Consider the following 115,343-nt stretch of genomic DNA (forward strand, 5'->3'; position numbering starts at 1 on the left):
CTTAGAGCTTGCTAGAAGAGCAAATATAGTATTTTCTATGGACGTTTCTACAAATATGTTAAAGCAGATATATAATAAGTCAAAAAATGAAAATCAGCATAATATATATCCTATAAAGGCCTCTATGGAAGATATACCTTTATTTGATAATTCTGTAGATGTTATATTTACGAACATGGCTATGCACCATGTGGAAAATCCAGCAGCAGCTATGAAAGAAATGAATAGAATATTAAAACCAGAAGGAAGAGTAGTGATTTCTGATGTTAAAGAGCACAACGGAGAATGGGCCAGAGAAGAAATGTTTGATGTATGGCTTGGTTTTAATAATGAGCAAATTGCAACATGGCTTAGAGAAGCTGGATTTAAAAATATAGAGATTGAAAACACAGATTTAAGCTGTATAGGCTATTCAAGCAAGGGTGAAAGAACTGAAACAGGAATATTTATAGCAACAGCAGTTAAGTAAATAGGCTCTGCTTTAAAGCAGAATCAATAAAATAAAACTTTGGAGGAATAAACATGAATATTGAATCATTGTTAATACATGGGGGAATTGATGGGGATGAACTTACGGGTGCAGTAAACGTGCCTATATATCAGACTTCTACTTACAGACAAACCGCTTTAGGAGTGCACAAGGGATATGAATACTCAAGGACTGGTAATCCTACTAGAGCTGCATTAGAAAAACTTATTGCAGACTTAGAGAAAGGCTATGCTGGCTTTGCCTTTGCATCGGGGCTTGCAGCTATATCAGCTGTGCTTACATTATTTAAGAGCGGGGACAAAATCCTAATTTCAGATAATGTTTATGGCGGCACCTATAGAATAATAGATAAGATTTTTACTCAATTTAATTTAGAATATAAAATAGTGAATACTTCAGATTTGAAAAAGGTTGAAGAAAGCGTTGATGCTAAGACTAAGGCAATATTTATAGAGACACCTACAAATCCTCTCATGAGCATAACCGATATAACAAAGATATCTTCACTTGCTAAAAGTAAGGGGATACTAACAATAGTAGATAATACCTTTATGACACCTTATCTTCAACAGCCAATAGAATTAGGAGCAGATATTGTGGTTCACAGCGCTACCAAATATCTTGGAGGTCATAGTGATTTAATTGCTGGACTTGCTGTAGTGAATAATAAAGAATTAGCTGAAAGGCTTCATTTTATACAAAATGCTACAGGAGGAATTTTGAATCCTTTCGATGCTTGGCTGCTTATAAGAGGTATAAAAACCTTAGGAGTAAGATTGGATAGACATATTGATAATGCTATTCATGTAGCAAATTATCTTAAAAACCATGCTGCGGTAGAAAAAGTTTATTTCCCAGGGTTTCAGGATCATGAAGGCTATGAAATTCATAAAGCTCAAAGCAGAGGAGCAGGAGCTATGCTATCCTTTGTATTGAAAAAAGAATATGACTTGAACAAATTCTTTGAAAGTCTTAAATTGATTACCTTAGCGGAAAGCCTTGGGGGAGTGGAATCCTTAGTGTGCCATCCAGCTTCTATGACTCATGCCTCCATACCTTATGAAATAAGACAGGAAATAGGGATAGTTGATAATCTCATAAGAGTATCTGTGGGAATAGAGAACAAAGAAGATATAATTCAGGATTTGGATAATGCTTTTAATGAAGCGAAATTATAGTTTTGGGGATGAATGTTATGAAATATGTTAATGATTTAAGAGAACTTATTGGAAATACACCTATATTAAAAATAAACAGCTTGGATGTGAAAGAGGGAGTAAATATTTTTGCAAAGCTGGAGCAATTCAACCCAGGAGGAAGCGTTAAGGACAGAATTGGGGTATTTATGCTGGAGGATGCAGAGAAAAGAGGGGCATTAAAGAAAGGGTATACAATTATTGAAGCCACCGCTGGGAATACAGGGATAGGAGTGGCTTTTGCGGCTTTAAAAAAGGGATATAATATTATATTCGTGGTTCCAGAGAAATTCTCGGTGGAGAAGCAGCAGCTAATGAAAGCTCTTGGGGCTAAAATCATAAATACTCCGAGAGAGTTTGGCATGGAAGGTGCCATAAAAAAGGCTGAAGAACTTCTTAGAACTACAGAAAATTCCATAGCTCTTGGCCAGTTTGAGAACCCTATGAACCCATACGCTCACTATAAGACTACAGGACCTGAAATATATGAAGCATTAGAAGGTAATATAGATTATTTTATAGCTGGTGCTGGAAGCGGGGGTACTTTTACCGGTATAGCTAAATATTTTAAAGAGAAGAATAAGAATATAAAAAATATAATAGCTGATCCTGAAGGCTCTACTATAGGAGGAGGAGAGGCAAGCTGTTATCAGATAGAAGGTATAGGAAATGATTTTATACCAGCAACTTTAGATATAAAGCTGGTGGATGATTTTATTAAGATTAATGATGAGGAAGCCTTCAAAATGGTTAAGGAATTGGCATTAAAGGAAGGGCTTATTGTAGGATCCTCTTCAGGTGCAGCTGTGGCAGCAGCAGTAAAGCTTTCAAAAACTATAGACAGAGGAAATATAGTTGTGGTGCTTCCAGATAGAGGAGACAGGTATTTCAGCAAGAATATATACGAATAGTAAAATATATGGGAAAAGGTGAGCTATTTAAGATACATTAGCTCACCTTTTGTTAATGAAAGCTGCATCAGCATTCTTTTAAAACATAGCCTATTTTAACGCATTGTCGAAAACTTTCTTGATTTTTTCTTTTGTAGCTGCACCCTCATGGAGCTTTTCTCCATCTACGTAGAATGTAGGAACATAATAGTAATCATATGAATTTGCTAGATCAGCCTCAATATTTTCATCTATTTTAGTAATAGCAATTTCGTTATAAGCAGGATTTTCATCCTTTAATTCCTTTACCCAGGATAATGCTTGCCTGCAGTATGGACAAGTTTCCTGAACAAACATAAGTACATCTTTCATAAGAATTCCTCCTTCTTAAGTTTAAATATTTTAGGTTATGTTTTAAAATGTTGATATTATCGTTTGAGTTCCTTTAAGAAAAACGCCTTTATCAACATCCTTTTAAAACATAGCCATATTTTATTATAAACATTATTGCTAATGATTATCAATGCCAAAATGTAATTTGATAAAAATAATTATTATATATCAAAACATGTTGAAAGCTTATAATTAGGCTACATATTAAATAAATATCATTAATACAATAGTTAGTGAAATAAATGTTGGGAGAAATTTCATGGAAGTTAATTTTATACTTGAGGTACTGGAAATAGCTCTTTTAGATTTAGCTTTGTGTGGTGACAATGTAGGGGTTATAGCTTTAGCCACTAGAAATCTTCCTAAAAAATATGAAAGACTAGCTAGTCTAATAGGCATAACTGGTGCTATTCTTCTAAGAATATATTTTGCTATATGCGTATCTTTTTTTCTAAAGATAGACAAAGTACCATTAAAATTATTTGGAGGAATAATTTTAATAAAAGTTACTTGGGATCTTATTGTGCCAGATAAAAAGGAAAAAGAAAAAGAAGTTAAAGAATCTGAAAAATTTTGGGATGCAGTGCTGGCAGTTATAATAGCTGATATAAGCATGAGCCTAGACAATGTACTTGCCATTGCAGGAGCAGCTAATGGAGATATGCTGCTTATAATGGCTGGAATAGCGCTTAATATACCAATAATTTTTTTCGGAAGTCAATTTGTTGTAAATATGATGAGAAAATTTCCTATAGTTATATATGCAGGTGCTGCTATACTAGCATATACCTCTATAAATATGATAACCGAAGATACACTTTTTATGAAATATATTAAGCTTCCCTATGCCATAGATATTTTTATACCCTTCATAGCTGGAGCAATGACTATTTTATATGGACTGTACATGATATATTTTTGCAACAAGATAAACAATTGAGACTATTTTATATCGCTTAGCAAAGATGATTTTTTCTCTATGGAGTAAATATATAATCTGTGGAGAGCTCTAGTCATGGCTATATACAATAGTTTTGTGTCTAATTCATTGCTTTTGTACATATTATCGGAGGCGTTAGCAATTATAACTACGTCAAACTCTAAACCTTTTACCAGATAGGATGGTATTATGACCATTCCTCCTGAATACTCTTTTTCATTTCCAGATATCATTGAGACCTTCTGATTAAGCTTTAAAAGTTCAGCTTTTAAAGCTTTGCTCTCTTTAAGAGTTTTGCATATTATTGCTATGGATTTAAAATTTTCTTTTTGACTTGCTTCAATTTTTTCTACTATATCTTCCGCAACAGCTTTTATAGAATCTTTTTGTTCCACAATAACGGGTTCTCCGTGTCTTATTACCGGTTTTGCTAGAGGAGCATTTAAGTTATCTATATTTTTTATTACAGTATTTGCAGCATCCATTATTTCCACAGTTGTTCTATAACTTTGCTCCAAAGTCATAAAATCAGATTCTCCATTGAAAATTACTCTATTTAATTCATTCCAATCTTTAATTCCTCTATAGGAATGAATTCCTTGACAAAGGTCACCTAGTATAGTGAAACATTGTATATTGATTATTTTTTTTAATACAAACAATTGAAAAAGACTAAAATCTTGAGCTTCGTCTATTAGTATATGCTTAACAGTAAATTTTTCATCTAGACCAAGAAGCTCGTATTTTAAATACATTAAGGGAGCTAAATCTTCCAAATCTAAATAATCCTTTTCAAGCACTTTTAGGGTATAGCTTCTCAATTCTTTATAATTTGAATACTTTGAGTATATATTTTCTTCGTAAATTAAGTTTTTATAGCATTCTAAAGGAGAAGGAATATTTATTTTCTTTATATAGTCATTAACAATGGTTTTTGAAGACTTTTTGATTTCCTCTAATAGCTTATCTCTTTTATCCAGAAGCTTGATGATAGCTTCTCTTCGCTTAGGTGAATCTTCTAGTTTAGATTTAATTAAATAAAGCTTGTGATCGTAATCGTAATTTATTTCATCTAATATGGAATCTTTTTTTAGTTTGATGCAGTTTATCATATGTTTTTTTATTTCTGCTATTCGCTTCATAAAGGGAAGATGATTATAATCCCTTAAGAATAATTTGTTTATTTCTTCATAAGACAAAAGACAGAAGGAACCTATTTTAAAATCGCAGTGAGGAATAAAGGAGGTTTCTATATCTCTTATATATTTTTTTATAATATCAGCGAATTTCAGAGAAGATTTAAAATTTGAAATAGCTTTAATTTCTTCATTGATAATTTTTTCTTTTTCAGAGGAGTTTTCAACAAAATTAGCCAGTTTTTCGTGGGAAGGCAGAAGCTTTAGTTTTTTTCCTATAACATTTTCTGCTAGATCTTCAAAAGTACTTTGGAGTACATTTTCCACACCTAGGTCAGGCAGTACCTCAGATATATAACTTAAGAAAAACTTATTTGGGGCTATTATCATAAAGTTTTTAGGAGATAAACTTTCGTGATTGTATAGGAGGTAAGCTATTCTATGGAGAGCTATAGTAGTTTTTCCTCCTCCAGCAGCTCCCTGCACTATAAGGGGCTTCCACATATCTGCACGTATAACTTTGTTTTGTTCAGCTTGTATGGTTGAAACAATATCTTTAAGTCTGCTATCTTTACTGGCACCAAGGCTTGCCTGAAGAAATTCGTCATTGGTGGTTATATCTATGTCGTATATTTCGGATAAAATTGAATTTTCAATAACATATTGCCTTTTTAAAGCGATATCTCCTTTTATTTCTCCCTCAGGGCACAGGTAACTTGCTTTTCCTATTCTTCCTTCATAATATAAATTGGCTATTGGAGCTCTCCAATCCGTTATGAGAATTTCGTTATCTTCATCCTTTAAAAGAGACATTTTGCCTATATAGATGTTATCAATTTTATTAGAAAGCTTTTCCTTAAAATCAACTCTTGCAAAATACGGCTTTGACAAGCTTTTTTCTACACTTTTTAGTTTATGCTGAAGGCTTTCCTGAAGAGTGGAGTTTATGATAAGTGAATTGAATTGTTCTGCGTTATCTGAATTGTAGTGTCTTGTACCATAATCTACCTCCTTATCTACTTTTCGCTTTTGAATATCAATTCTTTTATTATATTCTTCTAGATATTCAAGAATAAAATTCAGTTTCTTAAGTTCTTTAGAATAATGCGGATGATTACATGCGGGCATTTTCTTTCCCTCCATTTGAAAAATTTATTGCCGTGAGTAATACATATTTTACAAGAAATAAAGTGGAAAATAAAACTTATTAAAACCATTAATTTATAATGCTGAAAGTAAGACATACAAACTTATGCCACAAGGTGTTTTTTTCTTACAATTAATAGATTTTTCTTGACAATCCATGGTTTTTATATTATGATAATAATATAAATTGACAGTAAGATATAATTTGGTGCGAATAGTAGCAAAAATAAATAGAAAATTTACAGAAAATGTAAAATTTATTGAAACGTGAGGTAAGATTAATGAAATCTTATCTTTTTTATTTTTTGAAAACAAAAAAGCGGTTTCCCGCTATTTAATAAATCACTTTCCAGTTATTATTTACAGTAGCTTCTATAACTTTTCTTTCAAGTATATAGTTTGCTATAAGCTCAGACATATCTAGAGGAATATCAGCAACTACTGGTTTATCCTTATACATGTAATAATCTCCGCCGCCGCCAGCACGGTAATTATTCATAACTACATCAAATTCTTCCTCTGTTCCAATAGGCTTACCGTTTTTTGTGAGTTTTGTGATTTTTTCGCCTTTAGGTTTAGAAGCATCTATAATATATTCAATTCCTTCCCACATATCATAATTATAGTGTTGAATTTTAGGGCTCATGAATTCAGGGTTTACGCCAATTTCACCGTCTTTAATGCAGAAATAGGATGCACTTTTTTCAAGCGCTGCTTTTATGTCTTTTCCTTTGAGTTTTAAAACCTTTAGAGTGTTAGGATAAATATAATTTGATACGATATCTCTCATGGTCACATTTTCTCTGAAACCAACACATTTATTGTCAAAAAGTGCAGTGTTAGAAATAGAAGCACCAGAGGAACTCATCTGAACTTTATTTATAAACTCTATTAATGCGTTATCTTTAAGTCTTAATTTGAAATGATTATCGATAACCATATTTCCGTTTATTCTTCCCATAGGTTTGTCAAGCCAATTTTGAGTTCTATTTTCTATATCTTTTACTAAATCAATAACTTGCTCATCCACTTCATATTTAGAGGAATCTATTAATTTAGCGACTTTGCTGATGATTTGCCACTTATTATCTTTTTTTTCTAAGGTAAGGGTGATCTTAGACAGATATTCACCGTTGCAGCTAGGCTGACAGGTTATAATTCCATTTACTAAGGCATTGTCTATTTTTCTGTGCTGATGACCAGTAAGAAGTACATCTGCATGCTTTACCTTTGACAGGATCTCATAACCTTGATTTTCACCAGTAAGGTTTTCAGTAGGCTCTCCTGTGACTAAATCTCTTTCAAAGCCTCCATGGTAAGAAATTATAACGATATCAACCCCAAGGTCTTCCTTCAGATATTTAGCTATAATAATAGATTTATCTACAGGGTCTTCAAAATTTAAATTGGATATTTCATTAGGATTTTCCCAGTTTGGAATGTACTTTGTTGTAACTCCTATTATGCCTATTTTTAATCCATTATCAAATTCTTTTATGATGTAGGAATTGCCACTCAACGGAGAGGAATCATTTTTAAATACTATATTAGCAGAAATCCAAGGAAATTCAGATTGGGCAAAAGCCTGCAGCAGATATTTTTGACCATAGTTAAACTCATGATTTCCAATTATAGCTGCGTCATATTTCATGTAATTCATGACATCTATTACTGGATTTTTAGAAGCCTTATCTATTTTAGCGTGAAAATAAGTTAAAGGAGTTCCTTGCAATATATCGCCGTTATCTATAAGCAAGGTGTAGGGATTATTTTCTCTTTCAGAATTTATAATTGAAGAAATTTTTGCTAGACCTTTTTGATTTTTACTATTATCGGCATAGGCAATTGGCAGCACGGAACCGTGCACATCGCTAGTATGATAAATATTTAGGTCTATTGTATTAACTGTATCCATATTTTTTTCCTTTCATATTTCTTTTATATTGATCTTTATTGTGCATAAGCACCTTATTTGTTACTTATATTAAAATTATTATATCAATTCATTATAAAAGTGTACATAAAATAATTTTCTAGATACTGCATTTTTATAGAATATACTATTTTAAGCCACTAGCAGAAGTGAATGATAAAATATTTTTTTACATTAATGTTCGTGAAATGCAAAAAAATGTAGTGAGAATATCATATTTTTTACTGAAGAAATGTTAAATCTACAACTTTTTTGTTAAAAAACTTTAAAATTAATATAAAGCAATAAAATAGGAAATAATCTACCACTTTCTAAATTTATGTGATATACTAAAAACGAAATTTATTTCGAATCGGAGGAGTAAAAATGAAAAAAGCATTTATTATGGGATTGAGTGCAGTATTAGCAGTTTCAGTCCTAGCTGGTTGTAGCTCAAAAAAATCAGGGGATTCCAGCAAACAAAGTTATGTACCAAAAACTCTTACAGTTCAGTTCGTACCATCAAGTAACGCTGAAACACTTGAAGCAAAGGCAAAGCCATTAGAAAAGCTATTGGGGGATAAGCTTGGCATACCTGTTAAAGTAAGTGTATCAACTAACTACAATACTATAATAGAGGCTATGGCTTCAAAGAAAGTTGACGTAGGATTTTTACCTCCATCAGCTTATGTGTTAGCTAAGCAGAAAAATGCAGCAGAATTATTATTACAGGCTCAAAGATATGGAATAAAGCAGCCTACAGGAGAAAATACAACAGAGCTTGTTGATTCTTATAGATCAATGATAGTTGTTAAAAAAGGCTCAAGCATAAAGTCACTTCAAGACCTAAAAGGAAAGAAGATTGCTTGGCAGGATGTTACTTCTTCAGCAGGATACATATGGCCAGCTGCTGAAATGAAAAAAGCTGGAATAGATCCAGAAAAAGATGTTCAGGGTACAATAGTTAAAGGACATGATAAAGGAATACTTGCAGTATTAAATGGCGACGTTGATGCAGCAGCAGTATTTGAAGATGCTAGAAACGTTGTTAAAAAAGATTATCCAGATATATTCAATCAAGTTGAGCCAATATACTTCACTAAAGGAATACCTAATGACACTATAAGCGTTAGACCAGATATGGACAAGACTTGGAAAGATAAAATACAGCAGGCATTCTTAGATGTAGCTAAAGACCCAGAAGGTAAGAAAGTAATAAATGATGTTTATACTCATGCTGGATATGTTAAAACAGATGACAGCAAGTTTGATATAGTAAGAGAATATCAGAAATTAGTTGAAAAATAATAAAAAGTGGGGTTTTGCATTAGCAATTGAAAATTGCTGATGCAAAGCTCTTTTTTTATCTGTTACATACACTTTTTATAGATATTTATTAACAAAATTAACTCAATAGATAAAAGATGGTATACTTTAAAAAGCCTTTTAGAATTAAGGCTTTTTTTAAAACAAAAGTATATTTGTTGGCACTTGATTCTATCTTTGTCCCATTCATTTTTTATGAAAAAAAGAAGCTGTGCACTAATTACTTAGTGCAACAGCCACTTTACGAAAAACGTCCTTATCAACATTCGTTTAAAGCATAGCCTTTTATACAAGTCTTTTACGAATGGCACTCGATAGGAACTCTATTATTATAACTGTTATTATAATACCTAGAAGTATTATACCAACTCTGCTCCAGCCTCTAGCGTTTAAAGCAAATATTAATGGAGTACCAATACCACCGGCACCAATAAGTCCTAGTATTGATGCAGAACGCACATTTATATCGAATCTATATAAAGTCAGTGATGCGAATTCTGGAAGTATCTGAGGAATCACTGCAAACCAAAGCACTTGAAATTTGTTGGCTCCACAAGCAACCAGTGCTTCGCTTGGACCCATATCCATATTTTCTATGGCTTCAGCATAAAGTTTACCAAGCATTCCTACGGAGTGAACACCGAGTGCAAGAACACCAGCAAAAGCTCCAGGTCCTACAGCTTTTATAAATAGTATAGCCATAACCAGCTCTGGAAAAGTTCTTATAAAGCTTAGCAAAAATTTTGTTATAAAAGGTACAGCTTTGAAGGAAACTATGTTATTAGCTGCTATGAAGGCAATAGGTATACAAAGTACAGCAGATACAAAAGTACCTAGTATAGCAATGGCTATAGTTTCAATCATAGTGCTGATTAAGCCTTCTCCATCTGGTGGATTTATGTATGCCCAATCTGGGTGAAACAGTCCGTGAATTATTGAACTGACAACTTGACCTGCTGAACTCTTAATCCCACCAATTTTTAATCCTGAAAATGCCCATATGTATATAAGCAAAATTACTATTAAAATAATTATATTCTTAATCTTTTTCTTGTTAATCATAATAAACTCTCCCTAACTTTTGCGCTTATAAAATCTATAGCTACAACTATAACTAAAGTAACTAGTATTATTGTAGAGGTACGAGTATATTGGAATAACCCTAAAGTTTTGTCAAGATAAAGTCCTATACCACCAGCGCCTACAAGTCCAAGCACCGATGCAGCTCTTACATTTATTTCAAAAGCATAGAGCACATAAGAGATAAACTGTGGAAGAGCCTGTGGTATTACGGCGAAAAATATCCATTGAAGCTTATTAGCTCCTACTGCGGTCATAGCTTCTAAGGGACCGTCATCAATAGTTTCCATGGACTCATACTCAAGCTTTGCTACTAGTCCGAAAGAGAAGAAGGCTATAGCCAAGATACCAGGAAGCATTCCTAAACCAAAGATTGCAACAAATAATGAAGCAAATAGTAAATCAGGAATGGTTCTTATTATGCTTAATACGAATCTAGAAATAAAATTTAATATTTTAGATTTTATTACGTTTTTAGCAGCTAATATGGAAAAAGGTATAGCTAATATAGCTCCTAAGGTTGTACCTATTATAGCCATTCTCAATGTATCAGCCATAGGCTGCCATATTTCAGAAAGATAATGCATATCTGGAGGTACCATTTCAGTAATGAGAACACCTATTTGAGGCAAACCATCTATCAGTTCGGAAAAAGAAGATTGAGTTTTTATTCCACTGGCGATTAATAAAGCTAAAACAACTACAACAATCAAAACTCTTGTAACAGTTTTTTTCATTTGCGAATTGTCTTGAATAGGCATTTAATTCACCCCTAACAACTCGGAATTGTTTATTGGACGTCCGTATATTTCATTAAATACTTCGTCCGTAGCACTTTCAACTGGTCCATCAAATACTAATTCGCCAGCTCTAAGCCCTATTATTCTTGTAGAATATTTTCTAGCTAAATCTATATGATGAAGATTTACTATCGTTGTTATTCCCAATTCCGTATTAATTTTTTTTAAGTCATCCATAACTTGAATGGTAGTAAGTGGGTCCAAGGAAGCTACAGGTTCATCTGCAAGTATTATTTTAGCTTCCTGGGCTAGAGCTCTAGCTATAGAAACACGCTGCTGCTGACCTCCTGAAAGTTCATCTGCACGAGAATAAGCTTTTTCTGAGATGTTAACTCTTTTTAGTGCATCCATAGCTAATTGCTTGTCTTTATCAGGGAAAAGACCCAATACGGTTCTTATAGTTGAGTAATATCCAACTCTTCCTGAAAGCACATTCTTTAGAACTGAAGAACGTTTTACAAGGTTAAAGCTTTGAAATATCATTCCAATATCTCTTCTTATTAATCTTAATTCTTTACCTTTGGCAGAGGTTACTGATTTTCCATCTATTAATATTTCACCATCAGTAATCTCATGTAACCTGTTAATGGATCTTAGCAAAGTGGATTTTCCAGCTCCAGACAATCCTACTATAGCAATAAATTCTCCTTTATTTATTTTTAAATCAATGTTCTTTAATCCAAGCGTACCATTAGGGTATTTCTTCGATACATTTTTAAATTCAATCATGTGTCCATCTGCCTTTCTTTTATTTATAACGCTATAAATATTGAAAATGATATTTATTTAAGCTTTACAGCACCAAAGTATATTTTACGATAAAATTAGTATTTCTTCAATAAAAACCAAGTAAACATTAAATATTTAAAATGAACTTTACATTAATATATATTTTTTTATGAATTAATAAAATTTATAATATATAATGAGAATTTAATTTATTGTTTAACTTACACGAACAATATATAATAAAGCATATATTAATAGTAAGGAGATATATGGATGAAAAGAAATATAGACCTAATAAGTCAAATAAATAATACTAGCTTAAGCGATGATTGCATAGCCATATGGCAGTTAGGACAAGAAAGTATGGTGGTGAAGAGCGGTGAAACCATATGCTATTTTGATCCATATCTATCTAATAATGTAGATGATACTTTTGGAAATAGTCCTAGAAGCTTTAAAGAGCCTGTTGATCCATCCGAAATAAACAACGCTGATTTTGTATTTATATCCCATGATCATTTGGATCATTTAGATCCTGAAACCTTAGTGCCAATAGCTAAAAATTCTCAAAAGGCTAAATTTATATGTCCAGCACCACATGTACATATTTTAATAGAAATAGGTATTGAAAAAGAAAGAATCATAGCTGCAAGGGCGAAAGAAAAAATTAATATAGGCGGGATGGAAATTTATCCTGTTGCAGAAAAGCATGAGGATTATTCCATAGATTCTAATGGAAATCATGGATATTTAGGATATGTGGTAAGATATAATGAAGTAGTTTTTTATCATGCAGGTGATACCATAGGATTTTATGAGTTAGCAGAGGATTTAAAGCCTTTAAAAATAGATGTAGCATGTCTGCCCATAAATGGAAGAGACTTTAAAAGATTAAAGGTTGATAACCTTTTAGGAAATATGGATTTTAGAGAAGCTGCAGAGCTTTCTAATATTATAGGAGCAGATACCATAATTCCTATGCATTATGACTTATTCGGATTTAATACAGAAAACCCTGCTTATTTTGTGGACTACCTTTTAAACAATTACCCTGACCAAAAATTTAAGCTTTTGACTTTAGGAGAAAGAATGATATATATGAAGTAAAAAAGTGCACCGATTTCTCGGTGCATTTTTATTTTGAGTAAAATTCTATTATAGATACTTCATTTACTTCGATAGGTATTTCTGACTTTTCAGGAAGCTTTACTAAAGTACCTGAAAAATTATCAAAATCCTTAGTTATATAAGGTAATTCAAAGCTTCTGATATCTAAGAAATTTTCAGAAAACATTTGATTCTTTCTTGATTTTTCTCTTAAAGAAATAATATCTCCTACTTTTACTTCATAGGATGGAATATCAATCTTTGAATTATTTACCAATATATGTCCATGATTAACAATCTGTCTAGCTTGCCTTATAGAATTTGCAAAACCGATTCTATATACAAGATTATCCAGTCTGCATTCTAATGTTTTTAACAAAACCTCTCCAGAGACTTCTTTGCTTTTCATAGCAGACTCCACATATCTTCTGAATTGCTTTTCAAGAATGCCATAGTAAGCTTTAAGCTTTTGTTTTTCTATGAGTTGCAATCCATATTCAGATATTTTTTTGCCTGCTCTGCTGTTTTGATTTGATGCTCTTTTCATAGCCTTTGGATGACCGTAGATATTAACTCCTAGTCTTCTGCTTAATTTAAATCTTGGTTCTCTGTTTGTTGCCATTTAAAAATTCCTCCATTTATTACTTTAATTCCAGCCGCAGTAATAAATCCATAGGATTCGCCAACGGATAGATTATAACATAACGATAAATGATAATCAATATCAACATTGCTGCTGCTGTAATTATTAAACTTTTAATTTTTATATCTCTTACTTTATAATTTGTAAATTACAAATTAAATATTATAATTTTTTATTATTTCAATCTTTAAATTTGTTGTATAATTAAGTTTATATATGTAAAACAATGTCTAATATAAATAGTAAAGCTAAAATATATCATTAAGTTTTAGGAGGAATATAGCATGTTATATAACTTTGATGAAGTAATAGAAAGAAGAAATACTAACAGTGTAAAATGGGACAGAGGACAACAGGACGTTCTTCCATTGTGGGTAGCAGATATGGATTTTAAAGCTGCAGAGCCTATAATTAATGCTTTGGAGGGAAAAATTAAGGAGGGTATATTTGGATATACCATTCATCCTAAAAAATATTATGAAGCTGTGGTTTCATGGATGGAAAGAAGACACAACTTACATGTAGAAGAGGATTGGATTCTTTTTTGTCCAGGAGTAGTTCCAGCTCTTAATTTTATTATTAAAGCACTTACGAATCCAGGAGATAAAGTTATGATACAGACCCCAGTGTATCATCCTTTTTATAGAGTTATAAAAAATAATAGCTGTGAAGTCGTAGAAAATGAATTGATTTTTGATGGAAATAAATATGAAATGGATTATGAAGATTTAGAAAAGAAGGCTTCAGACCCAAAAGTTAAACTCATGATTCTTTGCAGTCCGCATAATCCTGTAGGCAGAGTATGGAAGGAAGAAGAACTAAAAAGATTAGGGGATATATGTTTAAGAAATAATGTTATAGTAGTTTCCGATGAAATCCATAATGATTTGATTCTTGGAGGAAATAAACACATTAATTTCGCTTCAATCAATAATGAATTTTCTAATAATACCATTACTTGTACATCTCCTAGTAAAACCTTTAATTTAGCTGGTTTACAAGTTTCAAATATTATTATCCAAAATAAAGAAATAAGAGAAAAGGTTGAAAATATCCTTGAATTAAATGAAATAGGAGAGCCTAATGCTTTTGCTGTAGATGCATTGATAGCTGCCTATGAGCAAGGGGAAGAATGGCTCAATCAATTAATTCGTTATTTAGATAAAAATGTAGAATACATTTCTGATTATCTTAAGGAAAATATACCGGAAATTAAGCTTATAAAACCAGAAGGTACCTACCTTCTATGGCTGGATTGCAGAGAGCTTGGGATGAAAGGTGAGGAATTGAATAAATTTTTCATGGATAAAGCCAAGGTTTGGCTTAACGATGGAAGAATGTTTGGAGCAAAAGGAGAAGGATTTGTTAGAATGAATGTAGCATGTCCAAAATCCATAATAGAAAAAGCGTTAACTAAAATTAAGAACACACTAATGTAAATTATTAATATAATAAAAAATTTAGGCATTTTTAATAAAATATTAAAAATAACATTATATGGACTAAAATATTCGACAGTTAAACAGTAAATGTTATATAATACACAAGTATAAACTTATTATATGGCGGTGACGAATATGAAAAAGTTCCATAATATGAAAAAGTTCAGCAACATAAAAAAATTTTACAGCATAAAAAAATTTCATAATTTTAAGATATCACAGAAAATAATAGCGCTTTCAGCTGTTATGATGGCATTTATATTAGTAATAGGTGCTGTTGGTTTCTTTTCGGTAGGTCATGTTCATGGATCCTTGAAAGAACTCAACAATGAAAGATTAACACCATTACGTACGCTGGAAGATGCTCAGTCTGATTTCAAGAATATGAGACTAGCTCTTAGAACTCATATAAGTACGGAGGATATTGCAGAAAAATCATCTTTGGCCGATGAAATCAAATCAAATGAAGATGAAATGACCAGCTTATTAAAAAAGTATTCACAAGGAAATATTGATAGCAGTGAAAAAAAAGGACTAAGTGATTTAAATGCAGCTTATGCAGCTTATGAAGATTTAGTCAGCAATATAATGTCTTCTAGCAATAGTGGACAAACTGAAGATGCTATATCCAAAGCCGACAATGAGGGAAAAGACGCGTATAATAAGGTAATAGCTTGTTACAAAAAAATAATAGATTATCAAATAACGGCATCAAATAAACTTTATAGCAGCAGTGTTAATCTATATACATTTATAGTTGTTGTATACATAGTACTTATAGCAGCAGCTGTTGTAATTGGAGTTTTGTTAACTATTATAATAACGAAATCAGTAGTTGTTCCTATAAAGAAAGTATCTGACAAACTTAAAGAAATATCTGATAATGGGGGAGATTTAACCCAAAGACTTAACATAAATAGTAAGGATGAAGTTGGTGAATTAGCAAATTCTTTTGATGAATTTGTAGGCGGACTTCATGGAATAATAGCTGATATAGCAGATTCTGCTAAAACTATATCTGGTTCTAGCGAACAAGTATTACTATCCACTGCTGAAACTAATAGAGCTATGGATCAGGTTACTGGTATAGTATCCAGCATAGCTGAAGGTACTACAAGCAATGTGGCACTTACAGATCAAGCTAAGGAAAAGCTTCATAATGCGGCTCAGATATCTGAGGAAACAGCCGCAGCAAGTAGTAAAACTGCAGAAAACAGCATTGTGGTTAAAGAATCTGCAGATGCAGGGGCTAAAAATGTGGGAGATATAGTGGATAGCATTCAAAATGTATCTGGATATTCTCAGGAAGTTTTGGTGCTAATTAAGGATGTAGATGCTTCAGCAAAGAGAATAGGTGAAATAGTGGAATTAATTACAAATATTTCATCTCAAACTAATTTGCTTGCACTTAATGCAGCTATTGAAGCTGCAAGAGCAGGAGAAGCTGGTAAAGGCTTTAATGTGGTAGCGGATGAAATAAGAAAGTTAGCAGATGAAACTAGTAAAGCTGCTAATGATATAATAGTTTTGGTAAAAGAGAATAAATCGAAGACCACAAATGCGGTAAGTTCTGTAAACAAGGTTGACGAAATGGTAATTGATGCGGTAGGTAAAGCAGAAGAAGCTAAAGAAAACATAGATGACATAATAAATAATATAAATAATATTGTTCAGCAAATAGAGGGAATGAATGCTCAGATTGAAGAGCAGTCAATGATATCAAAACAGCTTTCATCAGATATGGATGAAATAGCTGCAAGTGCTGAAGAGATGGCAGCTGGAACTGAAGAAATGAGTGCCAGTGTACAAGAGCAGGCTAGCAATATGCAGGAAATAGAGCTTAGCAGCCAAAAGCTTTCACAGATTGCAGAAAGCCTTAATAAAATAACTTCTAGATTTATATTGTAAAAATTAATATTGGTTATATGCAGCAAGTGGCGAGTTAATATGGAAATTATATTTAATTTTCTAAATTACTCGCCACTATTTTGTTAATAATTTTACATTAGCAAATATTGACACGAGATGCTTTGTTTAATAAAATCTAACATAGGGCTCTTTTATTAGAGCTTATGTGAAGGAGGTGAAAGTATTGTTTAGCTTAAAAGAAGAGAGCAAAAGGATAAAGGCAGTATTATTTTTGTCTTCTGCAATAATGTTTAGCTTAATAATGATTTCTATATTCTATTACGGAAATAGTAATTTGTTAGGTGATTTCTATAAACCAAATAACGATGATGTAAAATTTATAAGAAGTGCGTGGCTTCTAGCTACTACAGGGAATTATACTTATCATAATCCTCCCTCAGCCACAGTTTTTATGATGCCTGGGCTATCATTTACTTTAGCATTTTTTATGAAAATATTTGGAGAATTTGGAGGAATAACGGCCTTTAGAATCCTTCAAGGTGTTATGCAGATTGGCTCATTAATGCTTATATTCTACATTGGAAGAAAAATATTTAATAGTAAAGTTGCAATAGTTGCAGTAGTATTGGATTTATTTTATATAGCTGAAATATTGATGCCTACACTTATACTTACCGAAACAATATTTAAGTTTTTTGTTCTATGTCTTATTTTTATTTCTTTATATGCTGTGGAAACGGGAAAAATAAAATATTACGTTTTGGGCGGAGTATTTTTAGCGCTGTCAGCCTTATTTAGGCCAACAATTTCGCTATACCCAATATTAATTTTAATAATGTGGATAGTAAAAAAAGAAAAACCAATCAATTGTATAAGGTATGCATGCATTACTATTGCCGTATTTTGCGTAATGTTAAGCCCTTGGTGGATAAGAAATTATACCATATTTCATAGATTTATTCCCTTTACTATTGCCTCTGGAGATCCTATGAGACAGGGCACATTCATAGATTATGATAAATCAGTAAAGCTTACGGAAGGGATTGATTATACTAATTATAACTATGATAATCCTAATCTCAGTGAAATCGAGAAAGATAATATGCAGACGAAGTTCTCAAAATATAGGTTAAGCATATTGTTTCCAAGGGAACCTCTGCGATTTGTTTACTGGTATACTATAGGCAAAGGCTGGATTCAAATAAAGACACCTTTTTATTGGAAGGAAATGTTAGGAGTGACCTTTTCTCAATCGAAAGAATATCATTCTCTATTGTTAATTTTAGCTTTTATAGGGTGTATAGCTTATTTTAGAAATAGAGATAGGAATAAGCTTGGATTGCTGCCATTTATGGCACTTATATATTTTATAATAGTATATCTTCCATTTTACACTATGAGCAGATATTACTATCCTATAATGCCTTGTTTAATAATATTTTCTGCTAATATTATATTACTAGCCTATGAGCACTTGAAGAAAAATTTAATTCCAAGATTACAAAAACGTTAGCCATGGCTAACGTTTTTTAATTTCATGAAATTATATTATTATAGAGATTCTAGTAAGTTCCGTATGCTCCTTTTCCGCATCCAGAGCAAGATAAGAAGAACAATGCTATTATGAACAATACTCCATTATCTATGATGTTTATTCCACCACAGCAAGTTCTGGATTCTTCATCATCACAGTCATAATCCTTCTTACAGCCTTTTGAAAATTGAAGAATTATAAGAATCAATATAACAAGAGTTGGAAAGTTACATATACAATTACTATTTAATCTTGGTTGAACTACTGGAGCCTGAGGTGCATATGAAACCTGACTTCTACAACAACATCTACTCATTTGAAATCCTCCTTTTAAATTATAAGTTATTTTATCTCAAAGTAGTCTTATCATTTGAAGGGTACATGATATGTCAATTACATGTAAGATGTTAAAAATTAAGAAATTAAATTAATTGACATATATGTATATCGATTTGTTATGATACGGAGAACGATTGAGTCCTCCGTCTAAATCAAAAATAAGGGGGATTTATTATTAATTCAATTATATTAAAGTTAGTATGATTTTAATTTAAATTCCTTATATTGTATAGTATGATGAATTTCATAAATTCGTTCCACTATAAAATAAATCTCTTAAAGTTCGTTTATTATCAGTGTTACCAAGTGCCGCAGCCTCTACAAGAAAGATAGAATAAAGCTACTATAAATGTTATGCCGTTATCAACCAATCCGCTTCCTCCGCCATGGCCTTTCTTAGAAAATTGGAGAATTATAAGAATTAAGATAACTAGTGTAGGTAAGCTGCAGATGCAATTGTTTCCATCATAACCAACATTCGTTCCCATGATTATACCTCCCGTTCATTTAATTTAACAAGTTGTTATCTTCGGCTATAGTACATATTATGAAGGCTATTTTTTTATTGTTACATAGTAATGAATAAATATTTTTTCAATGCTGGAATTTCAGGCTCTGCTTTAAATCAGTGCTGATTTTTACATTCTACTAAAATATAGACTAATTTAAAATTAACAAATTATTAATACGTTTTTAAGAGATAATTAATACTATTTTGAGAAAAGTGTGTTATATTATATGCATAAGGTTTAAGAATTTATGAGTGAGGTGAAATACATATGCCAATGAGAGTTAAAGTAAATGGAGTAGTAGGTGAAGTTATTGAACCTTGTGGAAAATTTAATTATGGTGATATAGTTGAAATAATAAAAATAAAAATATCTAAATTTGATTTTTTTAAGAGTAAGGTTTGTGTTAGTGATGGACAAACTGTTTACTGGATGAATATGAAAAGTATAAAACTTATGCCTGCGGAAGATTGCTCAATATAAAAGGGGCTGTCTCAAAAGGATTATTTATTCTATTCAATTAAGAAGTAAGCTGTAAAAATTAATAGTTATTGAGGAAATCGTCTCTTTATGAGCCGATTTCTTTAAATTATAATATAAAAAAAATTCAGCAAGGCTGAATTTTTACCTTCAGTTCGAGAGGCTATGTTTTAAAATGTTGATATTATCTTTGGAGTTTCTCACATGGGTTCTGAAAGAAACCATGCACAGACGATCAAAGTCTTTATCAACATTTTTTTAAAACATAGCCTATAATTTAAAGCTATCTAAAATAGCCATGGCACTTACTGCTTCAATTACTGGAAGTACTCTTGGAACTATACAAGGATCATGTCTTCCTTCCACAGTGAGAAGTGTGTTTTCCATCTTAACTATATCCACCGTATTTTGAGGACGGCTTATGGAGGAAGTTGGTTTAATTGCACATCTGAATATTATAGGCATTCCATTAGTTATGCCGCCGTTTATGCCGCCGTTATTGTTAGTTGAGGTTTTTATATTGCCATTTTCAATAAGTAATGGATCATTTGCCTGAGAACCATATAATTCGGTTATAGAAAAACCTAGCCCAAATTCGACGCCTTTTACCGCTGGAACGGAAAAAAGCAGATGAGATAGAGTACTTTCTATAGAATCAAAAAAAGGATCTCCTAAACCTGCCGGAGTATTTAAGATAGCGCATTCTACAACTCCGCCCACTGAATCCTTATTTTCTTTGGCATTTATGATGCATTCTCTCATTTTTTCAGCAGAAGCATCGTTAATCACTGGAAAAGCTTTTGAAGTTAAATCAGCTATTCGTTCTTCTGTAATATTGGTTAAATCAAAAGGAGTATCTTTAATATTATGTATGCTATGTACATGGCTGATTATCTTTATTCCTCTTTCAGCTAAAAGCTGCTTGGCTATTGCACCAGCGAATACTATAGAAGCTGTTATTCTTCCAGAAAAATGTCCGCTGCCTCTAAAGTCATTAAAGCCGCCGTATTTTATTTTACCGCTGTAATCTGCATGACCAGGTCTCATAGCATATCTTAAATTATTATAATCCTTAGATATTGTATTCTTATTTCTAATGATAGCACAAAGTGGTGTGCCAGTAGTTTTTTCTTCAAAATATCCGCTTAAAATCTCAAAATTATCCTCTTCTTTTCTAGGAGTAACTAGATTGCTAGAACCAGGAGCCCTTCTCTGCATTTCCTTTCTTATAAGCTCTAGATCTAATTTTATACCTGAAGGAAGTCCGCTAATTACTATACCTAATGCGTTTCCATGGGATTCTCCAAAAATAGAATATTTGATTTTATTTCCCCATACTCCGCTCATTTTATCACCCCAATTTATTATAGATTTTATATTTGATTATACCTAATAATATATTTATGTCAACTTGAAAGCGCACAATTCTGCAATTTGTAATTAATATTTTTGAAAAACATAGACTATTTTAAAAATTCGGTGTTTACAATTTTAAAAGGTTACTGTATAATCTTAAATAATATAAGGCTATGAACAGAAATAGTAAAAATTTATAGGATTTTAAGAGAGCCATGTTTGGTGTGAGATGGTAATCCTGTTATTTTGAACTCGTCTGTGAGCTGTCGCTTGAATTTATGTAGGGCGGAACGCAATTCCAGCGTTAAAGGGATAGATGGTAAAGCTTTGGGGGCACGCCATCGAAAAGTGGGTTTGATAGTCAAACTAATTGGAGTGGTACCGCGGGATTATGCTCGTCTCTTATGTTTAAGAGACGGGCTTTTTTGTTTGGCTATGTTTTAAATCAGTGTAAAAATCAAAACTGCTTTAAAACAGAAACTAGTATTTGTGATTAATAAAAGGAGGGCTATTACTATGGAATATTCAAAGTATAAAAGATATGAAAGGATAAAGCTTTATGATAGGCAGTGGCCTAGTAAAGAAATAGAAAAAGCACCTATATGGTGCAGCGTAGACTTGAGAGATGGCAATCAATCCTTACCTACACCTATGACGGTGGAAGAAAAATTAAAAATGTTTAAGCTTCTTACGGATATGGGATTTAAGGAAATAGAGATAGGATTTCCATCGGCATCAAATACAGAGTATGAATTTACTAGAAGACTTATAGAGGAAAACTTGATTCCAGAGGATGTAACTATACAGGTACTAACTCAGGCTAGAGAACACCTTATAGAGAGAACTTTTGAAGCACTTAATGGGGCTAAAAGTGCTATAGTTCATCTCTATAATTCTACTTCTGTGCTTCAAAGACAAGTAGTTTTTCAAATGAGCAAAGAAGAAATAATAGGAATAGCAGTTAAGGGGGCTAAGCTTTTAAATAAATATAAGAAAAGATACGAAGGTACAAGATTCACTTTTGAGTATTCTCCAGAGAGCTTTACGGGAACTGAACTTGATTTTGCTCTTGAAATTTGCAATGAGGTGATTAAAGTATGGAAGCCAACCGGTGAAAATAAAGTAATAATCAATTTACCTTCTACAGTAGAAATGTCCACTCCTAATATATACGCTGATCAGATAGAATGGATGAGCAGGCATCTTTCTAATAGACAAAATATAGTATTGAGCCTTCACACTCATAATGACAGGGGAACTTGCACGGCTTCCAGCGAATTGGGGCTTTTGGCTGGAGCTGATAGGATTGAAGGAACTCTTTTTGGCAATGGAGAAAGAACTGGGAATTTGGATATACTTAATATGGCTATGAATATGTATTCCCAGGGCATAGATCCTAAGCTGGACTTTTCAGATATTAATGCTATTGTAAGGGTTTATGAGGAATGTACTAAAATGAAGGTGAATGATAGGCATCCATATGCAGGAAATCTAGTATTCACAGCATTTTCTGGTTCTCATCAAGATGCCATAAGAAAAGGCTTCAAAGATATGGAAAAGTCTAATAAAATTATTTGGGAAGTACCATATCTTCCTATTGATCCTCACGATATAGGAAGAGAATATGAAGAAATAATACGTATAAATAGTCAATCAGGAAAAGGCGGCACTGCTTATATTATGGAAACTGAGTTTGGTTTCTTTATGCCAAAGGCAATGCAGCAGGAATTTGGAGCTTTAGTGAAGGAAAAATCAGATAATGCATCTGCTGAGCTTAATTCTAAAGCGATATTTAGTTTATTCGATAAAGAGTATTTACAGAGAAATTGGCCTTATAAACTAAGAAGCTATAAGATTAAATCCATTCAGGAAGTTGAATCAAATGCTAATGAGGTAAATATACAAGCCGCGGTATCTATAAAAGGTATGGATAACCTAATAGAAGGCAAGGGAAATGGACCTATAGATGCTTTCTTTAATGGGCTAAGTAAAGCATCTATAGGAGAATATAAATTTAAGTCTTTTGATCAGCATGCCTTAGATAAAGGCTCTCATTCTAAAGCTGCCTGCTATATACAAATAGAGAAGAATGGGAAAAGCTTTTTTGGAGTTGGAATATCTGAAAACATTGATACCGCATCCCTTAATGCACTTGTTAGTGCGCTAAACAGAAGCGAAGAAAATAATTGAATATGAATTTTCTCATATGCATTTATGAATTTTTGTACTAGGGATTAATATAAAAAACAAGTATAATTACATCATAAAATAAATTGCAATCAAAGGGGAGAATTCTTATGAGAAGAAATTGGTTTTGGAGTTTAATATTCTTTGTAGTAGCATTAAAATTTGTAACTCATGTTATATTAAATATAACTGGCGCATTATTTGTACTAGTTGGACATATAACTTCTGCAGTTATAGTTATTGCTCTCTTAGCATATTTTTTTGGTGGGGCAAGGCATCACAGAAGATATAGGAGAAGAAGAAGAGATAATTACGATGACAATTATGAAGCTTACAATGATTACGGTGAATATGGCAGTAATGATAATAATGATATGAATTATAATTCTTATGATGGAAGCAAGAATTATGATTATAAAGAAACTTCTCCAGAAAAAATGGGTAAGGAAAATAAGAAAAATAAAAATTACAATGAGGACTTTTACGATGATGAATATTCAGTAAAATCCAAGGATGTATTTTTTTCATCACGTAACATAGTACCGAATGTTCACGCTAAGGAGTATAATGTGGTATTTGGAAATGGAAGCATAGACTTCACAAGGCTTCCGGTGCCTAACAAGGTTAAAAAATTCAAAGTAGACTATGTATTTTCCGGCGGAGAAATAAAGATAAATCCTAATATTCCTCTAGTTATAAAAGTTGATTCAGTATTTTCCAGCGCTGAACTTCCTAATATAGGTAAAGTAAGCTTTGGAGAAGAGGTTTATTTTTCTCCAAGCTATAGAAAGGGAGAACCTCATTTTTATATAAAGCTAGACACTGTATTTAGCAGTGTGGTAATAAGAGAAGTAGTGTAAAACTACTTTCAGTTCGAGAGGCTATGTTTTAAAATGTTGATATTATCGTTTGAGTTCCTTCCATGGGTTCTGAAAGAAACCATGCTATTACGAAAAACGCCTTTATCAACATTCTTTTGAAACATAGCTTTTTTCATGCAAAATTCGTAAAATAATATTAGCGTAAAATTCAACATTGATTTAAAACATAAACTATAGTCAAAATTAGTCTATATCTAGTATAATAAATAGTATTGATGGAATATTTTTCTTTAATAAACTTGTCTAGCAAAGGGATAATTTATGGAAAATTATATTATAATAACTAAAATTGCAGTGCTTATATATTGTATCACGGATTTCATAACTAATGATTCCATGCACTCTGGTTTTGTAAAAACTCATGTACCATTCACAGTAGGATTTTTTTTAGCCTATGTGTGTCTCACTGTTCTTGTGTGCATAGCTGATAAAAGGAAAGCTAAAGAGTTTATACATTTAGTAACTATTGTAGGAGTATGGGCTGGCTTTAAATATCTTGACAATATTTTTATACTACTTATGCCTTTATCTATATGCGAATTGGTATTCATGATAACGGATAATGCATGGATTCCAGCTATAATGATAGAGATGCCTCTTTTTACAATTCAGGAAAATATGATATCTAAATATATTCTTGTTAGTGCTCTAACCTGTACTATTTACATAGCTATATATAGATATCATTATAAACTGAAAAAGCTGTATAAAGAAAATGATATTATGAGAAATACCATACATAATCTGTCTGGAAAATTGATTAAAGATTCCGAATATGAAAGACAGGTAAAGTATACATCTCAGCTGGAGGAAAGAAATAAGATCGCTCAGGATATACACGATAGAATAGGTCATTCTATGTCAGGAAGTATGATACAGCTGGAGGCTGCAAAAATATATTTGCACAAGGATCCTGAAAAAGCACAGGAAATAGTTCAGAGAGTCATAAATATATTGAGAGAAGGTACGGAAAATATCAGAGCTACTCTCAAAAATATAAAACCACAAGCTCAGCAGATAGGGATAAACAGAATAAAGCTTTTGCTGGATGAATTTAACGTGAATCATAATATAAAAGCTCAGATGGTGTTCTCAGGGGATTTGCAGAAAATAAACAGCATAAATTGGAAAGTTATAAGTGATAATATAAAGGAAGCTCTAACCAATATAATAAAATATTCCTATGCCACAGAGGTCAAGGTAAATATACAAGTCCTTAATGGTGTAGTAAAATCAGAAATAAGAGATAACGGGATAGGAGCTCATTATATTAAAAAGGGACTTGGAATAACTGGTATGGAAGAGAGAAGCGCCAGTGCCGGAGGAAAGGTGATAGTAGATGGATCTAATGGTTTTTCTATTATAACTCTACTTCCGATAGAAGAATAATAATTTGGGGGGAAAGGTATGGCTATAAAATTGCTTATTGCAGACGATGATCCTATAATAAGAGAAGGCTTCAAAATGGTATTGGGAGCAGATGAGGATTTCGAAATATTAGAATGCGTAGAAAATGGACTAGAAGCAGTAAATTACTGCGTTAATAATCAGGTGGATGTAGCACTTTTGGATGTAAGAATGCCAGTGATGAACGGTGTGGAGGCAGTTAAAAACATTTGCGAAAAAACTGCTGTTAAGCCGCTTATATTAACCACCTTTGATGATGATGAATATATAATGGATGCGGTTAAAAATGGAGCTAAAGGATATCTTCTTAAAAATAATCCTCCAGAAAAGATAAAAGAAGCTATAAGAGTAGTACATGGAGGAAATACCATAATGCAGGATGTAGTATTGGATAAAATAAAAGAAATATTAAGAACTCCAAAACCTAATAAGTTTATTAATGATATGTTTTCAGAAAGAGAAATAGAGATAATGGAGCTTATTTCTAAGGGATATTCCAATAGAGATATATCCAAGGAACTTTATATATCTGAAGGGACTGTGGCCAATTATATTACCTCCATATTCAATAAAACAGGCTTGGAGCATAGAACTCAAATAGCAATATATTATATAAATGGCGGGAAAATGTGATATTATTCATATTTTATTAATGATAATTTTCACAAGAAAGTGGTGAATTTATTTACTAGGATGAATTCACTACTTTTTTTATAATTAGGATATGTGGAGATACACAATTTTTATGAAATGAGGTAAAGAAATGGGTATAGTAAAAATAAAGGGACTAGTAAAAAAGTTTGGGGACTTCGTAGCTGTAGATGGAGTAGATTTAGACATAAAAGAGGGCGAAATATATGGACTTTTGGGACCCAATGGTGCAGGGAAAAGTACTACTATTAATATATTATCCGGACTTTTGTCCTTTGATAAAGGAAGAATAGAGGTATTTGGCAGTGATATAAATAAAAGCAGGGCTGAAATTAAGAGAAATATAGGCATTGTACCACAGGATATAGCCATATATGAGGATTTAACTGCTTATGAAAATATAGATTTTTTTGCTGGACTTTACGGACTTAGAGGCAGGCAGCTGAAAAAAAGCGTGGAAGAAGCTTTAGAATTTACAGGCCTTTTAGATAAAGCTAATGCTATGCCAAGCAGCTTTTCTGGTGGAATGAAAAGAAGATTAAATATTGCTTGCGCCATAGCTCATAAGCCAAAGCTTATAATTATGGATGAGCCTACAGTTGGAATAGATCCTCAATCCAGAAATCATATAATCCAGTCTGTAAAAAAACTTAATGAATCTGGCTCTACAATTATATATACAAGTCATTATATGGAGGAAGTAGAGGAACTTTGTACAAGGCTTGCTATAATCGATCATGGTAAATTGATAGCAGAAGGCACTAAGCAGGAGCTTAAATCCATTGTAACTAACACTGATAGCATATGGATAACTATTGACTCTTTAAAGAATTTTCAGGCTAATGAAATAATGAGCATAAATGGAGTAATAAGTGTAGATATAGATGAAAAAATTGTGAAAATAAATACCACTACGGATGTTAATAATCTTGATAAGATAATACAGTATTTTATTTCAAAAGCCATATCCATAAGAAATGTGGAAAATAAAAAGCCGGATTTAGAAACAGTATTTTTAACTCTTACCGGAAGAAATCTAAGAGATTAAGGAGGGAAAAACAGATGCAGTTTTTCAAGATACTGGTTAAGGAGATAAAGCATACAGTAAGAAGTAAAAGATCATTTTTTATGAATTTGCTTTTCCCCATAATTCTCATAGCTATTTTAGGTACAGCTTTATCTGGAACCTTTTCAAATTCGAGCTCTTCTTCTGATTCCAGCATAGGTGTTATTTATACTAACAATGGCGGGAAAGCCTATGATGAACTATTAAACTCTTTAAAAAATGTTAAAAATATAGGAGTAAGCTTTTCGGAAGCTGAAAGTAAAGAAGAAAGTTTAAATAAAGTAAAGAACAGAAATTATTCTTGTTATATAGATTTTGAAAAAGAAAATATAACGATATACAGCAATAACAAAGAAACCATGGATACAGCTAAGGTCGAAGCCATAATTTCAAGTGCCCTGCAGCAGTATAAATTAAAAACAATTCTATTAAGCGGCTCATCGGTAAACGCTGATAATCAGATTAAAAATAAGAATTATGTAAATGAAGTATCCTTAAACGGACCTAAGAGCCCAAGAGCCTTGGACTACTATTCCGTCACAATGATTACCATGATAATAGCTTATGCCTGCATGGGTGGATTAGAAATTTTTAATATGGAAAGAAGCCGTAAAACAGGTACAAGGATGCTTTATGCACCTGTGAGAAAGTTAGATATATTTGCGGGTAAAATGATAGGAAACCTATTTGTGAAGTTTATTCAGTATTTAATATTGATATTATTTACTAAATTTATATTTAAAAGCTATTGGGGGGATCACTTAGGAATAATAATTTTAATAGTGCTTACTCAAACAATAATGTGTTTGGCTTTAGGAACAATGATTTCTTGTATAGTAAAAAATTATGCAGCAGGAAGGCAGATCTTGAATGTGGCAATAGGTGTAATATCATTCTTAGGAGGAGCCTACTTCCCAATAGATAATGTGGGCAAGGTAATAGGTACTATATCTGAAGTATCCCCTCTTAAATGGACTAATGAGGCTATATTTCAGATTATTTATAGAAATGATTTTAGCTATATAACAAGAGCCTTGCTGATAAGTATAGGTTTATCAATTATATTTATAGCAATATCTGTTAGATATATTAAGAAGGAGGCTTTTTTGAATGAGTAATGTGCTGTGGCTGGTTAAAAATAATTTTAAAGTTACTTTTAAGAAGAAATATTCCATAGTTGTATTCTTTGTTTTGCCAGTAATACTGATATCCTTGCTTGTGGCAATAAAGGGAAGCAGTAGCACCGGTGAAGTTAATATAGGAATAATAGATAACGAAAAATCTCAAATATCACAGGATATGATACAGTCTATAAAAGGTCAAGAAAAGTTTGCTATTCAGAAGGGAAGCAGGGATGCTCTTGAAAAAAGGATGGTAAATGGAGAATTAGATTCTATTGTGATAATACCAAAGGAATTTTCCTATAATGTGCCTGATAGTGAAACTAAAGGAGTTGACCTCGAATCATTAAGAGGCAGCGAATCTAATGCATGGTTAAATAATTATATAAATAACTATTTAAATAGTGTTAATGATATAGTTAAGTATTCAAAAGGTGATTCTAGCAAGTTTAAAACCTTGTACAACAGTTTTAGGGATAATTCTATAAAAATTACTAGTGTGAATATACAGGATGAAGGGCATAGCAAGAGTGTTTCCCAAACAGGTATAGGAACGCTTATAATGTTTATGATGTTGTGTGCCGCTAGTGTTTCTGAAATGATTCTTAAAGAAAAAAGAAATAGAACTTACTATAGAATAAGGTCTTCCGGAATGAAAAGTCAGTACTATATAGCCGCAAATGTGCTTTCGGGATTAATTATAGTTAGTATACAAACTGCTTTAATACTTTTTGTTATGATAAATTTTATGCATATGCAGATTTTTATTCCATTTTTCACATTAATGCTTCTTCTTATTATATTTAGCGCCTCAGCTGTGGGGTTAGGACTTGCTATAGTAGCATTTTCTAACGATTCTAAGGCTGTTGGAGCCATACAGAGCATCATAATAGCTCCAACTTGTATGATAGGAGGATGCTTTTGGTCCTTGGATTTTATGCCTGATTCAGTAAGGAAAGTATCTAATTTTGTACCTCAAAAATGGATTATGGATGCTATACAAAAGCTTCAAAATGGCTCATCTTTCAAGGATATCATAATAAATATAGCAATAATACTTGGCTTTGGTATAACCTTTTTCATATTAGCAGCCTATAGGTTTAAGAAAAATCAGGATATAAAAACTTTTGTGTAGGGCTATGTTTTAAAAGCTGTGGATATAGACTTATGATCCTCTGTCATGGTTTCTTTCAGAACCCATGGGATAAATTCTAAGGAGTGCTTAATTATAATCTGCAAATTATTTACTATAAAGAAAAAAAATATATAGACGATAATTTATATGATATTAATTTTAATAATAGATTTTATAGAATACAGGGGTGAGTTTCATGGCTATATCTTCAGTCACAGCTCAAGGCTATAGTCCAAGTGTTAATCAGGATAAATCAGCAGATAATATTATAAAAGCGTTGGAAAAGCAAATTGAGAATTTAAAGTCTAGAATTGAACAGGTAAGAATAAATGATAAGCTAGATTCAAAAACTAAGCAGCAAAAGATTGCGGAGTTAGAAAAACAGATTGCAGATATACAAGGGCAGATATCTAGTGAAAAAGCGGAAGAGGCTTCTCGTAAAACTGAAAAAGAAACAGAAAAAGCTAACAATAAGAATGCTGGCAGCAATGAAGTTAAGAAAGCAGAAGACGACTCCAGATCAAGTGAAACTATGAATATGATGAATGATGTAAATCAATTAGGAGTGCTTTTTAAGGTTAAAAAAAGTCTTATAGTGGAAAGAAACAGAACTATAAATGAACCAAGTCAAAGCCTAGAAGGCCCTAAATATTCTGAGGGAGATATTGAGAATATAAAAAAGAAATCAGTGAAAATTTCTGATACCGATAGAAAGATAAAAGATAAATTCCGTGAACTAAGTCATAAAGTAAAAAATAGTGCAGATGAGGGAATCAATGCTGTTAGAGTAAGCGGGAGCTCAGAGGGTGCTATTAATTCAGAAGATACTTCTCATACAGAGGTGGATGTGAATGACAATAAAGAAAATAAAAAAGTGAAGTTTAATAGCAGAGAAGAAGAAAATAAGGTAATTAATTTTGACACCTATGCTTAGGGAAATAAATAATACTAAATTTTTATATGTGAATGAAAATTTGTTAGGGAGAGCGAAAGCTCTCTTTTTTTAGGTTTAAAATTAGTCAAACATTTCATGCTGTTATAAAATAATGTATAATTTGTGGGGGTTAAATGTAAAATTTAAACAATTTTAACAAAACAATAAAAATGGTAAAATATATGTAAATGTTTACTTGGAGTGATGATGAGTTCACTGAGCAGGTATACATATTATATAGGGGGGGAAAAGATGAAAAGAAAAGTATCAAAAATTTTTGCTTTTATCATGACATCATGTATGGTTACAGGGTTGTTTGCTAATGCATCTTTAAAAGCCATGGCGGAGGATAACTCAAATAATTTAATTTCAAATGGCACTTTTGAAGATGGAACTACTAATGGATGGACTCCGCGAGGAGCTGCTGTACTTACTGCTACTAAAGAAGATAAGGCCAGCGGCAATTATAGTATGAAGGTAACAGGAAGGCAGGACAGCTGGCAAGGTCCCTCTGTGGATCTTAAAGGAAAGCTGCAGAAAAGTAAGACTTATAATATATCGATGAAGATAAAAGTAGTAAAAGATCAAGCTACAGCAGGAGCATCAGATACTAACCAGCAAATAACTTTATCCATGGACAGAAAAGAAACTGGAGCTGCAAATGATAGCTATGATACCATAGCATGGCAAAAAAACGTTAATGAAGAAGCTTGGACAACTATTACAGGTACTTATTCACCTAGCTTTGATGCTTACGACACATTAAGTATGTATATTGAATCTCCCAATAAGACTTTGCAGTTCTATATTGATGATGTAATCGTTTTAGATTCGAATCCCGTTAAAATGGGAGAGAATGTGATTCCAAACGGTGACTTTGAGGCTGGAAATATTGACGGCTGGTCAGCTGGCGGATCAGCGAAAATTGAAATTACCACGGAAGATAAAGCCAGCGGAAATTACAGCATGAAGGTAAGCGAAAGAAAAAACAGCTGGGACGGACCATCCTATCATCTAATTGATAGGGTGAAGATAGGAAGTATATATAAGTTTTCATTAAAAGTAAAGGCATTACCGGGACAAAGTGGAGCTAAAGAAATAACAATACACACTTCCAAAACTGTAAACGGATCTGACACTTGGCCTTCTTTAAAGACCGATGTGCCTATAAGCGATACTGCTTGGACTACTGTGGAAGCAGAATTATCTTTAGCAGATGCTACAAGTGCATTGAGCAGATTAGATTTATCTATAGGTTCATCTAATACAGCTTTAAGCTTTTATATTGATGACGTATCTCTTACAGAAGAAGTAGATAACAAACCTTTGCCTATTCAAAAAGATATTCCTTCCTTAAAGGATGTGCTAGCCCCATATTTTCCGCTTGGAGGAGCTGTTCAGCCAGACAATTTAGCTGAGGGGTGTTTATCAGAGCAGTTAGTAAGCAAGCATTATGGTGTCCTTGTAGCTGGAAATCAGATGAAGCCAAGTTCTTTGCAGCCCACAGAAGGAAATTTTACCTTTGGGGATGCAGATAAAATAGTTGATTATGCTATAGCACATAATATGCAGATGAGAGGACATACCCTTCTTTGGCACTCTCAGGTTCCAGACTGGTTTTTCCAAGATCCAGCAGTTCCTTCAAAACCAGCTTCAAAGGAACTGCTGCTGCAGAGATTGAAAACTCATATAACTACAGTTTTAAAGCATTTTAAAGATAAATATGGAGACAAAAATCCTATAAAATGGTGGGATGTTGTTAATGAAGTTATAGGTGATGATGCAAACTACAGGCAGTCAAAATGGTATCAAATAGCAGGGCCTGACTATATAGAAACAGCTTTCAGAACTGCCCATGAAGTAGATCCTTCTATGAAGCTTTATATAAATGATTACGGCATAGAGAATAATAATGCTAAGACAGAAAAAATATATGAAGTTGTAAAGGATCTGAAAGCTAAAGGAGTTCCTATCGATGGCATTGGTATGCAGATGCATATAGATACGAGTACTTCTGTAGATGCCATAAAAGCTTCAATTGAAAAACTTGCTTCTCTAGGAGTAGATATTCAAGTAACGGAGATGGATCTATGTATAAAAGACAACAATCCTATAACTGAAGAAGGATACGAAAAGCAAGCTAGATTATATAAGCAAGTATTTGATCTATTTAAAAGTGAAAAAGATAAAATAAGCCTAGTAATGCTTTGGGGAGTTACCGATATAGATTCTTGGCTTTCAGATTCTCAGCCATTATTGTTTGACAGCAAATTTCAGGCAAAACCAGCATACTGGGCAATAGTTGATCCTTCTAAAAGCATAGTAAATAGGCTCAGTGTAGACGCAGTGGAAGGAACTCCTTCAAAGGCAAGTGATTCTATTTGGAATTCCGCAAAATCTATTACCAATTTTACTTATGTTAAAGGTGTAAGCGGAGCAACTCCGAAAATTCAAACCTTGTGGGACAATAAAAACCTATATGTTAAAATCGATGTTAGTGATAATACTATAGGAAATAATGATAGCGTAGAGATATTTTTGGACAAGAATCATGGAAAAACTACTTCCTATGAAGGGGATGACCAGCATATAACGATTAAGCGTAGTGATTGTGTTAGTGACGCTAATGTATATACGGCGTATAAAGTGATTCCTATAGATGATATAAGCCCCAGTGTGGGAAAAGTTATGGGATTTGATGTAAGAGTTAATGATGATAAGGGAAAAGGAACAATCGATTCCATGTCAGTGCTTAATGATTATGGAAATAGGCAAGACACTAACACTGCTTATTTTGCAGATTTAAGCTTATCAGGATCTTCAAGAATGACTAAAGCTTTATATGGAACTCCAACTATTGATGGAATTAAAGACGACATTTGGAACTCAGCAAATGAAATCAGCACAGATACCTGGGTAATAGGCAAATCTGGAGCCACTGCTAAGGTTAGAACTTTATGGGATGAACATAATTTATATGTGCTTGCAGAAGTGACAGACAGTTTATTAAACAAAGCAAGTACCAATGCCTATGAACAGGATTCTGTAGAAGTGTTTATAGATGAAAATGACGGTAAAACCACTTCATACCAAAGCGATGATAAGCAAATAAGAGTTAACTTTGATAATGAGCAAAGCTTTGGAGGGAGCAAGCCAGCGGGCTTTAAATCAGCCACTTCTAAAACCTCCACTGGCTATATAGTTGAAGAAGCAATACCTTTAACCAGCATAAAACCAGCAGATGGAAGCATGCTTGGTTTTGATGTTCAAGTTAATGATGCCGATGCCAGCGGTACAAGAAAAAGTGTGTCAATCTGGAATGATGCTTCAGGAAATTCCTATAAGGATACTTCTGGTTTTGGAAATCTGTTACTGGTGGATAATAGAACTACTCCCGTAGTAACAAAGCCTGAAACTAATCCGCAGCAAACAGATACGGGGAATGGCGGCTCCACAGTAAAGCAAGTATCCGCAACTACAACTAATACTAATGCTGCTTTATCGAATCAATTACCTAAGACAGGATCTATGATAGATTTTGATGTGCTAGTATTTGCAGGAATATTATTAACTGGTTTAGGACTAGTATTAGTATTCAAGAAAAATTCTGCTAAGTAAATAAAAAGCAGGGCTTCCTATGACAAATTCTTGTCATAGGAAGCCCTTTATTTTATAAACTTTATGGATATCCTTTCATTTGAAAATTGCAATGTATTGACAAATATAAATTAAATGATATATATATTAAAAATGAAAGGGTTGATGAAAATGGAGTTAACTAAAATTAAGGGTAATACTTATTATATAAATGCTCCTACAAACATAGGGGTTTATTCTTATAAAAATAAGAATTGTCTTCTTATTGACACTGGAAGAAACAATTCTGCTGCAAGGAAAATCGAAGAGGTTTTAAAGGAAAATGGACTTCATGTTAAATATATTATAAATACTCACAGCCATATGGATCATTGTGGAGGAAATAATTATTTTAAAAACGAATATACAGGCTGCATAACCTATGCTTCTTCTAAGGAGAAGATTTATATGGAGAATATAGAATTACATCCATCTATACTATATTCTTCTTTTCCGGTAAAACAGCTTCAGGAGGAAGGAAGCAATATAGAAGTAGATATAGTTCCTGAATATGGTGTAAATAAAATAAACGATGAAAAAATAGAGGTAATTCCTTTAAAAGGGCATTCTCCTGAGCATATAGGAATTATTACTCCTGAAAAGGTGTGCTTTTTAGGAGATTCTATATTTAGTTCGGATATACTAGAAAAATATTCTCTGCCGTTTTTATACAATGTACAGGATCAATTTAAGACTCTGGAGGCTATAAAGGAAATTGAAGCGGACTATTTTGTAATAAGCCATGCCAAGGATATAGTGAATAAAGAAGAGATTATAGATTTAGCAGATAGAAATATAGAAAATATACAAAATTATTTAAATGATATATATGAACTTTTAGAAAAGCCTCTTACAAAAGAAGAATTACTAGAAAATATAGTCATAATAAATGATATTAGTTTAAATTATAGACAATATCACCTAGATTATTCTTCTGTATCGGCTTTGTTAAAATACCTTATAGAAAAAGGAAAGGTAGAAAGCTCCATAGAAAATGGAAAGCTTTATTATTACGCAGTGCAATAAGTGTACATCTTATATGGGATCTAGTAAATTAAAGTCCTTCTACAGCTATACTGATTGGAAATACTTCTTTGAATAATTTGGACTTTTTTTCTAAGCGTTTCTCTATGGGTTCATAATTGCTTCCTTTTAATTTAAGGCTTAGTTCATTGTCCTTTAAAACAGCGTCAACAGCAATGCCTAAATTATGCTTATGGTCTAAGGCATCTGCAATTCTCAAAATAGAAATTAATCTTATGACAAGAGTTTGTATGTCTTTAGGGTAAAAAAATATGTGGTGATCCAAAAGCTTTCCGTGGCTCCTCACCATTATACCTAGAATAAATCTCAGCTCTATAGGAAGCTTATTAAAGCGGTCATCTTTTAAAATCAATTCCTTTGAATGCTCATGATGTCCTTTTTTCTGAACAAAATAGCCTATGTCGTGAAGCAGGGAGCTGTAGTATAATAGGCTTCTAAGGTTTATGTTAAGCTGAGAAGCAGGAAGCAGTGTATCAAAAAGCTGCATGGAAAAATTTCCCACTCTTATCTCATGCTCTGATATATTGTTTACAGAATAGTGACTGCAGATATGGAATAAGGCTTCCCTGCTTAAATAGTTTTCTATATTATCAATCAAAAAAATCACCCTCACATAGAATGCTATTGCATTATTATATGAGGGTGAAAAATTATTTATACTATTGTAAGCTTTTTATTAAATATTCTCTTAAAAGCATTGCTGCAATCCATGGCAGAATTGATTTCAAGAGAGGCATCCGAGTCAGATAGCACATTTATTTTTACTTCATCTTCTGATATATTGCAATACAGTTTTTTCACATTGCTGTTCATAGCTCTATCTAAATTCTCAGATATTCTTAAAAGCAAACCTAATTTTTCAATGATAGCCATATCGTCGGAATTTAAAATCGTTTCATAATGTTTTTCATCTACTTTAAATTCATTCTTTCTATGGAGAGCAGAAACATAGGCAGCCATGAGCAGCTCCTTGTGGCTTAATCCGTTCAGCTTAGAACGTATTATTATATGATAGGATAGTTCCTGGTGGTTGTAGTAGTTTATTCTTATGCCGCAGTCATGAAGCAGGGAAGCCGTTTTTAATATATTGTGAGAAGAGGTTGAAGTATTTAAAAGCGGGATTAATTCCAAATAAAGCATATGGGAAAGCTTCCAAACCTGCTGAGCATGAGTAACATCAATCTCATAAATTCCCATGTGATTTTCCAGTGAAAATTGAAAAACATCTTCCACAGGTGTTGTTCCGTTTAATATATGCTCGTATATAAGACCTTCGCGAATGCCGCTGCCACTTACTATTACTTTATTAATACTGCACTTATTTATAATACACATAACTGAAGATAATGGACCAAGAAATACATCAGCTCTATCCTTAGACAAACCTCTTATCTTTTTTCTTTGATTTAAATCCTTTGTCTTTACAGAAGAATGTATATCACGTACATCTTCTATTTTCAATACATAATTATGAAGGGTATCCAAGGGATAATTCTCTTTTTTTGAATGTATTTTGGCTATATTTCTTATTGAACCGCCTATGCCTATGAGTGGAAGATTCTTAACTTCTTTTAGCCAAGGTACTTCATCAAATTTTTCATTTAGAAATTTATTAAGAGCTTTTTCCTTTCCCTCATCTAAAGCATTTTCTAAGGAAAACCTTTCAGTTATGTTTATGGCTCCCATAGGTAAGCTTATAGATTCTTTAATTTTTCTATTATCCATCCATATAAGCTCTGTACTGCTTCCGCCAATATCCATAAGCAAGGCCGAAGGAATATCTAGGCTGTTTACAACCCCAAAATAATCGTAGTAAGCTTCTTCTTTTCCAGAGAGTATCTTTATATCTAAATTAAGGCTGCTTTTAATAAGATTTAAAAATTCTTTTTGGTTGGAAGCTTTTCTTACAGCTTCTGTAGCCACAATCTTTATCTCATGAATATTTTGTGCATGGCATAGAGCTTTAAAAAAGCTTAAGGTTTTAAAGGCTTTATCCATTCTTTCAGAATTCAAGCTGCCATCTTCAGTCATATCCATTCCTAAACGAACTGTTTCCTTCAATTCATCTACTATTCTAAAGCTTTTATTATCAATAGCTATGATAACCATTCTAATGGAATTGGAACCAATATCTATTATTGCTGTTTTGTTCATAGTTCTTCTCCTTGCTTAAGTATTATTTCATATCAAGTTTTTACTGATATGTAAATTATATAGCTGGCATGAAGCGTATTCAATACTAAAATTAAGTAATGCCTTATAAAAATGAAATGTTAAATTTATGTTATGTGCACATCTGATTTGGTCTTTTAAACTCACATATAGTATAATAATGTCGTAGAATATTGAATATATTTGTTAAATTTTCAAAACAACTAATCTGAAGGAGAATAATATGGCTAAAGCTAAGATTAACAATCCGGTAGCATCCATAGACATAGGATCTAATTATTTAAGAATGACCATTGCTGAAGTAAATGAAGATGGAGATTTCAATATATTAGAAGATGTAAGCAAACAGACTAATATAGGAAAAGATACTTTTTCCTTTGGAAGAATAAAAGTTGAAACCATACATGATATTTGTGATAATTTGAAAGGCTTTGGGGCTTTAATGAGAGATTATCATGTTAAAAGCTATAAAGCTATCGCCACCAGTGGGATAAGAGAGGCAGAGAATAAGCAATATATACTTGAGCAGATAAGACTCAGAACAGGGATTGTGGTTAAGTGTCTGAACATAGCTGAAGAGAGATTTTTTGTGCTAAAAGGTATGAAAAACACATTTTCTAAGATAGATATAGACTTCTCTAAAAATGTACTTGTAATTAATATAACCTCTGGAGCAATTGAAGCATCCATATATAAGCAAGGACAATTAAAGTTTACAGAGAACATAAAGATAGGCTCTCTGCGCTTGCCTGAAATATTGTCAGAATTGCAAAATAAATCATTGAATTTTCCAGGGCTTATGGAGGAGTATATAGAAAGTAAAATATATCTTGCTAAATTAAATATAGAGAATCTAAATGTTAGTCACTTTGTTGCCATTGGAGGAGAACTAAGCACTATAATTGACATTATGGAGAGAAAAGCAAAAAGTAATGAAAAATTTGCATGTATAAAGCGAAAGAATTTTATAAGCTTGTATGACGATATTAGAAAAATGAGTCAGGAACAAATAGAATTTGATTATGATATACCTAGAAAGAGAGCCAATCTAGTGCTTTCAACAGTTTTGCTGCTTCAATGCTTCCTTAAGCTGACAGAGGCCAAAGAAATTTATACTCCTGAAATAACCTTAAGGCACGGAATATTAAAGGATATAAGCGACAATATGGTTGTTGGTAAACATGAAACAGATATAAGCGACATAATAAGCTCTGTATGGCATATAGGAGAAAAATATAAGATAGATGAAAATCATGCCTCTTACGTGGAAAAAATAGCACTTCACATATTTGATGAAACTAATAAGCTTCATAAGCTGGGACACAGAGAGAGACTCTATTTGCAGATAGCAAGCATACTTCATGATGTAGGAGCGTTTATTAATACCACTAATCATGCAGAACATTCCTATAATATAATAAAAACTACGGATATTATAGGCTTTTCTGATAATGAGCTAAATATTATAGCAAATATTGCTAGATATCATGGCGATGAGGATATAAGACCGGAAGCTGACGAAAATTATTATATGCTAAGTGAAGCGGATAGGATGACAGTTTCAAAGCTTACAGCAATATTAAAGCTGTCCGAAGCCTTAGATGTTTCACATTTACAGAAGATAGAGGCCTTGAAAGTAACAGTAAATTCAGAAGCAATATACTTCAATGTAGAAGCTAATGAGGATATTTTGTTAGAGGAATGGAATTTTAATAACAATGCATACTTTTTTGAAGAAGTAATGGGAATAAAACCTATTATATAAGCGGGGGATTTTCAAATGAAAAGTAGTAATGGTGTAAATAATTTTATAAATCGGGAACTTAGCTGGCTGCAATTTAACAAAAGGGTTTTGGAGGAGGCTCAGGATTCTTCTAATCCATTATTTGAAAGACTAAAATTTGCAGCAATATTCAGCTCAAATTTAGATGAGTTTTTTATGATAAGGGTCGGATCTCTTACAGATCAAATAAAAGCAGATTTCACAAAACCTGATCCATCAGGTCTCACACCTATAGAACAGTTAAATCATATATCCAGCAGAGCACATGCCATGGTAAATGATCAGAGTAACTGCTATAAGCACTCTTTAAAGCCTGCATTAAAAAAAGAAGGAATAGTATTTGCAAAACCTGAAGAGCTAACAGATAAACAAAGGGAATTTATTGATGAATATTATTTGAAAAATGTATATCCGGTAGTTACACCAATGGTGGTAGACAAAAGCAGACCATTCCCTTTAATACTAAATAAAAGCTTAAACATAGGAATTATATTGGAAGCAGATAAAGGAGAGCATACCTTTGGAACAGTTCAGGTTCCTTCAGTATTAGATAGATTTATTAAGCTTCCAGCAGATTGTGGACAGGTTTTCATACTCTTGGAAGATATAATAAAGCTAAATTTAGGAACTTTGTTTTCAGAAAAAAATATATTGGAATGCAGCTGCTACAGAATAACAAGAAATGCAGACTTATCTTTAGATGAGGAAGAGGCGGAAGATCTTTTGGAAGCCATAGAACTTTCCCTTAAACAAAGAAAATGGGGTGCAGCAGTAAGACTTGAGATAGAACATGGAATGGAAGAAGAATTGCTTAATATATTGAAAGAAGAATTGGAGGTAGCTGATAATCAGATATACGAAATAAATACGCCTATGGATTTAACTTTTTTAATGAAGTTTTATTCTATAGACGATTCAACACATTTGAAATATGTTCCTATAGCGTCTCAAATTAATAAAAATTTATCTGGAGAAAATATATTTGATACCATAAAGGAAAAGGATATACTTCTTCATCATCCCTATGAATCCTTTCAGCCTATTGTGGATATGGTGACACAAGCTGCCTGGGATCCTAATGTTCTTGCTATAAAGCAAACTCTTTATAGGGTAAGCGGAAATTCACCTATTGTTAAAGCTTTAGTGGAGGCAGCTGAAAATGGTAAACAAGTTACTGTATTGGTTGAACTTAAAGCAAGATTTGATGAAAAAAATAATATACATTGGGCGAAACGTCTTGAAGAGTCAGGCTGCCATGTAATATATGGGTTAGTAGGACTAAAAACTCACTGCAAAATACTTTTAGTAGTAAGAAAAGAAGAGGATGGAATAAAGCGTTATGTGCATATGGGTACGGGAAACTATAATGATGTAACCGCTAAAATCTATACTGATATGGGACTGTTTACCTGCAACCCCTATATAGGTTCAGATGTTTCTTCAATATTTAATATGCTGTCAGGACATTCACGCCCCAGTGAATTATACAAATTAAGTTTAGCTCCTATAAATTTAAGAGAGAGATTTCTTTATCTCATAGAAAAAGAGACCGAGAACGCCTTAAAAGGAAAGAAGGCTGCCATATTTGCTAAGCTCAATGCATTGGTAGATAAAAAGATAATAGAAGCCTTGTATGAGGCATCAAAGGCAGGAGTTAGAATTAATTTGATTGTGAGAGGAATTTGCTGCTTAAGACCAGGTGTAGATGGTATAAGTGATAACATAACTGTAAAAAGCATCGTGGGAAGATTTTTGGAACACAGCAGAATCTATTGTTTCCATAATGACGGAGATGAACTTATATATCTTTCCAGTGCAGATTGGATGAATAGAAATTTAGATAGAAGAGTTGAGCTCCTTTTCCCTATAGAGGATAAGGAAGCTAGAAAAAAAGTGAAGGATATTTTGAATTTAGCTTTAAAGGATACTGTTAAAGCAAGGCTTCTTCATAAAGATGGAGAATATATAAAAATAGATAGAAGAGGAAAAGAAAACTTAAATAGTCAGGAATATCTATGTAAAAGCATAACTTTAAGCGCAGACAATAGAAAAAAAGAGCTTAAAAGCAATAAAGATAAATGGAGAGAAGAAGGATTTAAACCTTTGAAAAGCGGTCCTTCATCTCAAAATCTTTAATTTCCACTTATGCACCTCATAAACTCTTTGGCAATTATATGGTGACCTTCATAAGTAGGATGAGGGTCCCTTATAGCTAAATCAAAGTGAGTTAATTTTGGCGGGCATAGATTTTTAAAGGTGGAGTAGATATCTACCACGCGATATTCGTAATTTTTTATTAAGGCTTCGTCGCAGATTGCACTATTTATAATCTGTATATAATGCTCTGCAGTATCATAATTTTTATCTTTAACTGGATAAGGATTATAAAGAGTCATAACAAAAATATCAGCATCCGATGCTAGCTCATCTCTTATGCAATGCAATATTAATGGCCAATCACGAACAAAATTATTTGTACCTTCTTGCGCTTTTTCTGTATTTATATGACAATAGTTATCATGTGCACATCTAAGAAGATTATTTCCACCTATAGATATAGTTACCAAATCAGCGCGTTTTATATAATATCTTACTTTTTCCTGAGTTTTTAATTGTTTTAATAACCCTTGGCTCTTTAGACCAGGTACTCCAAAGTTATAGAATTCAGTACTGCCATATTCACGTCTTAAATAATGGCACAGACGATAAGAAAAACCTGTAGACATGTAAGCAAGAAAACCATTGGTTAAGGAATCTCCTAAAGCGGTATATAGACAGCCTCTCATTAGTTATACACCTCATTTTCAAAATATAATTATATGAATATCTGAGTTAAAATTCCTGACATAGAGAATCATATTTCTTAATATATAGTAATTATTAATGTGGAGTTTTGTGACTGAAAATTATATAATTATACGCAGGAGTTTTGTAAAAAACATTGAATAATATATATAAAACTTTCCTAAAATAGTTGGAGGCGAAGGTGAAATGTCAATTTTATCAAGAGATAGTGTTGAAGGCTTTTTAAAATATGCTAAAGATCAATTAAAAAATAACAGCATACTATATGAAGGAAGAATAATGAGCAGTGTAGAGGAAATTACTGAAGAAAATAGAAAAGCAGATTATATAAATGAATTTGTTTTTGCTCAGCAATGGATACTTATGAATATGCCGCAGCTTATGGAGAATAATACATCCATGCAAAGAAAACAAGAAGAACTTATGAAGGAGAAATTTGAATATTACAATAGAACTAAAAATTACGGAAGCATGAGTGCATGGATATCAGCTACTATGAAAAACATTGGATTTACAGATTACGAAGCAGAAACCTTTATGGACATTTCTGTAAAGGTAGGAGAAAAATTGTTTGAAAAATATAAAAAGGAAGCTAGTAATGTGATATGAAAATTTTTGAAGGCTTTTGGAATAGTAATGGGGATATTGATATCGATAAACTCGAAGAAGAATTAAATATCATTCTCACGGATGGAGAATTGGCTGAGAGATCTTATTTAGTAAATAAAGAAAATTTTATATTTACCAACAAGAGGATGATTATTTTGGAACGCCAAGGAAGAGTAAGTAAAAAAACAAAGTATACATCATTTCCATATAGAAGCATCACTCACTACAGTATAGAAACAGAAGGATACGTAGAGGCGGATGCTGTACTTACTATATACATACAAGCCTTAAATGAACCAATAATAAGAGAGTTTAAAAGAGATAAGACCATATATAATATTCAAAAAGCTTTATCACACTATATACTAGATATTTAGATAAAGCAATTAAAAAATCTTTGCACTAAAGTATGCAAAGATTTTTAAGCTTTTTTGCTTTTGGGTAAACAATAGTACACAGGTTTTATATTTCTGTTATAAATGTTTTTGAATATTTCTGAAGTGTAATAAGCATCTCCTAAAGCATCATGGAATTTATAAATTTCTTCTAATTCCAAAATTGAAACAGCATTGCTAAGGCCTATGTTAATGCCTCTTGGACAACCAAAATATTTTGAGGCATGATGCTGAAGGTTAATGTACTTTTTGGATATAGAGCTGTGCTCTAAAGAATAGAATTTTATATTCCTAAACAATTCAGTTATATCAACTAACCCCCATACGCAAAATATATTTTCAGAGCATCCCAAAAATTGCTTGAACTTTTCATAGGCTTCATTAAAACATAGAGCATGCTTTAATCTATTCTTATTTATTCCAGTAATTTCAGCCACATAAGGATGAATATCTGTGTAGATTTGGGGCTTTATAAATTCGTTGAAGCTTTCTACAATATTTAAATCTTCGTCCATTTTTACGGCGCCTATTTGTATTATTTCAAAAGGGCAGCTAGGGTTATTTACAGTTTCGTTATTTTTTATATCAAAACCTTGATTAAATTCTAGATCTAATACAATATAATGCATAATATACCTTCTTATATTTGAGTAATGTATTATGGAAAAAGCTAATTTAAAGCTTAGTTTTCACTTATAGTATACATTTATTTCGTAATAAAAGAAACTGATAAAATAAAATATACATTATGGAAGCTTTAATTAGTTACCTCCATAATGTATATTTTTTAGCATTTTCCCTTAAATTCAATTCCACACCTTTTGCATCGTATTACTATATTTCCTCTTCCTCTAGGAACCCTAAGCTTTTGTGAGCAGCTAGGGCAAGTAAATATTTTATACTTTAATCCATTTTCAAGCTTATTTTTATAGTTACCTAGAACATTGTTAAGAGACTTGGAAGCCTCATTGAATGAATTTTTAAGCCTATAATTAAGCTTCTCAAATTTCTCATTCATTAAAATACCTCCGTAAAACAATAATATTATATAATTATTCTACCACTACATAATAGATTTTTCTTGTAATTTTTCTAAAAAAATGCCCACAGGATCATTTTTAAGTTTTTCTTCAAATTCTATTTTACTAAAGGCAGATGATACTTTTGAAAAATCGGCATAATTAATCAGTGAGTTTACTTCACATGTCAACTCGTTTTTATGACTTAAATCCTTAGCAAGGCTGCGTATCTCTGGTTTTGGTATATTGTTGTTAGGGAATATGCTTCTATAAACTATTTCTTTCATAATTAGCCACCACCTTTCATATTTAAATTATCGTACAAAATACGACTAAATATAATATCTTTTAAGAAAAAAATGTCACTATTTTTAAAACATAGCCTCCCGAACTGAAGGAAGTTTTAAATCAGTGTAAAAATCAACACTGATTTAAAACAGAACCAAATAATTAAAAAGATTTTTTTATCTACTTTATCGATATTTATAGCTTGAGATTGAAAACTTATATATAGTATAATTCTATCAATAAGTTTTTTAAAATACAGCCTAATTACTATAGAAAAGAAGGTAGTTCTTATGAAAGCGAATATTTTAGTGGTAGATGATGAGGAAAACATAGTAGAATTTATAAAAATGGGGTTAGAAGCCGAAAATTATGTAGTACATACTGCCTATGATGGTAATAGTGCAATAATTAAAGCTATAGATGTAAAGCCTGAGATTATCATATTAGATATTATGCTCCCTGGAATGAATGGCTTTGAAGTATGCAGAGAAATAAAAAAATATATTAAGACCTCAATAATAATGCTTACTGCAAAAGATGAAATTGATGACAGAGTTAAAGGCTTAAATCTAGGAGCGGATGATTATATGATTAAGCCTTTTAGTTTTAAGGAATTGCTGGCTAGAATAAATGCAAGATTAAGAAACAGCTTTCCTGGTACAAATGAGGCAGCCTGCATAGGGGAGTTTAAAATTGATGATGGAGCGCATGAAATAACCTATAAAGAAAATCAACTAAATCTTTCACCTACTGAGTATAACCTGCTTAAATACCTGCTTATAAATAATGGCCTGGTTTTAAGCAAACAATCTATTTTGGAAAATGTATGGGGCTATGATTTTGAGGGAGAAGAAAATATTGTAGAGGTTTATATAAGATATTTGAGAGATAAAATAGGTGATAATAAACATTGTGTTATAAAAACTGTCAGAGGCGTAGGATACAAGGTGATGTTATGAAGATTATAAAAAAGCAATTAATAAACACCAAAAGCCTCAGCTTTCAATTATTACTTAGCTTCATAGTAATGCTTATAGTATCAATAATAATTATGGGCACCTCTCAGTATTTGCTTATGAAAAAAAATTTATATGTGGGAAAGGAACAGCTTCTGGAAAGTAAATTTCAGGGCATACATTTAGAAAATTTGGATAGGGCAGATTCTAATGATTTGGATACCTCAGCTATTGCTGAATATATAGTGAAAAGCTGCTCTGATAAGAATACTAAGGCTACCTTTATAGATCAAGATGGAAATGTAGTAAGCAAGGATGTCATAAAAGCTGAAGATGAAGATGGAGACAGCACCCCTTATCTAAATAAGGATGAATACTTAAAAATCTTGAAGTCTGATAAGATAGTTCCTATGCAGATTATTAAAAATATGTCCGGAGAACAGCAGGTAGTCATGTGGAGAAAGCTTGTTTCAGGCAATAAAGTATATGGACTTATACAATTGAGTACTAGCGGGGCAAACATACAAGATTTTTTAAACAAGCATCTCATGATATACTTATTCAGCTCATTTTTTGTTATTATAATTGCTGCAATATTAAGTAAAAGACTTTTGAATTATACTCTAAAACCACTTTATGATATGAAGAATACTGTTGAAAAAATAGAGCCTTCTCAGCTTCAGGTAAGGCTGCCTGAAGATAATGGACAACAGGAGATAGATTCTTTATCTTCTGCCTTTAATAGCATGCTTGAAAGGATAGAAATCTCTTTTAAACAAGAGCAATATATGAAAGAAAAAATGAGGCATTTTATATCTGACGCCTCTCATGAGCTGAGAACGCCCCTCACTTCCATTCACGGCTTTGTAGAGGTGCTTTTAAGAGGGGCTGCCAAAAATGAAAAGCAGCTGGACATGGCACTTAAAAGCATACTGGCAGAAAGCGATAGACTTACACAGCTAGTAAATGATCTCTTGATGTTAACTCGATTTGATTCCAAAGTAAAAGCAGAATTTAAGGAAGAGGATTTAGCTAATGTAATAGATGAAATAGTTCCACAGCTTAAGATTATAGCTGAAAATAAGGAATTAAATGTAAAGTTAGAAAAACACATATACGCTAATGTTAATTCAAATCAAATAAAGCAGATAATATATAATTTAGTAAATAATGCAGTGCAACATACTTCTGAAAATGGGAAAGTGAGTCTAGCTTTAAATCAAATTGACAAGGTGGAAGGAAGCTTTGCTCATATAGCTGTAAGTGACAATGGGATGGGTATTTCAGCGGAAGACAGAGAAAAAATATTTGATAGATTTTTTAGAAGTGATTCTCATAGATCCAGAAAACAAGGAGGCTATGGACTAGGATTGTCTATAGTAAAAGAAATAGTTGATGCTCATGGAGGAGAAATTTACGTAAACAGTGAACTGGGAAAAGGAAGTACCTTCAGTGTGCTGCTGCCGCTTTCCAGATGAAAGCTGACAAATATATAATTTGGGGACTATGTTTTAAATCGGTATTGATTTTTACACTGATTTAAAACATAGTCTTTTTTTAAAATTAACATTTTTCTCAGCTTTTTTTAAGGAATTTCTCAATTAACATTAAGTTATTCATTTTATAATATAGTTAAGCTAGTGATAGGAGGAAATATTATGTTGAAGGAAAAAAACGAAAATTCATATATAAAACAATTTTATTCTTTAGGTACAATAAATGCCCTAAAGGCTTTTGGAGCTAACAGCAAGGAAGCAGTAGAAGCTGCAGAACAGTGCATATATGATATAGATGATAAGATGTCTGTGTTTAAAGATACCAGTGAAGTATCTAAGATAAATATGAAAGCAGGAAAAGCAGCTCAAAAGGTGAGCAAAGAAACCTATGAAGTTATAAAAAGAGCGGTTTACTATAGTGAACTTTCTCGGGGAGGCTTTAATCCCTTGCTTAGACCATTGCTTGATTTATGGGGCTTTGGAAGAAAGAATAAAAGAGTTCCAGAGGAATGGGAAATAAAAGAAAAGCTTAAGCTGGCAGATTACAGGGATATAAAGCTGGATGACAAGAATATAAGCGTGGAGTTATTAAAAAAAGGTGAAGCCTTGGACCTTGGAGCTATCGCTAAAGGATATGCTGCGGATATGGTAGTTAAAATATTTAAAGATTTTAAAATAAGCAGCGGAATGATAGACCTGGGTGGAAATATATATGCCTATGGCAGTAAGGAAAATGGTGACAGCTGGAATATAGGTATACAAGATCCCTTTGGAAAACAGGGAGAATTTATTGGAATTGTGGCAATAAAAGATAAGTCAATAGTTACCTCTGGTAACTATGAGAGATACTTTGAGATAAACGGAAAAAGATATCATCATATAATGAATGCTAAAAGCGGGTATCCCTCTGAAGGAATAGTTAGCGCAACTATAATATCTGACAAATCCATGGATGGCGATGGATTAACTACAGTGTGCTATACTAGCGGCATAGAAGACTCTCTTGCTTTGCTTAAAAATTATGAGGATGTAGAAGGCATATTTATTACAGAAGATAAAAAGATGTATATTACAGAAAAATTAAAGAAATCTTTTATATTAGTCAACAATCAATATTCATATGGAATTTAAATGGAGGAGAGATATGAAAAAGGCACATTTAGCAGTAATTATAGCTATTTCCATGGGAACCATTATAGGCGCATATGGAATTGGCGCAAAATTAGCAGATGGAAAGAATGGCACTTATGCAACCAACAGCTATTCTTCAAGTTCAAATAATAATTCAACTCAAACAGCGTCTAACTCTCAAGGAAATAGCAATGAGAGTACAACTTCCCAATCTGGCAGCAGCTCAAATCAGAGCTCCCAGCAGTCCAGTGGCGGAGGTAATAGCAGTACAGCAGATGCTTCTAAGGGTAGTTCCACTAGCGCTTCTAATAATACATCAGCAGCCTATAAGGATGGAACTTATTCAGGCGAAGGTACTGGACATAGCCCCGGATTAAATGTTAAGGTTACAGTGAAAAGTGGAAAAATTTACAGCGTACAGGTTGGAGACAATAATGAAACACCTAGAATTGCTGATGGTGCCATAAATGTTGTCCCTGGAGAAATAGTTAAGGCTCAATCTGTAAATGTAGATGCGGTGTCAGGAGCTACGAGAACTAGTAATGGAATAATGGAAGCTGTAGCAGATGCCTTAAGCAAAGCCAAGTAAAGATAATGATAAATATATAAGATGGAATCTCTGTGGCTCGGTACCACATTTATTAAAATTATATATAGATAGATAAAACACAGGATTATGGAGGAAAGAATATGAAGAAAATATCAAAATTGCAGATTGCTAGAATGATTTCACAATTAGCATTTTTAATATTATTACCTGGGCTATTTACTCTTACTTTTAGTGGAATAAAGCAGATATACCAAATGATATACAATGGAAATACTAGCTTAACTGAGTTGATTCCTAACCTTTTAGAAGTGTTCGCAATATTTCCTATAACTATAGTTTTGGGAAGATTTTTCTGCGGCTGGATGTGTGCCTTTGGAACTATGAATGATATTATATATTTGATTTCAAGTAAGATTTTCAAAGTCAAATACAGAGTAAGCGAAAAAGTGGATTCGGTTTTAAAATATTTTAAATATGTTCTGCTGGCATTTATAGTTATAGCTATGTGGTCCACTAGTTCAAAGATTTTTGAAGGTGCTAGTCCTTGGGATGCGTTTGCACAGCTTACAGATATAAAAGCAGCTTTAACCGAATATACAATAGGCTTTATATTATTACTTATGATAATTGTAGGAGCAGCTTTTATAGAAAGATTTTTTTGCAGATATTTATGTCCTTTGGGAGCAATGTTTACTATAACCTCAAAGCTTAGAATCTTTAAGATAAGCAAGCCTACAGAAAAATGTGGTAAATGCAGAATATGCACAAATAACTGCCCAATGGGCATTCCTCTTTACAAGAGCGAGAAAGTAACTAGCGGAGAATGTATAAGCTGCTTTAAATGCACCAGTGTATGCCCTAGAAAGAATACACAAGTTACAGTAAGCGGTGAAAAGATAAATTCAGCGTTGGCGGCTTCTATAGCTATCGGAGCATTTACAGGCATATATGCTATCAACAATGTTGTTTTAGGAAGCAACAAAAACAATGCCTATAGCATAAGCAGTTCTGCTTCCAATAAGACTTTACAAGGTAACTATAAGGATGGAACTTACACTGGAGAAGGCACAGGATTTAGACCAGGACTTCAAGTACAGGTTACCATAAAAAGCAACAAGATTACCAATATAGAAATATTAAGTGATAATGAAACACCTAATTATTTTAGCCAAGCTTCTAGCACTATTCCTCAGGAAATAATAGCAGCACAATCAGTTCAAGTTGATGCAGTATCTGGAGCTACTAGAAGCAGTAACGGAATAATGGAGGCAGTATCAAATGCATTAAATTCCGCAGAAGGCGGAAGCTCTTCTTCAACTAGCAATGCAACAACAAACAGTAATGCAAGTACAAATAGCGATTCAAATACAACTGCTTCAACATCACAAAGTGATAACAGCCAAACAGCTGATTCCAATTCTGATAGCTCTTCAAGCCAAAGCGCTCAGCAGTCAAGTACAGCTGACAATAACAGCAGTGAAAGCAATCAGAGTAATAGTGGTACAACCAGTAATTCAACAGCTTATAAAGATGGAACTTACACCGGAGAAGGGACTGGATTTAGACCTGGGCTCAATGTAACGGTTACTGTAAAAGGCGGTAAGATTACTGGTGTGACTGTTGGATATAATAATGAAACTCCACGGTTCTCAAGTGAACCTATACAGGTTATTCCAGAAGAGATAGTAAAAGCTCAATCTGTTAATGTGGACGCCGTATCAGGTGCCACCAGAACTAGCAATGGAATAATGGAAGCTGTAACAGATGCCTTAAGCAAAGCTAAGTAAAGATAATTATAGAATACGCATGGTCTTAGGCCATGCGTATTTTTATGAACGTTTAGTTTCGTATTTTTCATCTATAAAGTTTTGGATAAGAGTTTTTATTACAGCGGCAAGAGGTATAGCAAGAAACATTCCTAAAGCTCCATATATGGCACCGCCTATGGTTATAGCTATAATTATAAATATTGGATTTAAGCCTACCTTTTGCCCTATTATTCTAGGAGAAAGATACCATCCGTCAAATAATGATAGAGTGATTACTAAAATAATAAGTTTTATAGTATCTGTGGTACTAGAAAATATGGTTAATATTGAAGTAGGTACAAGACCTATTATGTTTCCAAAGTAAGGTATAAGATTTGTTATGCCAATTACTAGACTTATCAATAAAGAATATTTTACTGACATAAGACTGAGGCCTATGAAGCAAAGCAATCCGATTATCAGAGAATCTATTGACTTGCCTATTACATATTGTTTAAAAACCAAATTTATTGAGGACATAAATGAAAAAAATTTCATTGATTTTTCCTTTGACAAAAACGAAGAAAATATTTTTTTAGTGTAGGATAGCATAGGTTCTTTATCTTTAAGTAGATAAATAGAAATAATAATGCCTGTAAAAATATTGAAAAGGCTTGATGATATATTAACCATTTTTGAGAAAATGGAACTTATGCTAAGCTGAAGTATCGATGTAGCCTGAGTTATTATGTCGTTTATATTATTGGTTATATATGTATTTACGCCGTACTTGATGAAAAGCTTATTAGTCATTATATTAGAATTTACATAATGTTCAGCATTAAGTACAAAACTTGGAAGCTTATTAATAAGATCTGATACACTTTTAATCATACTTGGTATTATTAATATTAAAAGTAAGGTGATGAAGGAGAAAAACAGCAAATAGGTAATGAATATGCTCATAACTCTTTTGGTTTTAAAAGTAAGTTCTATTTTCAGCATTAGAGGATTTAAAATATAAGCTATAGCAAATCCCCAAAAAAAATAGCTTATAAGAGACATAAGATCTCTAAGACCGTGAGTAAAAATACTAACATTATCTAAAAGCTTATAGAATAGAATAGTAAAAATAATTATAGGTATAAGATTAAAATACTCAAATCTTTTGAAATTCATCAAATAAACACCCCTACAAAATGAGAATATTATGCTATAAATTAATATAAGTTGCAATAAGATAATTATAGCATAATATAGTAATTTGTAAGAGTGTATTTATATTTTATAATAAGGATTTTATGAAATCCTCCATATCCATAGGCTCTACTGTAGGTTCAAATCTAGCTGCGGGATTACCATTTTTATCCATAATAAACTTTGTAAAGTTCCATTTAATAGAATTACCTATTAAATATTCAGGAAATTTTTCTTCAAGAAAACTTTGAAATATTTTAGCACTAATATTATCTGTGTTAAATCCTTTAAAAGGAAGAACTGAGGTAAGATAAGAGAATATTGGATTCATGTTTTTTCCGCGCACTTCAATTTTTTCTGAAATTGGGAAGGAAACACCATAATTTAGCTGGCAAAAATTTTTAGCTTCACTGCTGCTTCCTGGTTCTTGATCAGCAAATTGATTGCAGGGAAAACCTATTATTTCAACCCCTTTTTCACTATATTTTTCATATAGTTTTTCCAAATCTTCATATTGAGGAGTAAAACCACATTTACTAGCCGTGTTAACTAAAATAAGAACTTTTCCTTTATACTTGTCAAAAGAAATAGTATCCCCATCTGCTGTTTTAAAAGAGAAATCATAAATATTCATAAAAAACCTCCAATATGTTTAAATTGATAAAAATTAAATTGCATACAATGTAATGTGGTATAATGTTATCACTACTCAATAATTATGTCAATATATAGGTAAATAAAACTGCAATTCGTAATATGAAATTTGTAAATTACGAATTGCAGTTTTATTAAGCTTATTTATTAAGCTTAGTGCCATTTTCATCTTGAGTTATTAAATGCTTTTTCATTAGTCCGCCTAGAGCATTTTTGAAAGTATTTTTGCTTACACTAAAGGCAGCATATATATCTTCAGGATTACTTTTATCATTAAAGGACATAAAGCCGTTATGAGCTTCCAGATAATTTAATATAACCTCCTGCATTTCAGTTCTCTCATCCTTAGCATGTTTCCTTGGGGTGAGTCCTAATTTTTTGTCTTCATATATTTTTATGATACTTAAATCTAATATATCACCATGATAAAGTTTTGAAAAATATTCTGTGTTTAAAATAACACCTCTATATCTATTATCTACTGCTATCATGGCACTTCCGTTAGACTGAAATCCGTATACTGTACCTTTTACGTGATCTCCTACATTAAATTGACTGCTTTCCATTAAGTATTTATCTATATTTGCCGTAGCTGCTATCCTTCCTGTTTTATCTAAATATATGTAGAATAAATAAGAATTTCCTTCAAGCAGACCATAGGGCTTTTCTTTTAATGGAACTAGTATATCTCTTTCCAGTCCGAAATCTACAAAGCTGCCTATTTTAGTATTAGATACAACTTTTAAATATGCTAAGTCTCCAACTTTGGCTAAAGGCTTCTTTAGGGTTGCCACAGGTCTATCCTTAGAGTCTCTGTATAAGAACACTTCCACTGAGTCATCTATATATAACTCAACACCATAAGTGCTTTTTTTGGGAATCAATACATCATCGGAGGTATTGCCTGTTTCAGCATCGAGGAAGTATCCAAAATCAGTTTCTCTAACTACTTTTAAATTATTATAATCACCAATTTTTATCAATTTATTTTAACACTCCTACATTTAATATTTTGCCTCTGTTTTAAATCAGTGTTGATTTTTAGGCTGATTTAAAACTTGATTTTATGACAACGTCTTTTAATATATTATTTTAACATATTTTATAGATTATAAACAGACAGTGAAATCAAACTTAACGAATTAATTAATTTTATTTAATTTTATAAAATTATATTTAATACAATTTAAAGTGTGATATACTATGTTTATAGAAGATGTTTGAAAAACGTTTATTAAAATTAATTAAAGGAGTTGTTAGTAAATGGGAGTTTACGATTTTAATGCTGCCACTATAGAAGGAGAAGATATAAGTTTAAAAAATTATCAAGGGAAGGTACTGCTTATAGTAAATACTGCTAGTAAGTGTGGATTTACACCTCAGTATAAGGATCTAGAAAATTTGTATCAAAAGCTAGGGAATGAAAAGTTTGAGATATTAGGTTTCCCATGCAACCAATTTGCTAATCAAGAGCCAGGAAATAGCGAGGATATAAAGAATTTCTGTGAAATAAATTATGGAGTTACATTTCAGATATTTGAAAAAGTAGATGTTAAAGGGCCTAATTCACATCCTTTATTTAAGTATCTCACAGAACAGAAAAAGGGGCTTTTGGGAGGAGCTATCAAATGGAATTTTACTAAATTCCTTATAGATGCTAATGGAAATGTAGTGGATAGATTTGCCCCTACCACATCACCAGCAAAATTAGAAGAAGACATAAAGAAACTAATGGTTTAGTGAAATTTTATTAAAAAACTGTGACTTAAAATGTCTATATTGATTTTAAGTCACAGTTTTTTTATTGACAAGTGTTATCTAAATCAAGATTTTTAAAAATTTTATCCAATCTTATCTTCAAATCATATAATTCCTGTAGATTTGCATTAGTAGCTTTTATTATGTTCTCCGGAATTGAGAGAGCTTTTTCTCTAAGGTTCATACCTTTAGGAGTGATAGTTATCCATAAAAGCCTTTCGTCCTCCTTGGAACGTTCACGTATGATAAGACCAGCTGCTTCTAATTTTTTTAGAAGAGGAGTTAAAGTTCCAGAATCCAGATGAAGCTTGTGCCCCATATCTTTTAACGTGATTTTCTCGTGTTCCCATAGCACTAACATTACTAAATATTGAGGATAGGTAATATTTAATTCATCCAAAAATGGACGATATGCTTTAATAATGGCTCTGGAAAAAGCATAAGCTGAGAAGCAGAGTTGGTTATCTAATTTTAATATATCAAAATTATCCATATCTATCATCCTTTCTATGACATCAAATGTTGTTACGCTCAAATAAAATTACAACGTATATGTAGATTATAATAAAAAAATTAGATTTTGTTAATATATTTCACCATATATAATTGTATAAAATTTATTTTTTTATAACTATGCATAAAAATATGTTGCAAAATTTTAGCAGTAACATTAAAATAAATTAAAATTATGTATTAGGCAGGTAATATTATGTATTATAATTTGTTTTTTTCTTTTATCATATACGCCTTTCTTGGATGGGCATTAGAGGTTATCTTTAAGCTTATAACTGAAAAGAAATTCATAAATAGAGGATTTTTACATGGTCCTCTGTGTCCAATATATGGAATCACAGGAATGATAATGATGATGATAGCTCCTTATATGGAAAATAACGTAGTATATATCTTTTTTAGCGGAACCATAATGGCTACAATTGCCGAACTTATAGTAGGATATCTGCTTGAAAAACTATTTGATACAAAGTGGTGGGATTACTCTAAAAATGTATTGAATTACAAGGGTTATATTTGTTTGCAATTTTCTTTAGGCTGGGGATTGCTAGCCGTTATTTCAATAATATTCATCAATCCTTTGGTAGAAAATATAATCAAATTTATGATAGAATATTTTGGACAACCATTATATCAGACTTTGCTGGTTTTACTCGTAATAGATATAACTTTAACCATAAATGATCTTATTGAGTTTAAAAGGTTATTTATTGAATTGCAGGATATATTATCAGAAATAAAGCTTAATGTAGATATGCTGGTTGAAAAGGCCAATAGTAATGATGTTAAAACTGTTATCCAAGAGAAGATAAAATCTTTGGAGAAGATGCAATTAAATCTTTTGGGAAGACTTAATTTTAAACAAAAAATTCTTTTAAAAGCTTATCCTAAATTATACTCTCGTAGATATAATGAAGCTATAATCGATATTAGAAAAAAATTAGATAGATTAAAATCTAAAAAACTAAGATAAGCTTGAGAAAAATTTTAAATGGTGTTATAATTTCCGTCGAATGAAAAAATGTAATTTTAATAACAGAATATTAAAATATAATATGATAGTAAGCTAATAGGAGGAAATGAAATGAAGGATGCGTTTGTCATAGGGATAGCAGGGGGAACAGGTTCAGGAAAAACAACCCTTGCTAAGAGATTAAAGGAAGGCTTTGAAGATGATGTTATTTTGCTATGTCAAGATAACTATTATAAATCTTTTGATTCTCTTAGCTTTGAAGAAAGGGTTAAACTGAATTATGATCATCCAGATTCCTTTGATAACGAACTGATGATAAGTCAGTTAAAAATGCTTAAATCTATGCAGACGATTGATAGACCTGTATATTCTTTTGTGGAGCATAGACGACTTGAAGAAATAGTTGTAGAAACTCCCAAAAAGGTAATAATAGTTGAAGGAATATTGTTATTTGAAAATAAAAATCTTATAGATTTAATGGATATAAAAGTTTTTGTTGATACTGATGCGGATTTAAGATTTATAAGAAGACTTACCAGGGATATACATGAGAGAGGCAGAGACATAGACTCTGTAGTAAATCAATATTTAAATACAGTAAGACCAATGCATGAGGCTTTCGTTGAACCTAGCAAAAAAAGAGCTGACATAATAATTCCAGAGGGCGGAATGAATGATGCTGCGGTGCTGATGCTGCTTGATAAGATTAAGATGGTACTTGCGCATCAATAATAGAATAGTGTAACTGAACATCCTTGCCTTTCCTCCAATAATAGGTTCGCAATGGATAAATTTTAATTAAGAAGTAAGAGGTAAAAATTAATAGCATTGAGGAAATCGTCTTTGTGAGCCGATTTCTTTTAATTTATAAAGAATTCATCAAGGATGAATTCTTACGATTACTTTTAACTCTTAATTTTTAATTATTCACTTATTTTTATCTATTTCTCATTAAAATAATTTTATCTTCATTGTGCGAAAGCCAATTTTATAGAATCTAAACAATCTGCTCAAGTTCAGAAGGTGGAAGAGGTTTATAGAACAGGTAACCTTGAATAATGTCACAGTTGTTTTCTTTAAGATAATCTAGCTGGAATTGGTTTTCTACACCTTCAGCTACTATTTTTAATCCCATTCTGTGCCCAAGAGCTATTATTGTATCCGTCATATTAGTATTTGATGATAAGGATATATCATCGATAAATAGCTTATCAATTTTTAATGTAGTAAGAGGAAGCTTTCTAAGGGAAGCTAGAGAGGAATAACCTGTACCAAAATCATCCATAGCTATAGTTATCCCCATGAATTTTAAATATTCTAATTTATCTTCTATAAGATCAATGGATTCCATTATTATAGATTCAGTTATTTCAAGCTCTAAGTAAGAGGGCTCTAAACCTGTCTCTTTTAGCACTGAATTAATAACATCCACAAAATCGTCTTGAAGCAGCTGCATAACCGAGATATTTACAGCAATTTTATAGGAAGAAGCTCTGGACATATTAAGAGCTTTAATAAATTCACAGGATTTTTTTAAAATCCATTTCCCCAAAGGAATAATAAAACCAGAGTCTTCAGCTATAGATATAAATTTAATTGGTGATACGAAGCCGAGTTCTGGACTGTTCCATCGAATAAGAGCTTCAAATCCATCAATAGCATTATCTTTTAAATTTATTTGAGGCTGATAGTAAATAATAAATTCTTCATTATCCAAAGCTTTTTGTAAATGCTTTTGAATATTAAATTTATTTTGAACCTCATCATTAATGCTGCTATTGTAAAACATATAGGAATTCCTTCCGTTAGTTTTGACCTTATACATAGCCATATCAGCACATTTTAGCAAGGCTTCTATATTGTCTCCGTCAAAGGGAAACATTGCTATTCCTATGCTGGAAGAAAAGCTCATAACATTATTTTCTACTTTGAAGCTTTGTTTAAAACTTTCTATAATTTTAGAGGCAAACTGAGAAACCTCATCCTTAGAAATAACATTCTTTAAATAGAATACAAATTCATCTCCGTCGATTCTGTATAATGAAGAATTTTCATCTGAAAATAAATTAAGCCTTTGAGATATTTGAAATAAGAGCTTATCACCGCTTAAATGCCCTAGGGCATCATTTGCAATTTTAAAATTATCAATATCTATATATAAGAGAGCTTCCATTGAACTAGAAGCATTCAAAAGCTTAATATGGCTGCTTATATGATCATAAAATTTTAATTTGTTAAATAAGCCGGTTAGCGCATCATGGTAGGCAGAATATTCAAGCTCTTCCTGAGCTTTTGATAAATTAACATAATTAGCCTTAAGCTCATCATCTGCTGCTGCTGCTTCCTCGTATAAATATGTAAGCTCTTCGTTATTATCAACCAATTCTTTTTTTAATCTGTTTATCTTTCTTATATGGGCAAGCAATAAAGCGATAAATAGTATTAGCATTGCTAGGATAGTGAAGGTAAGGATTACTATATTCTTATAAGTTTCTATAAAAGAAAAAGGTTTATTTACTATCTCTACATTGCTAGGAACTGAGGATAAATCAATATTTAATTTTTTAAGTTGATTGTAGTCTAATAAAGTTTTTACGGCATTTGTGCTTTTTATGGGCAGAGAATCAATATTTTGTCCATTAATAATTTTAAGAGCTAAATTTCCTGCTTCTCTGCCATGGAGATAACCATCAACCATAACACCACCTGTCATTCCGTGATTCAGTGCATAAGTGTATAAGCTTAAAATAGGAACAGGGCTATTATTTGAGAGTTTATCATAAAAGTAATTGTAATTAATTTTAGATCCTTCTGAATCATTGGAGTAGCTGCATAGAAGTATAACACTGTCCTTATCTATAGTTTTTACTTTATCCAACATATCAGATATTGATAGATTGTTTAAAGAAAATAAAGATAAATTTTTATAATTTTTTTTGATATCAGCAATAGCGGAATTGGCTATTGCTATTCCATCTGCACTATTGTCATATATAAAATATACATTTTTTAATGCTGGATTTAATTTTAAAGCCAATTTTATATTTTCGCTAGGAAATATAACTTCGTTTGAGCCTGTAATATTATTTACTTTAGATAAGTCTATTTTTTTGTCCAAATTATTTAATCCGCAGAATACTATGGAGGCGTTAGAAAAAAGAGCGGCTCTATTTTCTATGGCAAAATCCACGGCTTTATCGTCGGTGCATATAATTAAATCAATTTTTTTTGAAGAATATTTGTATTGGAAATCTTTATATAATAGATTAAGGTTTTCTTGTGTGCCAAAGCTTTTCCAATCCATATATTCAGTGTAGATTTGTGGAAGCCTACTTGAATTTTGAATCTTACTTAATATTCCATTTACTTCTTCATTAGTCCAAAGCAATCCGCTATTATATGAATTCAGTATAAGCACATTAGGCTTCAAGCTGGAGTCACCGAGAGCTTTAACGGAGTAATGAAACGATGAAATAATAATTATAATACAAATTATTATTCTATGAATTCTTTTTAGTCTGTTCATTGTATTACTCCTCCGTAAAATTATTATCATACATTAATAATCGTATATTATATATCTAAGCTTAATAAAAAATAAATTAATTTGACAACGGATTTTTACTGTAATATAATCAAAATTAGTAAAAAACTATGAAGCGGATAAGTACTATTATATGAGGCTCAAAGAGAGTGGCGAAGGGTGGAAAGCTGCAGCAAATATATTAGGAAAATCACCGTGGAGTTTATATCTGAAGGGCAATGCCTAGTAAGAGATTACGTAATTCTGCGTTAAAGAATAGAGTATGTATGTACTTTAAATTTTCACCTTAGGTGGTATAGCGAATATAACTTCGTCCTGCGGGATGGAGTTTTTTTATATTTATGTAAGCAATTATGCTTATGCCAGTGAAATTTAGAGTGATAATATGTAAATAATTATAGGCGTAATCAAAATTATTAATGGATGAAGGGAGAAAAAAACATGTACAAAAAAGTTGATTCTTCTAAGGGCTTTGTTAATATGGAAAAAGACATATTAAAGCTTTGGCAAGAAAAAGAAATAGTTAAGAAGAGCTTTGAATCAAATCAAGATGGCAAATATTTTACTTTTTATGACGGACCTCCTACAGCAAATGGAAAACCACATGCTGGTCATATAATCACAAGAGTAATGAAGGATATCGTTCCTAGATATAAGGTGATGAAAGGTTACAAGGTTTTAAGAAAAGCAGGCTGGGATACTCATGGACTTCCTGTGGAGCTTGAGATAGAGAAAAAGCTTGGTATATCTGGAAAACCTGAAATTGAAAAATACGGAGTTGAAAAATTCGTTAAGCTTTGTAAGGAAAGCGTGTTTACTTATGTAAGTATGTGGAAGGATATGTCTGAGAAGCTGGCCTACTGGGTTGATATGGATGATCCTTATGTAACTTATCATAATGATTATATTGAATCGGAATGGTGGGCGTTAAAGACTATGTGGGATAAAGGACTTTTATACAAGGGTCACAAGATAGTTCCATATTGTCCAAGATGCGGAACTGGACTTTCCTCTCATGAAGTAGCTCAGGGATATAAGGATGTAAAAGAAGCTACAGCTTTTGTTAAATTTAAAATAAAAGGTGAAAGCAATAAATATATACTTGCTTGGACAACTACACCTTGGACGCTTCCATCAAATGTAGCTTTAGCTGTAAATAAGTCTTATGACTACGTGGAAGTTAAAGTTGGAGAAGAGTATTATACTCTTGCAAAAGAGCTTCTAAAGGTTCTTAATGAAGAATATGAAATAGTTAGAGAGTTCAAGGGAGAAGAGCTTCTTGGAGTTGAGTATGAGCAGCTATTTAAATTCACTACACCTGAGAAGAAGGCTTTCTTTGTAATTCATGGAGATTTTGTAACTCTAAGTGATGGTACTGGAGTTGTTCATATAGCACCAGCTTACGGTGAAGATGATAACTTGGTAGGAAAGAAAAATGATCTGCCTTTAATAAATCTTGTGAATGGAGAAGGTAAATTTGTAAGTGAAGTAACTCCATGGGCAGGTTTGTTCGTTAAAAATGCTGATCCGAAGATACTTGAGTACATGAAAGAGCATAATATGCTTTATAAATCAGAGAAGTTTACTCACTCCTATCCACACTGCTGGAGATGCGATACTCCTCTATTGTACTATCCAAGGGACAGCTGGTTTGTAAAAACTACAGCCTTTAGAGATAAATTGGTGGAAAATAACAACAAGATAAATTGGTATCCTGACAATATAAGAACAGGAAGATTTGGTAAGTTCCTTGAGAATGTCATTGACTGGGGACTTTCAAGAGACAGATATTGGGGAACTCCTCTTCCTATCTGGGAATGCGAATGCGGTCACAGAGAATGCATAGGAAGCATAGAGGAATTAAAGAAAAAAGGAATAAATGTGCCTGAAGATATAGAGCTTCATAAGCCATATATAGATGGTGTAAAGCTTAAATGCGAAAAATGCGGTAAGGAAATGGTTAGAACTTCAGAAGTTATCGATTGCTGGTTTGATTCAGGTTCCATGCCATTTGCACAGCATCACTATCCCTTTGAGAACAAGGAAAGATTTGAAGCTAATTTTCCAGCACAGTTTATTTCAGAGGCTGTGGATCAGACAAGAGGATGGTTCTATACTTTGCATGCTATATCTACAGCAATATTTGAAACAAATTCCTTTGAAAATTGTATAGTACTTGGTCATGTTTTAGATAAGCATGGACTTAAGATGTCAAAGCATAAGGGAAATGTAGTGGATCCTTTTGAGGTAATAGAGCATCAGGGATCAGATGCCACTAGATGGCATTTTTATACCTCCAGCGCACCATGGCTTTCTACAAGATTCTCAGAGGATGATGTGGCTGAAACTCAGAGAAAGTTCTTGAGTACATTTTGGAATGTATATTCCTTCTATGTGCTTTATGCGGAACTCGATAAATTTGATGCTGTTAAGTATGCTGATTTTAAATCTGAAAATGTTATGGATAAATGGATAACGTCTAAGCTTAACTCTCTAGTGAAATCCGTTGATGAGGACTTGGATAAATATAGGGTTACTCAGGCAGCTCTTTCCATAGAAGATTTCACTGATGAACTTTCTAACTGGTATGTAAGAAGAAATAGAGCAAGGTATTGGAGCGAAGAGCTTACCGATGACAAGATTGGAGCATATGTTACACTTTACAATGTGCTGGTTAAACTTTCTAAGGTAGCAGCACCATTTGTTCCATTCATGACAGAAGAAATATATCAGAATCTAGTATTAAGCCTAAAACCATCAGCACCAGAAAGCGTGCATTTATGTGCTTGGCCTGTATGCGAAGAAGACTTAATAGATAAGAATCTTGAAAAGGAAATGGACCTTGCTTATTCTATAGTTAAGCTTGGAAGAAGTGCTAGAAACGGAGCTAATATAAAGAATAGACAGCCGCTTTCTAATATGCTTGTAAGCACTTCCGCACTTCCAGCTTATTATGGAGATATAATAAAAGAAGAGCTTAATATAAAGGATGTAGAGTTTGGAGCAGACTTGTCCACCTATGTTAATTTTGAAATAAAACCTAATCTTCCGGTTCTAGGCAAGGCTTATGGAAAGCTAATTCCTGGAATAAGAAAAGAAATAGCTGCTAGAAATCAAATGGAACTCGCTCAGGCAATCCAAGGTGGAAAAGTTGTTACTATAAATGTTAATGGAACCGACATAGAACTTAACAAGGAGAGTGTATTGGTTACTATGCAGGGACTTGAAGGCTTTGCTTTTGCAGGTGAAGACCAGATAGGAGTTGTGCTTGATACTCATATTTCAGAGGAACTTCGTGAAGAAGGACACCTTAGAGAAGTAGTAAGCAAGGTACAAAATATGAGAAAAGAGAGCGGTTTTGAAGTAGCTGATAAGATAAAGCTTTATGTAGCTGGAAATGAAGGCTTAGAAGCAGTAGTAAGAAAATTTGAACAGACTATAAAGAAGGATACCTTAGCTGTGGAAATATTGTTCAATGCTGAAGCTAACTATTCAGAATTCAATATAAACGGCGATAAGTTAAATATGGCAGTAGAAGTTGTTAAATAAAAAAGAGGCTTAGGCCTCTTTTTTTTCACAAAAATATTCTTTCAGCATACTATATAAATATAATTTATAAAATGGAGGCAATATGGAAGAAGATTTTTTCCAAGAAAGTGATGACAGACAAGCGATTCCTGGAACCACAGCAGCTTCAGTTTCTCCAGGAAGCACTGGATATCCGGCTGAATCACCTACGCCGATATATTGGGCAAGCGGACAGCAAACAAATCTCAGCCAGACAGAAATAGGTTTATATACTCAAGGGTACTTAATGACTCAAATAGGAAAGCAGGTTAGAATACAATTTTTGCTTGGTGAGAATAACTTTGAAGATAGAAGAGGTCAAGTGCTTGGTGTAGGAATAGATTATGTTCTTCTTAGGGAACGAGGAACAAACGATGTACTTATGTGTGATTTATACTCCATAAAATTTGTAGTTACTTATTTATAAACTCTTTTTCAAATCTAGGTTTTGTGGCGGGTTGAGAAGATATTCCTTCTGTGTTAACTCGCTACCTATTTTTTGTTAGGCTCTGTTTTAAATCAGTGTTGATTTTTACACTGATTTAAAACAGAGCCTTTACATAAAATTTTCATAAACTGAGTATAATAACTTGTAAAGCTTTCAAAAAATAAGTATAATAAAGAAAATGCAGTTAATAAGGGGTGTGAATTAATATGTCAGTTTCAATTAAAGACGTGGCTAGAGAAGCAGGAGTATCTATAGCTACAGTATCTAGAGTTTTAAATGATGTTGATGTTGTAAATGAGGATACTAAAAAAAAGGTTAAGGATGCCATAGAAAAGCTGGGATATAGACCTAATATTGTGGCAAGAAGTTTAAAGACACAAAGAACAAGAACAATAGGCATATTAATACCGGATATATCTAGCCAATTTTATCCAGAAATAGTTAGAGGAACGGAAGATGTAGCAAATATATATGATTACAATATAATACTTTGTAATTCAGATTTTGACATCGAAAAGGAAAAAGAGTATTTAAGAGTTCTTAAAGAGAAGATGGTAGACGGTGTATTGTATATGAGCAGTTCCTTGGAACCTGAAATCGTTGAACTTATAAAAGAACTAAATTTAACAACAGTGCTTGTAGTTACTACAGATAAAGATAAAACTTTCCCAAGTGTATCAATAGATAACAGGGAAGCTGCTTATGATGCAGTTAACTATCTTTTAGAGAAAGGCAATAAAAAGGTGGCATACATAGGAGTTCATAAAGATGCTGTAAATGCAGGAGCAGCAAAATATTTCGGCTATGAGGATGCTCTTAAGGAAAAAGGCATTGAAGTTGATGAAAATCTTGTGTATTTTGGAGAACTTAAAGCTCAAGAAGGCTTTGAGGGTGTAAACTCAATACTTCAAAAGACTAAGTTCGATGCACTTTTCTGTGCTACTGATGAAATAGCTATGGGAGCTATAAATGCTTTGAGAGAGAACGGAATAAGAGTTCCAGAAGATGTAGACGTAGTGGGTTTCGATAATATATATTCATCATCAATATACTATCCTAAGCTCACAACAATAGCTCAGCCTATGTATGATATGGGATCTGTAGGAATGAGAATGCTTATAAAATCCATAAACAAGAAAGAATTAGGGGAGAAAAATTATGTGCTTCCTTATGAGCTTATAGAAAGAGATTCTTGTAAAAAATAATATTTAAAAAAAGAGCAATAGAAAAGGTACTGAGTATTTTTTCCATTGCTCTTTTTTATATGGCATAACGTAAAAATAGCTATCGGCTATTTATGGAGTATGTTACTTTTTCAGTATCATTATAAATTTTTTTACAGGTTTTATTTGTTATATTTACAACATATAAAAGTAAGTTAGAAGGAGAATAAATATAAGCGGTATTGTCACAAACATATAGATTATAATAATCTATATCCTCAGAAGAGAAGATTCCTGCTAGGTTAATATTGGTTTCTTTACCACTGTCTAAATTCCTAATTGTAAGGTATCTGATATTTTTTTCAGCAGAAGTAATATAGTAAGCGGAATCATTGTATATATTTAATGATGTAGAAATTAAGCAATTGGATATAAATTTTTCTGGCTTTGAATTGGAGACAGCTATATTCAATCTAAATACATTTACAGTAGAAAGTGAAGTAACAGTACTATCTATATTTCCATCATCTATTAAATATAAATAATTTTTATTTACGTATAATCTGTAACAAGAAACATTTGTTTCGCATATAGTGGATATGTTAGTTATATTTTTTATATCTATTTTAGAAATTATATAAGTTCGATTTGCCACTCTAGTATCGCTTGATTTTTCTGATGAAAAGTATACTTGATTTTCATCTTCGCTGATAGTAAAACTAAGTACATTAACAGAAAGTTCCTTTGGAATGTTATTAAAATTGTCTATATCCAATGCATAAAGTATACCATCCATTATATAATAAGCATAATTGTTATGTATTATAAAATTAAAAATGTTACCATCTAATATTTTGTTTTTATCGCTGCCATCGGGTTTACACCTGTAAATTCCATCATTCTAATTTTTATTTAGCTGATATGTAGCATGATCTGCGTCTAAATAAACTTTTTTGTAGCTTTTATTTTCTATATCAAAAATGTATACATAATAATTTTCGTTAGAATAAAGATAAGCTGTTTTATCAAATGCGTATAAGGAATAAGAGCTATATTGATAGTCATATATCACATCATCCTTTATTGGAATAGACAATTCCTCATTATTTGATAAATCTCTGACAGCAAGAGCTTTATTTCCCAAAGAAATTTTCTTCGTATAATATATATATCCATTGTTTTCATTAAGTGGATTTTCTGATGATAAATCGGTCATATACTGTTCAACTTTGGAATTTGCAATAGCTATATTAATTTTAGATAGATTCATATGCTGATATGGATTTACATTATTTGATTGATTTTTATTTATTTCATAAAAATATAAGTAGCTTTTATATGAGAATGCTGCTTGAAGATAGGAATTACTATTTTCAACTAATAGGATTTTCTTATTGGTTTTTAAATCATATTCCATTATTTGATTTTTATTTTCTTGAATTTGAGAATAAAATAATTTTGAACCATCTTCACTTAAAATAAAGTTAAGTGCAGAATCTATGATTTGCTGATTATTTTCTAAATTATTTATATCATTTTTAACCAGATCTCCACTAGAATCTATATAATAAACATCATTCTTATGACATATCAAATCTGCAAAGTCTCCTGATAAAACCATAGTTTTTTCACTGCCATCTGGCTTGCATTTATATATTCCTGAGCCTTCCATCAAAAAATATATCCAGCCATCTACGAAATTTAAATCAGATACATTGCTATTTTTAATTATAATTGAGGAATTTGTTACTCCATCCTGTAAGGAGTGTACCATGGGGGAGTTATCAGTAGTGCCGCTAAGAGGTCTAGGAGTATAATATAGATCACTGCCTACTTCTAAAAATAAACCTCAATTCAATATGTTTGAGGGAGAATTACCAAAGGAGGAGGAATTCACGGTGCTATTGGATTCATTAGAGTTTTCGCTGCCACCTTTCTTAGAAGGAGTAGCGGTAGAAGGTAGATTCTTCTTAGATTGATTATAAGTGTAATTTCGATTTAGGGTTTTCCCATGATTTCGTGAAACTAAGTAGATGGCTGAACTAGATAGTATTATTATAATAATTGAAATGATGATAAGCTTTTTTTTCATAGAAAAACCTCCAGAATAAAATTATTAATTATTTTTTTAATCAAGATAATAATTGATATTATCTATATCAGTGTAGAGCTTTTTATAGGTTTTATTTTCAAGATCAAAGATATATACGTAGGCAGAACCAGATATAAAATAAGCTTTTTTATCAAAAACATATAAATTTCCAGTATCTGAACTAATATCAAGAGGATTATAGTCATCAATTATTATTGATTCAATGCTATCAGAGATTAAATTTTTTATATAAAGAGTTCTATAATTTTCATTAGTTCTCATTAAGTAATACATACAACCATTATTTATATTAACAGGATTACCATAGAAAGGTAAATTACTTAGGTAGCTTTGAGCTTTTGGATGATTACTGGAAAAATCTGTTTTATAAATATCAAAATAAATACTGCTGTTTGATGAATTGGCGTTGCTAAAATATAAATAGTTTTTATAGCACATAAGTGTGCCTGTGAGAGCAGAGCCACCATTAACTAATATGGAAGTTGAATTGTTTTGTAATGAAATCTTTTTTATATAGTAAATTCCATTTTCATCACAAGAATAAAATAAGAAATTACCATCTTCACTCAAGGTAAAATTATAAGCATAATCTGCAAATACATGAAAATCTTCTAAATTATTTATACTACATCTAACTAAGGATTTATTAGAATCTATGTAGTACATATAATTTTCATAGATAATTAGATTAGAAATATCTCCTGATAAAACCTTGGAATTTTCGCTTCCATCAGCTTTACATTTAAAAATTCCTTGTTTATCGATGGTGTAATATACATAATTACCTACTAAATTTAAATCAGAAGTATAACTTTTATTCATTACTGAAGAATTGGTTACACCGTCGGCTAATGAATGTATTAACCTACCTGTAATAGATGCAGAATCATTAAGAGAGTAATATAGTTCGTTTCCTAGGTTTAAAAATAATCCTCCATTCATTATGTTAGAAGGTGTATTTCCAAAAGAAGATGGATTGGAAACTATAGCTGTAACAGGCTTTTGTGCTATTGTAGTTTCAAAATTTGAGTTAGAAGAATTTTTCTTAATAAAATTATATGAAGGCTCTTTATTTAATGTTTTGTTCTTGTTATGATAAACTATATAAATTGTTGAACTTAAAGCTGCAAATATAATTACTGAAAAAATTATAATATTTTTTTTCACAGTTAATCCTCCATATATAAATTTATGTTAAAAATGTTCTTGTGATAATTATACCGTGAAAGTTATATATTTGAAATAATGTAAATAAAATAATTTGTGATTTGCAATTAAAAAATAGGACATATCAAAACTATTCCATAGCTTTGATGTGTCCTATTTTTAAAGAATTCCTTCAGCTTTTAATATGTTCTCTAGATCTTCAACTTTCTTAGAAAGAAAAGAAAATTTCTCTTTTATAATATCTTTTGACTCGTCTGAACTATTTAGCACCTCTTCCATATCTTCTACCAGCTTTAGTGCTTCATCAATTTCTTTTCTTGCCATCTCTAAGTTGTTTGATTCCATAAATTTATCTCCTTTAGTTTAAATTATGTTTATTAATGCTGTTGTTTATGAATGGAGCCGAAAAAATAAATTCCTTTTCATGACCGCAGTTTTCACAAATACAATCACATATATCAAAAGGTTCACCATCGATAAGTGAAATTTCAAGAGCTTCCGTTATGAATTCTCCGCCGCATACTTCACAATGAGTTTCGTTAATTATGCTGTATTCACTTTCAACATACTTCATTATATCATTTAAAGTCATATCATCCTCCAAAATATTAATCCCATATAAGATTAAACTTTCTCATAACATAAATGGTAACATTTAAGCTTTGCATTTTCAATAGAATTTTCTTATTTAAGCTTAAAGAAAGATATATTTTCATATAAATTATATATAATGCAAAAGTTTATATATTTAGGAGGTATAGATATGATTAACTACTTATGGTTTTTTATATTGTTTGTAGGTGTGATATTTGGAATATTTACAGGAAGAGGGGAGGAATTATCTCAAGCTATAGTTAAAGCCGCTAATACCCCAGTAGAAATACTCTTAGGAATGGTAGGAATATTATGTATGTGGTGCGGCGTAATGAAAATTGCTGAAAGAAGCGGGCTGACTAATAAGCTAGCTAATCTTATGAAGCCTGTGCTTAAAAAAATATATAAAGGTGCAGGGCGTGATGAAAAGGCACTTGGAGCCATAGTTATGAATCTTACAGCAAATATGATGGGACTGTCCAATGCAGCTACTCCTTTTGGGATAAAGGCTATGGAAGAAATGCAGAGAATCAATAAGGACAAAGATGTGGCAAGCGATGATATGGCTTTATTTCTAGTTATGAATGCCTGCTGCGTGCAGATAATTCCGACAACTATCATATCTCTAAGGGCTGCTGCGGGCTCAGCTATGCCGGCAGTAATAATAGTTCCTGCCTTTGCAGCAACCTTTATATCGGCTGTTATTGGTGTAATCTGCTGCAAAATACTAGAAAAGCATTTTTGAATTGGGGAGATATAAATGAAATATATTGGTGTAGCCATAATACCTATAATGGTATTTTTAATAACTTTCTATGGAGTCATAAAAGGAGTAAAGGTATATGAATGTTTTGTTGAAGGAGCTAAAGAAGGGATTGAAATATGCATAAGAATTTTCCCTTATTTATTGGCCATGCTATTAGTGGTAGGGGTATTTAGAGCTTCCAATGCCATGAATTATTTTATAGCTTTTTTATCTCCTATAACTAATTTAATAGGCATTCCCGGGGAGCTGATTCCATTAATTTTTATAAAGCCTCTTTCTGGCAGTGGCGCTATGGGGATTTTTACTGACATATTGAAAAACTATTCTCCAGATAAGTTTATCGGTATTGCAGCTTCCATAATAATGGGAACCACAGAGACCATATTTTACACTCTTACCGTATATTATGGAGCAGTAAAAATAAAAAAAATAAGACATACGCTTTGGGCTGCAATTATAGCAGATTTAGTGGGAGTAATTGTGGCTGTAAATGTTGCTAAGTTTGTAGTACATATGGGTATTTAAAACGGAGGTAAATAAATGTGTAAATTAGAGAAAGAAGGAGATAGAGGAACATAACGGAAGATAGAATAAAAATAATAATATAAAGAGTTATAGATAACTCTTTATAACGTTTAATTAAGCTTGATTATCAGTTTTTTATAATGTATTATATGTATATGTTCCAAACAGATTGATTAGGGTGATTAATCTAAAGAACATAAATAAACTACCAGTATAGAAAATTAAAGTTAATGGATAAAAGGGTGTTTTGGTATAAATTTTAATTATGACATTTATAAAAAATATAAAATATTACAATAATGGTATAAAAGATACTGGTAGTTATTGATTTTATATTATAATTGTTATATATTATATATAACAAAAATTAAGGGGGAAAATTTATGATTCAGTTATCGAATGTTACAAAAAGCTACAATGGTAAAGTAAAAGCTGTAGATGATGTGACGCTTACAATTAATAACGGAGAAATATTTGGATTTTTAGGCCCAAATGGAGCAGGAAAAACCACAACCATAAAAATGATAACAGGAATAATCGATATGGATGGTGGAAGTATAAAAATAAACAATATTGATAATAGAGAGAATCCTTTAGATTCTAAAAAACAATTTGCTTATGTACCTGATAGTCCTGATATGTTTCTAAGACTTAAAGGAATAGAATATATAAACTTCATGGCAGATATATATGATGTGCCTAAGGAAGTTAGAAAAGAAAGAATTGAAAAATTGGCAAAAAGATTTGAAATGTCAGAAGCTCTTGGAGATCAGATACAAAGCTATTCTCATGGTATGAGGCAAAAAATAGTACTTATAGGTGCATTAGTACATGATCCTGAAGTTTGGATACTGGATGAACCAATGACTGGCTTGGATCCAAAATCAGCTTATTTATTGAAAGAAATGATGAGAGAACATGCTGATGCTGGAAAAACAGTGTTTTTTTCAACCCATGTATTAGATGTGGCTGAAAAGGTCTGTGATAGAGTTGCTATAATAAATAAGGGCAAAATATTATTCTGCGGAACCATAAGTGAAATGAGAGAGCATTTTAAATCAAATGAATCCTTAGAAAAAATGTTCTTGGAGATGACTGAAAATGAGTAGATTTTTAACATTAACTAAATTTATATTAAAAAATGCAAGTGCAACTTTGTTTCAGGGAAAAAATAAGAATGGAAACAAGAGAAAAATGCCAAGCTATGCGGGGCCAGTGTTGCTTTTATTAGTAATGGTTATGTGCATAAGCATACCCCTTTGGCAGGCATTTTCTTATGTATATGACAATTTAGCATCAATAAATCAGCAGGGTGCAATAGTAACATTTTCTATAGTTGGTATAAGCGTTCTGGTTTTGGTTTTCGGAATAATGTATGTTATATCCATATTTTATTTTGCTAAAGATGTGGAATATTTGCTTCCACTGCCTCTTAAACCTTCAGAGATACTTGGAGCAAAGTTCATATCAGTGCTAATTTATGAATATTTTACTGAGCTTATCATATTTATACCTACCATAATACTTTATGGCTATAAGAGTCAAGCTTCCTTAATATTTTATGTGTTTGCAGTTTTGCTATTTATTTTTATACCAGTACTGCCTCTGATAATTGCTTCTATAATAGACATAATAATAATGAGGTTTACAAATATAGGTAAACATAAAGATGCAATGAGGGTTGTAAGTGGTATATTGGCAATAGGATTTGCTGTTGGAATAAACATTGTAACTAGGAGATTTGATACAAGTGAAGGAAATTCAACACAGCTAATACAAAGATTATTTACAGAAAAAAATTCATTAGTAGATATTATATCTAGATACTTTCCGTCATCTAAACTGGCATCAAATTCTCTAATATATAGCAATGATCCTCATGGAATAATAAACTTGCTGCTGTTTGTTGTTATAAACGTAGCGGCTATATATCTTTTTATAATATTGGCAGAAGGGCTCTATATAAAAGGAGCGCTTGGAAATGCTGAAGTATATTCAAAGAGAAGAAAGCTTACTAATGATGAATTTAACAAAAGTGTAAAGCAAAACTCTCATTTTAAAGCGTTTTTAGGAAAAGAATTAAAAATACTTTTTAGAACGCCGATCTTCTTGATTAACTGTGTACTTACAGATTTCATTGTGCCCATAATGCTTATAGTGGGAATAGTAACCTCTGGAAAGGGACTTAATTTATCTAAGGTTGGCAGCCTGGCAGATAAGCTTACAGATTTAAATTCCTTAGGAGTGATATTTGTAATTATATTTGCTATAGGGTTAGCAATGTCAGGAATGAATGGGATTGCTTCCACCTCTATATCTAGAGAAGGACAAAACATATTTGTAATAAAATATCTTCCCATAAAGTTTAAGGATCAAATATGGGCTAGAATAGCCACAGAATTTGCCGTGAGTATAATACCAACACTTATTATGATAGTCCCTGCTTATATAGTATTAAAATTATCCCCAATAATAATAATTCCTGCTGTAGCAGCTATAATAATAAGTAATATCTTTACCTCATTAATAGGTTTGCTGTTAGACATAAAATTTCCTAAGTTAAAGTGGGATAATGAGCAGGTAGCTGTAAAACAGAATTTTAATTTTGTCATAACTATGTTTGGAAGCTGGATAGTAGCTGGGGCAAGTATATATGCCATAATTAAATTCAAATTAAGCCTATGGTATGCTTTTGGAGCTATAGTGTTAGTATTTGGAGTGCTTGATTTAATATTATATTATCTTGTTCTTACAGTTGGCCAGAGATGGTTTAATAAAATAAATCCTTAGAGTTTTTCAATGCTCATGAAGCTGCAGCAGATTATTTTAAAATCTGGATAGTAATTAACATAAAATTTACTTTGAAAGAGAACTTTTTACATGAATAATTCGTCTATATATATATAATATTAATAAAAATGGGTATCGAGAATTTAATATGGGAGGTAAGTGAAAGTGTATGGAAAAAAAGGTTAAAAACAGCTTATGGTCACAAAACGATGAAAAAGAAGTAGCCTTAGGTATATGTTTTGGCTGCGGGATAGGCATAGTGCTGGGAAGCATATTGGGTAATACTATGCTTGGACTTTCAGGTGGAGGCGTATTAGGAGTGCTTTCAGAATTGGGTATGAAATATATCAAAAGAAAAAATTAAATAAATGGCTATGTTTTAAAAGAATTTCTATAAAAGCCCGATGATTTTTAGCAAATTTATGCAGCTGTCCACTAAATAATTAGTGGACAGTTCTTTTTTAACATAGAAAAGTATATTGAGAAGAAGCCCGAAAAGGCTCCTTTTTTCTTTTAAGAGCGATTCAAAATACTGGTAAGAAAATAATTAAATAAATAGAAAACTAGATAAATACATAACTAGTTGGTTATATCGCTGAAGAAATATTAAGCGATAGTTGGAATTATGCGGTTAAGCGTTTGAATATAAAGTACTAATTGTTCATTTTTCCTAAAAGAAATTTTAGAAAATAAAGAATTGATAGTATCTCCAAAGCTCTAAACTCAAGCAGCACCAATTGAACAAAAAAATCCAGTAGAAAATTGATTCCTACCGGATTTAGCTTATCAAAAATAATAATAAATTTATATACAGATAATTTTTGACGGGTACAGTATGAATATAAGTATACTAAATTTTATTACAATGGAAAACCTGGATAATCTAGCAATTGAATAATTGGTGTACCTACATATGCTACTGTTATTGCTATTAAAAAAATCCCAACAAAAAATTTTTTATTTTTTATAAACAATATACTCACTTCCCTTTAGATATTTTTTAAGTAACTCTTACAAGAGTTACAAATATATTCAATAGTGTTGTTATCATTTAACCTAGCAAAATACTGTAATATATTTATTAAGAGCATATTATTAACTTCTCCATAAACATATACTAAATCCAAAAATTCGTCTTTAATATCTACATCTATATTCTCTTCTGAAATGTTAGTTAATTCCATCAAGGCGTCAGTTATTATAAAAGAATATTTAAATTTTTTAGCTAGGTTTAAACTTTGGTGTAAAAATATAATAGCACTTTTCTTGTTTTCTAATTTAATGTACCTTCTTCCAATCTCTAAATATAAATGTGGTAAAGAATAAAAATCCTCAGAAACTTTTGGTATAAGTTCTAACACCTCATTTAAATTCTTATTGGCCATATCCTTCTTTTTCATATCTAAATATATTTCTACTAAATTATTATAATATAAAGCTTTGTTTCCGTAATCATTGTCCAAAGTAATTTTTAACAGTTCTTCATAAATTCTCAAAGCCTCATCATAGTTATTTAAATTATATAAACAAGAAGCTTTTAATAGTAATATTCTCGTATACTCTAGATTTGAATTTTTATCAACAATATTTATAAGTTCATCAATATGTTCAACAGCTTTATTATATTCTTTTAGACAATTATAATAAAGACTACGATTATACAAGAAGATTACTTTAATATCTGCATCCATCTCAGGAAATTTATTCAATGCATAAGTACAAACATCAATTCCTTCATTATATTTATCAGTCGTCTTACTGTTTCGTAATACACTAATGACTTGGAAAAATCTTTATCCTTATAGAAATAATCCCCCGCTAATTCATATATTATTGCTTTTTTATCTACAAAATCCACTTAAGTAGAAATTCTTCTGCTTCTTTCAGAATATCAATAAAGACCGTGCTACTATTTTCAAGGAGTCCTTTAAGTTCCTCGTTATGTCAGTTCCTACAATATCTTCTTGATTTAGATTATATTTATACCTAAGGGCTTTAAGTTTTTCGCCTATAGATACTATCCTAGAACTTTCCACGTATTTTTCACCACCCCAATATTTATTTGTATATTATACCATTGGTAAATGTATGCACTAACATTTTTTAAACATTTTTACAAAACAATATAATTTATTTTGTAAAATGGTTATTTTTTATTTTTTTTATATTTTAAGTGGCTAATATTTTCTGTTTTTATATTATATGGTAGTGGTAAAAAATTTATGTTTTTCAATTTCAATACAAAATATTCTGTTTTAATTTGGAATTATACCATCGATATCTTTAATCACAATGGTGTTCTTATCGTAATCTATAAGGCCTTCTTCTTTCATTTTTATTAATTCTCTGGATAAAGATGGTCTTTGAACTCCAAGTTTATCGGCCCATTCTTTTTTAGACATTTCTATTTCTATATTTACATTATGAGAATTTTCATATTTTTCATAAATAAATTCACAAATTTTTTGTCTTATGGTCTTAAGAGTTACCTGTTTTAATTTACTGCTAAGGTTCACTGCTCTATTAGATAAAGTCCTTAAAAATTCATACAAAAATACTGTATCTTCCTGGCATAAAAGCAACACGGATTTTTTAGGTATATGAAGCACTTCGGAGCTGCTTTTACATACAACACTCATAGGATATCTGTTTACATCTCCAAATATAAGATTTTCTCCAAAGGTATCACCACGCTCAAATTTTGCTACAACTAATAGCTTTCCAGAAACATCTATCTTTTGAATCTCAACTTCGCCATCAAGTAAAATGCTTAAATTATTACAATTATCATCCTCTGAAAATATTAAATCATTTTTATTATATTTTTTTACGGTATACTTACAGGTAGAGAAAAAGTTATACAATTTGTCTGAAGACATATTATTAAACAATTTTGTTTTTACAAGTATATCAATAAAATTTTCTATGTTCACAAAATTCACCTCACTATTTATTATATCAAAAAAATAATTATGATAATGACTTAATTTTTGTATGATGTAATATTATTTTGTAATTAAATTTGTAACTTTACATTATTGATATTGTATACATATTTATAATATAACTAATATTAAGAACAATGATTTTCAGAAAGAAGTGAGTTTGGTGAAAGAAGTAAAATTTCAATTAGCAAAAATATTTTGCGATAAGATGGTACTTCAAAGAGATGCTGATATACCTGTTTGGGGAACTTCAAAAAGCAATGAAACTGTAAAAATAAGCATTAATGGAAGTGAGTATCAAGGTGAGGCTAAAGATAGCAAATGGTTTGTATATATTTCACCATTACCTGCAGGTGGCCCATATGATATGAAAGTAACTTGCGGAAATGAAGAAATCACTATAAAAGATATATTGATAGGCGATGTATGGGTAGCTGGCGGACAATCAAATATGGAATTTAATCTTAAGGATACTATTGATGGAAGAGAAGAAGCAGAAAAGGCAGATTACCAAGATATAAGATATTATCAAGTTCCTAAATTAGATTATGAAGAAGAAGGTGCAGAGGAGACAGCATCTGAATGGGTGTATTGCAATCCGGAAACCGCAAAGCATTTTTCAGCAGTAGCCTATCATTTTGCAAGGGTAATACATAGGGATATAAAAGTGCCTATAGGAATAATTAATTGCAACAGAGGTGGAACGTCAGCCTCTTGTTGGTTAAAAGAAGAGTATCTAGCTGAAGATGAAGATTTAAAAATATATTTAGATGAATATTACAATCATATAAAAGACTTAGATAGCGAAGTTTATGAAAAACAGATAGTAGATTATGATGAAACTTTAAAAACATATAATGCAAATGCAGAGAAATTTAATAAGGAGCATCCAGGAGCACCTTATGCGGAGCTGGAAAAAGCGGTAGGACAATTTCCATGGCCTCCTCCATTTGGGTGGAAATCCTATAGGAGACCTTCAGGTCTGTATAATATAATGGTAAAAAAGATTACTCCCTATGCAATAAAAGGAGTGATTTGGTATCAAGGTGAGGAAGATGCATCTAAGCCTAGAATCTATGGAAAGCTGTTTAATAATGTAATAAAAAATTGGAGAGAAGATTTCAATAGATTGGATTTACCATTTTTATTTGTACAGCTGCCGCGCTTTAATGATGAGACTGGCGATGGTGATAATTGGGCATATGTAAGGGAAGCACAGATGCTTACAATGAAAAATGATCTTAATACAGCTATGGCTGTTTCTATAGAGTATGGAGAGAGAGATGATGTCCATCCAAAGAATAAAAAGCCAGTAGGTGAAAGAGTGGCCCTTCTAGCAAAGGCTAAAGTATATGGAGAAAACATAGAATATACAGGTCCAATTTACAAGGAAATGAAGATACAAGAAAATAAAATTATAGTAAGCTTCGAGCATATAGGAAGCGGATTAGAAGTAAAAGGTGAAACCCTAAAAAGTTTTAAAATATGTGGAGAAGATAGAAAATTTGTAGAAGCCAAAGCAGCTATAAATGGTGATACTGTGGAGGTTTATGGTCACAGTATAGATAAACCTGTAGCAGTAAGATATGGCTTCACAAGCTATGACGAAAACATGAATTTATACAATAGAGAAGGTCTTCCAGCAAGCCCTTTCAGAACAGATAATTTTTAATAAGTTAAAATTTTCCCCTTATTATAAAAGACTATGCTTAAAAATATTGATATTAATATTTTTAGGTCATAGTCTTTTCAATATTTGTACGAAATATTTAATATTTAAAGAAAAAACTAAACTTATTCTATATAAAATTACTGTGGTATAAAGTAAAATGAATGAGTGAGTTAAGAGCGGTAACTTTACTTACAAAGGCGTTATGTAAATAAATATATAAAAAAAGATATATAAATAAATTTTCTTTAATTTTTTATATATCTTATAAAACCTTGAAAATACAAGGCTTATAGAAAAAATCAACTTTGTAAATGTAAATAAAAAATAAACAAATATTTAATTTTTTAAGTAAAAAGCAAATTTTTTATATTGTTAAGATAAGGTTTACATTGTAATATAAATCTGTAAGATATATTACTTAAAGTAATATCATACTAAGGGGGGTACAAGATGAATAAAAAGAAAATTGTTACATGTTTAGTATGTGCAGCATTGGTTGTCACCGTTTTCGCAGGTTGCGGAAAGAAGAATGAATCAAATAGTTCATCATCAAATGGCAAAAATACTTTCACTTTGTTTGTTGACGGTGGAGGATACAAGCCTCTACAGCTAACAGATACAACTGTAGGTAAAGAAATCACAAAGCTTACAGGAGTTACTCTTAAATGCGATTATCTAGTTGGCAGTGATGAAAAGACTAAAGCAGGACTAATGATAGCATCAGGAGAATACCCTGATTTGTTAAATGGAGGAAATGCTTTAACAGACTTTATAAGTGCTGGAGCATTAGTCCCATTGGATGACTATATTGAAAAATATGGTACTAACATTAAAAAGTACTACGGAGATGACCTTAAGAAGCTTAAATCTCCAGATGGACATATTTATACATTATCTCCAGGAAGAAAAGCTAACACACCAATATATGCAACTTCAGGCTTCAATTTAATAGCTGATTTATTAAAACAGCAGGGTTATCCTAAAGTTACTGAATTAAATGATTACTTTGACAGGATAGAAAAGTATGTTAAAGAAAATCCTAATTACAACGGAAAACCAACTATAGGATTTGCAGCAGAAACTGATTCTACTGGAAACTATATTTTAACAAATGCTCCTGCATATTTGGCAGGATATCCAAATACAGGAAATAATATTATAACAAAAGGATCTGATGGACAATATACAGCAAAGAACTTCTATTTGACTAATTACGCTCATGATTACTTCAAGAAGTTAAATGAAGAATGGAGCAAGGGTATTCTTGATCCAGATATGTTCACTCAGAACCAGGATGCTTTCAAAGCTAAGATTTCTTCAGGAAGAGTAGTTGGTTACTACGATGAAAGATGGAGATTAAGTGATTCTATAACTGCTCTTGAGCAGCAGAAACAGTATGACAGAATTCCAGTTTCAATGCCTGTAACTTTCGCAGGTGTTACAAATAACTCTTACGGTGGAATAAATGTTACTTCTGTACAGGCTGGTGTAAGTATAACAAAGAGCTGTAAAGATCCTGTAGCAGCATTTAAGTTCCTTGATGCAATGTGCGGAGATGAAATTCAGAAGCTAGTTGAATGGGGACAAAAAGGTACTGACTATGAAGTTGATTCAAACGGGAAAATGACTAAGAATGCTGATCAGTTAAAGCAGATGGATGATGCTAACTATGGACAGACTAGTGGTATAGGTCAGTTCTGGATGTTCCCTCATCCAAACTTTGGAAAAGATTCTAAGTATGCTGACGGAAACATTGTTTCACCACAGGATACTGATGCATATATATCAACAAAATACAAACCATATGAACAAGACATAGTTAAAGCATACAATGTTAAGAGTCTTGCTGATTTAGTTTCAGCACCAATAGATTCACCATTCGGATATGGATGGGATATACAGATTCCAGACAGCAAACAAGATGTAAAGATAGCTCAGCAGAATGCTGGAAATATAGCAATAGCTTACATGCCTAAGCTTATAACTGGAAAAACAGCAAACTTTGAAAGCGTATGGAGCGAATATTCACAGAAAATGAAAGATGCTAAGTATGACATAGGAAATGACTATATCACTCAGCAGGTTAATCAAAGAGTTAAAGATTGGGGAACTGCTTCTAAGTAGTTCAAATTAAGTAGGATTTCCAAGGTAACACTTGGAAATCCTATAAATAAATTAGAAAGCAAGAAGTGTTATGAAGATTCATAATATGCTTTACATAAATATTACACAATAATTACAGGGGGTATTTATATGCAAAAGTCTGAAGTGGTAGTTAATGGCTTTGTTCCTAAAAAGAAAAAAAGTTTCCTACAGCAACTATCTAGCCAAAAAGAATTAGTAATTATAACTCTTCCATTTCTATTGCTGCTATTAATTTTTAATTATGCGCCGCTTTGGGGATGGATTACAGCATTTCAAAATTATAAGCCTGCTTTAGGTGTTTCAGGATCTGAGTGGGTTGGACTTAAAAATTTTACTGATTTATTTCACGATAGCAATTTCTATCATGCTCTTAGAAATACTTTAGGAATAGCTATTTTGAAATTCATATTCGGTTTTTTAACTTCAATTACTTTAGCGGTGCTTATAAATGAAGTAAGACATCAGAAATATAAAAAAGTTGTACAAACTATATCCTATCTTCCACACTTTGTTTCCTGGGTTGTAGCAGCTAACATAGTATATAATGTTCTCTCTACAGATGATGGTATAGTTAATAAGGTTTTAGTTAATCTTCATTTAGTATCTCATCCTATAAGTTTTATGGGAATACCTACTGCCTTCTGGGGAGTAATGGTAGGGTCAGATATTTGGAAGGAAGTTGGCTGGAACTCTATAATTTATTTAGCAGCAATGACTTCCATAGATAGTGAACTTTATGAAGCAGCAAGCATCGACGGGGCTGGAAGAATTAGAAAAATATTTGCTATAACTCTTCCAAGCATAGTTCCTACAATAAAAATTCTTATGATATTGAGTATTGGATCACTTTTAAGTGTAGGTTTTGAACAAACATACCTTCTATCAAATCCATCAGTATTGGATTATTCGCAGACTATAGAACTGTATGTTTATAACTATGGTATTCCACTTGGCAGATACTCCTTTGCAACAGCAGCAGGTATATTTAACTCTGTGGTAGCCCTAGTTTTAGTTACATCTTTCAATAGGCTGTCAAAAATGATTGATGGAGAGAGTGCGTTTTAATTAAAAAAGGAGGTATATATATGAAAAGCAGAAAAGTTGGATCAAGACTCACTAGAGGAGATATCACATTTGATACAATAAATTATATAATACTAGCTTTGCTCGTAATTGTTACATTGTATCCATTTATTAATACTTTAGCAGTTTCATTTAATGATTCAGTAGATTCTACAAGAGGAGGAATATATCTTCTTCCTAGAAAATTTACTTTGTATAATTATAAAAATATATTAAGTGAGTCTGCTATATATGGAGCAACACTTATTTCAGTACTTCGTGCTTTAATAGGTTCAGTGTTAAATGTACTGGCAAGCTTAATAGTTGCTTATGCCATAAGTAAAAAAGACTTTGTGTTTCGTAAATTTTATTCAAGAATTTTTATATTCTCAATGTATTTCAGTGCAGGTTTGATACCAGGATATCTTTGGATAAAAGATTTAGGGCTTAGAAATAATTTCTTAGTATACGTATTACCAGCAATAGTAAGTGCTTGGAATATAATGGTTGTAAGAAGCTACATCGATGGACTTCCAGGAAGTATTGTAGAATCAGCTAAGATTGATGGGGCAAGCGAAACTAGAATAATATTTTCAATAATATTCCCACTAAGTTTACCAGTTTTGGCTACTATAACCTTGTTTGTAGCTGTAGGACAATGGAACTCATGGTTTGATACAATGCTTTATTGTTCAAGTGTACAATCTTTGAGTACACTGCAGTACGAACTGCAGAAGGTTCTGCAATCCACTCAAGCCTTGCAGATGCAAAATGCGTTTGTTAAACATCCAGATGGTTCAGGATCAGTTACTCCACTATCAATTAAGGCTACTATGACAATAATAGCTATAGTACCTATATTGTGTGTGTATCCTTTCCTTCAAAAGTATTTTGTTAAGGGACTTACACTTGGTGGTGTAAAAGGCTAATGTTTTAGTAAAATAATAGAAGGTTGCTATAATATGAAGATAGTATAGCAGCCTTTTTGTAGTATAAAGCTATATAGTGAAATAAAGGGGAAAAAGCTTTACATAATATATTTTTTGTGTAAAACTAAAGATAGGATAGATATGTATTATATAATGTTTGGTGGGAATAAAATTGATAAAAATAATATTAAATAAACATCCTATTGATAACATAAGCGTGAAAAATAAATTGCTGCTCATATATATTCTATGTGCTTTTTTACCTGTGATTTTTACAAATACAGTATTTTTAAAAGTAACTAGCAACAATGTGAAAAATCAGCAATTAGAATTAATAAATTCCTCTCTTCAGAAGACAAAACTTCAACTATATAAGGATATAGACGATGGAACTCTGGCTGCATATACTATTCTTACAGATCAGCAAATTAATAATTCCTTGGAAAGAAATTATATTTCCATGGAAGATTTTTATGATGAATATAACAGATATCTTAGAGACAGCCTTCAGAAAATATTATATATGGTAAATCAGATTGGAGAAGTAAATATATATACTAACAATCCTAACATACCTAATAGCAGCGGATATCAATTTATAACTGATGACGTGAAAGAGCAAGAATGGTATAAATATGCTTTAAGCGATCCAAAAGTGTTTCATATGATTGCCTATGAAAGCGGAGGAAATAAGTATTTTAGTTTAATAAAAGTGTTAAATTATTTTAATTCAGGTCAGAAGTATAATAAGGTACTTAAGATTGATTTTAGCGATTATAAATTACAAACAACTTTAGATTCTGAGAAATTAAGCGGACAGGTGTACTTGTTAAATGATGGAGATAGGGTAGTCTGCACTACAGATCAGCAATATGGTGAAGGAAAAATACTTCCTATATTCGATGAAAGCCTTTTCAAGAAAAGCGATACTATAATCAAAACGGATTTTGATAAATATAGTCAGACCAAGGGATGGCAGCTTGCATTGGTAGTGAATGAACAGGATATTACCACTAATATAAATGAATCTAAGCAATATATATATTACCTATGCATAATTAATCTATTATTTGCTTTTGTGATTATTCAGATCATTTCATCTTCCTTTAAGTACAGACTAAAGATTCTTACTAAGCACATTAAGAAGGTAAGAAAGCAGAATTTTGAGATAGTGGAGTGCAATGAAGGAAGAGATGAAATAGGAGAAGTAATAAGAGAATTTAATAGAATGACTCTTAAGATAAATGAGCTTATAAGAGATGTATATGAGGAAAAAATACAGAAGAAAAATCTAGAGATAGAGCGAAGGCAAGCTGAAATAAATGCTCTTCAAAGCCAAATAAATCCTCATTTCCTTTTTAATGTTTTAGAGAGCATACGTATGAGAAGTGTAATAAAAAAAGAAACTGAAACTGCTCAGATTATTAAGTATGTATCAAAGATGTTTAGGAGACTGCTTCAGTGGGAAAATGATATGATAACCATAAAGGAAGAAACAGAATATATTGAAGATTTTTTAAAGATAGAAAAATATAGATTTGGTGATAAAATAGATTATGAGATGGAAATAAATCAAGAGGCTCTCTATTTTAATGTTCCCAAAATGATTTTCCAGCCTTTAGTAGAAAATGCCTGTGCCCATGGAATAGAACGGAAAAAAGATGGCGGAAAGGTTTCTATGAAACTAGACCTTGAAGAAGGAAAGCTTATTTGCATAATAGAAGATAATGGTACTGGTATTGAGGATAATAAGCTAAAAGATATAATCAGCAATATGCATAAGGAGACCAGTGATGGTAAAAGTATAGGAATTAAAAATGTTTATAACAGATTAAAGCTCATATATGATGATAAATTTACTTTTAAAATAGAAAGTGTATTTGGACAAGGCACGAGAATAGTTATAAGCATACCTACCGAAGACTAACTCAGATGGGAGGAAGCTAATTTGTATAAAGTTATGATAGTAGACGATGAACCATTTGTTAGGCAAGGTTTAATATCCTTAATCAATTGGGCAGAATATGATTTTCAGATATGCTGTGAGTCAGATAATGGCATTGATGCCTTAAAAAGTGCTAAAGAATATTCACCAGATTTAATCATCACTGACATAAGAATGCCAGAGATGAGTGGCTTAGAACTGATAAGAGAATGTGAAAAAGAGTTGAAAAGTGGCTGTAAATATATAATATTAAGCGGGTACAGCGAATTTGAATATGCTAGACAAGCGATGAGCTATGGGGTAGTAAATTATATTCTTAAGCCTATTGATGAGGATGAAGTTAAGGAATCACTTGCAAGAATAAAAAAAGAGCTAGACGAAAAAAATCAAAGATTAAGTTCGTTTCTTGATTATAAAATTTTGGCTGCCAATGTGTTAAAAAAATACATGAATGGGCAGGCGGATAAAAATAAATTAAATAAGGTTAGGGAATTTATTCCTAATTTTGATAAGGGCAAATTCTGTTATGGAATTATTCTACCTATAGAAATAGAGAATAAAGAATTAAAAGAGTATAGCGTTGCTCAAATGGTTAAAAAGTTTATTTCTCGAGTATTTGCCCAAAGCACATTCATTTATGTTATTGAGGAAGAAAATACGTAGGGAATTTTATTCACGGATGAATTATATAAAAAATATAAAGATATAGAAGAACTAGGTTATACTATAATAAATAAAATTAAAGATGAACTGGATATTGAATGTACTCTCTATTTAGGCGAGAAGGCAGAAGGTATCGTTAATTTAGTACAATCTAGAGAGACTTGCTTGAAAGCAATAAACAATAATTTTATTTTAGCCCAAAAAGGTGTATTGAGCTATGAAAAACTGAAAGATGTTGAATTTAATTATGACAGCATAAATAAAGAATTGCTAGAAAATCTTTTGGAAGCTGTGGAAAAGAATAATGTGGACAAAATATATAGTGATATAGAAAAAATTGAAATTGAGATAGTAAAAGAATCTACAGCTCCGGAAGTGGCAAAATCAAATATAATTAGCTTTGAGTTTGAAGTCTTAAATAATATAATTAATATGAAAGGAGATCCTTCGATAATATCAAATAGTATTGAAAGACTCCAAAATGATTTTACTTTTGTAAAGGATTTAAAAAACAGGCTTCAAGAATTTTGTATAGAAACTGCCAAATATATAACAGATTTAAAGCAATACAAAAGTAAGGGTGTATTGTTAGAAGTGAAGGATTATATTGAAAATAATTTTCAAAAAGATTTAAGATTAAAAAGCCTTTCGGAGCATTTTTATATAAATCCTATATATCTTGGACAGATATTTAAAAAGAATTTCGGAATGTCTTTTAATGATTACTTAAATAATATTAGAGTAGAAAAAGCAAAGGAATTACTTCTGAATACAGATAAAAAGATTTGTGATATTGCAGAAAATGTGGGATACAAGGATACTAATTATTTTATAAGCAGATTTGAAAAAATAACTCATACTACGCCAACAGAATATAAAAAAATATGTAAAAAAGATATATAGCAAGGAGGTGATTTGTTGCTGAAGGTTATAATTGTTGATGATGAACCATTTGTTAGAGAAGGTATGAAATCAGTAATAAGCTGGGGAAAATATGATGTTAAGTTATGTGGAGAAGCAGAGGACGGAGAAGAAGCTTTAAAATTAATCAAGGAAATAAATCCTGATATAGTTATCACGGATATAAGAATGCCAGAAATGAGCGGGCTAGAATTAATAGAGAAAGCTAAAAAAGAACTTGGCAGCAAAGCTGAATTTATAATACTAAGTGGATATACTGATTTTAAATATGCGCAAAAGGCTATTAAATCAAATGTTTTTAATTATTTGCTTAAACCTATAGATGAAGATGAATTGGTTAAGGTCATACTTGAAATTAAGGAAAGAATAAAACAAAATGCTGAAAGCAATGAGGAGAATAGCCTTATAGAAAACCTAATAAACGGCAAAAAAGTTGATAATCTGAATTATTCTGCTTATAAAAATATTTTAAATTCTAAAATAAGATATATATATTTAGAAATTGACGTATTAGATTGGCTTGAAGATTTGAATGAAGTGGAATTAAAAGAAAAGCTTAGGGAATTGGAAGAGAGTATATATAGAGTAATACACAGAGAAAATATAAACTGCATATATCAAGAACAGATTTGGAAGTATGGCATAATCCTATGTGATGAAATCTTAAAATATTATAAAAGTGTGGAAAATTTTGCGGAAGCTTTATATAAAAATATTTCAAATAATATTACAAATAAATGTATAGTTATAGTGGGCAAAGAAGTAGGTAACATAAATGATTTAATTGAATCATATATATCCTGTAACAACATGAAGCAATATAAATATTTTTATGATAAGGAGACCGTCATATATTATGATGATATCAAGAAGGTAGAGTCAAAGTATTATGATGGACAGAATTTAGAAGTTGAAGACCTTTCAAGTGCCATAGAGCAAGGAGATAATTTAAAAATATTTGAGAATATAAACAATATATTTAAAAATATAAAAGAACACAATATATCGCCTGACATAGTTAAAGCTTACTTTATTGTGCTTGTTTTAAATGTGATTTCAAATATTACAGAAAAAAACGGCAATACGGATGACTTTATGAATATGTTTGAAACTATAAAATATATGAAGGATATGGGCATAGGAGAAATGCAGGATAACCTGGTAAAATTCTCCATAGCCAGTTCAAAATATATTAAGTCAATGAAATCCACTAGTCAAGGTAGCGGTATATATGAAATTGCAAAATATATCGATAATAATTATAATCAGCAAGATATTAGCTTGAAAAAATTAGCGGAGATTTTCTACATAAATCCTGTATATTTAGGTCAGCTATTTAAAAAAAGTTTTGGCATGTACTTTAATGATTATCTTCATAGTAAGAGGATTGAAGAAGCTAAAAAATTACTCAGAAGATCAGATTTAAAGCTATATGAAATAGCAATAAAAGTAGGTTACTCAGATGCTAATTATTTTATAAGCAAATTTGAAAAGATAACTCATTTTACTCCAACACAATATAAGAATAGCAAGTAAAAGGAGATATCTCAAAAAGGTTATTTATTTTAAGATATTAAACTAAGCTTTGTAAGCGATACATTTGAATTAAGAAGTAAGAATTATTGAGTAAATCGAGTCTTTTTGAGCCGATTTCTTTTAAATTTTTGATCTGCCAGCAATTTCCTGGTAGGAAAATAATTATTATAGATTTATAAAAAATTCAGCAAGGCTGAATTTTTACCTTTAGTTCGAAAGGGTATGTTTTAAAATGTTGATATTTTCTTTGGAGTTTTAGAAACTCTTAGGAAGTGCGACTTATAATTGGCGTAATTTTGCCCAGGAAGGGCAAAGCCATTTTAGCGACAGGACGTCGCAATAAAATGGGTAGCCAGTTATAATAAAGCAATCCTTAGAGTTTCTTAATGATCATAAGTCTATATCAACATTCTTTTAAAACATACCCTAGTTATTGGAAGCTAATTTTCCATGCTTTTCATAATTGGTAACTCTATTTATAGAATTGTCCTCATTAACAAATACAACTTTAGGTTTATGGTTTTCCAATTCTTCAGGCTCTAATTGGCAGTAGGTCATTATTATTATTAAATCGCCTTTTTGGGCGCATCTTGCAGCAGCACCATTAAGACATATTACGCCACTGCCGCTTTCACCTTCTATAGCATAAGTTTCAAATCTTTCTCCATTATTTATGTTAACTATTGCTACTTTTTCATATTCCACAATTCCAGCTGCATCCATAAGGTCTCTATCTATGGTTATGCTTCCAACATAATTAAGTTCAGCTTGAGTTACTACAGCTCTGTGGATTTTAGATTTTAGCATATTAAGTATCATTTCGTATCCCCCATAATATAAAGTATTTATCATATTTTTTTATATATTGGCTATGTTTAAAATCAGTGTAAGTAACATTGATTTTAAACAGAACTTATATATTGAATGTAAAATTATCTATAAGTCTTGTTTTGCCTATGTATACTGCTATGGCAACCAATATGCTGCTTTTTACGTTATCTACCTTTTCAAGAGATGAACTATCAACTATTTCAATATAGTCGATTTTTGCTAAAGCTTCACTTTTTAGCGTATCAGCTATTAGGCTTATAATTGCGGCTACATTTTTTTCACCATCATTTAAAGCAGCTTTGGCTTTTGTAAGACTTTTATTTAGTATTAAGGCTGCAGCTCTCTCTTCAGCGTTTAAATAGGTATTTCTTGAGCTTTTTGCAAGACCATCTTCTTCACGGATTATTGGGCAAGGAACTATTTCAATATTCATGTTAAGATCTCTTACCATTCTTTTTATAACTGCCAGCTGCTGAGCATCTTTTTCACCAAAGTATGCTCTATCAGGTTGAACTATATTAAAAAGCTTAGTAACAACTGTACATACTCCTCTAAAATGTCCAGGTCTTTTAGCTCCGCAAAGTCCTTCTGTAAGGCCGGTAACTTCTGCATAAGAGGAAAAATCTTTAAAATACATTTCCTCAGGAGCTGGATTAAAAATTAATGCTCCTCCACAGCTCTCTACTAGCTTGCTGTCATTATCCATATCTCTAGGGTATTTTTCTAAGTCCTCATTTGGTCCGAACTGTATAGGGTTAACAAATACACTAACCACTACTCTATCATTTTCGTTAACAGCTTTTTTTATTAGAGATGCATGTCCTTGGTGCAAATATCCCATAGTAGGAACCAACCCTACAGAGAAGCCTTCTTTTTTCCAAGAGTTAATACAATCTTTTACTTCCTTTATAGTGTGAACAATTTTCATAATACTGCCTCCAATTTATTAATATAGCTTTGCTATTATGCTGTCGTCTATTTTAAATTCATGCTCTGCAGCAGGAAAAGCACCATTTTCTACTTCACTGATATATGACTTTATAGCATCTCGCATAAGAGCACCGATTTGAGCATACTGCTTTACAAATTTAGGCTTAAAATCGGAATACATTCCAAGCATATCAGCATAAACTAATATCTGACCATCGCATTCATTTCCAGCTCCAATACCTATAGTAGGGATACTGATGCTGGAAGAAATTATTTCAGCTAATTTTGCAGGAACGCATTCCAAAACTATTGCAAAGGCTCCTGCTTTTTCTATAAGCTTAGCATCTTCTATAAGAGCTTTAGCAGCAGCTTCACTTTTCCCCTGTACCTTAAATCCGCCGAAAGCATTCACGGATTGAGGAGTGAGCCCTATGTGGCCCATTACCGGGATTGATGCATTCACTATAGCCTCTATATGTGGAGCAAAAGCTGCACCTCCTTCAATTTTTACCGCATTTGCATTTCCTTCTTTAATCAATCTTCCTGCGTTATATACCGCATCATAAATAGAAGTTTGATAGGACATAAAAGGCATGTCAGTAACAATTAGTGCATTTTTTGTACCTCTTGCTACAGCTTTTGAATGATGAAGCATATCTTCCATTGTTACGCTTAAAGTATCTTCGTATCCTAGTGATACCATTCCTAGGGAATCACCTACAAGTATTCCGTTTATACCTGATTCGTCTACTATCTTAGCAGTAGAATAATCATAGGCTGTAAGCATGCTTAATTTATTTCCATTTAGTTTAGCCTCTTTAAAGGTCACTGCTGTATTTTTCATTTTTCAATTCCTCCAGATAGATTTCTATTTTTGAGTAATCCCTGTTTTTATTTTTCAGCTTAGCTATTTCAAGAAGTTCGTAGGATAAATCTGCATATACTCTGCGGTGAGCTTCAGGCATAGCTGAAATATGTTTTTTTATAGTATCCATATCTCCTCGCTCTAATGGGCCGGTTAATGCTTTTGATAATCCATTGTTGTTAAAATTTTCTATATTGCTATTTATAAGTGGATATAGGGCATTAATAGCATCTTCCTCAGAGAAACCATATGGAATTAAATATGAGCAGCTTCTTTTTACTAAACTCAAAAAAATGTTGCTTACATTCACACTAGCAAGATGATACATGGATTTATTAGAAGATTTTATTTTTACTAGCTTAATATTCATGTAAGTAAATATTTTTTTAAAGTAATCCATATATTTTTCGCTGCCTTCTATAGTGAATGTAGCATTTTTTATAAATTTATAGCTTTCATATTTATCTGAAACAGGAAATATTGGGTGAATTGAATAAGAGTAAGCTTGATACTTATCTATGTCAGAAAATATTTTGGACGTGAGACAGCCACTAGTGTGGCAAATAATTTTGTTAGAAAAGTCGTAATCTTTTAATTGGTTGTAAGTGTTTAATATTTCATCATCAGGCACAGTAATAAATAGTATATTACTATCATGAATCAAATCTTTTAAATTATCATAGCATTTGCTATCTGTAAAGCTGCTGGCAGCCTTACTTGAAGAATAGGTTCTACTGTAGTACCCAGAAAGAGGTATATCATTTACGGAAAAGAGTTTTCCTAAGGTAAATCCCATCTTTCCAGCACCTATAAACCCTGTTTTTATTAGTACCACCTCCTCTAAAGAAGTGTACCTATAATGAAATATGTCTCATTCTTAATTTTGATTGCAAGATAAGCAATCTAGATATGAGCATAAAAAAACTGACATAAATTTTAGTGCAGCTCTTAGCGATGCCACCCAAAAAAAATTTAGCACATAATAGTTAAAAAATCAAGTAAATAGTTTTGTATAATTAGTTCTAAAATGTGAATATGATATTTTGGCATTTTAAAAATATAGCATTTGAAACTAAAGGAATGTTTTAAATCAGTGTAAAAATCAGCACTGATTTAAAACATAGCCCAATAAATAAATTTATATGTAGAAAGTCTACATCTGCGACAAATAAAAGTTAATAGCAGTCAGGCTTTTGTAACATTAGTTGCCTGTTCTCCTTTTGCGCCATGACTAATTTCAAATTCTACATTATCACCTTCGTTTAGAGATTTGAAGCCTTCGCCTCCTATACTTGAAAAATGAACAAAAACATCTTTCCCATCATTAGTGGTTATAAAACCATATCCTTTTTGGGCATTAAACCATTTTACTGTACCATGCATTGAAAAAAACCTCCTGTAAACTCTAAATTAATAATATCCAATAATAGTATTGTGTTTAATTAAGATGGATTTTATGCAGATCTCTTTAAATTTTGTTATAATGTATTAAAATAATGACAATAATTATAAATATATAAGGAAGTGTTTTTATGGATATAAAAATTTTTGATTCCCATGCCCATTATGATGATGAGAAATTTGATGAAGATAGAGAAAAAGTTATAGAAGCTATACAAAAAAGCGGGGTAATAGGAGTTTTAAATTGCGGTGCTTCTTATGCTGGAGCAAAAAAGTCAGCAGAATTGGCAAATACCTATGACATGTTTTATGCAGCTATTGGAATACACCCAGAAAATGCATATGAATTAAATGAAGAGGTACTTAATGAATTTAGACTGTTAGCTCAAAATCCTAAAATCAGAGCTGTAGGGGAAATAGGATTAGATTACTACTATGAAGAAAATCCTCCTAGGGACATACAAAAACAAGCGTTTATTAATCAAATGAAATTGGCTGAAGAATTGAAATTGCCAGTGGTGATTCATGACAGAGATGCTCATGAGGATACACTTAACATAATAAAGCAATTTCCAAAGGTTAATGGAGTTGTTCACTGCTTTTCAGGAAGTGTAGAATTTGCCAAGCAATGTTTAAAGGAAGGTTATTATATAGGCATAACAGGGGTAGTTACTTTTAAAAATGCTAAAAAAATTGTCGAAGTTGTAAGAGAGGTACCTATGGATAAAATTCTTGTCGAAACAGACTGCCCATATATGGCACCAACACCTAATAGAGGCAAGAGAAATCAATCAGATTACATAATTTATGTAATGGAAAAAATAGCTGAAATAAAAGAAGTAACAGTAGAAGAGATAAGCAGTAATACTATAAAAAATGTGAAAAACTTGCTAAATTTAAAATAATAGTGTAGAATAGACAAAGGTTGCTGAAATTTTGGTAACTTATTCTAATTTTTTAAAAGCATGTACTTATTTGTTTGGGTTTTGCATATAATTATATATGCTCGTTTTATCCATTAAGAAATAACTCCATAAAAGACTGTTAAAATGTTGCCATCATATATATTTAATATCAATATGCACAGAGTGCATTCTAAACAGTCAAAAAAAGGCTGAGAATATTTGTGTTCAAAGCTTGAGATGGAGGTAAAAAAAGATGGAAAAAATAAGGACTGAGATGAGAAAGTTTTTTTCAGTTGGCCCAAAATCCACCTTTGTGATTTTATTACTGATAATAATTTGTTTCAGCATTATTCATAATATGAAAAAAGAAATAACAATTGTTATAGACGGAAAAGAAACAAAGATAATAACGTATACTTCTGATTTGAAGAGTTCTCTAGCCAAAAATAATATTCAGATAGGGCCAAAGGATAAGATTCAACCAGGAATAGACAGTAAAATAAAAAATGGAGATAGAATATCTATCAAAAGAGCAGTTAACATTAAAGTAAAAGTTGATGGGAAGATACTAAATGTAGCTACTGCTCAAAACAAAGTTGGTGATATGTTAGCAGCTGAAGGTATAAAGCTAAGCAGCGCTGATAAAATCGCACCACTGAAAACTGAAAATGTTACAGCTGGCATGGAAATTTGCATTACTAGAGTATCAAGTGAAATTAAGAAAAATGTAGTGTCCGTTGATTATTCAACGGTTGTTAATAAAGATAATAATCTGCCAAGCAATGTAACAAAAGTTGTTCAGGATGGTCAGTTTGGTGAAAGAGAAATTACGTCCAGATTAGTTTATGAAGATGGTAAGCTAATATCTAACGATGTGATAAGTGACAATGTAACTAAACAACCATCACAGAAAATAATAGTACAAGGCACTCTAGGAGTTTTAAATCTTTCTAGAGGAGGAGAACAGGTTCTTTTTAAGAGAACAGTTAGAGTAAAGGCTACAGCCTATACTAATTGCTACCAATGTACAGGTAAATCAAGAGGTAGCGCAGAATATGGCATAACATCCACAGGCACAACAGCTAAAAGAGATCCTAGTGGATACAGTACCATTGCAGTAGACCCAGATGTGATACCTCTGGGAACAAAAGTATATGTAGATGGTTATGGATTTGCCATTGCAGAAGATACAGGTGGGGCTATTAAAGGAAATTCAATAGATGTATTCCTAAATAGTTACAATGAAGCTTCCAATTGGGGAGTAAGATATTTAAATGTATATGTTTTAAAATAGAAGCCTTAGGGCTTCTATTTTTTTTAGACTATTAAAACAAAGGCAAAATGTATCGGAACTATATTGACATAAATAAACTATTTGATATAATATAATTAATTGATAATGAAAATGATTATCAACACTATATGCTCCAATTCTTAGCTATATTTGCCATTATACACCTGATATAAAATTACACATGCTAAGAGTAGAAGTTAAGTTTCTTAAATACTTTGTACTTTATAGGAAGCAGTAATCTTAAGGTTTATTGCTTCCTATAATTTTATGATCATAATTAAAATTAACTATAATGCCAGGAGGTAAGCTTATGGCAGTACTTCCGCAAAGTCCTCAGGCTCCACAGGGACTTACAGTAGAAGAGCTTGTAGCTTACGGAAGATTTCCTCATAAAAAAGGTTTTGGAAAACTGCAGAAGGAGGATAGAGAAATCATTCAATGGGCCTTAGAGGTAATAGGTATGGAAGGATATAAAGATAGAGAGATAGAAGCACTTTCCGGAGGACAAAGACAGAGAGTGTGGATAGCTATGGCTCTTGCTCAAAAAACAGATATACTGCTTTTAGATAAACCTACCACTTATTTGGATTTAGCTCATCAGCTGGAAATATTAACATTGCTTGAAAATTTAAACAAAAAACAGGGAAGAACAATTATTATGGTTATTCATGAATTAAATAATGCAGCTAGATTTGCGGATTATATGATTGGAGTTAAGGAAGGTAAAATAGTCTCTAACGGAACTCCAGAAGAGGTTATGACCAAAGAGAATTTAAAAAATATTTTCAACATAGATGCTGAGGTGGTGAGAGATCCTAGATATAACAAACAGGTTTGCATTACCTATGATTTAATTTAAAAGGAGTTAAATAATAGTACCTAGCCTTACGAAAGAGGTTAAGTACTATTTTTCTTGATAACACAATGCTATTAGGGTAGAATCTATATAGCATATGAAATTATTGGTGGTGTTTTTATGATTAAAGAAGTTATAGTAGTAGAAGGAAGAGACGATGTTACTGCTGTAAAAAGGGCTGTAGAAGCAGAAGTTATAGCTGTGGGCGGCTTTGGAATAAATGAAAAAGTGATAAATAAAATAAGAGAAGCGCAAAATAGAAAGGGAGTAATCGTACTTACAGATCCAGATTTTGCTGGAGAAAAAATAAGACGCATAATATCTAAAAGGGTCAAAGGGATAAAGCATGCATACATATCGAGAAAAGATGGTACCAAAGATGGTGATATAGGCGTAGAAAATGCAAAGCCTGAAATCATAATAGAGGCTTTAAACAAAGCTAAATGTGAGCTTGGAGAAAAAAGATCAGAATTTAATATGCAGGATATGTTTTTCCTTAAGCTTACAGGATACGGAGATTCTAAAGATAGAAGAGACAAAGTGGGAAATATATTAGGCATAGGATATGGAAATGCTGTGCAGTTTTTATCTAGATTAAACAATTACGGTGTATCTAGGGAAGAGCTTGCAGAAGCAGTTAGAAGTTTGGCTATGTTTTAAGAGAATGTTGATATATGCAAAAGTTATAAAACAAGAAATGTGGTGAGTTTATGGAAAATAATACAAAAGATATAGTTAAAAAATATGGATTTAAATTTACAAAAAGTTTAGGTCAGAATTTCCTTATAGATGATTCAGTGCTTAAGGATATAGTTCAGGGAGCAGATATAGGAGAGGAAGATTTTGTTATAGAAATAGGGCCAGGAGTTGGAACTCTTACGAAAGAGATGCTTAAAAAAGCTAAAAAGGTATGTTCCATTGAGCTTGATAGAAATCTGATACCAATATTAAATGAGGAACTAAAAGACTTTGATAATTTCCAGCTTATTAATGAAGATGCTTTGAATATAAATTTCCATGAAATATTTGGAGATGAGAAGAGCGTAAAGCTTGTAGCTAATCTGCCCTATTATGTTACCACTCCTATAATATTAAAGCTTATTACAGAAAAATATCCCTTTAAATCTCTTACGGTAATGGTACAAAAGGAAGTTGCAGAGAGAATGAATGCAGCTCCAGGAGGTAAAGACTATGGAGCTTTGTCTTTACTTGTACAATATTATTGCAGTACTCATATAGTAAGAAAAGTAGCACCTTCCTGTTTTATACCTCAGCCGAAGGTGGATTCTATGGTAATAAGCCTTGATAAGCTGGATGAACCAGCTGCATTTGTTAAGAATGAAAAATTATTTTTTGATGTAATAAGGCATTCTTTTAATATGAGAAGAAAAACTTTGTCTAATGCATTAAAAAGTATGAAGCTTCCTCAAGAAGTTATTTCTAAGGCTTTTGAAACCACAGGAATAGATTCAAAGAGAAGAGGAGAGACGCTTTCTATCAAGGAATTTGCTGATCTTTCCAATAGTATGGAAAATTAAATTTTTAATATAAGTTCACTTTTTTATATCCGTCACATATATTATATAGAATAAATATAGTGGAGGGATAATAAAGGTGGCATCCAAGAAGTCATATAGTAGATATTTCATTATATTACAACAAGATGAGAACGGGTATTCTATATCTTCTGATAAGTTACCTTCTGGATATACTAAATTAGAAACTAAAAATGATAAATGCAAAGTATCTTATTATGTTCAGAATTTAAAGAAAGAAAAAGAGCCTTATTATATGGTGCTTATTTGCAGCAAAAAAGATGTAAATAAGCTTATTAAGCTTGGAGAGATGAACATAGATGAATATGGAAGAGCAGAAATAACCTATGAATATGATGTTTTTAATGTAGCTGGAAGCAATATTTCGGTGGATATGATAACTGGAGCTGCAGTAGTAAGATATAATGATACTTCTATGGTATCTGTAATGAGCGGATTTGCTACTTCAGATATTCCGTCAAACTGGAGAAGCTTTAAAGTTTTCGATAACCAGCAGACTGTAATTAGTCCCGAGGAAAATAAGTTAAAAGAGGAAAAGGTAGAGGTTAAGCCGGTAAAAGAAAAAATAGAAGTTATAGAGAAAGCAGAAGAAAAAATAGAAGAAGTTGAAGTTAAAAAAGATAATATGTTTGATCAATATGAAAAAAATATAGAAGAGGATATTCATGTTAAGAGTGATGAAGAAATCACAGAGGTAAAAGATTTAGTTGAAGAAGTGAAAAATCCAGAAAAGGTTGAAAAACTAGAGAAAGTAAAGAATGAAGTAGAAGAAAAATTGGAAATAGAAGATAAGACGAAAAACAATGCTGAGCAAAGCACTTTCTTTGTGGACACAGATAGTGTAAGCAAACATATAGAGAAGCAAGAAGAAGCACATGCTAGCATAGGTTATGAGCTTGAAACTCCATTGCAATTTTTTGATATAGTTGCAGAAGGCTTTGAGAAAGTAGAAGAAGTATGCACCGATATTAAAAGATGCACTTGGTATAAGGTAAATGTAAATAGTGTAGAGGATATGTGCAATTCTTCTAATTATAATCGATATACCTTAGCATATCAGCCTATGGTAACCTATTATCCTTATATAAAGAATTTTGGACATTATCTATTTGGATACAAACATGATGCTTCAGGAAATGTAAAATATATAGTATATGCTGTGCCTGGAAAGAGAAGTGCCTCAGATCAGCCTTATGCAGGAAAATCTGGCTTTGTAACTTGGGTTTCCGCTAAAGAGGGAGAAGCCAGAGAAGATGATGCTGGATATTGGCTGATGTTTTATGATTACAAAACTTCAACTATAGTTATACCGGTACCTTAGTTCTATTTAGCACAATTCCTTAATATAATTTACCATCAGAGATTAGTGGGGGAAAGCATATGAGGGTAATTGTGTTAAACAGAAAAAGAATAGGTGTAACACTTATAATATTGGGGCTTATGATGATTTTATTTGTAGCTGAATCAGGAGTTGATCATAGATTGAAGATGACAGCTCTTATGCAAAATGGGATTGAGTCTTTAAAGGAATATAAAATTGATTCTGGAAACATAAAATACAAACTTCCAAGTGATTGGACTACCAGTGAAAAAAAGTTTTCCGGAGGAGAAATACTATATCATAATGACTTTACCTCCAGCGATAATAAAATTCACGGTTTTGTAGAGAAATGGAAATTAGAAGAGGATTTAAAAACATTTTTAATAAATAGCAAGAAAAGTGCTTTTAATCCTGAAAGCATAAAAAATTATGATGTTACACCTATAAAGATAAAAAATTATTCGGCTTATTTACTTACTTATGATACAAAGACTTCTTCAAATAGCTATTACAGAACCTATGAATATTTCATAGATCAAAATAAAAGCTTTTTCAGAATGTCTTTTTCAGTTCAACAATCTGATTTAAAGGAAAATATGCCAGCTATTTTTGAATATTTGGCAAACACCTATGAAATTAGCTAAAGAGATTTGATAAATATATATTTAAGTATTATAATTTTATTTAAGGATGTAATTGTGATGCCAATTTCCAAGCTTTTACTATCGCAATTAGCAAATATGCTGTATGGTGATTATAAGGCTTGGAATTTTGCTGTTATTAATAATACATAAGTAAATATATTACGTATTATTAAGCACTAGGTTAAATATATAATTAAATATAATCTGATGTTAAAAGGGAGGAAGCTGAATAGCTTTTAATTATGATTAAAAAAGGTAAGAAGATAAGTTTGCTTTTGGCTGCTATGATAATAAGTGCATCAACGGCGGGATGCAGTAAAATAAATGAAGCTGAAGTAAAATTGGGATTTAAAAACACTGATTTTGAATATATTAAAAATAATAAAGCGGATAAAGTAGTAATAGCTAACACCAGGGACGTGGGATATAAGTTCACAGTAACTGATAAGAGTACCATAATGGATTTGTATGATATATTATCTTCAGCAAAAAAGGCAGAACAAAAATCTCAGTTAGATCCTGATTATACCCTTGAAATATATGAGGGAAAAACCATAAATAAGTTTAACTACGTGGTAGGAGTAGATAAAAAAAACTACGGCAATCTTTATGACAATCAAAAAACTTATATAGTATCCAGCAGATTGGACAATGACATAATAAAGCATCTTTGGGATATAAGAATTCCAAATGACTTTAAAACTACCTATTACGGAACCATAATTCAGTTTATGAAGCAGCACAAGTCTGAGCTTACTAAAAATGGTGGAAGTATAGGCGTAAATATCTTTGATGATACAGATGTGGTAAAGTACATGCTTTCAATGGAAATTGAAGAGTTTAAGTCAGATATATCTAAAACAATTTCATCGGCCCAGCTTGTAAATAAGAATAAGGATAATTTTGATGTTCTTATTACAATGGGTACTCAGGGATATAAAACTAACATATATAAATCTATAATAGATGTTACTTATAAAAAGGATAATAGCGAAAAAAAATACTACGTGGTGAATAAGTATCAAAATGGCAGCTGGGATGTTAAAATAACAGATTCTATGCCAGATGGATTCTAATATTTACAGGAGGAGAAAAAATGAGTAAATGCGATACATGTCCTAGTAAGTCTAGTTGCTCAACCAAGAGCAATAGCTCACAGTGCTCAGTTTTACCAATAAAGCATGGGACTATAAAAAATATAATAGGGATAATAAGCGGCAAAGGTGGAGTGGGTAAGTCTACTGTAACTGGTCTTACCGCTATAGAATTAACGAAGGCTGGGTATAAAGTTGGCGTATTGGATGCGGATATAACAGGACCATCTATGCCTAGAATATTTGGTATAAATAAACAGAGAGCTGAAATAGGCAGGGGACAGGGAGAAGATATAATATTTAAGCCTGTAACCACTTTTAGCGGAATAAAGGTCATATCCATGAACCTTTTAACGGAAGAAGAAGAGCAGCCAGTAATTTGGAGAGGACCTGTAATAAATAATGTATTAAATCAGCTTCTTTCAGATACTGATTGGGGAGATTTAGATTATCTTTTAATAGATATGCCTCCAGGAACTGGTGATACAGCCCTTACTGTAATGCAAAGCTTCCCTATACAATCTTTAGTTATAGTGTCCACACCTCAGGATATGGTATCTATGATAGTTAAGAAAGTTGTAATAATGGCGGAGAAACTTAATGTGCCAATACAAGGTGTAGTAGAGAATATGTCATATGTTCAATGCAAATGTGGAGAGAAAATACAGGTGTTTAGCAAAACTTCAGCAGAGGAACATGCTAAATATTTGGGACTTGAACTTATTGCTGAACTTCCTATAGACCTGGATCTTTCTGAAGCTTTAGGCAGCGGTGAAGTTGAAAGATACATCTTCAGCACAACTAAATATGTGAATATAATTAAAAAATTAGTATAAAATATAAGCATAGAGATTGAGCAAAACAATTTCTATGCTTATTTTAGTATTACAGAAGTAGTGGAGGTGTAAATTATGAAGGCTGAAGTTGATAAGGATACTTGTATTGGGTGTGGATTGTGTCCATCTGTTTGCCCGTCTGTTTTTGACATGGGTGACGATGGGAAGGCAGAATCTGTAGTAGATACGGTTCCAAGCGATGATGAAGATTCAGCAAAGGAGGCTGAAAGCAGTTGTCCTGTAAATGCTATAAGCGTATCTTAGCAGGCGTACAATATACTTATTATTGAGCAAATTTTAAAAACATATATTCAAAAAGGATTGCATTAAAATATTTTAATACAATCCTTTTTAGTTACAAAGTATAATAATCCTTAGATAAGGCTAGTGAGCAGCAGCTAAGCTCTTTGACAACCTTTCTATAGGAAGAACCGCAATAACAACTAGGGTTATTATCAGCTCAGGCAATAAATAGCTGCCGTTATATGTTAAAGAGTACAGATACACATTTTGTGTTCCGGCATCGCTAGCGAAGAAGATAACTCCTGATAAAAAGTGGAATATGAATCTTCCGCTTATGGCAGCTATAGGTGCTATAAATTTCTGATTTCTAAAATAACCAGCTAGTCCTAAACTCATGTATGCAAAAGGATAATCCAAAAGCAGCTGAGCAGGATGCACAATATATGGATCTATAATAAGATTTAAAAGTCCATATACAAATCCAGAAAGAAAACCCACCTCTGGTCCATAAACCAAAGCAAGAAGTATTATAGGAACCATGCTTCCTAAGGTTGTACTTCCTCCAAAGGGTAAGTGTACAAATTTTATAAAGCTTAAAACTACAGAAAGAGCTAAAGCTATACCTATGTGAGTAATCATTCTAGTAGTAAGCTTTACCTTTCTAAATTTATAAATAGCTACTACAACTATAATTATAGCTATTAGGGTAACGATAAAAGCTGGACTTTGGAAAATTGTCTTGAAATTTTCTGCAAAGTTTATTTTTGGCATAAAAAAACCTCCTTTAATATTGAGGGTACTGTAGCATTGAAATAAAAAAACTATCATCCTGGCATAGGACAATAGCTAAAATACATTCAATCACTGCTTCCCTACGCTGGTATTAGCCAGATCAGGTATAAGGGTTGATAAATAAATTCTTTATCTCTCAGCACTGCGGCACCCCTAGCCATATATTTATTTTACCAATATTATATAACTGCTATTAAAAAAAGTCAATTAACTTATCGTTCAGAAGTATGTTATTGTCAAAAGGTATATCTACAGTATCTCCAACTTTTACGCTTTCAGGCAGGGAATTTAATGAAATATCCATAGTATTTCCATTTTCAAAGGCTATGAAAACATCTGTTAAGCTTTTATCTATAATTTTACCTTTCATAATAAAATCACCTCATAGGTATTATTAATCAAAGTTTTAATTAATATACATGAGGTGATTAACCGTAAAGGTCATTAAATACAATTTTAAAAACTTCTAAAGCTTCTTCTATTTTAGGTTGAAGTAAAGATTTTCTATGTTCGTATTCTAGAAGACCAGTTTCAGTTAAAGAATAAATTCTCTGTATCTTCTTATGAGGGTCATCCCAGGCTCCTTTTACAAAATCCTCTTTTTCGAATTTTTTAAGCAGCGGATATATACCTCCAGTGCTAGGCACCCATAAGCCATGAGTGTGCTCCCCAATCTTATGAGATATATCATTTCCATTTGTAGGTCCTAAGCTTAGTATATATAGAACATAAAGAGGGAGCAAACCTTTAGTGAAAACCTGACCTACAGAATCTTTTTCTTTTTGAACCTTTCTCAGCTCAGCTAATTTCTCTTTATATTCTTTGTATAATCTTTTTTCTTCTTCTTTTATTGAATCCTTATCTAAAAATAGATCACTCATATTATAACACCCTTAAAAATTATATAATCATGTAAAGAATACCAGAATAATTATATCATATCTTTTCAATAAGGCTCAACAAAAAATCATCCAATTTCCACGGAGGAATCTTTGTTAATTATGTGCCACCAAATATTGCCTTTGGGAAGAGATATGATTTTATTTTCATTATTTTTAAAGACTACTTGAGATTTTTCGTCTTTCTTTTCCCAAGTTACGCTCTCATATTTTTCTCCATTTATGATATAGGCAGTACCAGCACCGATTAAACCCATGTTTAATCTTAAGTCATCTCTTACCTGCATATCAGAAAATTGTATTACTATTGTTTTAGCAGTTATAGGAGAATTATTTAGCTTATCTATAGCTTCCTCTCCATCCATGTACTTATAATATAGTCCGTTTTCATAGTGATAAGTAGTGGTGTAGCTTTTATTAAATCTTATTGAGATGTCATCGGCCTCTAATTCAGAGTTTGAATCCAGCTTACTATTGAAGTTTGTGAAAATTGATGGAGGTGAAATTTGCTTTTTATCAGCAATCAGCGACCTGATTTTTTCAGAAGAAGTATATAAATTGTGAGGTGCCTTCCTGGATGAATCTCTCCAATAGTAATTTCCATTATGAAGTTCGTTTAGGCTCATAAGATTTTCCTTTTCAATTCTATCCAATGCCTCCGGGCTTCCTCCGCAGTGAGCGAAAGGAAGAGAATATTGAAGAGAAAGAGTTATAAAGTAAGGCCTTACGCTTCGTATAGGACCTATTATGCCTGGAGAGCTGGAGTGGAAAAGAGCAAAAAACCTTGTTATGCCTCCTTCTGCTAATGTTTCATATACTATATCTGCATCTGATAATCCAGATTGAGGCCTAGCAGGCTTTGAGTTTTCTATTATGGCCATGAAAGGAATATTATTGTAAGCCTCCTTGGAAATATTTTTACCTGTGTAAGGTGATATATAAGATAAGTCCTTACTGACAGCTTTTTCTTTTGTTTTATTTTTAATGCTATCATTATTCAATTGAAAAATGCCTGTATAAGCTATTAAGCAAGCAAATAGCAAAAGTGTAAAAGCTATAAAAGTGAATCTAAACTTCTTTATCATAGGTGCCCCCTAAAGATTTCCTTTTAAAATATAGTCTATTCTAAAACTAAAAAAATATGTATTAATTTCTATGTCAACATTTGAATTCCTATAGAAATCGATAAAAATAGAAGGTATTGGGATATAGATTGTGTTATTAAATCGTTAAAACTAAATTTTAAATTGATAAAAAAACTTTTAGGAAGTATAATATGATATACAATATATGGTGTATGGAGGTTTTATTAATGCTACATGTTGTGAAAAGGGATGGACGAGAAGCGGATTTTAATTCTTTGAAGATCACTGAAGCTGTCAAGGGAGCGGCTCAGGAGATATCTTTCGAGATTAAAGAAAGCGAAGCTGTGGAATTAACACAGAAAGTAATAAAAAAAATTGAAGATGGAAACATCACAAAAATATCTGTAGAAGATATACAAAATATGGTAGAAAAATCCCTAATAGAGAATGGATATAAAGAAATAGGTTTAGCTTACTCTAATTATAGAAAAGAAAGAACTAAGATAAGAGATATAAAGTCAGATTTAATGAAGGCTATAGGTCAAATTGGAGTAGAGACTGACAGAGATAATGCTAATGTAGGTAATAATTTTAGTTCAAAGCTGCTAAGAATAGCTAGTGAATCAAATAAATGGCACAATTTAGCATCTATGCCTAAGCATTTAGCTAAAGCACATGAAAATGGAGATATTTATTATCATGATTTAGACAGCTATAATTTAACTACTAACTGTCTTCACATACCTACAGGGGAAATACTTCAAAGAGGCTTTAATACAGGCTATGGAACTATAAACAGACCTAAGAGAATAGAGTCAGCAGCAGAGCTTAGCTGCATATTGCTTCAATCAACTCAAAATGATATGTTTGGCGGCCAAGCACACCCTGATTTTGATAATGACATGGCTTTTTTTGTTGAGCCTACAAGAGGTGAAATAAGAGCTGAACTGTTAGAGCTTGAAGTAAGTGAAGATAAAATGGATGAATTAGTGGAAAAGAAACTAAGAAAAAATATTTCTCAGGCTATGCAGGGTATAGTGTATAATCTAAATACTATGCATTCAAGAGCTGGTTCACAGGTACCTTTTTCTTCTATAAATTTAGGAATACCAAAAACAAAGGATGCAGCCTTAGTATGCGAATCCTTTTTAATTGAATATGAAAAGGGACTAGGAAAGCATGAGCAGCCTATATTTCCTAATATAATATTTAGAGTAAAAGAGGGCGTTAATAGAGAGCCGAATGATCCATATTATTATTTATTTGAGTTAGCTTGCAGAGTAGCAGCTAAGAGAATGAACCCTACTTTCATGAATATGGACTCGGATTTTAATAAGGAATATTTTGATAAGGGTGTAATACCAGCTACTATGGGCTGCAGAACTTATATATGCTCAAATATAAATGGTGAACCAGGAACTAAGGGCAGAGGTAACATAGCTCCAGCTACTATAAATTTGCCTAGAATAGGTATATTAGCAAAAGGCAGTACAGATAAGTTTTTTGAACTTTTGGATAATAGATTAGAACTTACTAGAGAAGCGCTTTTACATAGATATAATATACTTAAAAAACTTAAAGTAAGAGATCTGCCCTTTGTAGCAGGACAAGGACTTATGAAGGGCAGTGAGAATTTATCCGAGGATGATTCCATAGAACCTATTTTAAAGCAGGGAAGCTGGGCAATAGGGTTTATAGGTCTTGCCGAAACCTTGTCTGCACTTATTGGGGAGCATCATGGGGAGAGTGCTGAGGCTAGAGAACTCGGTGTAAAAATAATAGAACATATAAGAGAATTTACAGATAGAAAAACTCAGGAAGACAGGCTTAATTGGAGTACTTATGCAACTCCAGCAGAGGGCTTAAGCGGAAAGTTTATAATCCAGGATAAAAAAATATTTGGAATAATACCTGGAGTTACAGATAAAGATTACTACACCAATAGCTATCATGTGCCAGTTGGTTATCCTATTTCCATAAAGGATAAAATTGAAATAGAGGCACCTTATCATAAGCTTTGCAATGCTGGACATATTTCCTATATAGAGCTTGATGATAGACCAGATGGAACTGTTATAAGAGAAATATTAGAATATGCTTATAAGCATACTAATATAAGCTATTTGGGTATTAATTTTCATATAAGATACTGTCGTGATTGCGGAACTTACCTTGAAGGCTCACAAATGAAGTGCCCTAAGTGCGGAAGTACAAATATACAAGGAGTATCCAGAGTTACAGGATATTTAAGCTTAGATGAAAGATTCGGACCAGGTAAGTCAGCAGAGAGAGAAGATAGACTTTCGCATATATCAAATGTTAAAACTTATGTTTAGCAGAAGGTGATTAACCATGGAAAATCAGCAAAATGTCAGATTAGCAGGCATAGCTTATGAAAGCCTTGTTAATGGACCTGGAATGAGAAGAGTTCTATTTGCTCAAGGCTGCCCTCATAACTGTAAGGGCTGCTTTAATCAAGATACTCATTCCTTTGAGGGTGGAGCACTCATCAATATGGATGAAATAGTTAAAGATATAATAGAGAATCCCTTTGTTAAAGGGGTGACCTTTAGCGGTGGAGATCCTTTAGAGCAGGCAGATAAATTTGCATTTATAGCTAAAGAATTAAAAAAAGCAAATAAAAACATATGGTGTTATACGGGCTATACTTTTGATTACATACTGGAGCATATAAATGAAAGAAGAGGCTGGAAAGAGCTTCTTCAATATATAGATGTTTTAGTGGACGGAAGATTTGAGGAGAGTCTAAAGCAGGAAGGTTTGAAATTCAGAGGCTCTTCCAACCAGAGAGTAATTGATGTGCAGGAAAGTTTATCACAAAATAAAATAGTATTAATGAAAATATAAAAAGGTGCATTTGCACCTTTTTTAATTAACTTTAAAATTAGAAGTCAGCATTTTTAGGGGTTCTAGGGAATGGTATAACATCTCTTATATTTCCCATTCCGGTGATGTACATGATTATTCTTTCGAAACCAAGTCCAAAACCTGCATGCTTAGTTCCGCCGTATTTTCTCAATTCAAGATACCACCAATAATCCTCTTTGTTAAGACCTAATTCTGCCATTCTAGCTTCCAAGACTTCCAGTCTTTCCTCTCTTTGACTTCCTCCGATGATTTCACCTATGCCAGGCACTAGTAAGTCAGTAGCAGCTACAGTCTTATTGTCATCGTTAATTCTCATATAGAAGGCTTTTATTTCTTTTGGATAGTCTGTAACGAAAACTGGTTTCTTGAAGATTTTTTCTGTTAAATATCTTTCGTGTTCAGTCTGGAGGTCACAGCCCCAATCTACAGGATAAGAGAATTCTTCTCCGCATTTTTTAAGAAGCTCTACTGCTTCTGTATAAGAAACCCTAGCAAATTCAGAGTTAACCACGTTGTTAAGTCTTTCTAAAAGTTCTTTGTCCACGAAGGAATTAAAGAATTCTATCTCTTCAGGAGCATTTTCCAGTACATAATTTATTATGTACTTTATCATCTCTTCAGCCATATCCATATCATCGCTTAAATCAGCAAAAGCCATCTCTGGTTCTATCATCCAGAATTCAGCTGCATGCCTTGTAGTGTTTGAATTTTCAGCTCTGAAGGTTGGTCCGAAAGTATAAACGTTTCTGAAAGCTAAAGCATAAGCTTCTGCTGCTAACTGACCGCTGACAGTAAGATTAGTTTCCTTACCGAAGAAATCCTCAGAAAAGTTTATAGTGCCATCTTCATTTTTAGGAACATTGTTTAAATCAAAAGTAGAAACTCTAAACATTTCTCCTGCACCTTCGCAGTCGCTTCCGGTTATTATTGGAGTGTGAGTATACACAAAGTTTCTTTCTTGAAAAAATTTGTGTATTGCAAAGGCTGCAAGGGATCTAACTCTAAATACTGCTGAGAAAGTGTTACTTCTTGGTCTTAAATGAGCTATCTCTCTTAAAAATTCAAAGCTGTGTCTCTTCTTTTGAAGAGGATATTCTGGAGTAGATAATCCTTCTATTATTATTTCTTCAGCTTGAACTTCAAAAGGCTGTTTAGCCTGAGGAGTTGCTACAAGTTTTCCTTTCACAGTTATAGATGAACTTATATTTAGCTTACCTATTTCTTTAAAATTTTCTAATTTGCTTTCAAATACGATTTGAAGATTCTTAAAAAAGCTTCCATCATTTATTTCTATGAATCCAAAGGCGTTAGAGGAACGAATAGTTCTCACCCAGCCTGATATAGTAACAGTTTTATCAATGTATTCTTCACTGTTTCTGTATAAATTTTTAATTAGTAACTTTTCCATTATGTAAACTACCTCCATTTTATATGTTCATAATGATACTAACTTTTTAAGGTTCAGCAATCCTATTAAAAGTATACCTCAAAATATGTAATTATCAAGTTATTTATTGATATTTAGTTTCATAAAATTAATAGAGATTATTGGTTTGGAGGAATATAAATTGAGCAACATTAATAATATGGGAACTATTTTTTTGAGTATTATATTAGAAGGATTCCCGTTCTTAATCATAGGAGCAATAGTTTCTTCTATAATTCAAATATTCGTTTCTGATGAAACTATAGCAAAGATATCTGCTAAAAATAAAATAGCAGCTACATTTATTATTTCTATAATAGGGATAGTATTTCCTGTATGTGAATGTGGTATAGTGCCTATAGTAAGAAAACTGGTACAAAAGGGAATGTCAGTAGGAACTGCAGTTACCTTTATGCTGGCAGTGCCTATAGTTAATCCTGTGGTTTTTATGTCTACATATTATGCTTTTATTGGTCATGAAGAAATAGCTTATTTAAGGATGATATTGGGTGTAGTATGCTCAATTTTAATAGGAACTATAATAGACAGTATAGCGACTAAGTATCCACTAAAAGAAAAACATATTGTTTGTGATCATGAGCATGAGCACCATCATCATGAACATATCCATCATCATAAAGAGGGAAGACCTAAATTAAATGAACTTATGTTAGATATAAGTGAAGAATTCTATGAAATAGGGCGCTATTTTATAATAGGAGCTTTGATTTCCTCTGCACTTCAAACTTTCGTTCCAAGACAAATAGTAGTATCAATAGGACATGGAAATGTATCTTCTATTATCATGATGATGAGTTTGGCCTTCTTATTGTCTATTTGTTCAGAAACAGATGCTTTCATAGCCAGAACCTTTTTAAATCAATTTACTAATGGTTCTATTATGGCTTTTCTTATATTTGGTCCAATGCTGGATTTAAAAAACACTATAATGCTTTTTGGAAGTTTTAAGGCCTCTTTTGTTTTTAAATTAATATTTGTAATTATCTGCATTTGCTTTATAATGGCCTCTTTAGTTACAACCTTAATGCCAAATGTTTAAGAAAAGGATGGAAATAAATATGTTTAAAATCAGTTTTAATAAGGTGATCTGGATTGGAATATTAATTATGCTTTTTGCTTGTATGTATAATTTAATATATACCAATAATATAAGAAATTATTTAAATCCAGCCATGATAAAATATGTATATTTCTCTGCTTCAGTGATATTTCTTATGGCAGTATTCGAGTTGTTTAATCTAAGAAGCGATGGAGAACAGCATATCAAGAAGGGATATATATTATTTTTAATTCCTATAATTGTGTATGGTGCAATGAAATCTCAGCCTATTAGCGAAAGCATGGCTTTCAATAGAGGCACTAATATGTATTTTTACAAGCAAGAGGTTTCTGATAGCTTAGAACATAATCATGTACATAGCGAAAAAGAAAAGATGATAATAAGCGGGAATAAAATAGAAATAAATGACGATAATTTTTATGAGAGCATGAAGGAGATATATAATAATGTGGAAAAATATAGCAGCTATACCTTGAATTTAAGCGGATATGTAATAAGCACAGATGGAAATACCTTTGTTCTTGGAAGAACAGTAGTTTCCTGCTGCGCTGCAGATGCAGAAATAATAGGCATGAAATGCTACTATAATGATGGTGATAAAATTAAAGCAGGAAGCTGGGTTAGCTTGGAAGGGAAGGTGGTACGAGATATAAGTTCTAAGGAGCCCTTCATAAATATAGAAAAAATTAGCACTATAACTGAACCCAGAAATACCTATATTTATAGAGATTAATTGACATTGATTTACTGCAAGCTTATAATGTCTTTATACATGTATCACATGGGAGGAAAAAATGTTCCACTTATTTAAAAGAAAATTTAAGATTTTAGCTCCTGTAAGCGGAAAAATAATAAGGCTTTCAGAAGTGCCGGATGAAATTTTTGCAGAGAAGATGGCTGGAGATGGTATAGCTATAGAATGCAAAGACGATGTGGTACTAGCACCAGCTGACGGAGAAATAAATTTGATTTTTAATACTAATCATGCTTTTGGAATGCTTTTAGATAATAAAATTGAAATACTAGTCCACATAGGATTAGATACAATTAAATTAGGAGGAGAGGGTTTTAAGCGGTTAGTACAAGAAGGGGAAATAGTTAAAGCGGGAGACCCTATAATTAAATTTGATAGAGAATTTGTGTTATCTAGAAATTGTTCTATAATAACTCCAGTTCTTATAACCAACACAGAGCTTGTGGAGTTTACTGATTTAAATATAGGAAAGATAGTAAAAGCAGGTAAAGATGATATATTAGAATATAAATTTATAAAGTAAAAATGATATGGACTCCATATCATTTTTTAGTATACAGTAAATATGAAATAAAAAAGAGAGGGATTATGTGAAGATTAATATTAATGATGACGAAACCTTAGATGATTTACAGTTAAAAAATATTTTTTTAATTCAGAAAAAGGATGCCTTTAGATTTGGTGTTGATGCAGTCTTATTAGCTAACTTTGCGAAAGTAAAAAGAAATTCGAAAGTGATAGATCTATGCAGCGGCACTGGCATTGTGCCATTTATATTGGCTGGAAAGACGGATGCAAGTTTTATAACTGGGGTAGAAATACAAGATGATATGGTAGAGATGGCTCAAAGGAGTGTTTTATATAATAATTTGCAGCATAGGGTAGCTTTCTTAAATGAAGATATAAAAAATATTGATAAAATTAAAAAGCTGGAAAAGGTGGATGTAGTAACAGTAAATCCCCCATATAAACTTATAAATTCAGGGATAATAAATGAAAAGGATAAGAATGCCATAGCAAGGCATGAGATATGCTGCACTTTAGAGGATGTTATTGCGGCTTCTAGAATATTATTGAAGGATAATGGAAGACTATATATGGTTCATAGACCTGAAAGACTAGCCGATATATTATGTGCTATGAGAAAATACAAAATAGAGCCTAAGACTATAAGGATGATTCATCCAAACACCAAAAAAGCACCTAATATAGTGCTTGTAGAGGGTCAGAGAGATGGAGGAGCTTTTTTGAAGTGGGAACCACCCCTTTATGTATATGATGATGAAGGAAATTATACCAAAGAGATAGATGCAATTTATGGAAGGGAGAGTTAAAATGACTACTGGAAAGCTTTATTTAGTTCCTACTCCCATAGGAAACTTAAAAGACATAACCTTGAGAGCTCTAGAAGTTTTAAAAATGGTGGATATAATAGCAGCAGAGGACACTAGACAGACGCTTAAGCTTTTAAATCATTATGAGATAAAGAAATCTTTGGTGAGCTATCATAAATTTAATGAAAATACAAAGGGAGAGGACATTATAGAGATGCTCACTGATGGAAAACAGGTGGCGATAGTAACAGATGCAGGTACGCCTGGCATATCAGACCCAGGAAGTGTTATTGTAAGTAAATGTATAGAAAAAGGCATTGGTTTTGATGTATTGCCAGGAGCCACAGCAGTTACTACGGCATTGGTATATTCTGGACTGGATACTACCAAATTTATGTTTAAAGGGTTTGTTCCAAGAGAAAATAAGGAAAGGATTCCTTTTATAGAAGATATAAAAGACAGAAAGGAAACTATAATATTCTATGAAGCACCTCATAGATTGAGAGAAACCTTGAGCTTTTTGCTAGATAGACTTGGAGACAGATCTATAGCAATCTGCAGAGAATTAACAAAGCTTCATGAGGAGATATTGAGGTATAATATTTCTGAAGCTATAGATTATTATACCAAGGTAGAACCTAGAGGCGAATATGTTTTGGTAGTTCAAGGAAAAAGTGAAGAAGAAATATTAAAAGAAAAAAAATCCTTATGGGAAAATCTAACTATAGAAGAACATATTAAAAAATATATGGAAGATGGACTTAGCAAAAAAGACGCAATAAAAAAGGTGGCAAAGGAGAGAGCACTGTCAAAATCAGAAGTATATTCACATTCCATAGATATATAAAAATCAAATTGCAAATTTGATACCCATAAAATATGAAAAAATGCTAATAATTCAAAAAATATTAACAAATCTTTAAAAGTAAAGATATTCATTGAGAAATTTGCCATTAAAGTGGTATAATGTACTTAATGTTTGTGGACAAGTAGTTGTTAGGGACCATGGCATAAAGTAAACTTTATTATTAGGGGGGTGAAACTGCTCTGTACAAAGGATTGCAGAGTAGGTGGCTTTGAATAAGAAGATTTTAACTATTATAGCGACAGTATGTTTAACCTTTTCATTTGGAGTAGTTGCAAATGCGGATACGGTATCACAATTAAATCAACAATTAAATACTTACCAGCAGAAGAATTCAGATAAGATAAAACAAATTAATGATATTACTTCAAAATTATCTGATATAGATAACCAGATATCTGATCTAACTGTGAAAATAAGCAAAAATAAAACGGATTTAAACACAACAGAAGCTAATATTTCTGAAACTCAAAAGAACATACAGGAAACTCAGGACAGTCTTGATAAGCAGCAAGAATTGTTGGACAAGCGTATCAGGCAGATGTACAAGAATGGTTCCACTGGATATTTAGGAGTAATTCTTGAAGCAAGTAGTTTTTCAGATTTATTCAACAGAGTGGAAGCTGTGGACAAGATGTCTACATATGACAATAATGTAATGGCTGAAACTAAACAGAAAAAAGAAGAATTGCAGAATAAAAAGAAACAGCTAGATGTTGATAAAGCTAAGATAGTAAAATTAACAGCAGATTATAATAGCCAGCAGTCAGATTTGAAAAATACTAAAGCTAGTGAAAAAGCAGTACTTGATAAAATGACTAAGGAATATAGGGTAATAGATGCTAATGTAACTAGTTTAAGAAATCAGATTCAAGTTGAAAATGATAAAGCCAAATTAGCAGCTCAGCAATTAGAAGCAGCACAGAAGCAAGCTGCATCTACTGGAGCTTTAAATCGTGGTAGTTCTTTTGTGGTATCATCAAACTCCGTAGTTTCATTTGCAGAACAATTCTTGAACGTGCCATATGTATATGGTGGTTCATCTCCATCAGGTTTTGATTGTTCTGGACTTATGCAGTATGTTTATGCTCATTTTGGAGTTGATTTACCTAGAGTTGCACAGGATCAAGCTGGAGTAGGTACAGCTGTATCAAAGGATGCACTTCAGCCAGGAGATTTAGTTTTCTTCGGAAGCGCTGGAAATATAACTCATGTAGGTATGTACGTTGGAGGAGGAAGCTTTATTGAAGCTCCTTATACTGGCGCAAATGTAAGAATTTCGGATCTTTCTTATAGATCAAACTATGTATGTGCTAGAAGAGTTAAATAATAATTAAGTGCAGAACCAATAATTAAAATGTTCTTTAAACAGGTCTCTAAAAAATAGTATAGTAAAAAGCTATGCCTAAAAAAGGCATAGCTTTTTTTATATAAAGAAAAACAAAATAAAAAAAGGATTGTCTGCTGCATGATTATAAATCATTCTAGACAACCCTTTTTATTATTTATCGTTCTTTAATTCTTGAAGACAGTTCTTACAGATATTTTTTCCTTTGTAATTAACAACATCTCTAGCATCTCCACAGAATATGCATGCTGGTTCGTATTTCTTTAATATGATTTGCTCACCATCTACATATATCTCTAAAGCATCTTTTTCAGCGATATCTAAAGTTCTTCTAAGTTCTATAGGAATAACAATTCTTCCTAGTTCATCTACTCTTCTTACTACACCTGTTGATTTCATTTTAAATTCCTCCTCTTAATACAATATTCGACATATTCTATATAAATCATAACAAACATGTTATTATAAGTCAATATTTTTTTAGAATATTTTTGATTAATTTACAAATTTCTATCGCATTTGTATCTATAGTTAATATACTACCATATTGTAGAAAAGTCAATACTATAAAACAATAAATGTAAAAAAAATACATTAAGCGTGAAAATGACATATAGCAATAGTTTAGAGATTTTTTATAAAAATTTAATCTTTTATTAATTTATAGCAAAGTATAAAAATACATATATAAAAAAATAGTAATAATTTGGATTTACATTTTATATATATGTCGAACTATCAACTAGAATATGATGGATATAAATAAATTTACAAAAATTTACTATAATAATCTACTGTTTTAATTAAAATAGGATATACGTACATGAATTCTTATAAAAGTAATTAAAAAATATATGAAAAAAAGTAATATTTTCATTATATTTATTGTTGTAAAAAGAATACTGTAAAAAAAAGTGATTTTTTTAAATGTTTAATTTTTTCTCTCAATTAAAGAGAAGCAAGTAAAGTATTTATACGAATATTTTAATTATTACCATAAATATTAAATTTATTCACAATTATAATAATCACATGATTTTGTTACTAACTTTTATGTATACAGGTAAACTGGAATTTGTGATATGAAATTTTTCAATAGATAATATGTAAGAACATTTAAAAAGTAAAAAGCAAGAGTTGTGGTTAAAATTATCCTGCAGCGGATTTAATAAATTATAAACTGTATCTAGTAGTCATTTTTAAATATATTGATAGAATTTAACTTGTAATAAGTTTATACATAACTTATAATGTAATTATAGATTATGTAAGGAGGGAATATTATGGGAAGTGAGAAATTTACTTTTGATGACATTAAAAATTTAGCCAATGATATGTCTAAAAATAATCTTGTTTCATATGATGATCTTCCAAGATATGATTTGTTCCTATCTCAAGTTATAGATTATTTAAATGATAAATTTTCACAAGAAAAGTACACTAATAATATTGTACAAAACTATATAAAGAGTGAGGTAATATCTAAACCTGAAGATGGTAAGAAAAGAGGATACACTAAACTTCATCTTGTACAGCTTGTTTTACTTAGTTATATGAGACCTGTTCTAACTACAGATGAAATAAACAAAGTATTTAGACTGGCATTTAATGAAATAAATGATAGAAATGATGATATAGTATCTTGGGAAGAAGTATATAAGATATTCGAAGACATACAAAAACACAGCTTTGATGAATTTTTGAATGCAGATTATTATGATAAAGAAGCCATTGAAGATTTTGCTAAGAAAAATAATCTGAGCGGTGAAGAGTTTAAAAGAGTATCAATATTTTTAACAGTTATGACCTTGGTAGCTCAAGCAAGCGCTATCAAAAAATTAGCTCAACAGCTCATAGAAAAGTACGGAATTTAACATTATAATTAAATTAAATATTTAATTTATAGAGGCGCTCTTCAGCGCCTTTGTTTTTTGAAAAATTTTAATTGAACACTATGTTTTAAAATGTTCATATCATCTTCCGAATTCTAGAAACTTTTAGAGTTTCAAATGGATGAAAGCCTTTGTTAATATTCTCTAAAAACACAGCGTAATTAAAATAATTATATTCACAATATAGATATTTTCTATTATAGTAGTATTATATAACTATGCATTAACATTATTTTTAGTGTTTTTTTAATATTGGACAATATTTTTATTATAATGTTCTTTATATTAGGCTCTGTTTTAAATCAGTGCTGATTTTTACGTTAATTTAAAACATTACTTTAGTTTTAACCATAAATTCTGTTAAATATATTAAATAAAAAGGTTGATTGCTTTGGAAGATAATAATGTAATTAAGCTATCCGTGAGAAATCTTGTAGAATTCATACTAAGAAGAGGCGATTTAGATAGTAGATTTTCTACTAATACTTCAGCCGTTGAAGGCACGAGATTACATCAAAAAATTCAAAAACAAAATGCTAAAGAGTATTCTGATTCAAATTATGAATATGACTCTGAAATAAAGTTAAATTACAAATTTAATTTTAAAGATATAGATTTTTTATTAGAAGGAAGGGCAGATGGTATAATAGTTTCAAAGGATGCCGGTAGAGTTACAATAGATGAAATAAAAACTACTAGTGTGTCATTAGAAGTAATTAATGAAAATTTTAATGAATTGCATTGGGCACAAGCTAAATGTTACGCCTATATGTATGCAGTAGAAAATAATAAGAATGAGATGGAGATCCAGCTTACATACTGCAATGTAGATACTGAAAACTTGAAATATATAAAAAAAGTTTTTTTATTATCAGAGCTAAAAAAATTTTTTGAGGAAATTATTAATAAATATTATGATTGGGCTAAGTTTTCAAAGTCCTGGATAGCTACTAGGGATCGTACTATAAATTCATTAGAATTTCCTTTCGAAAATTATAGAAGCGGGCAAAGAGAACTAGCAGTAGCTGTATATAAAACAATAGCTCAAGGCAAAAAGATTTTTTGTGAGGCGCCAACTGGTATAGGGAAAACTATTTCAACTCTTTTTCCAAGCATAAAAGCCATAGGACAAGGGCATGCATCAAAAATATTTTATTTAACAGCCAAAACTATTACAAGGCAGGTGGCAGAAGAAGCCATTGAAAAAATGCGAGCAAAAGCTTTGAAAATTAAAAGTATTACATTAACAGCCAAAGAAAAAATCTGTTTTAAGGATAAACCTCAGTGTAATCCAGATCAATGCGAGTATGCAAAAGGACATTTTGACAGGGTTAATGAAGCTATAATGGATATGCTAAAAAATAAAGATAATATAACTAGGGAAGAAATAGAACAGCATGCATTAAGCTATAAAATATGTCCCTTTGAATTTTCTCTAGATTTAGCTCTATGGGCTGACTGCGTAATTTGTGACTATAATTATTTATTTGATCCAAGAGCTAGTTTAAAAAGATTTTTTGATAATTCAGGAGAATATGTCTTTTTAATTGATGAAGCACATAATCTTTTAGATAGAGGAAGGGAAATGTATTCTGCAGAACTCAATAAAGATGTTATACTAAGATTAAAAAAAATCATGCAGAAGGAAAATTCATCTATACATAAGTGCCTTACAAAATTAAATTCTCAGATGCTTTCCTTTAGAAAAACCTTGGACGGAGAAAAAAGTATTGTGCAGAAAGAGCTGCCAGAAGAAATGTATTTTTTGTTAAACAACTTTATTAATTCTTCTGAAGAATGGCTTGCTACTCAATCAAGAAGCAGCTGCTACGAAGATATGCTGGAATTCTATTTTAATGTTATATCTTTTATACGAATATGGGAGATTTATGATGATAATTTTGTAAACTATATATCGGACGAAGAGGGTAATATTAAAATAAAGCTATTTTGTATATCTCCTGGGGATTTGATTAATAAGGCCACTGAAAATGGGCAAGCATCCGTATTCTTTTCTGCTACATTATCTCCAATGAATTATTATAAAGAGGTACTTGGTGGAACAGTAGAAGATTACATGATAAAATTACCTTCTCCTTTTGATGTGAAAAATTTAAATGTATTTATAGGAAAAGATATATCTACCAAATATAGAAATAGAGATAGGAGTTATATCTCTATTTCAAATTATATAAATGATTTATTAAGAGCTAAAAAAGGTAATTATATGATTTTCTTTCCATCGTATAAATATATGAATGATGTGTATGATGTATTTAGC

Annotated in this window: 107 protein-coding genes, 1 pseudogene, 1 riboswitch and 2 other annotated features (2 of these 111 cut by a window edge); of the genes and pseudogenes, 68 read left to right on the forward strand and 40 right to left on the reverse strand. The window is 31.7% G+C overall.

Annotated features, from left to right (window positions below):
- The 3 genes in view from IAI10_RS11085 to IAI10_RS11095 are tightly spaced (at most 53 nt apart) and all read left to right on the forward strand, a layout consistent with a single transcriptional unit that may run on beyond the window.
- Positions 1-469 carry the 3' portion of a class I SAM-dependent methyltransferase gene (locus IAI10_RS11085; protein ID WP_315673328.1) on the forward strand. The gene continues 155 nt to the left of window position 1, outside the view, so only the last 469 of its 624 coding nucleotides appear in the window; the start codon falls outside the window, past its left edge; the stop codon is at positions 467-469.
- A gap of 53 nt (positions 470-522) precedes the next feature.
- A complete protein-coding gene (locus tag IAI10_RS11090) occupies positions 523-1,668 on the forward strand; it encodes an aminotransferase class I/II-fold pyridoxal phosphate-dependent enzyme (protein WP_315673329.1) in 1,146 nt (381 codons plus the stop codon).
- Positions 1,669-1,685: 17 nt separating this feature from the next.
- A complete protein-coding gene (locus IAI10_RS11095) occupies positions 1,686-2,597 on the forward strand; it encodes a cysteine synthase family protein (RefSeq protein ID WP_315673330.1) in 912 nt (303 codons plus the stop codon).
- A gap of 90 nt (positions 2,598-2,687) precedes the next feature.
- On the opposite strand, the gene IAI10_RS11100 is transcribed toward IAI10_RS11095, so the two are convergent.
- Positions 2,688-2,948 (reverse strand): thioredoxin family protein, encoded by a 261-nt coding sequence (locus tag IAI10_RS11100; protein WP_315673331.1) that lies wholly within the window; start codon positions 2,946-2,948, stop codon positions 2,688-2,690.
- Positions 2,949-3,228: 280 nt separating this feature from the next.
- Between IAI10_RS11100 and IAI10_RS11105 the strand changes: the two genes are divergently transcribed.
- On the forward strand, positions 3,229-3,909 hold the full coding sequence (locus IAI10_RS11105) for a YjbE family putative metal transport protein (RefSeq protein WP_315673332.1): 681 nt from the start codon (positions 3,229-3,231) through the stop codon (positions 3,907-3,909).
- A gap of 2 nt (positions 3,910-3,911) precedes the next feature.
- Here IAI10_RS11105 and helD read toward each other — a convergent pair whose 3' ends face one another.
- Both helD and IAI10_RS11115 read right to left on the reverse strand, forming a co-directional pair.
- Positions 3,912-6,173 (reverse strand): RNA polymerase recycling motor HelD, encoded by a 2,262-nt coding sequence (helD, locus tag IAI10_RS11110; protein WP_315673333.1) that lies wholly within the window; start codon positions 6,171-6,173, stop codon positions 3,912-3,914.
- A gap of 352 nt (positions 6,174-6,525) precedes the next feature.
- On the reverse strand, positions 6,526-8,106 hold the full coding sequence (locus IAI10_RS11115) for a bifunctional UDP-sugar hydrolase/5'-nucleotidase (protein WP_315673334.1): 1,581 nt from the start codon (positions 8,104-8,106) through the stop codon (positions 6,526-6,528).
- 384 nt (positions 8,107-8,490) lie between these two features.
- Here IAI10_RS11115 and IAI10_RS11120 point away from each other — a divergent pair, with 384 nt between their 5' ends.
- Complete coding sequence (locus tag IAI10_RS11120) at positions 8,491-9,411, forward strand: phosphate/phosphite/phosphonate ABC transporter substrate-binding protein (protein ID WP_315673335.1); 921 nt, start codon at positions 8,491-8,493, stop codon at positions 9,409-9,411.
- Positions 9,412-9,714: 303 nt separating this feature from the next.
- Here the strand turns inward: IAI10_RS11120 and phnE (IAI10_RS11125) are convergent, their stop codons facing one another.
- Genes phnE (IAI10_RS11125) through phnC form a run of 3 tightly spaced genes read right to left on the reverse strand, consistent with a single transcriptional unit; the run spans position 9,715 to position 12,038 of the window.
- Positions 9,715-10,491: a phosphonate ABC transporter, permease protein PhnE gene (gene phnE / locus IAI10_RS11125; RefSeq protein ID WP_315673336.1), complete on the reverse strand. Its 777-nt coding sequence runs from the start codon at positions 10,489-10,491 to the stop codon at positions 9,715-9,717.
- The gene (phnE, locus tag IAI10_RS11130; protein WP_315673337.1) at positions 10,488-11,270 is read right to left on the reverse strand and encodes a phosphonate ABC transporter, permease protein PhnE; all 783 of its coding nucleotides are present in this window, start codon (positions 11,268-11,270) and stop codon (positions 10,488-10,490) included. The genes phnE (IAI10_RS11125) and phnE (IAI10_RS11130) overlap by 4 nt, the downstream gene beginning before the upstream one ends.
- Positions 11,271-12,038 (reverse strand): phosphonate ABC transporter ATP-binding protein, encoded by a 768-nt coding sequence (gene phnC / locus IAI10_RS11135; RefSeq protein WP_315673338.1) that lies wholly within the window; start codon positions 12,036-12,038, stop codon positions 11,271-11,273.
- A 273-nt stretch (positions 12,039-12,311) separates the two neighbouring features.
- On the opposite strand from phnC, the gene IAI10_RS11140 reads away from it, so the two are divergent.
- Entirely contained in the window at positions 12,312-13,145 is an 834-nt protein-coding gene (locus tag IAI10_RS11140; RefSeq protein WP_315673339.1) for an MBL fold metallo-hydrolase, read from the forward strand.
- A gap of 28 nt (positions 13,146-13,173) precedes the next feature.
- On the opposite strand, the gene rpsD is transcribed toward IAI10_RS11140, so the two are convergent.
- Positions 13,174-13,767, reverse strand: a complete 594-nt coding sequence (gene rpsD / locus IAI10_RS11145; RefSeq protein ID WP_315673340.1) for a 30S ribosomal protein S4 — start codon at positions 13,765-13,767, stop codon at positions 13,174-13,176.
- Positions 13,768-14,072: 305 nt separating this feature from the next.
- Between rpsD and IAI10_RS11150 the strand changes: the two genes are divergently transcribed.
- The 3 genes from IAI10_RS11150 to IAI10_RS11160 all read left to right on the forward strand — a co-directional run bounded on the left by IAI10_RS11150 (position 14,073) and on the right by IAI10_RS11160 (position 18,612).
- Complete coding sequence (locus tag IAI10_RS11150; RefSeq protein WP_315673341.1) at positions 14,073-15,227, forward strand: MalY/PatB family protein; 1,155 nt, start codon at positions 14,073-14,075, stop codon at positions 15,225-15,227.
- A gap of 138 nt (positions 15,228-15,365) precedes the next feature.
- Positions 15,366-17,138, forward strand: a complete 1,773-nt coding sequence (locus tag IAI10_RS11155) for a methyl-accepting chemotaxis protein (protein ID WP_315673342.1) — start codon at positions 15,366-15,368, stop codon at positions 17,136-17,138.
- 184 nt (positions 17,139-17,322) lie between these two features.
- Positions 17,323-18,612 (forward strand): glycosyltransferase family 39 protein, encoded by a 1,290-nt coding sequence (locus tag IAI10_RS11160; RefSeq protein ID WP_315673343.1) that lies wholly within the window; start codon positions 17,323-17,325, stop codon positions 18,610-18,612.
- Positions 18,613-18,661: 49 nt separating this feature from the next.
- Here IAI10_RS11160 and IAI10_RS11165 read toward each other — a convergent pair whose 3' ends face one another.
- Both IAI10_RS11165 and IAI10_RS11170 read right to left on the reverse strand, forming a co-directional pair.
- Positions 18,662-18,949 (reverse strand): hypothetical protein, encoded by a 288-nt coding sequence (locus tag IAI10_RS11165; protein ID WP_315673344.1) that lies wholly within the window; start codon positions 18,947-18,949, stop codon positions 18,662-18,664.
- 322 nt (positions 18,950-19,271) lie between these two features.
- Entirely contained in the window at positions 19,272-19,460 is a 189-nt protein-coding gene (locus tag IAI10_RS11170; RefSeq protein ID WP_315673345.1) for a hypothetical protein, read from the reverse strand.
- A 291-nt stretch (positions 19,461-19,751) separates the two neighbouring features.
- On the opposite strand from IAI10_RS11170, the gene IAI10_RS11175 reads away from it, so the two are divergent.
- Positions 19,752-19,964 (forward strand): hypothetical protein, encoded by a 213-nt coding sequence (locus IAI10_RS11175; protein ID WP_315673346.1) that lies wholly within the window; start codon positions 19,752-19,754, stop codon positions 19,962-19,964.
- A gap of 267 nt (positions 19,965-20,231) precedes the next feature.
- Here IAI10_RS11175 and aroC read toward each other — a convergent pair whose 3' ends face one another.
- Entirely contained in the window at positions 20,232-21,308 is a 1,077-nt protein-coding gene (aroC, locus tag IAI10_RS11180) for a chorismate synthase (RefSeq protein WP_315673347.1), read from the reverse strand.
- Positions 21,309-21,481: 173 nt separating this feature from the next.
- Positions 21,482-21,723, forward strand: a binding site (T-box leader).
- Positions 21,724-21,833: 110 nt separating this feature from the next.
- Between aroC and leuA the strand changes: the two genes are divergently transcribed.
- From leuA to IAI10_RS11230, 10 genes are all read left to right on the forward strand, one after another.
- Positions 21,834-23,507 carry a 2-isopropylmalate synthase gene (leuA, locus tag IAI10_RS11185; protein ID WP_315673348.1) on the forward strand — a complete coding sequence of 558 codons (1,674 nt, stop codon included), beginning with the start codon at positions 21,834-21,836 and terminating at the stop codon, positions 23,505-23,507.
- A 107-nt stretch (positions 23,508-23,614) separates the two neighbouring features.
- Entirely contained in the window at positions 23,615-24,364 is a 750-nt protein-coding gene (locus IAI10_RS11190) for a hypothetical protein (protein ID WP_315673349.1), read from the forward strand.
- A 282-nt stretch (positions 24,365-24,646) separates the two neighbouring features.
- Positions 24,647-25,774 carry a histidine kinase gene (locus IAI10_RS11195; protein ID WP_315673350.1) on the forward strand — a complete coding sequence of 376 codons (1,128 nt, stop codon included), beginning with the start codon at positions 24,647-24,649 and terminating at the stop codon, positions 25,772-25,774.
- Between the two features lie 18 nt (positions 25,775-25,792).
- Positions 25,793-26,425: a response regulator transcription factor gene (locus tag IAI10_RS11200; RefSeq protein WP_315673351.1), complete on the forward strand. Its 633-nt coding sequence runs from the start codon at positions 25,793-25,795 to the stop codon at positions 26,423-26,425.
- Positions 26,426-26,555: 130 nt separating this feature from the next.
- Complete coding sequence (locus IAI10_RS11205) at positions 26,556-27,491, forward strand: ABC transporter ATP-binding protein (RefSeq protein ID WP_315673352.1); 936 nt, start codon at positions 26,556-26,558, stop codon at positions 27,489-27,491.
- A 14-nt stretch (positions 27,492-27,505) separates the two neighbouring features.
- Positions 27,506-28,627: an ABC transporter permease gene (locus IAI10_RS11210; protein ID WP_315673353.1), complete on the forward strand. Its 1,122-nt coding sequence runs from the start codon at positions 27,506-27,508 to the stop codon at positions 28,625-28,627.
- Positions 28,620-29,765: an ABC transporter permease gene (locus IAI10_RS11215; RefSeq protein ID WP_315673354.1), complete on the forward strand. Its 1,146-nt coding sequence runs from the start codon at positions 28,620-28,622 to the stop codon at positions 29,763-29,765. The genes IAI10_RS11210 and IAI10_RS11215 overlap by 8 nt, the downstream gene beginning before the upstream one ends.
- Before the next feature lie 196 nt (positions 29,766-29,961).
- A complete protein-coding gene (locus IAI10_RS11220) occupies positions 29,962-30,699 on the forward strand; it encodes a FlxA-like family protein (RefSeq protein ID WP_315673355.1) in 738 nt (245 codons plus the stop codon).
- 252 nt (positions 30,700-30,951) lie between these two features.
- Positions 30,952-34,317: an endo-1,4-beta-xylanase gene (locus IAI10_RS11225; protein ID WP_315673356.1), complete on the forward strand. Its 3,366-nt coding sequence runs from the start codon at positions 30,952-30,954 to the stop codon at positions 34,315-34,317.
- A 150-nt stretch (positions 34,318-34,467) separates the two neighbouring features.
- A complete protein-coding gene (locus IAI10_RS11230) occupies positions 34,468-35,361 on the forward strand; it encodes an MBL fold metallo-hydrolase (RefSeq protein WP_315673357.1) in 894 nt (297 codons plus the stop codon).
- A 28-nt stretch (positions 35,362-35,389) separates the two neighbouring features.
- Here the strand turns inward: IAI10_RS11230 and IAI10_RS11235 are convergent, their stop codons facing one another.
- Together IAI10_RS11235 and ppx are read right to left on the reverse strand one after the other, a co-directional pair.
- Positions 35,390-35,977 carry a hypothetical protein gene (locus tag IAI10_RS11235; protein ID WP_315673358.1) on the reverse strand — a complete coding sequence of 196 codons (588 nt, stop codon included), beginning with the start codon at positions 35,975-35,977 and terminating at the stop codon, positions 35,390-35,392.
- 56 nt (positions 35,978-36,033) lie between these two features.
- Positions 36,034-37,533, reverse strand: a complete 1,500-nt coding sequence (gene ppx / locus IAI10_RS11240) for an exopolyphosphatase (RefSeq protein WP_315673359.1) — start codon at positions 37,531-37,533, stop codon at positions 36,034-36,036.
- A gap of 241 nt (positions 37,534-37,774) precedes the next feature.
- Here ppx and IAI10_RS11245 point away from each other — a divergent pair, with 241 nt between their 5' ends.
- Positions 37,775-39,316, forward strand: a complete 1,542-nt coding sequence (locus IAI10_RS11245) for an HD domain-containing protein (protein ID WP_315673360.1) — start codon at positions 37,775-37,777, stop codon at positions 39,314-39,316.
- 15 nt (positions 39,317-39,331) lie between these two features.
- Positions 39,332-41,470, forward strand: a complete 2,139-nt coding sequence (locus IAI10_RS11250; RefSeq protein ID WP_315673361.1) for an RNA degradosome polyphosphate kinase — start codon at positions 39,332-39,334, stop codon at positions 41,468-41,470.
- Here IAI10_RS11250 and IAI10_RS11255 read toward each other — a convergent pair.
- Positions 41,467-42,120: a GDSL-type esterase/lipase family protein gene (locus tag IAI10_RS11255; protein WP_315673362.1), complete on the reverse strand. Its 654-nt coding sequence runs from the start codon at positions 42,118-42,120 to the stop codon at positions 41,467-41,469. The genes IAI10_RS11250 and IAI10_RS11255 overlap by 4 nt on opposite strands.
- Positions 42,121-42,325: 205 nt before the next feature.
- Here IAI10_RS11255 and IAI10_RS11260 point away from each other — a divergent pair, with 205 nt between their 5' ends.
- On the forward strand, positions 42,326-42,748 hold the full coding sequence (locus IAI10_RS11260) for a hypothetical protein (protein ID WP_315673363.1): 423 nt from the start codon (positions 42,326-42,328) through the stop codon (positions 42,746-42,748).
- Positions 42,745-43,125 carry a PH domain-containing protein gene (locus tag IAI10_RS11265; protein WP_315673364.1) on the forward strand — a complete coding sequence of 127 codons (381 nt, stop codon included), beginning with the start codon at positions 42,745-42,747 and terminating at the stop codon, positions 43,123-43,125. Before IAI10_RS11260 ends, IAI10_RS11265 begins: the two co-directional genes overlap by 4 nt.
- 44 nt (positions 43,126-43,169) lie before the next feature.
- On the opposite strand, the gene IAI10_RS11270 is transcribed toward IAI10_RS11265, so the two are convergent.
- The 3 genes from IAI10_RS11270 to IAI10_RS11280 all read right to left on the reverse strand — a co-directional run bounded on the left by IAI10_RS11270 (position 43,170) and on the right by IAI10_RS11280 (position 44,449).
- Entirely contained in the window at positions 43,170-43,772 is a 603-nt protein-coding gene (locus IAI10_RS11270; protein ID WP_315673365.1) for a 3'-5' exonuclease, read from the reverse strand.
- 158 nt (positions 43,773-43,930) lie between these two features.
- On the reverse strand, positions 43,931-44,161 hold the full coding sequence (locus tag IAI10_RS11275; RefSeq protein WP_315673366.1) for a hypothetical protein: 231 nt from the start codon (positions 44,159-44,161) through the stop codon (positions 43,931-43,933).
- Positions 44,162-44,206: 45 nt separating this feature from the next.
- Positions 44,207-44,449, reverse strand: a complete 243-nt coding sequence (locus tag IAI10_RS11280; RefSeq protein WP_315673367.1) for a hypothetical protein — start codon at positions 44,447-44,449, stop codon at positions 44,207-44,209.
- Positions 44,450-44,740: 291 nt separating this feature from the next.
- On the opposite strand from IAI10_RS11280, the gene IAI10_RS11285 reads away from it, so the two are divergent.
- From IAI10_RS11285 to IAI10_RS11305, 5 genes are all read left to right on the forward strand, one after another.
- Positions 44,741-45,409 (forward strand): response regulator transcription factor, encoded by a 669-nt coding sequence (locus IAI10_RS11285; protein WP_315673368.1) that lies wholly within the window; start codon positions 44,741-44,743, stop codon positions 45,407-45,409.
- Positions 45,406-46,884, forward strand: a complete 1,479-nt coding sequence (locus IAI10_RS11290; RefSeq protein ID WP_315673369.1) for a HAMP domain-containing sensor histidine kinase — start codon at positions 45,406-45,408, stop codon at positions 46,882-46,884. Before IAI10_RS11285 ends, IAI10_RS11290 begins: the two co-directional genes overlap by 4 nt.
- A 180-nt stretch (positions 46,885-47,064) precedes the next feature.
- On the forward strand, positions 47,065-48,033 hold the full coding sequence (locus IAI10_RS11295) for an FAD:protein FMN transferase (protein WP_315673370.1): 969 nt from the start codon (positions 47,065-47,067) through the stop codon (positions 48,031-48,033).
- 13 nt (positions 48,034-48,046) lie between these two features.
- Positions 48,047-48,622 (forward strand): FMN-binding protein, encoded by a 576-nt coding sequence (locus IAI10_RS11300; RefSeq protein WP_315673371.1) that lies wholly within the window; start codon positions 48,047-48,049, stop codon positions 48,620-48,622.
- Between the two features lie 101 nt (positions 48,623-48,723).
- Positions 48,724-50,370: an FMN-binding protein gene (locus IAI10_RS11305; protein ID WP_315673372.1), complete on the forward strand. Its 1,647-nt coding sequence runs from the start codon at positions 48,724-48,726 to the stop codon at positions 50,368-50,370.
- Positions 50,371-50,412: 42 nt separating this feature from the next.
- On the opposite strand, the gene IAI10_RS11310 is transcribed toward IAI10_RS11305, so the two are convergent.
- The 3 genes from IAI10_RS11310 to IAI10_RS11320 all read right to left on the reverse strand — a co-directional run bounded on the left by IAI10_RS11310 (position 50,413) and on the right by IAI10_RS11320 (position 53,165).
- A complete protein-coding gene (locus IAI10_RS11310; protein WP_315673373.1) occupies positions 50,413-51,510 on the reverse strand; it encodes an AI-2E family transporter in 1,098 nt (365 codons plus the stop codon).
- 106 nt (positions 51,511-51,616) lie between these two features.
- Positions 51,617-52,162 carry a glutathione peroxidase gene (locus tag IAI10_RS11315; RefSeq protein WP_315673374.1) on the reverse strand — a complete coding sequence of 182 codons (546 nt, stop codon included), beginning with the start codon at positions 52,160-52,162 and terminating at the stop codon, positions 51,617-51,619.
- A gap of 160 nt (positions 52,163-52,322) precedes the next feature.
- Positions 52,323-53,165, reverse strand: a complete 843-nt coding sequence (locus IAI10_RS11320) for a S1-like domain-containing RNA-binding protein (protein ID WP_315673375.1) — start codon at positions 53,163-53,165, stop codon at positions 52,323-52,325.
- Between the two features lie 280 nt (positions 53,166-53,445).
- Between IAI10_RS11320 and IAI10_RS11325 the strand changes: the two genes are divergently transcribed.
- Positions 53,446-53,922, forward strand: coding sequence for a glutathione peroxidase (locus IAI10_RS11325; protein ID WP_315673376.1), 477 nt, complete (start codon positions 53,446-53,448; stop codon positions 53,920-53,922).
- Positions 53,923-53,983: 61 nt separating this feature from the next.
- On the opposite strand, the gene IAI10_RS11330 is transcribed toward IAI10_RS11325, so the two are convergent.
- Complete coding sequence (locus tag IAI10_RS11330; protein ID WP_315673377.1) at positions 53,984-54,433, reverse strand: MarR family transcriptional regulator; 450 nt, start codon at positions 54,431-54,433, stop codon at positions 53,984-53,986.
- A gap of 216 nt (positions 54,434-54,649) precedes the next feature.
- On the opposite strand from IAI10_RS11330, the gene IAI10_RS11335 reads away from it, so the two are divergent.
- Both IAI10_RS11335 and udk read left to right on the forward strand, forming a co-directional pair.
- Positions 54,650-55,426 carry a putative ABC transporter permease gene (locus IAI10_RS11335; RefSeq protein ID WP_315673378.1) on the forward strand — a complete coding sequence of 259 codons (777 nt, stop codon included), beginning with the start codon at positions 54,650-54,652 and terminating at the stop codon, positions 55,424-55,426.
- Positions 55,427-55,537: 111 nt separating this feature from the next.
- Positions 55,538-56,158, forward strand: a complete 621-nt coding sequence (gene udk, locus IAI10_RS11340; protein WP_315673379.1) for a uridine kinase — start codon at positions 55,538-55,540, stop codon at positions 56,156-56,158.
- Between the two features lie 265 nt (positions 56,159-56,423).
- Here udk and IAI10_RS11345 read toward each other — a convergent pair whose 3' ends face one another.
- Positions 56,424-58,952, reverse strand: coding sequence for an ABC transporter substrate binding protein (locus IAI10_RS11345; protein ID WP_315673380.1), 2,529 nt, complete (start codon positions 58,950-58,952; stop codon positions 56,424-56,426).
- A 119-nt stretch (positions 58,953-59,071) separates the two neighbouring features.
- Positions 59,072-59,291, forward strand: a binding site (T-box leader).
- 120 nt (positions 59,292-59,411) lie between these two features.
- Here IAI10_RS11345 and ileS point away from each other — a divergent pair.
- From ileS to IAI10_RS11360, 3 genes are all read left to right on the forward strand, one after another.
- Positions 59,412-62,519 carry an isoleucine--tRNA ligase gene (gene ileS, locus IAI10_RS11350; protein ID WP_315673381.1) on the forward strand — a complete coding sequence of 1,036 codons (3,108 nt, stop codon included), beginning with the start codon at positions 59,412-59,414 and terminating at the stop codon, positions 62,517-62,519.
- Between the two features lie 82 nt (positions 62,520-62,601).
- Complete coding sequence (locus tag IAI10_RS11355) at positions 62,602-62,964, forward strand: hypothetical protein (RefSeq protein WP_315673382.1); 363 nt, start codon at positions 62,602-62,604, stop codon at positions 62,962-62,964.
- Between the two features lie 227 nt (positions 62,965-63,191).
- On the forward strand, positions 63,192-64,190 hold the full coding sequence (locus IAI10_RS11360; RefSeq protein WP_315673383.1) for a LacI family DNA-binding transcriptional regulator: 999 nt from the start codon (positions 63,192-63,194) through the stop codon (positions 64,188-64,190).
- Between the two features lie 79 nt (positions 64,191-64,269).
- On the opposite strand, the gene IAI10_RS11365 is transcribed toward IAI10_RS11360, so the two are convergent.
- The 6 genes from IAI10_RS11365 to IAI10_RS11390 all read right to left on the reverse strand — a co-directional run bounded on the left by IAI10_RS11365 (position 64,270) and on the right by IAI10_RS11390 (position 68,020).
- Positions 64,270-65,040 carry a DUF5050 domain-containing protein gene (locus IAI10_RS11365; protein ID WP_315673460.1) on the reverse strand — a complete coding sequence of 257 codons (771 nt, stop codon included), beginning with the start codon at positions 65,038-65,040 and terminating at the stop codon, positions 64,270-64,272.
- 9 nt (positions 65,041-65,049) lie between these two features.
- Complete coding sequence (locus IAI10_RS11370; RefSeq protein ID WP_396334370.1) at positions 65,050-65,922, reverse strand: DUF5050 domain-containing protein; 873 nt, start codon at positions 65,920-65,922, stop codon at positions 65,050-65,052.
- A gap of 75 nt (positions 65,923-65,997) precedes the next feature.
- Positions 65,998-66,240, reverse strand: a complete 243-nt coding sequence (locus tag IAI10_RS11375) for a hypothetical protein (protein ID WP_315673384.1) — start codon at positions 66,238-66,240, stop codon at positions 65,998-66,000.
- A 36-nt stretch (positions 66,241-66,276) separates the two neighbouring features.
- Positions 66,277-67,428, reverse strand: coding sequence for a DUF5050 domain-containing protein (locus tag IAI10_RS11380; protein WP_315673385.1), 1,152 nt, complete (start codon positions 67,426-67,428; stop codon positions 66,277-66,279).
- 159 nt (positions 67,429-67,587) lie between these two features.
- Positions 67,588-67,773 (reverse strand): hypothetical protein, encoded by a 186-nt coding sequence (locus IAI10_RS11385; protein ID WP_315673386.1) that lies wholly within the window; start codon positions 67,771-67,773, stop codon positions 67,588-67,590.
- A gap of 13 nt (positions 67,774-67,786) precedes the next feature.
- A complete protein-coding gene (locus IAI10_RS11390) occupies positions 67,787-68,020 on the reverse strand; it encodes a metal-binding protein (protein ID WP_315673387.1) in 234 nt (77 codons plus the stop codon).
- Between the two features lie 171 nt (positions 68,021-68,191).
- Here IAI10_RS11390 and IAI10_RS11395 point away from each other — a divergent pair, with 171 nt between their 5' ends.
- From IAI10_RS11395 to IAI10_RS11415, 5 genes are all read left to right on the forward strand, one after another.
- Positions 68,192-68,767, forward strand: a complete 576-nt coding sequence (locus IAI10_RS11395) for a nucleoside recognition domain-containing protein (protein ID WP_315673388.1) — start codon at positions 68,192-68,194, stop codon at positions 68,765-68,767.
- Positions 68,768-68,782: 15 nt separating this feature from the next.
- Positions 68,783-69,313 carry a nucleoside recognition domain-containing protein gene (locus tag IAI10_RS11400; protein ID WP_315673389.1) on the forward strand — a complete coding sequence of 177 codons (531 nt, stop codon included), beginning with the start codon at positions 68,783-68,785 and terminating at the stop codon, positions 69,311-69,313.
- Positions 69,314-69,696: 383 nt separating this feature from the next.
- Positions 69,697-70,422: an ABC transporter ATP-binding protein gene (locus tag IAI10_RS11405; RefSeq protein WP_315673390.1), complete on the forward strand. Its 726-nt coding sequence runs from the start codon at positions 69,697-69,699 to the stop codon at positions 70,420-70,422.
- Positions 70,415-72,103 carry a putative ABC exporter domain-containing protein gene (locus IAI10_RS11410; RefSeq protein ID WP_315673391.1) on the forward strand — a complete coding sequence of 563 codons (1,689 nt, stop codon included), beginning with the start codon at positions 70,415-70,417 and terminating at the stop codon, positions 72,101-72,103. Before IAI10_RS11405 ends, IAI10_RS11410 begins: the two co-directional genes overlap by 8 nt.
- Positions 72,104-72,272: 169 nt before the next feature.
- Entirely contained in the window at positions 72,273-72,467 is a 195-nt protein-coding gene (locus tag IAI10_RS11415) for a hypothetical protein (RefSeq protein WP_315673392.1), read from the forward strand.
- Between the two features lie 625 nt (positions 72,468-73,092).
- Here the strand turns inward: IAI10_RS11415 and IAI10_RS11420 are convergent.
- Both IAI10_RS11420 and IAI10_RS11425 read right to left on the reverse strand, forming a co-directional pair.
- Entirely contained in the window at positions 73,093-73,812 is a 720-nt protein-coding gene (locus IAI10_RS11420) for a tetratricopeptide repeat protein (protein WP_315673393.1), read from the reverse strand.
- Between the two features lie 546 nt (positions 73,813-74,358).
- Positions 74,359-75,036 (reverse strand): Crp/Fnr family transcriptional regulator, encoded by a 678-nt coding sequence (locus tag IAI10_RS11425; protein ID WP_315673394.1) that lies wholly within the window; start codon positions 75,034-75,036, stop codon positions 74,359-74,361.
- Positions 75,037-75,211: 175 nt separating this feature from the next.
- Between IAI10_RS11425 and IAI10_RS11430 the strand changes: the two genes are divergently transcribed.
- From IAI10_RS11430 to IAI10_RS11465, 8 genes are all read left to right on the forward strand, one after another.
- Positions 75,212-76,720, forward strand: coding sequence for a sialate O-acetylesterase (locus IAI10_RS11430; protein ID WP_315673395.1), 1,509 nt, complete (start codon positions 75,212-75,214; stop codon positions 76,718-76,720).
- A 450-nt stretch (positions 76,721-77,170) separates the two neighbouring features.
- Positions 77,171-78,844, forward strand: a complete 1,674-nt coding sequence (locus IAI10_RS11435; RefSeq protein ID WP_315673396.1) for an ABC transporter substrate-binding protein — start codon at positions 77,171-77,173, stop codon at positions 78,842-78,844.
- Positions 78,845-78,973: 129 nt separating this feature from the next.
- Positions 78,974-79,930, forward strand: a complete 957-nt coding sequence (locus IAI10_RS11440) for an ABC transporter permease subunit (protein ID WP_315673397.1) — start codon at positions 78,974-78,976, stop codon at positions 79,928-79,930.
- Positions 79,931-79,950: 20 nt separating this feature from the next.
- Positions 79,951-80,856: a carbohydrate ABC transporter permease gene (locus IAI10_RS11445; RefSeq protein WP_315673398.1), complete on the forward strand. Its 906-nt coding sequence runs from the start codon at positions 79,951-79,953 to the stop codon at positions 80,854-80,856.
- 172 nt (positions 80,857-81,028) lie between these two features.
- Complete coding sequence (locus IAI10_RS11450) at positions 81,029-82,783, forward strand: sensor histidine kinase (protein WP_315673399.1); 1,755 nt, start codon at positions 81,029-81,031, stop codon at positions 82,781-82,783.
- A gap of 21 nt (positions 82,784-82,804) precedes the next feature.
- Positions 82,805-83,464 (forward strand): response regulator, encoded by a 660-nt coding sequence (locus IAI10_RS11455; protein ID WP_315673400.1) that lies wholly within the window; start codon positions 82,805-82,807, stop codon positions 83,462-83,464.
- Between the two features lie 165 nt (positions 83,465-83,629).
- The gene (locus tag IAI10_RS11460) at positions 83,630-84,367 is read left to right on the forward strand and encodes a helix-turn-helix domain-containing protein (RefSeq protein ID WP_315673401.1); all 738 of its coding nucleotides are present in this window, start codon (positions 83,630-83,632) and stop codon (positions 84,365-84,367) included.
- Positions 84,368-84,382: 15 nt separating this feature from the next.
- On the forward strand, positions 84,383-85,921 hold the full coding sequence (locus IAI10_RS11465) for a response regulator (RefSeq protein ID WP_315673402.1): 1,539 nt from the start codon (positions 84,383-84,385) through the stop codon (positions 85,919-85,921).
- A 426-nt stretch (positions 85,922-86,347) separates the two neighbouring features.
- On the opposite strand, the gene panD is transcribed toward IAI10_RS11465, so the two are convergent.
- The 5 genes from panD to IAI10_RS11490 all read right to left on the reverse strand — a co-directional run bounded on the left by panD (position 86,348) and on the right by IAI10_RS11490 (position 89,930).
- Complete coding sequence (gene panD / locus IAI10_RS11470) at positions 86,348-86,740, reverse strand: aspartate 1-decarboxylase (protein WP_315673403.1); 393 nt, start codon at positions 86,738-86,740, stop codon at positions 86,348-86,350.
- Between the two features lie 94 nt (positions 86,741-86,834).
- Entirely contained in the window at positions 86,835-87,680 is an 846-nt protein-coding gene (gene panC / locus IAI10_RS11475; RefSeq protein WP_315673404.1) for a pantoate--beta-alanine ligase, read from the reverse strand.
- Between the two features lie 18 nt (positions 87,681-87,698).
- Entirely contained in the window at positions 87,699-88,526 is an 828-nt protein-coding gene (gene panB, locus IAI10_RS11480; protein WP_315673405.1) for a 3-methyl-2-oxobutanoate hydroxymethyltransferase, read from the reverse strand.
- Positions 88,501-89,382 carry a Rossmann-like and DUF2520 domain-containing protein gene (locus IAI10_RS11485; RefSeq protein WP_315673406.1) on the reverse strand — a complete coding sequence of 294 codons (882 nt, stop codon included), beginning with the start codon at positions 89,380-89,382 and terminating at the stop codon, positions 88,501-88,503. Before IAI10_RS11485 ends, panB begins: the two co-directional genes overlap by 26 nt.
- A gap of 350 nt (positions 89,383-89,732) precedes the next feature.
- Entirely contained in the window at positions 89,733-89,930 is a 198-nt protein-coding gene (locus IAI10_RS11490) for a cold shock domain-containing protein (RefSeq protein WP_315673407.1), read from the reverse strand.
- A gap of 149 nt (positions 89,931-90,079) precedes the next feature.
- Here IAI10_RS11490 and IAI10_RS11495 point away from each other — a divergent pair, with 149 nt between their 5' ends.
- From IAI10_RS11495 to IAI10_RS11540, 10 genes and pseudogenes are all read left to right on the forward strand, one after another.
- Positions 90,080-90,853 carry a TatD family hydrolase gene (locus IAI10_RS11495; protein WP_315673408.1) on the forward strand — a complete coding sequence of 258 codons (774 nt, stop codon included), beginning with the start codon at positions 90,080-90,082 and terminating at the stop codon, positions 90,851-90,853.
- A 253-nt stretch (positions 90,854-91,106) separates the two neighbouring features.
- Positions 91,107-92,147: a 3D domain-containing protein gene (locus IAI10_RS11500; protein ID WP_315673409.1), complete on the forward strand. Its 1,041-nt coding sequence runs from the start codon at positions 91,107-91,109 to the stop codon at positions 92,145-92,147.
- Between the two features lie 304 nt (positions 92,148-92,451).
- Positions 92,452-93,006: pseudogene (locus IAI10_RS11505) on the forward strand (ABC transporter ATP-binding protein); the annotation flags it as partial.
- Positions 93,007-93,123: 117 nt separating this feature from the next.
- A complete protein-coding gene (gene rnmV / locus IAI10_RS11510; RefSeq protein ID WP_315673410.1) occupies positions 93,124-93,663 on the forward strand; it encodes a ribonuclease M5 in 540 nt (179 codons plus the stop codon).
- A gap of 50 nt (positions 93,664-93,713) precedes the next feature.
- Positions 93,714-94,541 (forward strand): 16S rRNA (adenine(1518)-N(6)/adenine(1519)-N(6))-dimethyltransferase RsmA, encoded by an 828-nt coding sequence (gene rsmA, locus IAI10_RS11515; RefSeq protein ID WP_315673411.1) that lies wholly within the window; start codon positions 93,714-93,716, stop codon positions 94,539-94,541.
- A gap of 76 nt (positions 94,542-94,617) precedes the next feature.
- Entirely contained in the window at positions 94,618-95,880 is a 1,263-nt protein-coding gene (locus tag IAI10_RS11520; RefSeq protein ID WP_315673412.1) for a hypothetical protein, read from the forward strand.
- A gap of 59 nt (positions 95,881-95,939) precedes the next feature.
- Complete coding sequence (locus IAI10_RS11525) at positions 95,940-96,524, forward strand: PsbP-related protein (RefSeq protein ID WP_315673413.1); 585 nt, start codon at positions 95,940-95,942, stop codon at positions 96,522-96,524.
- Positions 96,525-96,766: 242 nt separating this feature from the next.
- Positions 96,767-97,600: a hypothetical protein gene (locus IAI10_RS11530; RefSeq protein WP_315673414.1), complete on the forward strand. Its 834-nt coding sequence runs from the start codon at positions 96,767-96,769 to the stop codon at positions 97,598-97,600.
- 20 nt (positions 97,601-97,620) lie between these two features.
- The gene (locus IAI10_RS11535; RefSeq protein WP_315673415.1) at positions 97,621-98,454 is read left to right on the forward strand and encodes an Mrp/NBP35 family ATP-binding protein; all 834 of its coding nucleotides are present in this window, start codon (positions 97,621-97,623) and stop codon (positions 98,452-98,454) included.
- 75 nt (positions 98,455-98,529) lie between these two features.
- Entirely contained in the window at positions 98,530-98,718 is a 189-nt protein-coding gene (locus tag IAI10_RS11540; protein WP_315673416.1) for a ferredoxin, read from the forward strand.
- 120 nt (positions 98,719-98,838) lie between these two features.
- Here IAI10_RS11540 and thiT read toward each other — a convergent pair whose 3' ends face one another.
- From thiT to IAI10_RS11560, 4 genes are all read right to left on the reverse strand, one after another.
- Positions 98,839-99,468 (reverse strand): energy-coupled thiamine transporter ThiT, encoded by a 630-nt coding sequence (thiT, locus tag IAI10_RS11545; RefSeq protein WP_315673417.1) that lies wholly within the window; start codon positions 99,466-99,468, stop codon positions 98,839-98,841.
- A gap of 81 nt (positions 99,469-99,549) precedes the next feature.
- A riboswitch (TPP riboswitch) is annotated at positions 99,550-99,654 on the reverse strand.
- A gap of 28 nt (positions 99,655-99,682) precedes the next feature.
- Positions 99,683-99,859 (reverse strand): hypothetical protein, encoded by a 177-nt coding sequence (locus IAI10_RS11550; RefSeq protein WP_315673418.1) that lies wholly within the window; start codon positions 99,857-99,859, stop codon positions 99,683-99,685.
- A 58-nt stretch (positions 99,860-99,917) separates the two neighbouring features.
- Positions 99,918-100,370 (reverse strand): PadR family transcriptional regulator, encoded by a 453-nt coding sequence (locus tag IAI10_RS11555; RefSeq protein ID WP_315673419.1) that lies wholly within the window; start codon positions 100,368-100,370, stop codon positions 99,918-99,920.
- A gap of 86 nt (positions 100,371-100,456) precedes the next feature.
- Positions 100,457-101,473, reverse strand: a complete 1,017-nt coding sequence (locus IAI10_RS11560; RefSeq protein WP_315673420.1) for a DUF3048 domain-containing protein — start codon at positions 101,471-101,473, stop codon at positions 100,457-100,459.
- A gap of 227 nt (positions 101,474-101,700) precedes the next feature.
- On the opposite strand from IAI10_RS11560, the gene nrdD reads away from it, so the two are divergent.
- Both nrdD and nrdG read left to right on the forward strand, forming a co-directional pair.
- Positions 101,701-103,809 (forward strand): anaerobic ribonucleoside-triphosphate reductase, encoded by a 2,109-nt coding sequence (nrdD, locus tag IAI10_RS11565; protein ID WP_315673421.1) that lies wholly within the window; start codon positions 101,701-101,703, stop codon positions 103,807-103,809.
- 16 nt (positions 103,810-103,825) lie between these two features.
- Positions 103,826-104,341: an anaerobic ribonucleoside-triphosphate reductase activating protein gene (gene nrdG, locus IAI10_RS11570; RefSeq protein WP_315673422.1), complete on the forward strand. Its 516-nt coding sequence runs from the start codon at positions 103,826-103,828 to the stop codon at positions 104,339-104,341.
- 37 nt (positions 104,342-104,378) lie between these two features.
- On the opposite strand, the gene asnS is transcribed toward nrdG, so the two are convergent.
- Complete coding sequence (gene asnS, locus IAI10_RS11575) at positions 104,379-105,770, reverse strand: asparagine--tRNA ligase (protein ID WP_396334371.1); 1,392 nt, start codon at positions 105,768-105,770, stop codon at positions 104,379-104,381.
- 160 nt (positions 105,771-105,930) lie between these two features.
- Between asnS and IAI10_RS11580 the strand changes: the two genes are divergently transcribed.
- The 6 genes from IAI10_RS11580 to IAI10_RS11605 all read left to right on the forward strand — a co-directional run bounded on the left by IAI10_RS11580 (position 105,931) and on the right by IAI10_RS11605 (position 111,152).
- A complete protein-coding gene (locus tag IAI10_RS11580) occupies positions 105,931-106,848 on the forward strand; it encodes a permease (RefSeq protein WP_315673423.1) in 918 nt (305 codons plus the stop codon).
- Positions 106,849-106,867: 19 nt separating this feature from the next.
- A complete protein-coding gene (locus tag IAI10_RS11585) occupies positions 106,868-107,602 on the forward strand; it encodes a TIGR03943 family putative permease subunit (protein WP_315673424.1) in 735 nt (244 codons plus the stop codon).
- A gap of 61 nt (positions 107,603-107,663) precedes the next feature.
- Positions 107,664-108,146, forward strand: coding sequence for a PTS glucose transporter subunit IIA (locus IAI10_RS11590; RefSeq protein ID WP_315673425.1), 483 nt, complete (start codon positions 107,664-107,666; stop codon positions 108,144-108,146).
- Between the two features lie 67 nt (positions 108,147-108,213).
- Positions 108,214-108,957: a tRNA1(Val) (adenine(37)-N6)-methyltransferase gene (locus tag IAI10_RS11595; protein ID WP_315673426.1), complete on the forward strand. Its 744-nt coding sequence runs from the start codon at positions 108,214-108,216 to the stop codon at positions 108,955-108,957.
- Between the two features lies 1 nt (position 108,958).
- Positions 108,959-109,804: a 16S rRNA (cytidine(1402)-2'-O)-methyltransferase gene (rsmI, locus tag IAI10_RS11600; protein ID WP_315673427.1), complete on the forward strand. Its 846-nt coding sequence runs from the start codon at positions 108,959-108,961 to the stop codon at positions 109,802-109,804.
- Positions 109,805-110,033: 229 nt separating this feature from the next.
- A complete protein-coding gene (locus IAI10_RS11605; RefSeq protein WP_315673428.1) occupies positions 110,034-111,152 on the forward strand; it encodes an NlpC/P60 family protein in 1,119 nt (372 codons plus the stop codon).
- A gap of 171 nt (positions 111,153-111,323) precedes the next feature.
- Here the strand turns inward: IAI10_RS11605 and IAI10_RS11610 are convergent, their stop codons facing one another.
- Positions 111,324-111,569, reverse strand: coding sequence for an AbrB/MazE/SpoVT family DNA-binding domain-containing protein (locus tag IAI10_RS11610; RefSeq protein ID WP_315673429.1), 246 nt, complete (start codon positions 111,567-111,569; stop codon positions 111,324-111,326).
- 884 nt (positions 111,570-112,453) lie between these two features.
- Between IAI10_RS11610 and IAI10_RS11615 the strand changes: the two genes are divergently transcribed.
- The gene (locus IAI10_RS11615) at positions 112,454-113,044 is read left to right on the forward strand and encodes a DUF1836 domain-containing protein (RefSeq protein ID WP_315673430.1); all 591 of its coding nucleotides are present in this window, start codon (positions 112,454-112,456) and stop codon (positions 113,042-113,044) included.
- Positions 113,045-113,453: 409 nt separating this feature from the next.
- Positions 113,454-115,343, forward strand: the 5' portion of a protein-coding gene (locus IAI10_RS11620) for an ATP-dependent DNA helicase (protein WP_315673431.1). Its footprint extends 477 nt past the window's final position; 1,890 of the gene's 2,367 nt are visible here — the first part of the coding sequence; its start codon is at positions 113,454-113,456; the stop codon falls past the right edge of the window.

Source organism: Clostridium sp. 19966 (assembly GCF_032335695.1).
In the GTDB taxonomy this organism is placed as follows: domain Bacteria; phylum Bacillota; class Clostridia; order Clostridiales; family Clostridiaceae; genus JACTOJ01.

Excerpts from the sequence above, each read along its gene's own strand:
- IAI10_RS11270 (WP_315673365.1), bottom strand. The coding sequence starts at position 43,772 with ATGCATTATATTGTATTAGATCTAGAATTTAATCAAGGTTTTGATATA.
- phnE (WP_315673337.1), bottom strand. The coding sequence starts at position 11,270 with ATGCCTATTCAAGACAATTCGCAAATGAAAAAAACTGTTACAAGAGTT.
- IAI10_RS11305 (WP_315673372.1), top strand. The coding sequence starts at position 48,724 with ATGAAGAAAATATCAAAATTGCAGATTGCTAGAATGATTTCACAATTA.
- IAI10_RS11415 (WP_315673392.1), top strand. The coding sequence starts at position 72,273 with ATGGAAAAAAAGGTTAAAAACAGCTTATGGTCACAAAACGATGAAAAA.
- IAI10_RS11345 (WP_315673380.1), bottom strand. The coding sequence starts at position 58,952 with ATGAACAGACTAAAAAGAATTCATAGAATAATAATTTGTATTATAATT.
- IAI10_RS11300 (WP_315673371.1), top strand. The coding sequence starts at position 48,047 with ATGAAAAAGGCACATTTAGCAGTAATTATAGCTATTTCCATGGGAACC.
- IAI10_RS11435 (WP_315673396.1), top strand. The coding sequence starts at position 77,171 with ATGAATAAAAAGAAAATTGTTACATGTTTAGTATGTGCAGCATTGGTT.
- ppx (WP_315673359.1), bottom strand. The coding sequence starts at position 37,533 with ATGAACAAAACAGCAATAATAGATATTGGTTCCAATTCCATTAGAATG.
- rsmA (WP_315673411.1), top strand. The coding sequence starts at position 93,714 with ATGGAAAATAATACAAAAGATATAGTTAAAAAATATGGATTTAAATTT.
- thiT (WP_315673417.1), bottom strand. The coding sequence starts at position 99,468 with ATGCCAAAAATAAACTTTGCAGAAAATTTCAAGACAATTTTCCAAAGT.
- IAI10_RS11210 (WP_315673353.1), top strand. The coding sequence starts at position 27,506 with ATGCAGTTTTTCAAGATACTGGTTAAGGAGATAAAGCATACAGTAAGA.
- IAI10_RS11175 (WP_315673346.1), top strand. The coding sequence starts at position 19,752 with ATGCCAATGAGAGTTAAAGTAAATGGAGTAGTAGGTGAAGTTATTGAA.
- IAI10_RS11335 (WP_315673378.1), top strand. The coding sequence starts at position 54,650 with ATGTATTATAATTTGTTTTTTTCTTTTATCATATACGCCTTTCTTGGA.
- IAI10_RS11615 (WP_315673430.1), top strand. The coding sequence starts at position 112,454 with ATGGGAAGTGAGAAATTTACTTTTGATGACATTAAAAATTTAGCCAAT.
- helD (WP_315673333.1), bottom strand. The coding sequence starts at position 6,173 with ATGCCCGCATGTAATCATCCGCATTATTCTAAAGAACTTAAGAAACTG.
- IAI10_RS11265 (WP_315673364.1), top strand. The coding sequence starts at position 42,745 with ATGAAAATTTTTGAAGGCTTTTGGAATAGTAATGGGGATATTGATATC.
- IAI10_RS11530 (WP_315673414.1), top strand. The coding sequence starts at position 96,767 with ATGATTAAAAAAGGTAAGAAGATAAGTTTGCTTTTGGCTGCTATGATA.
- IAI10_RS11195 (WP_315673350.1), top strand. The coding sequence starts at position 24,647 with ATGGAAAATTATATTATAATAACTAAAATTGCAGTGCTTATATATTGT.
- rnmV (WP_315673410.1), top strand. The coding sequence starts at position 93,124 with ATGATTAAAGAAGTTATAGTAGTAGAAGGAAGAGACGATGTTACTGCT.
- IAI10_RS11310 (WP_315673373.1), bottom strand. The coding sequence starts at position 51,510 with ATGAATTTCAAAAGATTTGAGTATTTTAATCTTATACCTATAATTATT.
- IAI10_RS11590 (WP_315673425.1), top strand. The coding sequence starts at position 107,664 with ATGTTCCACTTATTTAAAAGAAAATTTAAGATTTTAGCTCCTGTAAGC.
- nrdD (WP_315673421.1), top strand. The coding sequence starts at position 101,701 with ATGCTACATGTTGTGAAAAGGGATGGACGAGAAGCGGATTTTAATTCT.
- IAI10_RS11405 (WP_315673390.1), top strand. The coding sequence starts at position 69,697 with ATGATTCAGTTATCGAATGTTACAAAAAGCTACAATGGTAAAGTAAAA.
- phnC (WP_315673338.1), bottom strand. The coding sequence starts at position 12,038 with ATGATTGAATTTAAAAATGTATCGAAGAAATACCCTAATGGTACGCTT.
- IAI10_RS11500 (WP_315673409.1), top strand. The coding sequence starts at position 91,107 with ATGGAAAAAATAAGGACTGAGATGAGAAAGTTTTTTTCAGTTGGCCCA.
- IAI10_RS11330 (WP_315673377.1), bottom strand. The coding sequence starts at position 54,433 with ATGGATAATTTTGATATATTAAAATTAGATAACCAACTCTGCTTCTCA.
- IAI10_RS11155 (WP_315673342.1), top strand. The coding sequence starts at position 15,366 with ATGAAAAAGTTCCATAATATGAAAAAGTTCAGCAACATAAAAAAATTT.
- rpsD (WP_315673340.1), bottom strand. The coding sequence starts at position 13,767 with ATGGCAACAAACAGAGAACCAAGATTTAAATTAAGCAGAAGACTAGGA.
- IAI10_RS11215 (WP_315673354.1), top strand. The coding sequence starts at position 28,620 with ATGAGTAATGTGCTGTGGCTGGTTAAAAATAATTTTAAAGTTACTTTT.
- rsmI (WP_315673427.1), top strand. The coding sequence starts at position 108,959 with ATGACTACTGGAAAGCTTTATTTAGTTCCTACTCCCATAGGAAACTTA.
- IAI10_RS11390 (WP_315673387.1), bottom strand. The coding sequence starts at position 68,020 with ATGACTTTAAATGATATAATGAAGTATGTTGAAAGTGAATACAGCATA.
- IAI10_RS11220 (WP_315673355.1), top strand. The coding sequence starts at position 29,962 with ATGGCTATATCTTCAGTCACAGCTCAAGGCTATAGTCCAAGTGTTAAT.
- panC (WP_315673404.1), bottom strand. The coding sequence starts at position 87,680 with ATGAAAATTGTTCACACTATAAAGGAAGTAAAAGATTGTATTAACTCT.
- asnS (WP_396334371.1), bottom strand. The coding sequence starts at position 105,770 with ATGGAAAAGTTACTAATTAAAAATTTATACAGAAACAGTGAAGAATAC.
- udk (WP_315673379.1), top strand. The coding sequence starts at position 55,538 with ATGAAGGATGCGTTTGTCATAGGGATAGCAGGGGGAACAGGTTCAGGA.
- panD (WP_315673403.1), bottom strand. The coding sequence starts at position 86,740 with ATGATACTTAATATGCTAAAATCTAAAATCCACAGAGCTGTAGTAACT.
- IAI10_RS11610 (WP_315673429.1), bottom strand. The coding sequence starts at position 111,569 with ATGAAATCAACAGGTGTAGTAAGAAGAGTAGATGAACTAGGAAGAATT.
- IAI10_RS11280 (WP_315673367.1), bottom strand. The coding sequence starts at position 44,449 with ATGAAAGAAATAGTTTATAGAAGCATATTCCCTAACAACAATATACCA.
- IAI10_RS11120 (WP_315673335.1), top strand. The coding sequence starts at position 8,491 with ATGAAAAAAGCATTTATTATGGGATTGAGTGCAGTATTAGCAGTTTCA.
- IAI10_RS11105 (WP_315673332.1), top strand. The coding sequence starts at position 3,229 with ATGGAAGTTAATTTTATACTTGAGGTACTGGAAATAGCTCTTTTAGAT.
- IAI10_RS11255 (WP_315673362.1), bottom strand. The coding sequence starts at position 42,120 with ATGAGAGGCTGTCTATATACCGCTTTAGGAGATTCCTTAACCAATGGT.
- IAI10_RS11560 (WP_315673420.1), bottom strand. The coding sequence starts at position 101,473 with ATGATAAAGAAGTTTAGATTCACTTTTATAGCTTTTACACTTTTGCTA.
- IAI10_RS11090 (WP_315673329.1), top strand. The coding sequence starts at position 523 with ATGAATATTGAATCATTGTTAATACATGGGGGAATTGATGGGGATGAA.
- leuA (WP_315673348.1), top strand. The coding sequence starts at position 21,834 with ATGGAATATTCAAAGTATAAAAGATATGAAAGGATAAAGCTTTATGAT.
- IAI10_RS11375 (WP_315673384.1), bottom strand. The coding sequence starts at position 66,240 with ATGAAAAAAAAGCTTATCATCATTTCAATTATTATAATAATACTATCT.
- IAI10_RS11165 (WP_315673344.1), bottom strand. The coding sequence starts at position 18,949 with ATGAGTAGATGTTGTTGTAGAAGTCAGGTTTCATATGCACCTCAGGCT.
- IAI10_RS11400 (WP_315673389.1), top strand. The coding sequence starts at position 68,783 with ATGAAATATATTGGTGTAGCCATAATACCTATAATGGTATTTTTAATA.
- IAI10_RS11250 (WP_315673361.1), top strand. The coding sequence starts at position 39,332 with ATGAAAAGTAGTAATGGTGTAAATAATTTTATAAATCGGGAACTTAGC.
- IAI10_RS11115 (WP_315673334.1), bottom strand. The coding sequence starts at position 8,106 with ATGGATACAGTTAATACAATAGACCTAAATATTTATCATACTAGCGAT.
- IAI10_RS11285 (WP_315673368.1), top strand. The coding sequence starts at position 44,741 with ATGAAAGCGAATATTTTAGTGGTAGATGATGAGGAAAACATAGTAGAA.
- IAI10_RS11495 (WP_315673408.1), top strand. The coding sequence starts at position 90,080 with ATGGATATAAAAATTTTTGATTCCCATGCCCATTATGATGATGAGAAA.
- IAI10_RS11370 (WP_396334370.1), bottom strand. The coding sequence starts at position 65,922 with ATGGTACACTCCTTACAGGATGGAGTAACAAATTCCTCAATTATAATT.
- IAI10_RS11100 (WP_315673331.1), bottom strand. The coding sequence starts at position 2,948 with ATGAAAGATGTACTTATGTTTGTTCAGGAAACTTGTCCATACTGCAGG.
- IAI10_RS11440 (WP_315673397.1), top strand. The coding sequence starts at position 78,974 with ATGCAAAAGTCTGAAGTGGTAGTTAATGGCTTTGTTCCTAAAAAGAAA.
- IAI10_RS11360 (WP_315673383.1), top strand. The coding sequence starts at position 63,192 with ATGTCAGTTTCAATTAAAGACGTGGCTAGAGAAGCAGGAGTATCTATA.
- IAI10_RS11385 (WP_315673386.1), bottom strand. The coding sequence starts at position 67,773 with ATGGAATCAAACAACTTAGAGATGGCAAGAAAAGAAATTGATGAAGCA.
- IAI10_RS11150 (WP_315673341.1), top strand. The coding sequence starts at position 14,073 with ATGTTATATAACTTTGATGAAGTAATAGAAAGAAGAAATACTAACAGT.
- IAI10_RS11170 (WP_315673345.1), bottom strand. The coding sequence starts at position 19,460 with ATGGGAACGAATGTTGGTTATGATGGAAACAATTGCATCTGCAGCTTA.
- IAI10_RS11550 (WP_315673418.1), bottom strand. The coding sequence starts at position 99,859 with ATGAAAGGTAAAATTATAGATAAAAGCTTAACAGATGTTTTCATAGCC.
- IAI10_RS11355 (WP_315673382.1), top strand. The coding sequence starts at position 62,602 with ATGGAAGAAGATTTTTTCCAAGAAAGTGATGACAGACAAGCGATTCCT.
- phnE (WP_315673336.1), bottom strand. The coding sequence starts at position 10,491 with ATGATTAACAAGAAAAAGATTAAGAATATAATTATTTTAATAGTAATT.
- IAI10_RS11245 (WP_315673360.1), top strand. The coding sequence starts at position 37,775 with ATGGCTAAAGCTAAGATTAACAATCCGGTAGCATCCATAGACATAGGA.
- IAI10_RS11205 (WP_315673352.1), top strand. The coding sequence starts at position 26,556 with ATGGGTATAGTAAAAATAAAGGGACTAGTAAAAAAGTTTGGGGACTTC.
- IAI10_RS11490 (WP_315673407.1), bottom strand. The coding sequence starts at position 89,930 with ATGCATGGTACAGTAAAATGGTTTAATGCCCAAAAAGGATATGGTTTT.
- IAI10_RS11230 (WP_315673357.1), top strand. The coding sequence starts at position 34,468 with ATGGAGTTAACTAAAATTAAGGGTAATACTTATTATATAAATGCTCCT.
- nrdG (WP_315673422.1), top strand. The coding sequence starts at position 103,826 with ATGGAAAATCAGCAAAATGTCAGATTAGCAGGCATAGCTTATGAAAGC.
- IAI10_RS11395 (WP_315673388.1), top strand. The coding sequence starts at position 68,192 with ATGATTAACTACTTATGGTTTTTTATATTGTTTGTAGGTGTGATATTT.
- IAI10_RS11140 (WP_315673339.1), top strand. The coding sequence starts at position 12,312 with ATGAAAAGAAATATAGACCTAATAAGTCAAATAAATAATACTAGCTTA.
- ileS (WP_315673381.1), top strand. The coding sequence starts at position 59,412 with ATGTACAAAAAAGTTGATTCTTCTAAGGGCTTTGTTAATATGGAAAAA.
- IAI10_RS11535 (WP_315673415.1), top strand. The coding sequence starts at position 97,621 with ATGAGTAAATGCGATACATGTCCTAGTAAGTCTAGTTGCTCAACCAAG.
- IAI10_RS11410 (WP_315673391.1), top strand. The coding sequence starts at position 70,415 with ATGAGTAGATTTTTAACATTAACTAAATTTATATTAAAAAATGCAAGT.
- IAI10_RS11260 (WP_315673363.1), top strand. The coding sequence starts at position 42,326 with ATGTCAATTTTATCAAGAGATAGTGTTGAAGGCTTTTTAAAATATGCT.
- IAI10_RS11315 (WP_315673374.1), bottom strand. The coding sequence starts at position 52,162 with ATGAATATTTATGATTTCTCTTTTAAAACAGCAGATGGGGATACTATT.
- IAI10_RS11095 (WP_315673330.1), top strand. The coding sequence starts at position 1,686 with ATGAAATATGTTAATGATTTAAGAGAACTTATTGGAAATACACCTATA.
- aroC (WP_315673347.1), bottom strand. The coding sequence starts at position 21,308 with ATGAGCGGAGTATGGGGAAATAAAATCAAATATTCTATTTTTGGAGAA.
- IAI10_RS11540 (WP_315673416.1), top strand. The coding sequence starts at position 98,530 with ATGAAGGCTGAAGTTGATAAGGATACTTGTATTGGGTGTGGATTGTGT.
- IAI10_RS11325 (WP_315673376.1), top strand. The coding sequence starts at position 53,446 with ATGGGAGTTTACGATTTTAATGCTGCCACTATAGAAGGAGAAGATATA.
- IAI10_RS11585 (WP_315673424.1), top strand. The coding sequence starts at position 106,868 with ATGTTTAAAATCAGTTTTAATAAGGTGATCTGGATTGGAATATTAATT.
- IAI10_RS11295 (WP_315673370.1), top strand. The coding sequence starts at position 47,065 with ATGTTGAAGGAAAAAAACGAAAATTCATATATAAAACAATTTTATTCT.
- IAI10_RS11275 (WP_315673366.1), bottom strand. The coding sequence starts at position 44,161 with ATGAATGAGAAATTTGAGAAGCTTAATTATAGGCTTAAAAATTCATTC.
- IAI10_RS11445 (WP_315673398.1), top strand. The coding sequence starts at position 79,951 with ATGAAAAGCAGAAAAGTTGGATCAAGACTCACTAGAGGAGATATCACA.
- IAI10_RS11555 (WP_315673419.1), bottom strand. The coding sequence starts at position 100,370 with ATGAGTGATCTATTTTTAGATAAGGATTCAATAAAAGAAGAAGAAAAA.
- IAI10_RS11200 (WP_315673351.1), top strand. The coding sequence starts at position 25,793 with ATGGCTATAAAATTGCTTATTGCAGACGATGATCCTATAATAAGAGAA.
- IAI10_RS11225 (WP_315673356.1), top strand. The coding sequence starts at position 30,952 with ATGAAAAGAAAAGTATCAAAAATTTTTGCTTTTATCATGACATCATGT.
- panB (WP_315673405.1), bottom strand. The coding sequence starts at position 88,526 with ATGAAAAATACAGCAGTGACCTTTAAAGAGGCTAAACTAAATGGAAAT.
- IAI10_RS11525 (WP_315673413.1), top strand. The coding sequence starts at position 95,940 with ATGAGGGTAATTGTGTTAAACAGAAAAAGAATAGGTGTAACACTTATA.
- IAI10_RS11290 (WP_315673369.1), top strand. The coding sequence starts at position 45,406 with ATGAAGATTATAAAAAAGCAATTAATAAACACCAAAAGCCTCAGCTTT.
- IAI10_RS11190 (WP_315673349.1), top strand. The coding sequence starts at position 23,615 with ATGAGAAGAAATTGGTTTTGGAGTTTAATATTCTTTGTAGTAGCATTA.